At 49.9% G+C, this 114579-nt stretch carries 118 protein-coding genes, 2 tRNA genes and 1 riboswitch (2 of these 121 only partly in view); of the genes, 30 read left to right on the forward strand and 90 right to left on the reverse strand.

The features are described 5' to 3' along the window. The 3 genes from AC04MQ_RS15305 to AC04MQ_RS15315 form a co-directional block, all read right to left on the reverse strand. A protein-coding gene (locus AC04MQ_RS15305) for an RDD family protein (protein ID WP_235046080.1) crosses the window boundary here: on the reverse strand, positions 1-34 show its 5' end (the start). 536 nt of this gene lie to the left of the window's left edge; the window shows 34 of its 570 coding nt (coding positions 1-34); it begins with the start codon at positions 32-34; its stop codon lies beyond the left edge, outside the window. A 78-nt stretch (positions 35-112) separates the two neighbouring features. After that, the gene (locus AC04MQ_RS15310; protein WP_235046081.1) at positions 113-1936 is read right to left on the reverse strand and encodes a hypothetical protein; all 1824 of its coding nucleotides are present in this window, start codon (positions 1934-1936) and stop codon (positions 113-115) included. Positions 1937-1999: 63 nt separating this feature from the next. Then, positions 2000-2734, reverse strand: coding sequence for a PilZ domain-containing protein (locus AC04MQ_RS15315; RefSeq protein ID WP_475392494.1), 735 nt, complete (start codon positions 2732-2734; stop codon positions 2000-2002). A gap of 73 nt (positions 2735-2807) precedes the next feature. On the opposite strand from AC04MQ_RS15315, the gene AC04MQ_RS15320 reads away from it, so the two are divergent. Continuing rightward, positions 2808-3779: a hypothetical protein gene (locus tag AC04MQ_RS15320; RefSeq protein ID WP_475392495.1), complete on the forward strand. Its 972-nt coding sequence runs from the start codon at positions 2808-2810 to the stop codon at positions 3777-3779. A gap of 70 nt (positions 3780-3849) precedes the next feature. Here AC04MQ_RS15320 and AC04MQ_RS15325 read toward each other — a convergent pair whose 3' ends face one another. Beyond that, positions 3850-4464: a L,D-transpeptidase family protein gene (locus AC04MQ_RS15325; protein ID WP_475392496.1), complete on the reverse strand. Its 615-nt coding sequence runs from the start codon at positions 4462-4464 to the stop codon at positions 3850-3852. 158 nt (positions 4465-4622) lie between these two features. Continuing rightward, a complete protein-coding gene (locus AC04MQ_RS15330; RefSeq protein WP_475392497.1) occupies positions 4623-6191 on the reverse strand; it encodes a hypothetical protein in 1569 nt (522 codons plus the stop codon). A gap of 111 nt (positions 6192-6302) precedes the next feature. Between AC04MQ_RS15330 and AC04MQ_RS15335 the strand changes: the two genes are divergently transcribed. Next, on the forward strand, positions 6303-7358 hold the full coding sequence (locus AC04MQ_RS15335) for a mechanosensitive ion channel family protein (RefSeq protein ID WP_011164511.1): 1056 nt from the start codon (positions 6303-6305) through the stop codon (positions 7356-7358). Next, entirely contained in the window at positions 7342-8121 is a 780-nt protein-coding gene (gene ttcA / locus AC04MQ_RS15340; RefSeq protein WP_011164512.1) for a tRNA 2-thiocytidine(32) synthetase TtcA, read from the forward strand. The genes AC04MQ_RS15335 and ttcA overlap by 17 nt, the downstream gene beginning before the upstream one ends. On the opposite strand, the gene AC04MQ_RS15345 is transcribed toward ttcA, so the two are convergent. Further along, positions 8118-8594 (reverse strand): YcnI family protein, encoded by a 477-nt coding sequence (locus AC04MQ_RS15345; protein ID WP_011164513.1) that lies wholly within the window; start codon positions 8592-8594, stop codon positions 8118-8120. The two genes, ttcA and AC04MQ_RS15345, sit on opposite strands and share 4 nt — an antisense overlap. Positions 8595-8675: 81 nt before the next feature. Beyond that, positions 8676-9287: a glutathione S-transferase family protein gene (locus tag AC04MQ_RS15350; protein ID WP_038451872.1), complete on the reverse strand. Its 612-nt coding sequence runs from the start codon at positions 9285-9287 to the stop codon at positions 8676-8678. 131 nt (positions 9288-9418) lie between these two features. Between AC04MQ_RS15350 and AC04MQ_RS15355 the strand changes: the two genes are divergently transcribed. Further along, positions 9419-9494, forward strand: a tRNA-Val gene (locus AC04MQ_RS15355). A gap of 115 nt (positions 9495-9609) precedes the next feature. Beyond that, positions 9610-10410, forward strand: coding sequence for a M48 family metallopeptidase (locus AC04MQ_RS15360; RefSeq protein ID WP_231839119.1), 801 nt, complete (start codon positions 9610-9612; stop codon positions 10408-10410). A gap of 2 nt (positions 10411-10412) precedes the next feature. Here AC04MQ_RS15360 and AC04MQ_RS15365 read toward each other — a convergent pair whose 3' ends face one another. Both AC04MQ_RS15365 and AC04MQ_RS15370 read right to left on the reverse strand, forming a co-directional pair. Continuing rightward, positions 10413-10808, reverse strand: a complete 396-nt coding sequence (locus tag AC04MQ_RS15365; RefSeq protein WP_080701375.1) for a hypothetical protein — start codon at positions 10806-10808, stop codon at positions 10413-10415. Positions 10809-10932: 124 nt separating this feature from the next. Next, positions 10933-12216, reverse strand: a complete 1284-nt coding sequence (locus AC04MQ_RS15370) for an acetyl-CoA C-acetyltransferase (protein WP_475392498.1) — start codon at positions 12214-12216, stop codon at positions 10933-10935. Positions 12217-12341: 125 nt separating this feature from the next. Between AC04MQ_RS15370 and AC04MQ_RS15375 the strand changes: the two genes are divergently transcribed. The 4 genes from AC04MQ_RS15375 to AC04MQ_RS15390 all read left to right on the forward strand — a co-directional run bounded on the left by AC04MQ_RS15375 (position 12342) and on the right by AC04MQ_RS15390 (position 16509). Continuing rightward, complete coding sequence (locus AC04MQ_RS15375; protein WP_011164518.1) at positions 12342-12896, forward strand: TetR/AcrR family transcriptional regulator; 555 nt, start codon at positions 12342-12344, stop codon at positions 12894-12896. A gap of 200 nt (positions 12897-13096) precedes the next feature. Next, positions 13097-14995 carry a lipoprotein N-acyltransferase Lnb domain-containing protein gene (locus AC04MQ_RS15380; protein ID WP_475392499.1) on the forward strand — a complete coding sequence of 633 codons (1899 nt, stop codon included), beginning with the start codon at positions 13097-13099 and terminating at the stop codon, positions 14993-14995. Further along, positions 14995-15393, forward strand: a complete 399-nt coding sequence (locus tag AC04MQ_RS15385) for a hypothetical protein (RefSeq protein WP_038449303.1) — start codon at positions 14995-14997, stop codon at positions 15391-15393. The genes AC04MQ_RS15380 and AC04MQ_RS15385 overlap by 1 nt, the downstream gene beginning before the upstream one ends. A gap of 105 nt (positions 15394-15498) precedes the next feature. After that, complete coding sequence (locus tag AC04MQ_RS15390) at positions 15499-16509, forward strand: LLM class flavin-dependent oxidoreductase (RefSeq protein ID WP_475392500.1); 1011 nt, start codon at positions 15499-15501, stop codon at positions 16507-16509. Here AC04MQ_RS15390 and AC04MQ_RS15395 read toward each other — a convergent pair. The 12 genes from AC04MQ_RS15395 to miaB form a co-directional block, all read right to left on the reverse strand. Continuing rightward, positions 16506-18170 (reverse strand): substrate-binding domain-containing protein, encoded by a 1665-nt coding sequence (locus AC04MQ_RS15395; protein ID WP_475392501.1) that lies wholly within the window; start codon positions 18168-18170, stop codon positions 16506-16508. The genes AC04MQ_RS15390 and AC04MQ_RS15395 overlap by 4 nt on opposite strands. A 229-nt stretch (positions 18171-18399) precedes the next feature. Further along, positions 18400-19329: a hypothetical protein gene (locus AC04MQ_RS15400; RefSeq protein ID WP_475392502.1), complete on the reverse strand. Its 930-nt coding sequence runs from the start codon at positions 19327-19329 to the stop codon at positions 18400-18402. A 13-nt stretch (positions 19330-19342) separates the two neighbouring features. Next, positions 19343-20515, reverse strand: a complete 1173-nt coding sequence (locus AC04MQ_RS15405; protein ID WP_475392503.1) for a hypothetical protein — start codon at positions 20513-20515, stop codon at positions 19343-19345. Between the two features lie 2 nt (positions 20516-20517). Further along, positions 20518-24057 (reverse strand): DNA polymerase III subunit alpha, encoded by a 3540-nt coding sequence (dnaE, locus tag AC04MQ_RS15410; protein WP_475392504.1) that lies wholly within the window; start codon positions 24055-24057, stop codon positions 20518-20520. 72 nt (positions 24058-24129) lie between these two features. Beyond that, positions 24130-25098, reverse strand: a complete 969-nt coding sequence (locus tag AC04MQ_RS15415) for a hypothetical protein (RefSeq protein ID WP_475392505.1) — start codon at positions 25096-25098, stop codon at positions 24130-24132. 147 nt (positions 25099-25245) lie between these two features. Further along, positions 25246-26766 (reverse strand): glutamine-hydrolyzing GMP synthase, encoded by a 1521-nt coding sequence (guaA, locus tag AC04MQ_RS15420; protein ID WP_475392506.1) that lies wholly within the window; start codon positions 26764-26766, stop codon positions 25246-25248. 2 nt (positions 26767-26768) lie between these two features. Beyond that, positions 26769-28232, reverse strand: a complete 1464-nt coding sequence (gene guaB, locus AC04MQ_RS15425; protein ID WP_011164528.1) for an IMP dehydrogenase — start codon at positions 28230-28232, stop codon at positions 26769-26771. Positions 28233-28309: 77 nt separating this feature from the next. Beyond that, the gene (locus AC04MQ_RS15430) at positions 28310-28819 is read right to left on the reverse strand and encodes a gamma carbonic anhydrase family protein (protein WP_011164529.1); all 510 of its coding nucleotides are present in this window, start codon (positions 28817-28819) and stop codon (positions 28310-28312) included. A 19-nt stretch (positions 28820-28838) separates the two neighbouring features. After that, positions 28839-30008, reverse strand: coding sequence for a patatin-like phospholipase family protein (locus AC04MQ_RS15435; RefSeq protein WP_041583543.1), 1170 nt, complete (start codon positions 30006-30008; stop codon positions 28839-28841). 58 nt (positions 30009-30066) lie between these two features. After that, entirely contained in the window at positions 30067-32307 is a 2241-nt protein-coding gene (locus AC04MQ_RS15440) for a monovalent cation:proton antiporter family protein (protein WP_011164531.1), read from the reverse strand. An 18-nt stretch (positions 32308-32325) separates the two neighbouring features. Further along, a complete protein-coding gene (locus tag AC04MQ_RS15445; RefSeq protein WP_011164532.1) occupies positions 32326-32883 on the reverse strand; it encodes a bifunctional nuclease family protein in 558 nt (185 codons plus the stop codon). Between the two features lie 2 nt (positions 32884-32885). After that, positions 32886-34247, reverse strand: a complete 1362-nt coding sequence (gene miaB / locus AC04MQ_RS15450) for a tRNA (N6-isopentenyl adenosine(37)-C2)-methylthiotransferase MiaB (RefSeq protein ID WP_011164533.1) — start codon at positions 34245-34247, stop codon at positions 32886-32888. A gap of 94 nt (positions 34248-34341) precedes the next feature. On the opposite strand from miaB, the gene AC04MQ_RS15455 reads away from it, so the two are divergent. The 3 genes from AC04MQ_RS15455 to AC04MQ_RS15465 all read left to right on the forward strand — a co-directional run bounded on the left by AC04MQ_RS15455 (position 34342) and on the right by AC04MQ_RS15465 (position 39708). Further along, positions 34342-34968 (forward strand): hypothetical protein, encoded by a 627-nt coding sequence (locus AC04MQ_RS15455; RefSeq protein ID WP_011164534.1) that lies wholly within the window; start codon positions 34342-34344, stop codon positions 34966-34968. A 117-nt stretch (positions 34969-35085) separates the two neighbouring features. Further along, positions 35086-38856, forward strand: a complete 3771-nt coding sequence (locus tag AC04MQ_RS15460) for a tail fiber domain-containing protein (protein ID WP_475392507.1) — start codon at positions 35086-35088, stop codon at positions 38854-38856. Between the two features lie 96 nt (positions 38857-38952). After that, the gene (locus AC04MQ_RS15465) at positions 38953-39708 is read left to right on the forward strand and encodes a substrate-binding periplasmic protein (protein WP_475392508.1); all 756 of its coding nucleotides are present in this window, start codon (positions 38953-38955) and stop codon (positions 39706-39708) included. Positions 39709-39778: 70 nt separating this feature from the next. Here the strand turns inward: AC04MQ_RS15465 and AC04MQ_RS15470 are convergent, their stop codons facing one another. From AC04MQ_RS15470 to AC04MQ_RS15480, 3 genes are all read right to left on the reverse strand, one after another. Continuing rightward, positions 39779-40258, reverse strand: a complete 480-nt coding sequence (locus AC04MQ_RS15470) for a hypothetical protein (protein WP_011164537.1) — start codon at positions 40256-40258, stop codon at positions 39779-39781. After that, positions 40253-40350: riboswitch (purine riboswitch) on the reverse strand. Its footprint overlaps the gene before it by 6 nt. Before the next feature lie 256 nt (positions 40351-40606). Continuing rightward, on the reverse strand, positions 40607-41503 hold the full coding sequence (locus AC04MQ_RS15475; protein WP_088565170.1) for a hypothetical protein: 897 nt from the start codon (positions 41501-41503) through the stop codon (positions 40607-40609). Positions 41504-41568: 65 nt separating this feature from the next. After that, positions 41569-42549, reverse strand: a complete 981-nt coding sequence (locus AC04MQ_RS15480) for a DUF4097 family beta strand repeat-containing protein (protein WP_226988144.1) — start codon at positions 42547-42549, stop codon at positions 41569-41571. Between the two features lie 133 nt (positions 42550-42682). On the opposite strand from AC04MQ_RS15480, the gene AC04MQ_RS15485 reads away from it, so the two are divergent. The 4 genes from AC04MQ_RS15485 to AC04MQ_RS15500 all read left to right on the forward strand — a co-directional run bounded on the left by AC04MQ_RS15485 (position 42683) and on the right by AC04MQ_RS15500 (position 46357). Next, on the forward strand, positions 42683-43858 hold the full coding sequence (locus tag AC04MQ_RS15485) for a thiolase family protein (protein ID WP_011164540.1): 1176 nt from the start codon (positions 42683-42685) through the stop codon (positions 43856-43858). Between the two features lie 5 nt (positions 43859-43863). Beyond that, positions 43864-44562: a CoA transferase subunit A gene (locus AC04MQ_RS15490; RefSeq protein ID WP_011164541.1), complete on the forward strand. Its 699-nt coding sequence runs from the start codon at positions 43864-43866 to the stop codon at positions 44560-44562. Positions 44563-44571: 9 nt separating this feature from the next. Further along, positions 44572-45228 (forward strand): CoA transferase subunit B, encoded by a 657-nt coding sequence (locus tag AC04MQ_RS15495; protein ID WP_011164542.1) that lies wholly within the window; start codon positions 44572-44574, stop codon positions 45226-45228. A gap of 145 nt (positions 45229-45373) precedes the next feature. Continuing rightward, positions 45374-46357 carry a cyclic nucleotide-binding domain-containing protein gene (locus AC04MQ_RS15500; protein ID WP_011164543.1) on the forward strand — a complete coding sequence of 328 codons (984 nt, stop codon included), beginning with the start codon at positions 45374-45376 and terminating at the stop codon, positions 46355-46357. Between the two features lie 65 nt (positions 46358-46422). Here AC04MQ_RS15500 and pyk read toward each other — a convergent pair whose 3' ends face one another. The 5 genes from pyk to AC04MQ_RS15525 form a co-directional block, all read right to left on the reverse strand. After that, positions 46423-47910 (reverse strand): pyruvate kinase, encoded by a 1488-nt coding sequence (pyk, locus tag AC04MQ_RS15505; protein ID WP_038449319.1) that lies wholly within the window; start codon positions 47908-47910, stop codon positions 46423-46425. A 5-nt stretch (positions 47911-47915) separates the two neighbouring features. Next, positions 47916-49592 carry a hypothetical protein gene (locus tag AC04MQ_RS15510; RefSeq protein ID WP_374027238.1) on the reverse strand — a complete coding sequence of 559 codons (1677 nt, stop codon included), beginning with the start codon at positions 49590-49592 and terminating at the stop codon, positions 47916-47918. A gap of 86 nt (positions 49593-49678) precedes the next feature. Then, positions 49679-50416, reverse strand: coding sequence for a hypothetical protein (locus AC04MQ_RS15515; protein WP_038449321.1), 738 nt, complete (start codon positions 50414-50416; stop codon positions 49679-49681). A 1-nt stretch (position 50417) separates the two neighbouring features. Beyond that, on the reverse strand, positions 50418-51092 hold the full coding sequence (locus tag AC04MQ_RS15520; RefSeq protein WP_011164547.1) for a tetratricopeptide repeat protein: 675 nt from the start codon (positions 51090-51092) through the stop codon (positions 50418-50420). A gap of 41 nt (positions 51093-51133) precedes the next feature. Then, the gene (locus AC04MQ_RS15525) at positions 51134-51847 is read right to left on the reverse strand and encodes a hypothetical protein (RefSeq protein ID WP_475392509.1); all 714 of its coding nucleotides are present in this window, start codon (positions 51845-51847) and stop codon (positions 51134-51136) included. A gap of 171 nt (positions 51848-52018) precedes the next feature. Between AC04MQ_RS15525 and AC04MQ_RS15530 the strand changes: the two genes are divergently transcribed. Then, complete coding sequence (locus AC04MQ_RS15530; protein ID WP_011164549.1) at positions 52019-52291, forward strand: HU family DNA-binding protein; 273 nt, start codon at positions 52019-52021, stop codon at positions 52289-52291. Here AC04MQ_RS15530 and AC04MQ_RS15535 read toward each other — a convergent pair. Both AC04MQ_RS15535 and AC04MQ_RS15540 read right to left on the reverse strand, forming a co-directional pair. Continuing rightward, on the reverse strand, positions 52284-52688 hold the full coding sequence (locus AC04MQ_RS15535) for a DUF4339 domain-containing protein (RefSeq protein ID WP_011164550.1): 405 nt from the start codon (positions 52686-52688) through the stop codon (positions 52284-52286). The genes AC04MQ_RS15530 and AC04MQ_RS15535 overlap by 8 nt on opposite strands. Then, positions 52685-54310, reverse strand: coding sequence for a ChaN family lipoprotein (locus AC04MQ_RS15540; RefSeq protein ID WP_475392510.1), 1626 nt, complete (start codon positions 54308-54310; stop codon positions 52685-52687). The genes AC04MQ_RS15535 and AC04MQ_RS15540 overlap by 4 nt, the downstream gene beginning before the upstream one ends. Before the next feature lie 82 nt (positions 54311-54392). Between AC04MQ_RS15540 and AC04MQ_RS15545 the strand changes: the two genes are divergently transcribed. Further along, positions 54393-55601: a fused vitamin K epoxide reductase/thioredoxin gene (locus AC04MQ_RS15545; protein WP_011164552.1), complete on the forward strand. Its 1209-nt coding sequence runs from the start codon at positions 54393-54395 to the stop codon at positions 55599-55601. A gap of 34 nt (positions 55602-55635) precedes the next feature. Here AC04MQ_RS15545 and AC04MQ_RS15550 read toward each other — a convergent pair whose 3' ends face one another. Continuing rightward, on the reverse strand, positions 55636-56226 hold the full coding sequence (locus AC04MQ_RS15550; protein ID WP_011164553.1) for a hypothetical protein: 591 nt from the start codon (positions 56224-56226) through the stop codon (positions 55636-55638). Between the two features lie 141 nt (positions 56227-56367). On the opposite strand from AC04MQ_RS15550, the gene AC04MQ_RS15555 reads away from it, so the two are divergent. Next, the gene (locus AC04MQ_RS15555; RefSeq protein WP_475392511.1) at positions 56368-57501 is read left to right on the forward strand and encodes a hypothetical protein; all 1134 of its coding nucleotides are present in this window, start codon (positions 56368-56370) and stop codon (positions 57499-57501) included. Here AC04MQ_RS15555 and AC04MQ_RS15560 read toward each other — a convergent pair. After that, entirely contained in the window at positions 57498-57824 is a 327-nt protein-coding gene (locus tag AC04MQ_RS15560) for an STAS domain-containing protein (RefSeq protein ID WP_475392512.1), read from the reverse strand. The two genes, AC04MQ_RS15555 and AC04MQ_RS15560, sit on opposite strands and share 4 nt — an antisense overlap. Positions 57825-57948: 124 nt before the next feature. On the opposite strand from AC04MQ_RS15560, the gene AC04MQ_RS15565 reads away from it, so the two are divergent. Continuing rightward, positions 57949-60357: an LPS-assembly protein LptD gene (locus AC04MQ_RS15565; protein ID WP_475392513.1), complete on the forward strand. Its 2409-nt coding sequence runs from the start codon at positions 57949-57951 to the stop codon at positions 60355-60357. Here AC04MQ_RS15565 and AC04MQ_RS15570 read toward each other — a convergent pair. From AC04MQ_RS15570 to ffh, 10 genes are all read right to left on the reverse strand, one after another. After that, positions 60354-60692, reverse strand: coding sequence for a hypothetical protein (locus AC04MQ_RS15570; protein WP_475392514.1), 339 nt, complete (start codon positions 60690-60692; stop codon positions 60354-60356). The two genes, AC04MQ_RS15565 and AC04MQ_RS15570, sit on opposite strands and share 4 nt — an antisense overlap. A gap of 32 nt (positions 60693-60724) precedes the next feature. After that, entirely contained in the window at positions 60725-61036 is a 312-nt protein-coding gene (locus AC04MQ_RS15575) for a YraN family protein (RefSeq protein ID WP_326929569.1), read from the reverse strand. 40 nt (positions 61037-61076) lie between these two features. After that, positions 61077-61694, reverse strand: a complete 618-nt coding sequence (locus tag AC04MQ_RS15580) for a ribonuclease HII (RefSeq protein WP_015091204.1) — start codon at positions 61692-61694, stop codon at positions 61077-61079. A gap of 170 nt (positions 61695-61864) precedes the next feature. Beyond that, positions 61865-62236 (reverse strand): 50S ribosomal protein L19, encoded by a 372-nt coding sequence (gene rplS, locus AC04MQ_RS15585; RefSeq protein WP_015091205.1) that lies wholly within the window; start codon positions 62234-62236, stop codon positions 61865-61867. A gap of 50 nt (positions 62237-62286) precedes the next feature. Next, complete coding sequence (locus AC04MQ_RS15590; protein WP_015091206.1) at positions 62287-62871, reverse strand: RNA methyltransferase; 585 nt, start codon at positions 62869-62871, stop codon at positions 62287-62289. Further along, positions 62864-63691: a tRNA (guanosine(37)-N1)-methyltransferase TrmD gene (gene trmD / locus AC04MQ_RS15595; protein ID WP_015091207.1), complete on the reverse strand. Its 828-nt coding sequence runs from the start codon at positions 63689-63691 to the stop codon at positions 62864-62866. Before trmD ends, AC04MQ_RS15590 begins: the two co-directional genes overlap by 8 nt. Further along, complete coding sequence (rimM, locus tag AC04MQ_RS15600) at positions 63684-64202, reverse strand: ribosome maturation factor RimM (RefSeq protein WP_015091208.1); 519 nt, start codon at positions 64200-64202, stop codon at positions 63684-63686. The genes trmD and rimM overlap by 8 nt, the downstream gene beginning before the upstream one ends. Before the next feature lie 110 nt (positions 64203-64312). Next, entirely contained in the window at positions 64313-64552 is a 240-nt protein-coding gene (locus AC04MQ_RS15605) for a KH domain-containing protein (RefSeq protein WP_038446499.1), read from the reverse strand. A 64-nt stretch (positions 64553-64616) separates the two neighbouring features. Further along, positions 64617-64865, reverse strand: coding sequence for a 30S ribosomal protein S16 (gene rpsP, locus AC04MQ_RS15610; RefSeq protein ID WP_041577634.1), 249 nt, complete (start codon positions 64863-64865; stop codon positions 64617-64619). Between the two features lie 68 nt (positions 64866-64933). After that, on the reverse strand, positions 64934-66265 hold the full coding sequence (gene ffh / locus AC04MQ_RS15615) for a signal recognition particle protein (protein WP_226988149.1): 1332 nt from the start codon (positions 66263-66265) through the stop codon (positions 64934-64936). Between the two features lie 188 nt (positions 66266-66453). Here ffh and AC04MQ_RS15620 point away from each other — a divergent pair, with 188 nt between their 5' ends. Beyond that, positions 66454-66723: a hypothetical protein gene (locus AC04MQ_RS15620; RefSeq protein WP_148278799.1), complete on the forward strand. Its 270-nt coding sequence runs from the start codon at positions 66454-66456 to the stop codon at positions 66721-66723. A gap of 349 nt (positions 66724-67072) precedes the next feature. Continuing rightward, a complete protein-coding gene (locus AC04MQ_RS15625; protein ID WP_475392515.1) occupies positions 67073-67576 on the forward strand; it encodes a hypothetical protein in 504 nt (167 codons plus the stop codon). Positions 67577-67633: 57 nt separating this feature from the next. Here AC04MQ_RS15625 and AC04MQ_RS15630 read toward each other — a convergent pair whose 3' ends face one another. The 4 genes from AC04MQ_RS15630 to AC04MQ_RS15645 all read right to left on the reverse strand — a co-directional run bounded on the left by AC04MQ_RS15630 (position 67634) and on the right by AC04MQ_RS15645 (position 74766). Then, on the reverse strand, positions 67634-71149 hold the full coding sequence (locus AC04MQ_RS15630; protein WP_475392516.1) for a hypothetical protein: 3516 nt from the start codon (positions 71147-71149) through the stop codon (positions 67634-67636). A 193-nt stretch (positions 71150-71342) separates the two neighbouring features. Then, a complete protein-coding gene (locus AC04MQ_RS15635; RefSeq protein WP_475392517.1) occupies positions 71343-72116 on the reverse strand; it encodes an ABC transporter permease in 774 nt (257 codons plus the stop codon). Further along, positions 72113-73030 (reverse strand): ABC transporter ATP-binding protein, encoded by a 918-nt coding sequence (locus AC04MQ_RS15640; protein WP_015091215.1) that lies wholly within the window; start codon positions 73028-73030, stop codon positions 72113-72115. Before AC04MQ_RS15640 ends, AC04MQ_RS15635 begins: the two co-directional genes overlap by 4 nt. 128 nt (positions 73031-73158) lie before the next feature. Beyond that, the gene (locus tag AC04MQ_RS15645; RefSeq protein ID WP_475392518.1) at positions 73159-74766 is read right to left on the reverse strand and encodes a peptide chain release factor 3; all 1608 of its coding nucleotides are present in this window, start codon (positions 74764-74766) and stop codon (positions 73159-73161) included. Between the two features lie 301 nt (positions 74767-75067). On the opposite strand from AC04MQ_RS15645, the gene trhO reads away from it, so the two are divergent. Beyond that, positions 75068-76120 carry an oxygen-dependent tRNA uridine(34) hydroxylase TrhO gene (gene trhO, locus AC04MQ_RS15650; RefSeq protein ID WP_475392519.1) on the forward strand — a complete coding sequence of 351 codons (1053 nt, stop codon included), beginning with the start codon at positions 75068-75070 and terminating at the stop codon, positions 76118-76120. Positions 76121-76204: 84 nt separating this feature from the next. On the opposite strand, the gene AC04MQ_RS15655 is transcribed toward trhO, so the two are convergent. Next, the gene (locus AC04MQ_RS15655; RefSeq protein WP_475392520.1) at positions 76205-77176 is read right to left on the reverse strand and encodes a hypothetical protein; all 972 of its coding nucleotides are present in this window, start codon (positions 77174-77176) and stop codon (positions 76205-76207) included. A 136-nt stretch (positions 77177-77312) separates the two neighbouring features. On the opposite strand from AC04MQ_RS15655, the gene AC04MQ_RS15660 reads away from it, so the two are divergent. Next, positions 77313-77389: transfer RNA gene (locus tag AC04MQ_RS15660), tRNA-Met, on the forward strand. A gap of 102 nt (positions 77390-77491) precedes the next feature. Here the strand turns inward: AC04MQ_RS15660 and AC04MQ_RS15665 are convergent. The 7 genes from AC04MQ_RS15665 to AC04MQ_RS15695 all read right to left on the reverse strand — a co-directional run bounded on the left by AC04MQ_RS15665 (position 77492) and on the right by AC04MQ_RS15695 (position 81613). Further along, positions 77492-78679, reverse strand: a complete 1188-nt coding sequence (locus AC04MQ_RS15665; RefSeq protein ID WP_475392521.1) for a tyrosine-type recombinase/integrase — start codon at positions 78677-78679, stop codon at positions 77492-77494. 67 nt (positions 78680-78746) lie between these two features. Beyond that, positions 78747-79052 carry a hypothetical protein gene (locus tag AC04MQ_RS15670; protein ID WP_475392522.1) on the reverse strand — a complete coding sequence of 102 codons (306 nt, stop codon included), beginning with the start codon at positions 79050-79052 and terminating at the stop codon, positions 78747-78749. A 182-nt stretch (positions 79053-79234) separates the two neighbouring features. Beyond that, positions 79235-79504: a hypothetical protein gene (locus tag AC04MQ_RS15675; protein ID WP_475392523.1), complete on the reverse strand. Its 270-nt coding sequence runs from the start codon at positions 79502-79504 to the stop codon at positions 79235-79237. Between the two features lie 130 nt (positions 79505-79634). Further along, positions 79635-80417, reverse strand: a complete 783-nt coding sequence (locus AC04MQ_RS15680) for a prohibitin family protein (protein ID WP_475392524.1) — start codon at positions 80415-80417, stop codon at positions 79635-79637. Positions 80418-80544: 127 nt separating this feature from the next. Next, complete coding sequence (locus AC04MQ_RS15685) at positions 80545-80871, reverse strand: helix-turn-helix domain-containing protein (protein WP_475392525.1); 327 nt, start codon at positions 80869-80871, stop codon at positions 80545-80547. Further along, the gene (locus AC04MQ_RS15690; RefSeq protein ID WP_475392526.1) at positions 80868-81209 is read right to left on the reverse strand and encodes a hypothetical protein; all 342 of its coding nucleotides are present in this window, start codon (positions 81207-81209) and stop codon (positions 80868-80870) included. Before AC04MQ_RS15690 ends, AC04MQ_RS15685 begins: the two co-directional genes overlap by 4 nt. Positions 81210-81376: 167 nt before the next feature. Continuing rightward, complete coding sequence (locus tag AC04MQ_RS15695; protein WP_475392527.1) at positions 81377-81613, reverse strand: hypothetical protein; 237 nt, start codon at positions 81611-81613, stop codon at positions 81377-81379. Between the two features lie 105 nt (positions 81614-81718). On the opposite strand from AC04MQ_RS15695, the gene AC04MQ_RS15700 reads away from it, so the two are divergent. After that, positions 81719-82207 carry a hypothetical protein gene (locus tag AC04MQ_RS15700; RefSeq protein WP_475392528.1) on the forward strand — a complete coding sequence of 163 codons (489 nt, stop codon included), beginning with the start codon at positions 81719-81721 and terminating at the stop codon, positions 82205-82207. Here AC04MQ_RS15700 and AC04MQ_RS15705 read toward each other — a convergent pair. Continuing rightward, a complete protein-coding gene (locus AC04MQ_RS15705) occupies positions 82204-82395 on the reverse strand; it encodes a hypothetical protein (RefSeq protein WP_475392529.1) in 192 nt (63 codons plus the stop codon). The genes AC04MQ_RS15700 and AC04MQ_RS15705 overlap by 4 nt on opposite strands. Positions 82396-82614: 219 nt before the next feature. Here AC04MQ_RS15705 and AC04MQ_RS15710 point away from each other — a divergent pair, with 219 nt between their 5' ends. From AC04MQ_RS15710 to AC04MQ_RS15720, 3 genes are all read left to right on the forward strand, one after another. Continuing rightward, the gene (locus tag AC04MQ_RS15710) at positions 82615-82791 is read left to right on the forward strand and encodes a type II toxin-antitoxin system HicA family toxin (RefSeq protein ID WP_475392530.1); all 177 of its coding nucleotides are present in this window, start codon (positions 82615-82617) and stop codon (positions 82789-82791) included. Between the two features lie 212 nt (positions 82792-83003). Continuing rightward, positions 83004-83210, forward strand: coding sequence for a helix-turn-helix domain-containing protein (locus AC04MQ_RS15715; protein ID WP_475392633.1), 207 nt, complete (start codon positions 83004-83006; stop codon positions 83208-83210). Between the two features lie 44 nt (positions 83211-83254). Continuing rightward, positions 83255-83593, forward strand: coding sequence for a hypothetical protein (locus AC04MQ_RS15720; RefSeq protein ID WP_475392531.1), 339 nt, complete (start codon positions 83255-83257; stop codon positions 83591-83593). On the opposite strand, the gene AC04MQ_RS15725 is transcribed toward AC04MQ_RS15720, so the two are convergent. From AC04MQ_RS15725 to AC04MQ_RS15890, 34 genes are all read right to left on the reverse strand, one after another. Then, on the reverse strand, positions 83590-84150 hold the full coding sequence (locus AC04MQ_RS15725; RefSeq protein WP_475392532.1) for a phage tail protein: 561 nt from the start codon (positions 84148-84150) through the stop codon (positions 83590-83592). The genes AC04MQ_RS15720 and AC04MQ_RS15725 overlap by 4 nt on opposite strands. Positions 84151-84160: 10 nt before the next feature. Further along, positions 84161-84682 (reverse strand): hypothetical protein, encoded by a 522-nt coding sequence (locus tag AC04MQ_RS15730; protein WP_475392533.1) that lies wholly within the window; start codon positions 84680-84682, stop codon positions 84161-84163. A gap of 8 nt (positions 84683-84690) precedes the next feature. Then, positions 84691-88350, reverse strand: coding sequence for a hypothetical protein (locus tag AC04MQ_RS15735; RefSeq protein WP_475392534.1), 3660 nt, complete (start codon positions 88348-88350; stop codon positions 84691-84693). Positions 88351-88641: 291 nt separating this feature from the next. Next, positions 88642-89004, reverse strand: a complete 363-nt coding sequence (locus AC04MQ_RS15740) for a hypothetical protein (RefSeq protein WP_475392535.1) — start codon at positions 89002-89004, stop codon at positions 88642-88644. 3 nt (positions 89005-89007) lie between these two features. Then, positions 89008-89271, reverse strand: a complete 264-nt coding sequence (locus AC04MQ_RS15745; RefSeq protein ID WP_475392536.1) for a hypothetical protein — start codon at positions 89269-89271, stop codon at positions 89008-89010. A gap of 13 nt (positions 89272-89284) precedes the next feature. Further along, a complete protein-coding gene (locus AC04MQ_RS15750; RefSeq protein ID WP_475392537.1) occupies positions 89285-89542 on the reverse strand; it encodes a hypothetical protein in 258 nt (85 codons plus the stop codon). Positions 89543-89550: 8 nt separating this feature from the next. Further along, a complete protein-coding gene (locus AC04MQ_RS15755) occupies positions 89551-91431 on the reverse strand; it encodes a phage tail protein (protein WP_475392538.1) in 1881 nt (626 codons plus the stop codon). After that, positions 91428-92702, reverse strand: coding sequence for a hypothetical protein (locus AC04MQ_RS15760; protein ID WP_475392539.1), 1275 nt, complete (start codon positions 92700-92702; stop codon positions 91428-91430). The genes AC04MQ_RS15755 and AC04MQ_RS15760 overlap by 4 nt, the downstream gene beginning before the upstream one ends. Beyond that, complete coding sequence (locus AC04MQ_RS15765) at positions 92699-93103, reverse strand: hypothetical protein (protein ID WP_475392540.1); 405 nt, start codon at positions 93101-93103, stop codon at positions 92699-92701. The genes AC04MQ_RS15760 and AC04MQ_RS15765 overlap by 4 nt, the downstream gene beginning before the upstream one ends. Further along, positions 93103-94161, reverse strand: a complete 1059-nt coding sequence (locus tag AC04MQ_RS15770) for a hypothetical protein (RefSeq protein ID WP_475392541.1) — start codon at positions 94159-94161, stop codon at positions 93103-93105. The genes AC04MQ_RS15765 and AC04MQ_RS15770 overlap by 1 nt, the downstream gene beginning before the upstream one ends. After that, a complete protein-coding gene (locus AC04MQ_RS15775) occupies positions 94158-96329 on the reverse strand; it encodes a hypothetical protein (protein ID WP_475392542.1) in 2172 nt (723 codons plus the stop codon). Before AC04MQ_RS15775 ends, AC04MQ_RS15770 begins: the two co-directional genes overlap by 4 nt. Next, on the reverse strand, positions 96295-96651 hold the full coding sequence (locus AC04MQ_RS15780) for a hypothetical protein (protein WP_475392543.1): 357 nt from the start codon (positions 96649-96651) through the stop codon (positions 96295-96297). Before AC04MQ_RS15780 ends, AC04MQ_RS15775 begins: the two co-directional genes overlap by 35 nt. An 86-nt stretch (positions 96652-96737) precedes the next feature. Continuing rightward, complete coding sequence (locus tag AC04MQ_RS15785) at positions 96738-97139, reverse strand: hypothetical protein (RefSeq protein WP_475392544.1); 402 nt, start codon at positions 97137-97139, stop codon at positions 96738-96740. A 35-nt stretch (positions 97140-97174) separates the two neighbouring features. After that, positions 97175-98341, reverse strand: a complete 1167-nt coding sequence (locus AC04MQ_RS15790; RefSeq protein ID WP_475392545.1) for a phage tail tube protein — start codon at positions 98339-98341, stop codon at positions 97175-97177. A 3-nt stretch (positions 98342-98344) separates the two neighbouring features. Further along, entirely contained in the window at positions 98345-98767 is a 423-nt protein-coding gene (locus AC04MQ_RS15795; protein WP_475392546.1) for a hypothetical protein, read from the reverse strand. Positions 98768-98770: 3 nt separating this feature from the next. Further along, positions 98771-99070: a head-tail joining protein gene (locus AC04MQ_RS15800; RefSeq protein WP_475392547.1), complete on the reverse strand. Its 300-nt coding sequence runs from the start codon at positions 99068-99070 to the stop codon at positions 98771-98773. A 2-nt stretch (positions 99071-99072) separates the two neighbouring features. Then, positions 99073-100998: a phage major capsid protein gene (locus tag AC04MQ_RS15805; protein WP_475392548.1), complete on the reverse strand. Its 1926-nt coding sequence runs from the start codon at positions 100996-100998 to the stop codon at positions 99073-99075. Positions 100999-101007: 9 nt separating this feature from the next. Continuing rightward, complete coding sequence (locus AC04MQ_RS15810; RefSeq protein WP_475392549.1) at positions 101008-102513, reverse strand: phage portal protein; 1506 nt, start codon at positions 102511-102513, stop codon at positions 101008-101010. 5 nt (positions 102514-102518) lie between these two features. Further along, positions 102519-102731: a phage head-tail joining protein gene (locus AC04MQ_RS15815; protein WP_475392550.1), complete on the reverse strand. Its 213-nt coding sequence runs from the start codon at positions 102729-102731 to the stop codon at positions 102519-102521. A 39-nt stretch (positions 102732-102770) separates the two neighbouring features. Continuing rightward, positions 102771-104645 (reverse strand): phage terminase large subunit family protein, encoded by a 1875-nt coding sequence (locus tag AC04MQ_RS15820; protein WP_475392551.1) that lies wholly within the window; start codon positions 104643-104645, stop codon positions 102771-102773. Continuing rightward, positions 104617-105270 (reverse strand): hypothetical protein, encoded by a 654-nt coding sequence (locus AC04MQ_RS15825; RefSeq protein WP_475392552.1) that lies wholly within the window; start codon positions 105268-105270, stop codon positions 104617-104619. The genes AC04MQ_RS15820 and AC04MQ_RS15825 overlap by 29 nt, the downstream gene beginning before the upstream one ends. Positions 105271-105437: 167 nt before the next feature. Then, complete coding sequence (locus AC04MQ_RS15830; RefSeq protein WP_475392553.1) at positions 105438-105995, reverse strand: hypothetical protein; 558 nt, start codon at positions 105993-105995, stop codon at positions 105438-105440. Then, positions 105996-106352: a hypothetical protein gene (locus tag AC04MQ_RS15835; RefSeq protein ID WP_475392554.1), complete on the reverse strand. Its 357-nt coding sequence runs from the start codon at positions 106350-106352 to the stop codon at positions 105996-105998. It abuts the gene before it with no gap. A gap of 266 nt (positions 106353-106618) precedes the next feature. Beyond that, entirely contained in the window at positions 106619-107344 is a 726-nt protein-coding gene (locus AC04MQ_RS15840; protein WP_475392555.1) for a sigma-70 family RNA polymerase sigma factor, read from the reverse strand. Positions 107345-107415: 71 nt separating this feature from the next. Beyond that, positions 107416-108387, reverse strand: a complete 972-nt coding sequence (locus AC04MQ_RS15845; protein ID WP_475392556.1) for a hypothetical protein — start codon at positions 108385-108387, stop codon at positions 107416-107418. A gap of 134 nt (positions 108388-108521) precedes the next feature. Beyond that, positions 108522-108740 carry a helix-turn-helix domain-containing protein gene (locus AC04MQ_RS15850; protein WP_475392557.1) on the reverse strand — a complete coding sequence of 73 codons (219 nt, stop codon included), beginning with the start codon at positions 108738-108740 and terminating at the stop codon, positions 108522-108524. Positions 108741-109025: 285 nt separating this feature from the next. After that, positions 109026-109748: a DUF2786 domain-containing protein gene (locus AC04MQ_RS15855; RefSeq protein ID WP_475392558.1), complete on the reverse strand. Its 723-nt coding sequence runs from the start codon at positions 109746-109748 to the stop codon at positions 109026-109028. Next, positions 109745-110329 carry a J domain-containing protein gene (locus AC04MQ_RS15860; RefSeq protein WP_475392559.1) on the reverse strand — a complete coding sequence of 195 codons (585 nt, stop codon included), beginning with the start codon at positions 110327-110329 and terminating at the stop codon, positions 109745-109747. Before AC04MQ_RS15860 ends, AC04MQ_RS15855 begins: the two co-directional genes overlap by 4 nt. Positions 110330-110398: 69 nt before the next feature. Continuing rightward, complete coding sequence (locus tag AC04MQ_RS15865) at positions 110399-110719, reverse strand: helix-turn-helix domain-containing protein (RefSeq protein ID WP_475392560.1); 321 nt, start codon at positions 110717-110719, stop codon at positions 110399-110401. Between the two features lie 71 nt (positions 110720-110790). Continuing rightward, positions 110791-111150 (reverse strand): hypothetical protein, encoded by a 360-nt coding sequence (locus tag AC04MQ_RS15870; protein WP_475392561.1) that lies wholly within the window; start codon positions 111148-111150, stop codon positions 110791-110793. 61 nt (positions 111151-111211) lie between these two features. Continuing rightward, positions 111212-111613, reverse strand: a complete 402-nt coding sequence (locus tag AC04MQ_RS15875) for an HNH endonuclease (protein ID WP_475392562.1) — start codon at positions 111611-111613, stop codon at positions 111212-111214. After that, the gene (locus AC04MQ_RS15880) at positions 111613-111828 is read right to left on the reverse strand and encodes a hypothetical protein (protein WP_475392563.1); all 216 of its coding nucleotides are present in this window, start codon (positions 111826-111828) and stop codon (positions 111613-111615) included. The genes AC04MQ_RS15875 and AC04MQ_RS15880 overlap by 1 nt, the downstream gene beginning before the upstream one ends. Beyond that, on the reverse strand, positions 111821-112234 hold the full coding sequence (locus tag AC04MQ_RS15885) for a hypothetical protein (protein ID WP_475392564.1): 414 nt from the start codon (positions 112232-112234) through the stop codon (positions 111821-111823). Before AC04MQ_RS15885 ends, AC04MQ_RS15880 begins: the two co-directional genes overlap by 8 nt. Continuing rightward, positions 112231-112953 (reverse strand): hypothetical protein, encoded by a 723-nt coding sequence (locus AC04MQ_RS15890; RefSeq protein WP_475392565.1) that lies wholly within the window; start codon positions 112951-112953, stop codon positions 112231-112233. Before AC04MQ_RS15890 ends, AC04MQ_RS15885 begins: the two co-directional genes overlap by 4 nt. A 450-nt stretch (positions 112954-113403) precedes the next feature. Here AC04MQ_RS15890 and AC04MQ_RS15895 point away from each other — a divergent pair, with 450 nt between their 5' ends. Together AC04MQ_RS15895 and AC04MQ_RS15900 are read left to right on the forward strand one after the other, a co-directional pair. Then, positions 113404-114519: a calcium:cation antiporter gene (locus AC04MQ_RS15895; protein ID WP_015091220.1), complete on the forward strand. Its 1116-nt coding sequence runs from the start codon at positions 113404-113406 to the stop codon at positions 114517-114519. A gap of 9 nt (positions 114520-114528) precedes the next feature. Further along, positions 114529-114579, forward strand: partial view of a SlyX family protein gene (locus AC04MQ_RS15900; RefSeq protein ID WP_015091221.1) — the beginning only. It continues 156 nt past the right edge of the window; the window shows 51 of its 207 coding nt (coding positions 1-51); its start codon is at positions 114529-114531; its stop codon lies off the right edge, out of view.

Below are 114579 nucleotides of genomic sequence, written 5' to 3' on the forward strand. Positions count from 1 at the left end.
CACGACGACGCGGGGTTGGACCCCTTAACGGCACAGGGGCTTCCCTTTTCTGGGGAGCCCGCTGTGGAATGTTTTTCTCTTGATGCTTGTCGATATTCACTTTTTAAGTTTCCTAACGAACCCCACCCGCACGGATGGAAGTGTCAGTTGTTGTTCCGCCCTCGGAATCCGGAGTCGGAGGAGGCACCACCACGACCGGCACACACACGTTGTTGATCAACTGGTTCGGAGCCGGGCACGGAGCCGTTGGAGGCGGATCAATGACCGGAGTCGTCACCGTTGTCGTTGCTGTCGGCTCTGGTTCTGGAGCAGGTGCTGGTGGCACGTACTCTGGAGACTTGGAGTCAGACTTGGATTTCTTGCTGAACAACCACCAGAATGCACCCAGGGCCAACAAACCGATACCCACTGGGATGATCCAGTTTTTATTACGGCACCAGAAACCACAGCTGTCGTCTTTGCCGACTTCTGTTTTACCACCTGGCAGATCACCCTCGCCACCAGCTTCGATCACTAGACAGCTTGGACGAGATTCACTTTCACTTGGTTCGCTTTCTTTGGTTCCTTCAGGGCACACGCAGCCTTTGCCGCCTTCACCAGAAACGGAACCTGGTTTTTGCACAGAGCAATCACCAGCGATTGGCCCCGGAGGAGCCGGAGGCTCTGGAGCCACCACGAAGGACTGCAGGGAGAATGCACGAGTTTTAATCTCGTTACACGCAGACGCCTGGTCATCACGTTGTTGAGCAATTTTTTGCAAAGGCAACTGACCACACTCTGCCACCGCAGAGTTGATGAAGTTTTGCAGGTCACCCAGGTAAGCAGAAATTTGATTGTACTGCTCTTGAGAGATCTTGCCTTCTTCATTCAACACCAGATTGATGTCCTGGCCTTTTACTTTTTTAAGGTAGGATTCAATGATACGTTTTTTATCCTCGCCCTCGGATTTCACATCACCGGTGCGCAGGGGGGATTTACCGTTACAAACGCGGGTTGCGTACTTCACTTCAGAACGGGACACGCAATGAGGTGCACCGTTGGCACTGAATCCGTAAACCATCGGATTACAGGACACACCGTTGTTCAAACAAGTGGCGCTGTTAACTTCCATTTTGTTTTTCAGATCGATCGCACCCTGCTTGCTGCCGCCGCAGGAGTTATTCTCACCATAAATAGACAAATAACCTGCCACGATACATGGCTTGCCTACCAGACCCGCTGCTTCAGCGTCTTCCCCGAACAGGAAGGAAGCAGCCCACTCATGACGCTTGTTGATTTCATTCAACGCCTGAGCACCATAAACAGTGGAATAGACTTTTTGAGCAGATTCAAGTGCCGCACGCATGCGCACGAAGTATTCCGCTTTCTGACGCGGAGTCAGACGCGTGTATTCTTTGTAAGTCAGTACAAAGTTTTTGCTTAGAGGTTTTTGTTTGCCCGTTTTCAGGGACTTGGCAACAACCGGATCCAGCTTCGCCATTTTACCTGCGATAGCGTTGAAGTTGTTATAGTTCATCAGTTCTTTACGCTTGAAGTTGACGCCGTTTACTTTCAGTGGATTTTCATCATCACCAGTGAAAGTCAAAGTGGATGTCTGACCAGCATGAGTCAAAGTCAAACGCACTTGTTCTTTACCGTCGGCACCTTTGTAAGTGGACGCTTCCACGGCCGGCATCATTTCATGACGATTCAGCTCAACCCATTGATCCATCTGCTTTTGCAGTTTGTGTGGATAAACGTGGCGAACCATGCGGTAGAATTCACCGACGGTCATTTTCTTTGTCGTGAGCCCTGTTTCTTTCAGGTATTGATTGATCAGCTTCTTCTGATCCTGTGCCGCCGCACCTTGCGCGACTGGCGCCATGCACATCGTGAACGCCGACGCGCTGGCTGCAAGACTTTTCATCAATGACTTCGGTTTCAACTTCCATCTCATAACGACCTCATGCTTTTGAGTCTTTTCGGTACACATTCTAAAAAACTTAAAAAGAACCCGGACTTAACTTAACTTTTCTGTGGCTGTCTCAATCTGAGACCGGAGCCACTCTTGCAAATACACCCGGTCTCGCTCTGTAAGCTCTTTAAACTTCAGGCGAAGCACATTATCGCGATATTCCACGACTCGACTTTTGACCTTCATATTACGAATGTCCGGGAAAATCACATCCACGAAACGCAATCCTTGGGACCCCTCAAGATCCCGTTGCAGGCGCACCCGGGCCCCGCTGATCGAAATGGATTCAGTGACGCCATCAAAGATGTCCTGAGCCACCACGTTCACCGGAGTGCGGAAATCATAGCGGGATGCTGCCGGAAACAACCACTGCGCGCGGCGATCCAGATAAGGGAAGCGGAAATAAAACGCCAATAGCAAAACAAAGGCTGTGATTAAGCAGGACATGAAAAGCTGTCCGTGAACCAACAGGCCACTATCAGAAAACTCTCCATTACCCCAGCGGTACAAGTTAATGAAAAGCACCAGCATCAGTGTGCCGATAGCCAGGGTCCATGTCGCCTTATGAGCGCGCAAAAGCAAAACCCCGGTCAGAAGCAAAAGCCCCAGCCACATCCAATCCAAATTTGAAACTGATTGTGCGAAAGAGACAAAACTGTTTTGTGAATTGACATATTCAGAGCTTACAAAACTGATCAGAAGATTTCCCAATGGAGCCAGAATAAAAAGAATCGCCATCAGGTACATTCCCGTTGGCCTTTTTAGCTGTTCTTCCCCCATGAAACCTCCTCAAGTATGTTAAACGATAGCAACTTGACGGGGCATCAATTCTTGCGGTCTCTGGACCTTAGTTATGACAAAAACAGCAAAACAAATCCTCATTTTATTGGTGTCCCTTTTATCAACTCAAAGCTTTGCCGCCCCGGCCGGGAAAATCTCGGACTCCCTGGTGGAAAACCTGGCCTGCGACCGGCTTTCGACAGATGAAATCTATCGCCGCATCCGCCCCGAATCTTTAGGAAGCAGCTATCACAACCTGTCGGTAAACTGGCCGTTTTCAGCCGGGCTTTATGATCTGGCAGCGTGCTGGTCCTTGTCGCGCACGCAGCGCCTGTTCTTTTATCTGTCGCGCTGGAATCAGAACAGTGATCCAACGCCTCTGCAGACCACGGAAATCCTGGACATGGTGCGCGGCAGTCGCCCGTATGCTTCAGGCAACGGATTGAAAGAAACGGCATTGAGCGAATTCAAAATCTTCAGCCAAAAAGATTCCCAGTGGCGCACCAACACGCCGTTGTGGTCGCAGATGCAGTATGGTTTTTCCCAGAAATTTTCAAACGGCAAAACAATGTACCGCGCATGGAAGCATGAAATTGAACACTATCAAAAAGAACGCTTTCATGAATTTGCAAAAAATCTGAAATTCGTTATTGGAGATGACGCCCGCAGTGGTCGCAAGAACCGCCAGACCCGTGATGTGCTTTTAAGAAACCTTGAATCCCACCGTCTGACTTTGCTTTTGTTGCGCCCCACCCGCACCGCCCAGCACGTCGTGGTGGCCAAGTCCTTTGAAATGAAAAGCAACGGACGAATTGAAGTCCGTGTGTATGATTCCAATCAGCCCCTGCGGGATCAGATCGTGGTTTTTGATGGTCGCGAAGACGACTTCTATGCGCCGGACATCGTGCGCGGACTGCCTCGGGTGAAAAACGCCAACGACGCCATCGGTGTGTTTATTGTGGATGAATACGAACGAAGCCTTGTCGACGCGGCCTTGTTGAAACACTATAAGAAAGCCTGCTCCGCCGACCGGAACGTAAGCTGAAGCAGAAATAAAAAAAGCCACCTGATAAGGGTGGCTTTTTTCTTTTGAAACGTACCGAAACATTTGAAATTTAGTTGCCGGACATTTTGCAGATTTCAACCAGAGTCTTTTCTTTAACTAGAGAATAAATCTCTTCGATCTCCGGGTTAGTCACGGCCACACACCCTTGGGTCCAGTTCATCGGATGGATCAAACCCACCGCCTGGCCTTTGCGTTCTTCTGAAGGCAGACCGTGGATCATAATATCGCCACCTGCAGACTTGCCTTGAGCTTTTGCGAACTCTGTATCCGCTTTATTCGGATAGGAAACATGCAAAGCCTTTGTGTATTGACTTTGAGGATTTTTATAGTCGATAGAGTACAAGCCTTCCGGCGTCTTGTTGTCACCCTCGAACTGTTTGTGACCGACAGGGTTTCTGCCGAAGGCCACCGGGTACACTTTCAACAAGGTGTCACCAGAGATCAGATAAAGCTCTTTACGGTCTTTAGAGACCACAATTCTTTCCACTTTCAGCTCTTCCGCCTGAAGACGGTCCACGCTTTCACGGCTGCGATCCAAAAGCTTATCGACCTGGGAAATGTCTTCGCAATAGCGGAAAGACTTATCCAGCGCCTTGGAACCGGCAGCAAAAGAGTTTGTAGCAAACAGACTTAGAGCAATAAGGGGAAGCAATGTCTTTTTCATGACGAGAGTTATATCACACTCACCATTCATTCACATCCACCCGTAAAAGATATTTTTTTGTAATGAATTTTCAGTCGTAAAAACCAAATAAAAAGGTCCCCGTGATTTTCACGGAGACCCCTATTGTCACTCTGTCAAAAAGTTATTCATCGCGCTGATTAGCGGCGCAAGCTGGAGCAGGAAGAAATACAAGCCTCTCGGGCCATTTTCACTCGTGGAGCCATACAGTCCGCCGTGCCCTTGTGGCGAATCACCGACAACGTACCCACATTCGGAGTATAAGTCTTGTTGTTCACCTTCGCCAGACACGCATAGTAAGCGTACTTTTCCAGACCCGTCTGCATTTTCGCACTGGTTGGCAGATACACACGAGCATCAAAGAAGTTAATACCCACGCCACCCACATTCGGAGAGCTCTGCGCAACAGTAAAATCAAAACCGCTGGATTTGATTTTCGAGCAGTCGCTTTCTGTTTTCGCAGAAGCAATACCGAATGGATCTGAACCCGCTTTATCAATCAACAGAACGTGACCATAAACTGCCACGATGTCACCGGCTTTCAGTGACGTCGCTGGTGTCACAGAGATTTTGCTTAAACAAGTCAGACCGTTGTTCTGAGGCTCAACATAAGAGCTGGAACCCCACGCCCACGAATCCGACGCTTTCAAAGCCCGCCCGGATTTCAAACGAAGACCCGCCGTCGCCATTGAAGTATAGACGTAACCAGAGCAGTCAATACCCAGAACCTTGGTGCCATCACCGTTGTTCTTAAACATATCGATCGGGGAATCAGCTGCGGTCGTGCCGTAAGGCTTGCCGCCGTAATCGTAAATCAAAGGATTGCTCTTCACACTGAAGCAACCTTCACCATATCCTGACACACCCTTGATATAAGGATGGGTCGCCTGAACCTTGGAAAGGCTGGCAATCTCACGCTTGCTGCCCACACCATCTGAATGCTTACCCACGATAGAGATACCCGAGATGGTCTCGGTCTGCGCATTCAGATCCGGCAAAACCACGCTTTGGCAGGTCTGATAAGAAGTCGCAAAGGCCCAACGGGCGCCAAATACGGACAAAGACTCCCCGGCACTCAAGGCCTGGGCTTTATGATATTCATAATCACGATTCGGTTCTGGCGTCGGTTCAACCACATTGCCGGTCCCTGAGCTGGATCCAGAATCCGTGTCGGTGCTGCCGGAACCAGTGCCGGTGCCCGCGGTGGAGTTGTCACCCGCTGGACAGCTCAGTTCGAAGCTGTCCACGGTCTTTGAAAGCTGAGTGAAATTGCCACGCACTTTATCCTGCATGTAGCTTCTGAAGACCGTGGAACGGTCCCCAACGTCAATCGCCGACAGAAGCATCAAAAGCTGTTCCGGTGTCTCTACACGCTCACCCTTGGGAGCTTCCTCAAGCAAGGATACAACCAGCTTGTCCAGCTGGGCTTGCAGCTTTGCCTGATCTTCACTTGTCATGCCTGGGTTTTCAGCAGCCAGCTTTTGCACCTGATCGCGCATGGCCTGCTTCAGTGTTTCGGAAGCCGGGATCTCTTTTTGCTCAATCAGATAGGCCTTCAGACCGTCCCAGAGCTTCATCTCGAGCTTGTTGTCTTTGCAGGCAATGTCATTCCCCACCTGCGAAGCGATATTGTTCATGGCCTCATACCCTTGCGGTGCGCAGGCCGTCATCATCATCCCTAAGATCAAAACCATTCCATGTGTTTTCATAGGGAACTTATCGGCAGGCTGACTTGGACAGATTACACTCGGAATGAATTTTAGACTCGACTAGACTAAAAATTAGTCACTATAATCAAAGTTCACGAAGGACATATCAGCATGGCAGAAAAGTTTATCAAAATTCAGGCACTCTATGGACTCCTTGAACTTGAGCCTTTCATACTTTTGGGGGCGCTGATTGCCATCACCTGGATCTTTTATAAGTTCTTCCTGAAGGAAGCTTCCGATGAAAGACATCGCAGCATCCGCAATCATTTCCGCACGTTGCTTCGCCACTATGTGATTTTGGCCTTTTTGTTTTTGCTCTTTATTTTCATGCAGACCTCGGAACCCCAGATCGGACGTTTTGCCAAGTTCATCCCTTATGTCGCCTTCCTGACTTTTATTTGGGGGAACGTGGTGTTTGTGAAAACATCCCGTCTGATCGTCCTGCAGTACCTGTTCCTGGGGTCGATGAAGCACGGTGTTCCGCTGCTTCTGGTGAACATTTTCTCTCTGATCCTGTCGATCGTTTTGGTGTTCTGGGGCATCACTCATGTGTTTGGCCTGGAGGTCGGACCGCTGCTGGCGACGTCGGCGGCGGCCTCGGTGATTCTGGGTCTGGCGCTGCAGGACACTTTGGGAAATCTGTTTGCGGGTATTTCTTTGCAGCTGGATCGCAACTTTGAAATCGGCGACTGGCTGGAAATCACGAGCGGTATTCAGAAAGCCACCGGCCAGGTGCGCGAGATCACCTGGCGCTCCACCACGCTGGTGGGTTTTTCAGATGAGCTGATCACCTTCCCGAACCGTTTTATGGCCAATGCTCAGATTTCAAACTTCTCCCCGCCGGACAACCCTATCGTCCGTCGCCAGATCTTCCGCCTGGCATTTGGGCAGAATATTGAACTGGCCAAACAGATTCTGGAGCGCACCGTTGCTGGAGTCGGCGAAATCCGAGGCATTCCGGCACCTTGGGCCTATGTCAGTGACACCAACGAACACTGGGTGGAAGTCAAAATCATCTACTTCATTGATAACTACGGCTCTCAATTTAACATTGGCGACAAGGTTTATGTGCGTGGGATTGAGGCGCTGAAGGCTCAGGGCATCAAATTAGCTCGACAAGTGGTTGAGCTTTCGGATACAAACCAAGGCCATGAAATCAGCCGTTAATTTTGAACTTCCCCTGGCGGTAAAAATCCGCAAACAGATCGTGCAGGCCTTGAACGACTTCAACATGATTGAAGACGGCGACAAGGTCATGGTCTGCGTTTCCGGCGGCAAAGATTCCAGTGTATTGCTGGCCCTGCTGACCGAAATCCAAAGACGCTCTGAGCGCAAATTCCAAATCGAAGCTGCCATCCTGGATCAAAAACAACCCGGCTTTGATGTGTCCAAATTCAAAGTTTGGGTGGAAAGCCTGGGCGTGCCTTTTCATATCGTTGAAAAAGACACTTATTCCATCGTGAAAGAAAAAGTTCAGGGCGGAACGTTCTGCTCCCTTTGCTCGCGTCTGCGCCGTGCGATTCTTTATGATTTTGCGCACGCCAACGGCTTTACCAAACTGGCGCTGGGTCATCACCGCGATGACGTCGTTCACACGGCCTTGCTGAACATGTTCTATGTCGGCACCACGGCGGCCATGCCACCAAAACTGAAATCTGACGACGAACGCAACATTCTGGTCCGCCCGCTGTGCTATGTTTCTGAAAGAGATATCGAAGAGCTGGCCGCCGAATGGGCCTTCCCGGTGATCCCGTGCAATCTGTGCGGATCCCAGGACGGACTGAAACGTCAGCGTATCAAGAAGCTTGTTCGAGACCTCGAAAAAGAGATCCCGAACATCTATGCCTCCATCCAGACTTCCATGACGAATATCAAACCAAGTCAGCTGATGGATCAGGATTTGTGGGACTTTAAGAACCTCAAGACCTAGTGGCCCGAGGCTCCTGCGGTGACTTTCAAGCTTGCCGCCGGAGCAGCCAGTTCGTGTTCGTCCTGGCCTGGCGCCGGGATATCAAACCAGTCAATCTGACCTTTTTCACAGACCTGCGACACTTTGAAATACAAGATTGAATTCGCCGGGGCTGTGATTTTTGCACGAATCACAAATTCATCGTAAAACGCATCCGGCAGATTTCCGCCGCTAAATTTCACTGCCGTGGCAACACCGTTATTGTCGGTTTCCACCGCCACATCCCAGCCTGGTTTCGGCATGGGTTTAGGCGTGGTGAAGCCCTTGGGCAAATGCACCGTCAGAGACGTGGTGGCTGTGGCATCACAGCCATGAGGAACGCGCACAACAGCCTTGTAATAGCTGCCAGCAGCGGCTTGAGGGTTTTCCAGGGACACATGGGCCAGGGCTTGAGAGCCCAGTAACAAAGACAGAACAGGGATCATTTTAAGCACAAAGGCCTCCTTGATGGATCGATTTTTAATCCACTTCAAGAAAGCCCACAATGCAGCAAACAGTTGCGTGAAAAAAGCCCCTTAGGCCATGGCCTTTTGGACTGCAGGGCGCGCTCCCACCAGCTCGGCCCAGCGCTTAACTGCCGGCTTGTCTTCAAACCAGCCCGGCTGGGCGTGAATAAAGCCTGCCACCCAAGGATAGGTCACCATGTCGGCAATGGTGTACCCCTCGCCGGACAGATATTTGTTCCCGGAAAGTTGGATTTCCATAACTCCCACCAGGCGGCGCGCCTCTTTTTCAAAACGCTCAATAAAACCGGGATTGGGTGGAGTCAGCGTGTTCAGCCCATAGTAGTAATTGCCAAAGATGGGACCAATGGCCGACATCTGAAACATCACCCATTGCATTGTGCGGGTCTTTTCCGGCAGAGACTCGCCCAAAAACTGTCCATGTTTTTCAGCCAGATAATAAAGAATAGCACCACTTTCAAAAACCGTGGTTTTACCTTCCGGCCCCTTGTTGTCGATGATTGTCGGAATCTTCCCGTTGGGGTTCATTGCCAGGAACTCAGGCTTTTTCTGCTCCAGATCTTTCAGGTTCACCTTGTGCAGGTTATAGGGAAGACCCAGCTCTTCCAAGATGATGGTCACCTTTCGGCCGTTGGGGGTGGAAGCGGTGTAAAAATCGATCATAAAAGAACTCCTTAGCTGGAAGATCCCCAGTTTAAACCTGCTTTCCTTAAAACGGGACCCCTGACCCCCCGCATCCATGATTGCTGGACCCCACTTCTTGGGATACATTTTTATCTCTTTATACCACACGTGCGGATATAGCGTAGTTGGTAGCGCGCTTCCTTGACATGGAAGAGGTCACTGGTTCAAGTCCAGTTATTCGCACCAATTTTCCCTTTCTGTTTTCAAGCAAATCCAAGTCAGATCACAAAGCGTTTCAACAAACAAAAGCCTTTGCGGCGGCAGATTGATTTTTGCAAGTTTCCTGCGCTATCTTAGTTTCATGAAAACATTGAGACTTATCGCCCTGCTAATGACTTCCATGCTTATCAGTTGCTCCACTCTGGCACCGAAAGTGAACGAGTCGGATATCAACGCCGAAGCCGCGAAGGCCTATGCTGAAATCAAAGCCAAATCCAAAATCTCCACCAACAAAGAATGGACCGCGATGGTTCAGCGTGTGGCCGATCGTATCGCCAAGGCCTCTGGTGAAAACTTCCAGTGGGAAGTCGTTTTGATCGACAGCCCCGAGGTCAACGCCTGGTGCATGCCTGGCGGAAAGATGGCGGTTTATACCGGCATCATGCCCGTGCTGAAAACCGAAGGGGCACTGGCGGCGGTGATGGGTCATGAAGTGGCTCACGCAACTTTGCGCCACGGGATGGAAGGTTATATTCGCGCAAAACAACAAAGTTATGCGGGGATCCTGATTGCGGGCGCCACCGTCGTGGGTGGACAGCTGCTGTGTAAAACCGAAGAGTGCCGTAAATGGAGCGCCCTGGGCGGAGTCGCGGCAGGTTTTGCCCTGACATTCCTGGAAAGAAAGTTCAGCCGCGGGGATGAAACATCTGCAGATAAAAAAGGTCAGATCTATATGGCCAAGGCCGGGTACGACCCGAAAGAATCTTTAGTGCTGTGGGATCGCATGAACGCCGCCAAACAAGGCGCGGCCCCACCGGAGTTTATTTCCACGCACCCGTCTGATCAGACCCGTAAGAACAATCTAAAAAGCTGGCTGCCGGAAGCTGAAGCTGCTTACGCCCAGTCACCAAGCAAATACGGTCTGGGCGCAGCGATCAAGTAATCCTACCTACAGGACGCGGTGAAGATCACATCCTTTGCCGCGAACTGAACATCATAACGATCTTCAGACTTGTTATGTTTCATCACCAGACGACCCGCCTCCAGATAAGCGCCACCGAAAGTGTCCTGTAAATCACTGACTGACACCAACGCATCCAAATGCCCTGCTGCCAAAGACTGACTTAAAGAAGAATTATCAAATGATGAATTCGTGTAGGATGTTTTGCTTTCGCCGTCCATTGAATAAACCGTCACCGTCAGACGCTCATTCCGCCCCTCAAGGGATTCCACGCGAATATCCATATCGGCAATATCACCCATACGACAGATCATGGTGGTGTCCGCAAACGCAGCCGCGGAAAGTAAACTGATCAGAATAAAAAGGGACAGATTCATCATATATTTCTCCTGCATTGTGTGAAGGCCAGGGAATATAGACAAAGCTGTCGGAAAGATCGAGTTAGGAGATTTTAATAAAGGTGGTCCGGGCAGTGGGAGGTCCTGCCCGAAAGAGAAACAATTACTATCTTTCAATGATCGCAGCCACACCCATACCACCCGCGGTACAGATGGAGATCAAGCCACGGCCGGAACCTTTTTGCGCCAGCATCTTGGCAAGACTGGCTACGATTCTTCCGCCGGTTGCCGCAAATGGATGTCCCAAAGCCAGACTTCCGCCTTTGACGTTCATTTTAGAACGATCAATGGAACCCAGTGCTTTGCTCCAGCCCAGTTGCGTGCGGCAGTATTCTTCGTCTTCCCAGGCTTTCAAAGTGCAAAGAACCTGACCAGCAAAAGCTTCGTGAATTTCATAGAAATCAAAATCCTGCAAAGTCAGATTGTTACGACGAAGCAGATTCGCCACTGCGCGAGTCGGCGCCATCAAAAGACCTTCGCCTTTTACAAAGTCCACCGCAGCATAATCTGCATCGACAAAGTAGGCCAGCACGGGAAGGTTTTTCTCTTTGGCAAACTCTTCACTGCCCAACAAAACTGCGGACGCACCATCCGTCAGTGGAGTGCTGTTTCCCGCGGTCAATGTGCCGGTGCCATTGAAATCAAAGGCCGGCTTCAGCTTTGCCAATTTTTCCAGGGTCGTGTCCGGACGAACAAAGATGTCCTGTTTCAGACCTTTGAAATCAAACACCAAGTCTTTATAGAAACCTTCGGCATAAGCTTTGGCGGCATTCTGATGACTGTGATACGCCAGTTCATCCTGCGCCTCGCGCGTGATCATCCAGTCTTTCACCATCATCTCAGTGTGATCACCCATGGACTTGCCAGTGCGTGGCTCCTGCACGTTCGGGAAACGTGGCTTTAGATACTGAAGTTTTAGTTCGGCGAACTTTTTCAGACGGCCGCCCAGAGTCTTTTCTTTTTGTGCTTCCATCATGATCCAGGAAAATTCATGCGGTAAAACACCGGCGATATCACTGTTGGTATCAGTCCCGCCACCGATTCCGCTTTCGATCTGGCCCGAGGCGATCTTCAAAGCAATTTGTGCGACCGTCTCAAGACCCGTGCCGCACGCGCGTTGTACGTCATAACCTGGCGTGTGCGGATCAAGTCCTGCCCCCAAAACCGTTTCCCGGGCCAGACTCCAGTCCGAGGCGTTTTTCATCACCGCCCCCAAAGACACATCCCCCAGAAGGGCCCCGCGAAGCTGGGTCTTGTCGACCAGATCACGCACGGTGGCTGTCATCAACTCACGATTGGAGGTGCGTGAATAATTCGTGAAGGATTTTGTGAACGGAGTTCTGGAGCCGGCCAGGATGGCGACGGGTCTCATGGTTTTACGGTTGCTCATATCTACCTGTCCTGTTCTGGTACCTATTCTGGTTACCTGCAGTTATTCTGCTTGATACCTACCTACTGATAGGTAGATAATATCCCTGTTGGAGCCCGAATGCAAGGGCTGAAAAGGAATAGAGTATGGACACTAGAACTCGCGCCCTGGACCTGGGACGCCATTATCTGCAAACCCTGGGCTTTAATGGCTTCAGCTTTCAAACAGTCGCCGATGCCCTGGGGATCCGCAAAGCCAGTCTGCATTACTATTTCGCCTCAAAAGAAGACCTGGGCATGGCCCTGATTGAGGAATACCAAAAGTCTTATGCCGACTGGGCCGTAAAAAGAGAGCATCTCTCTGCAGAAGAAAAAATGGAACAACTGATCCAGATGTTTGTCAAAATCGGGGCCGATCACAAAATCTGTCCCGGAGGCGTTTTGTGCGCGGACTTTGGCAGCGTTTCAAATCCGATGAAGAAAAAACTGCTGCAGTTTCATCTGGGACAAAAAGCCTGGCTGGTTCGCACTCTCAAACAAGGCATTCAGGAAAAAACTTTCCGAAAAAATCTGCCTGTGGAAGAAACCGCCGATCTGATTCAAGCCAGCATTCAAGGAGGCCTGCAGGTGGCGCGCATTCGCGGTGAAATGAAAAGCTTCAAGACTTTGGGAAAGACACTGATTCAGAACCTTAAAGCTTGAGCAAACTCAGCAGTCCGTAGGACTCTCTCTCTACGCCCTGCTCCGCAAATCACCTATCATTTCCTCTTAGTAATTCCATAATTTACAAAACTTTTGTTACCACCCCTTGGCACCCCCTTTGCTCTAAGGGCACTGCTTGTGTGTTTTGGAGTCATTGTGCGACCAGCCCACTTCCGTGGACTTTAAGGAATGGTATTCATATGAAATACAGATCTATTACAGCTCTGGGCCTAGTGTTTTTCGCAACGATCTGCTCGAGTGCTGCGTCATTGAACGCCGACTCCGAGGTCAATACGACACTGATCCGGGAATTCCTTTCAAAAACGGAAATGCGCCTGCCACCACAAGTGATCAAGTTCGTGGGGCCGCAGACAGTGGACTTTAAAGACATGGGCGCGCTGCCTGGGGATCTTTGCAGCAAGGATGTGAACTATAAAGATCTGGTTAAAAGCAGCGTTCTGAAATTCCGCAAGCGCATCTATTTGCACAAAGGACTTTTGCCTTACTTGAACGGATCCAAATCCCCCTGCGGAAACAACAGCATTCATAACATCGCAGCTCGTGCATTGATCTTTGAAGTTTCCCGCCTGTATGACCGCTCGGACAAACACTGGGACAATGCCACCGACAAGGCCGCGCTCTCCAGTTGTGAATTTCAGCATGACACCGATCGCCAGAACGGCAATCTGTTTCCGATCTGCCAATACTATCTGAAAAGCTCTTACCGCGTTTCCGGATCCCCGTCTTACAAGAATCTTTCTGACTTTAAGGGGAACCGCATTCAAAGCAAAAACGAACTGCCTGTGCGTGTGGGAAATATCAACGAGCTGGATTCGCCGGACGAACACTTTGCTTACAACTTCACCCAGTTTTTGACGGATCCCAGCTATCAATGCCGTAAACCTTCTTTCCACACTTACTTCCAGCGCCTGACAGGTTTTGTCCCTTTTACAGCCGACAGCTGCGCCTCCGTCACTCATCTTTACACCAGCACCGGCGCATGGAAGATCGACATCGATCCGGCCAAAGTTTACGAAGTGCATTTCCTTTTTGCCTCGAAAGGTGAAGAAATGATGAGTCGCTGGGGGCATTCGATGCTGCGTCTGGTGGTGTGCGCCCCCACACGAAAAACCGTGGGACCCGAGTGCCTGGCGGATGTGGCTTTCCATGTGGTGTTAAGCTATCGCGCCAACATTGATGATGTGATTGTGAATTACTGGGACGGTCTGACTGGAAAATATCCTTCCCAGATCATGACCTTTGCCATGAGTGAAGTGATTGATGAATACACCCGCGGTCAATGGCGTGATCTGATCAGTCTGCCGCTGAAAATATCTGCCACAGAAAAGAAAATTCTGGTGGAAAGCGCCCTGGAACATTACTGGAGCTATGCCGGAGACTACAAATTCCTTTCCAACAACTGCGCATCCGAAACAGACCAGTTGATGCGTTCGGCTTTGCCGAAAAATCATTCGTATCAGGATACGTTTGCGGCAAGTCCTCTGGGCGTGTATCGCAATCTGAAATTGCACAATCTGGTGGATGAAAGTCTTTTGAATGACGAAAAGGACGCCAAACGCAAAGGCTACTTTTTCCCAAGCCAGAAAGAATCCCTGGACAGGGCCTTTAATCACATGCGCCCGTACTTCCTGGGCTATCGTGATTTGCCCGAGTGGGCAGAGCATTCCAAAGCCTTTGAGCGCAACAAAGTCTATCAAACTCTTGAGACCTTCGAACATATCGGCAACGCCTACATCCTGGAAAAATACGCCAATCTGGTACAGCAAGGTCTGCAGGGAAAACTGATCGCCCGCCTGCTTCAAGGTGACAACCGCGAATCCGCATTCGTGCAGGTGATTGCCGGCATCAATCAGGCTTCACAAAACCGTCTGCCTTGGAAATTGGCCCAAGGCGGTTATGGTGTGCCTGTGGCGGCAGAAGTGGTTTCTGATGAAGAAGTCAACTTGCGCCTGCAAGATGGCATCAAATGGGGTGGCGCTTACAAAGAATTGGTAATGAAAAAGTTCCCGGGCATCGACCAGGAACTTGTTGGAATTAAACAGAACCTAGAACTACTAACAAACCGCAGGAGGTTTTAATGAAAAAACTAGTACTGGTCTCTTTGTTGATCATGGGTATCGGCATGGAATCCGCAATGGCTCGCCCTCACCACAGACCGCGCCCCGAGCACGGCCGTGGCCACGGTGGTCATCATGGTCACAGCGATTTCGGTGATGGAGTCCTGGCGGGCTTGCTGCTTTCCACATCGGCTCTATTCCTGAGCGACATCACAGCCAACCATTCTCAGGCAGTTTATCTGCACGCCGATCAGGACGCGGCAACCTTCCTTGCTGAAGGTGGCGAGCCGACTCCGGCTTTGGCTCAGGCCATGAACTATGAGCGGGATTTCCTGGCACGTGCGCAAGTGGAAGCTTCCGCTGAACTTTCTGATCAGGAAGTGGCTTATTTGGTCATGAGAAGAGCTGAAAGCCTGTAATACAGATTTTTACTTCGGACCACGAAAAAGGGACTGATTTATCAGTCCCTTTTTTTATTCCGGATACGAGTTGTTGTTTGAAGCAGACAGGACTATAATGTGCCTATGTCTGATACTAAAAAGCTTTCTGAAATTCAACTCTCTGTCCTGGACCTCGCGCCCATCATCGACGGTAAATCCGTCGCGGACTCTTTTCACAACACTCTGGATCTGGCTCAGCACACAGAAAAGTGGGGCTACAACCGCTATTGGCTGGCCGAACATCACAACCTGGATGGTATCGCCAGTTCTGCGACTTCTGTGCTGATTGGGTATGTGGCAGGCGGGACCAAAACCATCCGCGTGGGCTCTGGCGGCGTGATGCTGCCGAATCATGCGCCGCTGGTCATCGCCGAACAGTTCGGCACGCTTGCGCATTTATACCCGGGTCGCATTGACCTGGGGTTGGGACGTGCGCCGGGCACAGATCGCCTGACCATGCACGCTTTACGGCGTGATATGCAGGGAACTGAAAACGACTTCCCGGAAAATGTGCGCGAGCTGATCGGATACTTCGCAAAAAGCCATGGACACGAACGTGTGCGCGCCATCCCGGCAATGGGAACCGAAGTACCGGTGTGGCTGTTAGGGTCTAGCCTTTACAGTGCTCAACTGGCGGCAGTCATGGGACTTCCCTATTCCTTTGCCGGGCACTTTGCGCCGGAACAAGTGGAAGAAGCGATCCATATTTACCGCTCCGGATTCCAGGCCTCCCGATACCTGAAGAAACCTTATGTGATGGTGGGCCTGCAGGTCGTTGCCGCTGATACCAGCGAACAAGCCCAGCGTCTGGCGACCACCTTGTATCTGCGTTTTCTGGGAATTATCCGCAATCAGCGCGTGAATCTGCTGCCACCCGTAAGCAGCATGGAACAAATCTGGCGCCCGGGTGAAAAAGAAATTGTCTTAAGTAAATTGAGCAACGCCATCATCGGCGACAAACACGAAGTCAAAGCGGGGCTGGAAAGATTTATCCAGCGCACCGGTGCTGATGAAGTGATGATTTTGTCTGATATGTACGATCATGCTGATCGTCTGCGCTCGTTTGAACTGACCGCGGAAGTCTGGAAAAGCTAATCCTGAGACATCAGGTGCCAGTCTTTCAGATTGTATTTGTTCAAAATACTTTCCAATTCACCACTCTGACGTGCCTGCAGGAACCAGTTCTGCAGGTGCTGAGGAACAGAACCAAACTCGGGCTCTTTCGGTACACTGACAAGAACCAAAGAACTAAAGCCAGTCAATGAAGTCGGCACCAGTTTCAGGTTCACACCCACTTTGCGACCCATAGAATAGCTCAGCAGATTGTAATCACCCAGCGCCAGATCCACGCGACGGTCGTTGATCATCTTGATCATACGATCTGCCACATCCGAACCTGTCAGCTTGATCACGCGGGATCCACCAGAAGTGGAAAACACTTCCGCACTGCCTTCGCTGCCCACATCGGCATAAACGATTTTTTTAGTGGAAATGGATTCACTGTCGATCAGGGAATCTTTGTAATTCAAAGGCACCAGAGCGCCCAGATAGCTCATGCCCAGGTCAGGACCCACGATCCGGATGTTCGGCAGATACCGAACCATATAGGAAGGAACGATGATGTAATTCACCTTGCGCGACAGAAGGTTTGATACCAATCGGGTGTTGGCGATACTTTCCATCTGCAGGATAAATCCATGTTCTTGAGCGATACCTTTCAGAATGTCATAAATGTATCCACCCCAGACACCCGGGCCTTTTTCGCAAAGATAAGGGCACAGAGGCGCCACGCCGATCTTCACAATCACGCGATTGGAAGAAGACGCTGATATAGGTGCAGACTTCACGCGAACGGGAGTTTTTTCCGGCGTCACCGTCACGTACTTGGAAGAAGGACGTCCCATCCACCCCGGATAGTCCTTCACCGACTGAGCCGTCACCGGAAAAGTTGGAACCAGTTTCTTGGTTGGGACTTTTTCTTTCTTAAGATACGCAATCAGGTTTCGCGCCGTCTCGCGCCCTAGCTCCGCACAGAACTGGGCGGAATCGATGATTGTCAGTCTTTTGTTTTTGATATTTTCAACCGACTCCGGATCACCGTCGAAAGTGGCATGACGAATCTCGGTGCGTTTTTTCTCCCAAAGGCTTTTCACGATCGTGATGCCACCCCCGTCATTCACGGTCAGAATCAGATCCACGCTGCCTTTTTCCGGAAAGTCTTTCAGGAACTGTTTTACTGCCACTTCGCCCGATGCCGGATCCACGGCCTGATAACGCTTCAGAACTTTGAAGTTGCGACTGTGTTCACGAAGAGAATCGAAGAACCCATCCACGCGATCCATCGTGGAAGACACCTGCGGGTATTCAAAGACCACAATACGGATTGTGGTGCCCTTTTCAAAAGTCTTTTCGATATAGTCGCCATTGTCACGACCACCCTGATAGTTGTCGCTGGTTAAAAACGACGCCAGGTTCCCGTTCACGATATACTGATCGTACGCAATGACCGGGATACCCTTGGTATTGGCCTCTTGCAGACCGCGCGCCAAAGCCGAGTTGTCGGTCGGCTGAATCACAATCACATTCGGAGTTTTTTTAAGGGCGTCATCCAGCTGGGTCGTCTGATTCAAAATACCTTTACGACCTTCACCAGCCACATAAGGAATCACTTTAATTTTATCAGAATTTGATTTGTTGAATTTTTCGATCTCTTCTTCAAAGCCTTTTCGCATGGCCACCTGGCCTTCGATCTTCATGCTCCAGTATAATGCAGGAACATTCCACGTTGTTGAAGCGTGTGAAGAAAAAGAGAAAAGAAATGCGCTGATAAAAAAACAAAACGTATTTGTGCCCACACAGCGAGTATATCTGATGCTGTTATGGGCTCCAAACAGGCAATTTAGAATTGCGACCTGTTAATGAAAGAAAACAAGTTCTGTTTACAACAAGAAGCGGAACCATGATGTTCCGCAAATATCCGGGACGTTAATACAACTCAATGCGATCATTCTCTCTGAATCCAGAGCCGGAATGTATGACGGCAATGGATCCATCGTTACCGAAGTAACTGATGACCTCGAGTGTTCCTTTCAATCTGCCCGGAACACGACCGATATGCCCCCCGCTTTCAGGGTCATACACATCGTCACCGTCTTCAGTGACTTTCAAAAGATCTCCCACTTGCAGACCCGAAACTCTGCCGACATTCAGATAAATTCTGTCGCCATTGATCGCAGCAATGCGTCCTTCCCAAGTGACTTTATCCAAAGACGCCAACACCTGCGGAGTAAAATCAAGGAATGCATCTTTTACCAAAACTGTGATCATATCCGGATTGTTTGCCAGGAATTTGTCTGTTTCAACACGTTCCGCGACACGCACACCTTGCTCTTCCACGGTGACAGTTTTTACCGTATTAAACACCTCTCGACCCGCACGGCCCGTTACGACACGCACCTGCGCCACAACTTCAAATGCTGTGGTCAAATGACGAACCACGCCCACGTTGTCAGCTTTGCGTTTGATACGAATGTCGATGATCTTGCCCTCAAGAACAGTATTCACACCCAGGGCCTGAGCGGCCTTGGCAACTTCCGCCAGTTTGTACTGACCATTTTCAACCATCTTGGCCAGATCCACTTTCAATTCGCGGCTGTCCAGAGCGATGACCTCGCCTGTGCGATTCAAGTCAGCAATAAAGGCCGCACGAGCCTGATCACGCAGTTCCTGCGGGCGCTTATCCCCAGCATCCAGGAACGGCAGAACCATCATGCGCTTGCGAGGAGCAGAATCATCCTTGCGTGCTTCATAGTTCACATCTTTGATTTCCCGGCGGGTGGTTGGATTTGCACTGCGATCCAAAGTTGCACACGCAGTCACACAGAAAACAATTGCCAGACAGAATAACTTTTTCACCAGGAGTCCTTTCCTACTGAGCCCACTTCAAAACGATCTCATTTTGCCCATCAGACACGCGGGAAAGCCTTTTCCCGTCCATATCCAAAGTTTCAAGTTTACCCACCAGCTCCGAAGCCGGCACCGACGTGTCAACCTCAAAGCTGACGCTGTCAGCACTGACCAGACGCTCACGGATGTTTTTCACCTGAGTCAATTGCGAGCGGATTTTTTCTTTCACACCCTCAAGAACCGGCAGCGGCTGACGGCCCTGAATGGTCAGACGGATCACGGAAGTCCCGACAGAACCTCTTTGCCATGCATCCATCACCTGCACTGCCAGATCATTGGCTGTGCCTTCCAGAACCTCACGCAATTTTTTATCAATCGCATTTTCGAAAGAACCAGAATCCGTATCAAAACGACGGGACACATCGGCAATGGCGCGGCCGTTGCTGACCTGCAAAGCTGTCAGCTTGATTTCAATACGGAAGTTGTTGCGCTCCCCTTTGGTCAGATTCACTTGGCCGTCAACCACCACTGGAGCGTTAAAGTACTGCGCAAAGAACTGAGCGTCCTCGCCACCGACTTTTTCATTCTGGAAGTCCGCCGGAACACTGGCCGCCAAACCCGCTTCGATCGGCTTGATCAGATAGAAATTATTCTTCTGGAAAGCTCCACGCAGGGCTTCTTCCAGCAGACGGCCTTCCTTCACCAGGAAGCCTTGCGGATTTTTATCCAACGGCAACCACCAGCGATAGCTGCGACCTTCAACACGGTCCTGCCAGCTGACCAGCGGAAGCACCACCGGCACCGCTTCGTTTTCATTCAAAAGGGAACTGTCCTGAAGCATCTGTTTCAGATCCTTCAAAGACACTTTCATCGCCACCGACATTTTGAATTCATCCGCGCTTTGAGTCAGCGCCGACGGCTTCGTAAATGGAATGTAGCGCGCAGAATTGCGGATGATTTTATTCTGAATCAGGGTTTTGTTTTTCAGAAAGCGGTCGTTACCGATCAGCTCCTGAATGATTTCTTCAGAGACTTTTTGAGCCGCTTCATCCTGAATGACTCTTTTTGCCACCTGCGGGTTGGTTTCTTTGGATACACCGGAATAGGTGCGATCCACCAGTTCTGCCTGCTGGGCCAGGGCGGTGCCACTTACGATGCTCATCAATGCTGCTGCAACCACACTTACTAAACGCATTCCTAGCTCCTCAACTCGATAAAGTCCGTTCTTCCAAACAGGGAATGAACGCCTTCAAAGAATTCATTATTCACACTGATACCCTGAGCCTCTTCCATCTCCATCAGGACACGGCGGTTCAGCTCACCCAGCTCGATTTCAAGACTGACCGAGGTGGTCCCCGGATAGTCCTTCATCAAAGACTGCAGGCGTGGGTAATCATCAGGATTAATCTTATCCAATCTTAGTACCATTCGCTTGGTTTTTTTAAGGATATCTTCCAATGGAGAAACAGTATCAACCATGATCTTGGCCGAACCATCCTCCACTTCCAGACCACCCCCGACCAGGACAGGCCTTTCATCGCGAAGTTGCGCTTCAAAACGCGCATAAGAATCCGGGAAGATCACCAACTCGCAGTTGCCTGTCAGGTCCTCGACCTTGCCGAACGCCATGCGAGTTCCTTTTTTCGTGATCAGCTCGCGAAGCTCCGTAATAAGCCCCGCAACCACGACACGTTTTTTACCCGCATCACGGTTTTTCCAGTCTTTTTTAGCAGCCTTCAGGGCTTCAGCTTCCGGACTGCCCGGAGCTGGCATCTGTGCTGGCAGGTCAATCACCTTGCACGTCGTCCACAGCTCAGAAAGCGTGTCAAAACCCTTCAACGGGTGATCACTCAGGTAAAAACCCAGAACTTCTTTTTCGTAAGTCAAAGAGGCTGTTCGCGCCCAGGGCTTCACTTCCTCCAAAGTCACTTTGGTTTCCGTCGAAGGTCCCAGATCAAACAATGAAGACTGACCCATTTCGCGGTCTTTTTGCAGACCGATGGCGCGATCCAGATACTTCTGATAACCACCCACCAGCTGTGCACGGTGCGGGCCGAAACCATCAAAGGCGCCAGCTTTGATCAGACACTCGATCACTTTTTTATTCACACGACGGGTGTCGATGGAATTAAAGAATTCATCCAAAGAGTTGAATTTTTTCTCGGGCAGATTATTGCGGGCCTCAATGATGGCCTCGACCGCATTCTGCCCCACGCCCTTGATCGCCCCCAGGCCGAAGTAAATTTCATCGCCATGAACATCAAACAGATAATCCGAGAAGTTCACGCTTGGCGAACGCACGGTCAGACCACGCTTGGTGGCATCCTTGGAGTATTTTACGATCTTTTCAGTATCCGAAAGCTCGGTACTGAGAAGAGCGGCGAAGAATTCCGCCGGGTAATGACATTTCAGCCAGGCCGTCTGAATGGTGACGACCGAGTACGCAGCGGCGTGGGATTTATTGAAACCGTAATCGGCGAACTTGTACATCAGATCAAACAGATCTGATGAACGTTGTTTATCATGCCCGCGTTCAATCGCCCCTTTCATGAAGCGTTCGCGGTGCTGATCCATCTCCTCTTTGATCTTCTTACCCATCGCACGACGAAGCATATCCGCTTCACCCAGAGAGTATCCGGCAATGCGCGAGGCGATACCCATAACCTGTTCCTGATAGACCATGATCCCGTAGGTCTCGGACAGAACTTCACGGGTGTCTTCCAAAAGGTATTCCACCGGCGCCTTACCGTGTTTACGATCGGTAAAGTCCGGAATGTTCGCCATTGGACCCGGTCGGTACAACGACGTGATCGCAGTAACATCGGCAAACGAAGAAGGACGGATTTTACGGGTGGCATCGGTGATGCCCTCACCTTCAAACTGGAACACCCCGGCGGTATCCCCGCGGGACATCATTTCGAAGGTCGCCGCATCCGTCATTGGAATCATCTGTGACTGGATTTTTTTGCCACGGTTTTTCAAAATCAGCTTCAAAGCGTGATTGATATGGGTCAGGGTCTTCAGACCCAGGAAGTCAAACTTGATCAGGCCGATTTTTTCGGCGTGCTTCATGTCGTACTGAACAACCTGCTCGCCGTCAGCACCCTTATAGAGCGGAGCATGACGAACCAGCTGTCCGTCGGCGATGATGACCCCGGCGGCGTGGATACCAGCATGGCGAACCATCCCCTCCACCCGCTGCGCCAGATCCATCAGTGTGTTCACTGTTGGATTCATCTCCATCATCTCGCCAATACGAGGTTCCATTTCCATGGACTCTTTCAGATTGATACCGAGCTTGTCTGGAATAAGTTTTGTTACCGCATCGACTTCAGGGAATGTCATACCCAATACACGCCCCACGTCCTTGATGGCGGCACGGGCCTGGAGCTTTCCATAGGTGATGATCTGAGAAACGGATTCCTGACCATACTTGCGGGTTACATACTGAATCACTTCCTGACGACGATCCTGACAGAAGTCGATATCGAAATCGGGCATGGAAATACGCTCTGGATTCAGGAAACGCTCAAACAACAGGAAGTTAGGAAGTGGATCCAAATCCGTGATTCGCAGAACATAAGCGACCAGGGAACCGGCACCGGAACCCCGCCCCGGACCCACCGGAATGTCATTCACCTTTGCCCAGTTGATGAAGTCCTGGACGATCAGGAAGTAACCGTTAAAGCCCATGCGATCGATAATGCCCAACTCGTATTCCAGGCGCTTGTCGTATTCTGGAATCTTGTCTTCCGGCACCATCTCGCCACGTGCGGCAGCTTCTTCAAAGCGCACCAGCAATCCAGCTTTGGCTTTGCGGGCGATGTCTTCTTTCAAAGACAAACCATCATCTGTCGGGAATGTCGGCAGGTGATAGATCGGTTTACCCTGATCATCTTTCAGTTTGAACTTCACATCACAACGTTCCATGATCTGAAGTGTGTTGGAGATGGCCTCAGGCACATCCGCAAACAGCTCCTGCATCTGCTCTGGTTTTTTTAGATAAAATTCATCCGTGCCCAGACGGAAACGGGATTCATCGCTCAAAGTTTTATTCGACCCGATACAGATCAGAACTTCCTGAGCCATCTGGTCATCCTGAGTCATGTAGTGCACATCATTGGACGCCACAACAGGAACTCCGGTGATCTTGGAAGCTTCCAGCAGGAATGGATTCAGGCGATCCCACTCGGCAACACCTGTTCGGCACATCTCCAGATACAGGCGGTCGTTGAAGATTTCTTTCAGCTGACGGATTTTCGCCAAAGCCGCATCCGGCCCTTCACGCAGGAAGGACTCTGCAACTTCACCGCGCAAGCCGCCCGTCAGACAGATCAGATTTTCGTTATACTGCTGAATGACTTCGTAATCGATACGAGGCTTCCAGTAAAAGCCCTCTTGGTAACCGATGGAAGAAAGTTTACACAGATTGCGATAGCCATCGTTGTTTTGCGCCAGCAACACCAGACGGCGTGGTCCGGTGTTGACCTGATCACGGTCCTGCTTTTTTTCAAGACGAGATCCTGGCGCGATGTACGCATCCAAACCCAGAATTGGTTTTACGTTGTTATCCTTACAGGCAAAGAAAAATTCAACAGCACCGAACATGTTGCCGTTGTCAGTAAGGGCCACCGCGGGCATCTGCATGGCCGCTGCTTTTTTGGCAATGGCTTTAACCCGGCATGCGGCTTCCAAAAGGGAATATTCTGAGTGGACGTGTAGATGAACAAAAGACATGACAATTTCATATCTTAGCCCCCTTTTTGTTTCAATAAAAGGGGGTGTTTAGGTCACACTTCTCTCGGCGCGTTAAAAGACCCCAAGTTGCACCAAAGGTTGAATGGAAACTCCGCCCGGAATTTGAGCAGACCCCAGATCCAATCTGTCGTTTTTAACGGGAATTTTGATGGTTTTTGAGCCCAGACCTGCATCAATCGTGACTGTGAGAATAACTCCAGAAACCTGCGCCGGATGGGTCGCCCCATCGATATTCCAAAGTGTCGCCTGATCGTCGCGGAATTCGATTTTATCACTGTTCGGAGCTGCCGGGTCTTTTTCAAGTTTTACATCCAAAACACTGGCCGCATACCCATCAGCCACTTCCATGTCCACCTGCAACTTTTGACGAAGCATTTCGTTGGCGTACTTGATCAACAAAACCGCACTTTTCCCAGGAGCTGGCGCCACAAAGTCACGATCGCGGGTGCTGTCTTGAGAAAGCAAACCGATGTAACGAATGGCCAGATCCGAGTTAGGAACCTCCAAAGAAAAGGGCTGAGTCACTTTCTGGCGATACTTGAAATCATTGAAGGACATCAGCAGGCGTCCATCTTCAAGATTGAACAACCGATACCCCGTCATCTCGGCACAACAACCTCCCAAGCCTGAAACCAGCACAGGATAACTATCATGCACATTCAACTCGGTGGCCGCTTCTGTTTTACCCCACAAAACCCGCTCCAGACGCTCGCCTTTACGAACACTCCAGGAAATGCTTCCGGAAATACCTTCCGCATTCAAATATTCCTCGGTGTTTTTTGCGCTGCCAATCAGATACAGCTGATCCCCATCCACTTCCGAATAAGAGCGATAAGTCTGATAGTCTTGAGAAGTGCGCTGAATCACACGACTGCCGTCTTCGGCCTGCTTCAATTTAAAACTGGAGATGCCCGAGCTTTCATAAAGAATCTGCCCCGCCGCCGCGAGCGCCGCCATACAGGAAAGAACAATAAGTAAAGTAATACCCTTGGAAATTTTATGGATGTGTTTTGTTTTCATCCAAAGAAGGCTAACAAAACCAATCCCCAATCAGGAGTTACACAAAAATCATGACAAACAAAAAAGGTAAAAAAGGTACCTGCTTACTTTTTCCGAAGCAGCGCATCTAGCACAGCGCTTCGGAAAAAGTAAGCAGGTACCTTTTGGTTATTCCCACTCGATGGTGCCGGGGGGTTTGCTGGTGACGTCGTAGACGACGCGGTTGACGCCTTTGACTTTGTTAGTGATCAGATTGGAGACCTCACGCAGGAACTGGAATTCGAAAGGATACCAGTCTGCGGTCATGCCGTCACTGGAGGTGACTGCACGCAAGGCCAGAACGTGATCGTAAGTTCTGGAGTCCCCCTGCACGCCCACGGTTTTTACCGGAAGCAAAACACAGAACGCCTGCCAGATTTTTTCGTAAAGGCCGCGGCGGCGAAGTTCTGAAATATAAACATCATCTGCTTCTTTAAGAATTTGCAGTTTTTCTTTCGTCACTTCACCCAACACACGAATTGCCAAGCCCGGCCCCGGGAACGGATGACGCCACAGCATTTCTTTTGGAAGTCCAAGCTGTGCCCCCAGAGCGCGCACTTCATCTTTGAACAATTCGCGAACTGGCTCCACCAGACCCAATTTCATTTTTTCCGGCAGACCACCCACATTGTGGTGCGACTTGATGGTCACACTGCCGCCCACTGACGACACACTTTCAATCACATCCGGATAAAGTGTTCCTTGCGCCAGCCATTTGATCGGAAGTTTGTGATCATAGCTTTTATCAAAGACTTCAATAAACACACGTCCGATGGTTTTACGCTTGTCTTCAGGATCAGACTTTCCTTGAAGGGCTGAAAGAAACTCTTCAGAAGCATCCACACCGCGCACATTCAGCCCAATGCGATGATAAGACTCAAGCACTCCTTCGTACTCGTTTTTACGCAAAAGACCGTTATCAACAAACACGCAGTGAACACGCTCAGCACCCAAAGCCTTGGTCAGCAGAGTCGCCACCACCGTGGAATCAACGCCGCCACTTAAACCCACCAGAACATGATCCGTAGGTCCGACTTTGTCTTGCGCTTCCTTGATCAAAATATCCTTGATGTGAGGAGCATCCCAGTCCGCCGGAGCTTTACACATGCCTTGCGCGAAATATTTCAACAGATCCATTCCGTGATCGGTGTGCGCCACCTCGGGATGGAACTGCACCGCCAAAACGCCGGGACCCTGCATGGCTGCGGGATGATGGCCGTCGGAATTTGCGATGATTTTAAAACCCTCGGGGGCTTTTTCAACCACGTCGCCGTGACTCATCCAAACTTTTTGTCTTTCAGGAACACCCTGGACCGGACTGGACCATGTTACATAATTCAGACCATACTCACGGTGTTCAGCGCGAGTCACCTTGCCGCCTAACTGGTGAGTCAAAAGCTGCATTCCATAACAAACGCCCATCACAGGACTTATGTTACGAAGTTCAGCCACATTTCTTTGCGGTGAACCGGCTTCATAAACTGAATTCGGACCGCCGCTTAAGATGATGCCGTAAGGATTTTTCTTACGGATTTCTTCCGTGGGATATTCGAAGGAATGAATTTCTGAATAAAAACCCATCTCGCGCAGACGACGGGCAATCAATTGTGTGAACTGGGAACCAAAATCAAGAATGACAAAACCACGCATAATTATGACTCAATTCGATAGTTAGGTGCTTCTTTGGTGATGCTGACATCATGCACGTGGGATTCACGAAGACCCATGGCAGAAATCTGCACGAACTTCGCCTTGCTCTGCAGCTCATCTATATTGCGGGCGCCGACATAACCCATTCCGGATTTCAAGCCACCGATCAATTGATGAATGACTCCGGAAGCAGATCCTTTGTAAGCGACCTTGCCTTCGATGCCCTCTGGAACAAGCTTGTCATTTTCTTCGACGTCCATTTGGCCATAACGGTCTTTGGAACCTTTGGACATCGCCCCCAGACTGCCCATCCCGCGATAGACTTTGTATGTACGACCCTGGAACAAGATTGTTTCGCCCGGTGATTCTTCAGCCCCCGCCAGCAGGTTTCCGATCATCACGGAATTTGCACCCAAAGCCAGCGCCTTGGTGATGTCGCCAGAGAATTTGATACCGCCGTCAGCAATAATTGTTTTACCGCGGGAACGCGCAACCTTCGCACATTCCATCACCGCAGAAATCTGCGGCATCCCGACACCGGCCACCACACGCGTGGTGCAAATACTTCCAGGTCCCACACCAACTTTGACAACTTCAGCACCGGCGTCCAGCAAGGCTTGCGTGCCATCAGCCGTCACGACGTTTCCAGCCACAACAATCACATCTTTATGTTTCTGGGAAATATACTTTACCATTTCGATCACGTTTTTAGAGTGACCATGGGCTGTGTCGACACAAAGAACGTCGACATCCGCCGCCACCAACGCCTCCACGCGGTCACGGGAATCAGGCCCCACGCCCACCGCAGCCCCGACAAACAGACGACCATGTTCGTCCTTGGTGGCTTGAGGATAATTTTTAGCCTTTTCAATATCCTTGATCGTGATCAGACCTTTTAGTTTGCCTTTGGAATCCACCACCGGCAGCTTTTCAATGCGGTGTTTTTGCAGAATCTTTTTTGCTTCATCCAAAGTTGTGCCCATTTTCGCAGTGACCAGATTTTCTTTGGTCATCAGATTGCGAATCGGCTGATTGAAGTTTTCCTCAAAGCGCAGATCGCGATTGGTCAGAATTCCGACCAGCTCACCATTGACTGTGACTGGAACACCGCTGATGGAATATTTTTCCATCAGGGCCACAGCTTCTTCCACCAGATGATCCGGCCCCAGAGTGATGGGATCCATGATCATGCCGCTTTCATATTTTTTTACCTTTTCAACTTCCAGGGCCTGTTTGTCGATATCCATATTTTTATGAATGATCCCCAAACCACCATGTTGAGCCATGACCCGCGCAACGCGGTTTTCAGTCACCGTGTCCATCGCCGCGGAAATGATCGGCGTGTTCAGATATTTACCACGGGCAAATACAGAACGAGGTACAACATCCGTGGGAGTGATTTCAGAGTATTGGGGAAGAAGAAGAATATCGTCAAACGTCAGTGCGTAAGGGACTTCACGATCCATAACAAAGCTCCTAGAGGCAGGTTTTTGTTATTCTGAGCGGAAATCCCTTTGAGTTCAAGCAAAACAAGGGCGATTATTTAGTACCAGGTCTTGTAGAGAAGATAGTTGTCAGCGGACTTTTCAAGCAATGCCACCTCTTCATCCGTCAGCGCCCGCTTGACCTTGCCCGGGCGCCCAACAACCAGACTGCGTGGTGGAATTTCAGTTCCTTCAGTGATCAGGGTTCCTGCACCAATCAAACAATGCTCGCCGACTTTGCAGCCATCCATGATAATAGAACCCATACCGACCAGAGTGCCGCGACCAATCTCACAGCCATGCAGCATCACCAAATGCCCAATAGTCACGCGGTCATGGAGCGTTGTTCCCCATTTTTCATAGGTTCCATGAATGACGGAACCATCCTGAACATTGACCTCTTTGCCAATTCGAATCGGCATCACGTCACCGCGAATCACAACATTGTACCAGATTGATGAGCCGTCGCCAATTTCCACATTGCTGATAATGCGGGCGTTGTCCGCCACAAATACTTTTTCACCAATCACCGGAGACATGCCGCGTGCATTCACTAACCTGTTGCTCATAGAACACCTCTGCACTAAGCTAAAGTTTCGCCCCTAAAGAATCAACCTCTTCGTTGGCGCGCGCAAAAAAATCGGCAATTTTTTCCTTTTCTTTCATCCCATCTGAAAAACCGATATCAATCAACTGACGACAATAAGTGGGCGTGAACATCAGGTAACTGAGCATCTCTGCTGATTCATCCAACGACCCTGGCCCCCGTAACAGATAACGGATGATGCGGGGAAGCTCATTGCCCTTCTTTTTCGCCAATTCGGAAAAATCGACCGACGGGGAAATCCACAACGCCTCCAGCTCATGCCAGCTCGATCGACGGCGCTCCTCGCTGGAAAGTCCCCGCAACCCTTCATTGATCTGCTGAATGCGCTGAATGTCTGCTTCCAGCCCATCCATCATCACCGCGTTCATCAGCACATTCGCTACCCGGGCCACGGTGGGCATTTCTCCGCCACTGGCGTGATGATAACTGTAGAACGTGTCCTGCCTGCGACGAACTCCAATGGCCAGCAATCGACTGGCTCCCAGATAAATCGCCGGGCCACAAGGTGACTGATTGCGGATGCAGCCGTCACCATAGTAGCGGTCCTGAATTTTTACCGGTGGAAACAGCATGGGGATCGCGGAAGAAGCCATGATATGTTCAACCGACAGCTCCACCTTTTCACTGCGATGCATACCCCGCTCCCAGGTTTTCAACTCGGGAAGACCTTGAAAAAAACTGACAGTTGAAACCGAGTCATAATCAAGCGCTGACACCGAAACCGCCCGCAAAACCCCACTGTTGATTTTTTTCTGAATCTCACCGAACTGACATTTACCCAGGATAAAGTTATGCAGCGGGTGCGTGGACAATAGCGAACGAAGTCCTGAATCCTTTTTGCTCCCCCCAAGGGAAAACTCCGTCATCCATTGCAGTCCACCCCGGGATAGCGCCATCAAATCCGCATAAAAAACATTGTCACTGTCGATCTTCGACCACAGATTCACCAGATTGTTGCTGCTTTCAATAAACGACGATGGATTCCCGGCCAGCAGAGCCACATTGATGGCACCAGCACTGACTCCGGAATACACTTGAAAAGGATCGTCCAGCCTTTGACGGGAGCAAATATGGGCGATCGCCGCAAGCACACCGGCTTGATAGGCCCCGCGGGCGCCACCCCCGGAAAGCACAAGACCCAGAGTTGGCATAAACACCCTCCCGAGTGTTCATGCTAGCTTTAGCCAACGAAGAGGTAAAGCAGTGCGATTAAACTGTCACCTGACTTTGCTTTTTATCAGAAACAACCCAGACAAGGTCGTTCTCCCGCAAAGTGAAACTGGCCCGCGGACCCAAAATACGCTGCGGTCCACGCTCGATTCCCACGACCATGCCATGATAGGATTCACGGATACCGCTTTCACGGATCGTTTTATCTTTGAACTTTGAATCATCCAACACAACAAAAGAGGAAAGACGATAATCATCCTGGCGAGTGGTCATCTCCGGCTCAAGCACCTGCGCGGCCTTTTCTCCTTCCAGGAAGGTATGGAAACTTTGCAGTTCTTCTTCACTTCCGAAACAAATCAGTTTGTCATGAGGCCACAATACGAACTCCCCATCCGGGGCAAAATAGCGTTTGGCACCCCGGAAGACCGCCGCCACCGTGACCCCATAGTTTTCCTTGAACGACAGATCCCGCAAAGTCCGGCCCACCAGCGACGATTCCGCCGCAATGTCGTAGTTCCCCAGCGTAGTTTCCCATGGCAGGAAGTTTTTTGCGACAGAACTGCTGACCAGTTCTTTGCGCTCTTTTTCTGTAAGGTTTTTCTGGAAATTCTTTTCTATAAACTGATACAGCCGCTGAACCCACAACTGACCAGCCAAAGCCGCAACCCCAATAACAGCCACAATCACACCGGAAGCGACTTTCAAAGTCGCAAACTGACTGACCAAAACCCCCAACAAAATCACTGCCAGCGCCAGGCGTCCGACAAAAAGTCCCGCCTGAAGTCCGCGCAGTTTTTGCAGCTCTTCAAGTTCGCGCTGGGCACGCAAGGACGGACCACTCATCACGATCCCCCAGATAAAGGGCGCTGAGATCAGCAGACAGATAAACATGGAAATTCCACCAGCCCATGGACTTTCCTGCAGATACTTTTGAATCTCCAGATTCACAACCGCTTTGAAAGCCGCCATAATGGCGATCACCATCACAGTGTTCAACAGGATTTTCATCCCGTAAGTTTTCATTATAAGAGTTCCGGCTTTCTGTTCCCCGGCCTGACTAAAGGACGCATGGTACTGATCCAGATTGCGCTTCACACCCTCTGGAAGCCTTGCCTCGACCCAACGATAAAAAGGGTCCGCCACTTTTATCAGGTATGGAGTTGTAAAGGTCGTCACAGCAGACACCGCAATAGCCAGCGGATACAGGAAGTCACTGGTGACTTTCAGACTGACCCCCAGGGCCGCGATGATGAACGAAAACTCTCCGATTTGCGCGAGACTCATCCCCGACTGGAAGGCCTGCTTGCGGCCCTGCCCCGACAAAACCGCCCCCAGGAAGGTGCTCACAAACTTTCCAACGATAGTCACCAGGGTCACCAGAATCACCAGGTCCCAGCGTTCAATAATGACCTTCGGATCAATCATCATCCCCACAGAGACAAAGAAGATCGCGGCAAAAAGATTTTTCACCGGCTGAAGCACATGCTCCATCTGGTGACCCTCCGGGGTCTCAGCCAGCAAAGATCCCATCACGAAAGCCCCCAGGGCCGGGGAAAACCCCACACCCGCTGCGATCATGACCATCATAAAACACAAACCGATGGACACCAGCAGCAGGGTCTCGTCTTCCAGAAGACTGCGGATCTTGCGCAGAAAAATCGGAATCAGGAAAATCCCGACAACAAACCAAAGGGCAATAAAGAACAACAAACGAAGGCCCGAAAATGCCAGCTCTGCGGTTGAGAACGTGTCTGAGCTGGCGATCGCCGTCAGCAGAACCAAAAGCAAAATGGCGACGATGTCCTCAACCACCAGGATTCCGAAAACAAGTTCAACGAACTTTTTACCCTTCATCCCCAGTTCCTGGAAGGCCCGCACAATGATCGTGGTGGAGGAAACAGAAAGAATCCCGCCAAAGAACAAACTGTCGATATTGTTCCAGCCCAGCAAGTGCCCCACCAGATATCCGAGAGCCACCATGAATACGACTTCAAAGACCGCGGTAAAACTTGCCGACCCGCCAACTTTAAAAAGCTTTTTGAAACTGAATTCCAAACCCAGACTGAAAAGCAGAAAGATCACACCGATCTCAGACCAGACCTGAATGCTGACCTTGTCAGTGACAGTGGGTAAAAATGGGACGTGCGGACTGACTAAAAAACCTGCAATCAGATACCCCAGCACCTGAGGCTGACCAAGTTTTTTGAAAAGCAGCGTGGAAAGCGCTGCGATCATAAGAATAAAACCAAGATCCGTAATCAAATGAGGCAGATGATGCATGCCTCATAGTTACAAAAACTAGTTCAAATATCCAGAGCCTTTATCCATGAGACCGAAATTCTGGAAATTTTGTGCGCCGCCCTCGACTTCAGCATTCATCACACGGGAACGTCCAATAAAGCTCTTCGTCGCAAACAGAGGCACTCCCAGATACAGACACAGGGACATCGCCTCATCGGCGCGCAACTTCAACGAGTTGGTCTGCGGATGACCGCTGATGTAAAGTCGCAGATACTGATGGGCGCCTTTGATTTCGACAAAAACCGCCTGTTTTATTTCGATGCCCAAAGAATCCAGCATCAGCGCGGTGAACTTGTGCGGTGACGACTCCAGAATCATTTTGTTACTTTGAGACAGCGCCACCCCCGCATCAATGGCACTGACGGCCACAGGCAAAGTGTACTGATGAGCCTCGTCCTTCAAAAGCAAAAACGGGCGCGTCGCATCGGTGGTCACCGACAGCCCATAAGGGAACAGTTGCACCAGTTCTTTTTGATGGAAGGTTTCCTCTTCCCGGGATTCATTTGAAAACACGATTTGTGCTTTAAGTGAGTTGAAATTCTGGATGTCTTTCATGATTAAATCATTTCCCCTCTAAACACTGCCGGGAACGCCTTGGTGATTTTCACATCGACCGTTTTACCGATCAAATCCGCGGTTCCCAGGAAGTGCACCAGCTTGTTACCAGTGCTTCTGCCTTGCATTTTTCCGTGATCCCGGTCCACGTTTTCAACCAGGACCTTCATGGTGGTGCCTTCGTAGCGCTTTACGCGCTCAAAGGCCATGGCCTCATGCACATCAAACAGACGATTCAAACGCTCATTCTTCACATCTTCCGGCAGCTGATCTTCAAACTTTGCCGCCTTGGTGAACGGACGCGGTGAATAGCTGAACGCAAAGATGGTTTCAAAGCCGACTTCAGTCACCATGTTCAATGTGTCCTGGAAGTCCTCTTCAGTCTCACCTGGGAAGCCAACGATGATGTCCGTTGAAAAGCAGACATTCGGCAGCCCCTTTTGAATCATCGCAATGCGCTCCAGATACTCTTCGCGCGTATAGTTGCGGTTCATGCGCTCCAGCACCTTGGTGCTGCCCGCCTGAAACGGCAGATGGATGTATTCCATGATCTTGTTGGAGTGTTCGGCCATCACATCGACCAGCTTCTGATTAAAGTCCTTGGGGTGTGAAGTCGTGTAGCGGATGCGCTCAACGTCGGTTTCTTTGGCGACCTTCGCCAGCAGATCAGCAAAGTCGATGCCTTCGTCACCCTGGTAAGAGTTTACATTCTGTCCCAGCAAAGTGACTTCTTTCACGCCGCGTTTTACCAGATGTCGGATGTCGGTCAGGATGTGCTGAACCGGGCGCGATTTTTCACGCCCGCGTGTGTAAGGCACCACACAGAATGTACAGAAATTGTCGCAGCCCTTGGTGATGTTCACATAAGTGGCCACACCAGGATTGCGCACCAAAGTTTCAATGTGATAAGGCGAACGGTGTTCAAAGCGGGAGTTCACCAGCCTGCGTTCCCCGGCAAAAGACTTCGCCACCAGCTGCGGCAGACTGTCGATCTGATCCGTGCCGAAAACAAAGTCGATCATTGGCTGGGTCTTCATCAGATTTTCTTTTTCCTGCTGACCCACGCAGCCCCCAACGCCGATTTTCAGTTCAGGGTTTTTGCGTTTCATGTATTTGTAGGTGCCAACTTCGGAATAAACCTTGTGAACAGGTTTTTCACGCACACTGCAGGAATTGATAATAATCAGCGAAGCCTTTTTAGGATCCGTCACCGGCACAAAGTTCTGCATCTCAAGCAAAGCATACATTCGCTCGGTGTCGTTCACATTCATCTGACAACCATAGGTTGAAATATAGACGCCACGACCCATCCCGATATCGGGATTTTTCTCAACACTTTCAAGATTTTGGGTGATGTCATCCACGAGCTCTTACCTCTTGTGTCATTAGGGAAAGTGAGTTATAGAGGACCGTCTTAAGAATGTCAAAAAAAGCCCGAACCTGATGGAGGCCTTCGTCATGATCCCAAGACTGAAAAGTTCAAAAAAATGGACATCCTTTCCCAAAGAATACTCAGATCAGATTCAGGCTGTTTTTAAAGAAAATTTCGCCCAGTATCTGGACAACGCACAGTTGATCATTGAAGGCCGCATCTATCAGGAAGAAATTGTGCTGCGCGTTGGTTATCTGGAAGAGGGCCGCCTGGCCCAAGCCAATTTCGAAGTTTCCATGAGCTATTCCCAAGAGCAACAAGACGCTGTTTCCCGCATTCATAACTGCGTGGATGCCGCGGCCAGCATGATGCTGGAGTTCCTGGAAAACGAAGGTGAAGTGGACTTCCCGTACACTTGGAAGGAAGTTCCGTTCCAGGGCAAAAAAGTCTATCTGAAATTCTCTACCGAAAATTCCAATCTGGAGGCGGAAGCCAACAAACTTCTGGGGTTGAGTGAAGATGACATGCTTCACGACACTGACGAAGAAGCGGATGAAGACGCCTTGAGCCGCGCGGAACAGAGTGAAGAACTGTCACCTCCTCGCGATGACGAGGACTATTCCGAGGACGAAGTTTCCGATGAATCCGAGGAAGACTCCGAGGATAAAGGGCCAAAGATGTTCGGTGGCAAAGGGAAAAAGCAGCTTCACTAGCTTTTCTCTTCCGCCTGGGGGATTTGATCTCACTTTGAGACGCCCCCTTCATTAAAATTTTTCCAGATAAATCAAACAGATGTCCTTAAAAGGCGAGTTCTTACCGATAAGTTGAGTATGAAAACTCGCAAATACGGTACGTTGATTGTTGGTGTTTTAACAGCCTCTTTGTTGCTCGCTATTTCAGCATCAGCAACACCAAACTCTCTCACCTATCAGGGACGGATTTTGAAGGCTGACGGCACCCCACTGGAGCACAGTAACGTCAGTTTTCAATTTGAAATCACCAATCCCAATGGCCAGTGCATCATCTATCGCGAGCAAGTCGATCACATTGATCTGACCAACTCTGGCGGAGTGTTCGATGTACCCATCGGCACGGGATCACAGAGCCATCCGACCGCAGGCACCTTCAGTCTGCTTGATTCATTTAAAAACACCGGCAGCCTTTCCTGTGATGGTGGTGCCACGTACAATCCAGCGGCAAACGACCAGCGCCGCCTGCGCGTCAGATTCCATGACGGTTCTGGCTGGAAGACAATTTCCCCGGACAACGAAATCCGCTCTGTACCCTATGCCGCCTATTCCCTGTCAGCGCAAAAGCTGGGCTCTTATCAGTCCTCGGATTTTGTCTTGAAAAACACCGTCACCGCCTGTCCCGCAAACAACTTCCTGACCTTTGATGGCACCAGCTTCACTTGTGCACCAGTGACTGGCGCGGCTGGCGGTACCGTGACGGAGGTCACCTCGGCCAACAACTATCTGACTGTCGCCACTGGCGACTCCACACCGCAGCTAACCGTGAACGTTGGCACCACCGCCAACACCGTGGCCGCTGGTAACGACGCCCGCTTCAGTGATGCCCGCATTCCTACAGGAAATGCTGGTGGCGACCTGAGTGGCACTTACCCAAATCCTTCTGTAGCAAAAATTCAGGGCGTGGCTGTTTCCAACTCTGCCCCGACCTCAGGGTATTTCATGAAGTTTTCCGGCACCGAGTGGGCCAGCGCTGCAATCGCCATCGGTGATGTGACAAATCTGACAAGCACCTTAAGTGGACTCCTGACCACCGCCTCCTTCAACACCGCTGTGGGCAGCGCCAACTGTGCGGCCTACGAAACTGCTTACTGGAGCTCCGTTGCCGGAAAATTTCTATGTCAGGCCATCAATGTGTCGGTGGCCGGTGATATCAGCGGCTCCATCGGCGCTGTGAGTGTGGATAAAATCAAAGGCGTCAGTGTCGATGCCACAGCCCCAACATCGGGCCAGGTGCTCAAATACGACGGAGCCAAATGGGCGCCGGCGACAGAAGTCAACGGACCCATCGCCGCTGCTGATATCCCAGCTCTGGACTGGAGCAAAATCTCAACTGGTAAACCGACGACGGTGTCAGGTTATGGAATCACCATCACCTCAAGTGATCTTCCGACCATACCGGTCAATAAGGGCGGAACGGGCCAGACCAGTTTCGTCAATGGTGAGTTGTTGATTGGTAACTCGACTGGAAACACTTTGAGCAAAGCCACTTTGACAGCCGGGTCTGGAATCTCGATCACCAATGGCAACGGCAGCATTTCAATTTCCGCCACGGGATCTGCGCCCACCGGCAACGCTGGCGGAGACCTTGGCAGCACTTATCCCAATCCGACCGTGGCAAAGATTCAGGGATATGAAATTGCTTCGACGGCTCCGACGGCCAATGCCTATTTGAAATGGGACAACGGCACCAGCAAATGGACTCCGGGTTTTGTGAAACTGAGTGAACTGCAAAACCTGACTGGCGGAAGCGCCTTCAATGCCGCCGGCTGTACAGCAGCTCAGACTTTGAACTGGAGTTCGATCACTGATAAATTTGAGTGTCAGAACATCTCTATCGCCAACACACAAGTCACAGGCCTTGGCACAGCCTCCACAAGAGCGGCCGGAACCGCCGCCAACGAGGTGCTGTTGCTTGATGGCAGTGGAAAACTGCCAGCCAGTGCCCTGCCTTCCACTTTGGGACAATGGCAGGTTTCAGGGACAAAGTTGTATTACGATGACGGAGTCATCGTCGCCGGTGGTGTCGGCACCACCTACACAGGCACAGAGCATCCATTCATTGTAAAGGGAGACCCTGGCGTTTTTGCGCGATTCTTACTGGATCGTGGTGGCAACATGACAACCATGTATACGAATGGTGTCAGCTTTAACATGGGGAAATGCACAAACACAGCCTGCACCGGCACCAATGACTTTCTGGCCATGGACTTTGCGACCAACCGAACGGATCTGGGTACAGGTGGATCCAACAACGAGCTGAGTGTTACCAACGGCGGCTATGTCGGCATTGGCTCCAATTCCCCCTCCTACAGACTTGACATCCAAACTTCAGATGCGTTCCAGCAGCGCCTGTTCCATGCTTCAGACGCCGATTATAACGGAGCCGCACTGATGTTGACACGAACCCGCGGGACCATCGCATCCGGCACTGCAGTCAATTCCGGAAACACCATCGGTGGTCTGTACTTCCGCGCCCACGATGGATCCGGCACCGGAACCACCAACGCCGCCATCGAAGTCAGTGCTTCGGAAACACAAAGCACCACCAATCGCGGCAGCAAAATGATTTTTGAAACCACAACAACCGGATCTGCCACACGCACAGAAAAAATGCGCATAGATGGCTCTGGAAAAGTCGGCATCGGAACCACGTCTCCAAGTTATAATTTGCAGGTTAATGGCACTGGTGATTCAATTGTCGGCGCCTTTGGCGCAGATGCCAATCAGAGTGGTTACACCATGGGCGGCAGCACCACCAACCGCTGGGCGATCGTGCAAGACACATCCGCCAACAACAGAACCTTGAATATCTGGCGCGACCATTCTGGCGTCAGCGGCAGCACCGGCAATGTGATGTCCATGCACTCCAGTGGAAATGTCTCTATCGGTGAGTTCGGAGCAGACTCGCACCGCCTGAACGTCACCGGGCCTGCAACTGCTTCTGGTGTTCGCATTTCAAATGGCAGTTATGCCGGTTACCTGACGACCCCAACCAGCTCTCCGGGACTGATCCTTTCCGGGGGCACCAAATACACAGGATCAGCCTGGATCGCGGAAAGCACCACCGCCTCGGCATTGGCAATCAGTCCGAGTGGGATTGTGTTTTATGGATCCAACGGACTGACCCCCGGAAGCCCCAACACCAACACCCTGCGCATGATTGTGGGTCAGAACGGACAAGTCTCTATCGGCGCTTCGGGCACAGCCTTTCAAAGCGGTCTGCTGACCATGGGGGATTACAGCCACGATCAGGGAATATTCACCTTGCGCAGGTCCGCGGCCAGCGCCAACCTGGATGTGTATGTTCCGTACGAAGGCTCTGATGGCGGCAAGTATTTCGGTTATGGCTATCAGGCCAGCACCGGCATGTTCCGCTTCTGGGACAGCACCGCCGGTCAGCGCATGAACTTCACGAATTCTTCCGGAAACATGTGGATCGCAGGAACCTATTCCAACGGTTCGGACCGTCGTTTCAAAACTGACATCGAAGTGATTCCGGATGCTCTGAATAAAGCCCTGCAGATTCAGGGTGTGACCTATCACTGGAAGCCCGGAGTAAATCCGGACCCAAGCCAGCAAATCGGGGTGATCGCACAGGAAGTGGAAACAGTCTTCCCTCAGGCTGTCAAAACAGATGCGGATGGCTACAAGTCGGTGACTTACGGAAATCTGGTGGCACCGCTATTCAATGCCTTGAAAGAATTCTACGAAATGTGGAGCAAGGACTCACAAAACACCCACAGAGAAATCGCCTCACTGAAAGAGGAAGTTCAAACATTGAAGCAGCAAAATGAGCTGTTCAAAAAATTTGTCTGCGAAAAAGAACCACAAAATCCAATCTGCAAATAGACAACATTGGCCGCGGAATTTTTATTCTGCGGCTTTTTTAGTTAGCACACACGCAGCTAATCGCGATAATGAAAGAAGATGTTTGAAGGACTCAGGATGCTGCAATTACTTCTAATACTGACACTCACCTGTTCCGGGAGTTTCGCCCTTGCCACAACCATTGTTATCAATGGCGAGGATGACTGGGCCCCGTACTCATCGGCATCAGCCGACTATAAAGACGTCATCGGCCTTGCTCCGGAAATAGTGAAAGCCGCATTTAAAAGCCAGGGCATCACTGTCATCACCCGCCCCGTCCCCTTTGCCCGCTGTATTTATGAAGTCGAAAAAGGAAAGTCTTTGGGATGCTTTGACACCATCATCAACCAGGACACCAAAGATAAATACATCTTTCACAAAACACCGATGTTTGAAGCAGAAATGGTGGTCTATGGTCGCATCCGCGACAGCAAACAGAATGTGACTTTGAAAGACATGGAAAACAAAGTCGTCGGCACCACGAATGGCTACACTTATCCGACAGATTTTTTACAGAACAAAAAGATTCTGCATTCGCCCAGCCCTACCGAAAAATCACAACTGGAAAAACTGGCCAGTGAACGGATTGACTATGCCGTTGTGTGGGGGCTGACCGGAGAGCATCTGCTAAAAATTCATCCTGAACTGTCCAGGAAAGTCCGCCCTGTGGGTCGCCTTTCGAAAGACGGTCTTTACCTGAACTTTTCAAAGTCCCACAAAGACGGAGCCCACTATGCCGAGGTTTTTGAAAAGGGCCTGCAGACCATTCGTGCGGATGGCACCTACGACCGGATCACGAACCGTTTCCACAACATTCATCCGGTCGACCCTTAAAACGAAAAAAGCCCGTGCCTTATTCAGACACGGGCACCCCTCGACAGAGAGAAGAATTTTATTTCGGATCTTACAACTCGCGAACGCGAGCTTCGATTTCTGGAACTTCATTCAGGTGATTTTTCGCCTGGATGATGATCTCAACAGCGTCTTTCTGAAGCAAACGGCCGGCAGCCATTTTTTCACAGATCAGAGCTTCCAACTTGTCAGTGATTTCGTAAACAGATTCATGCTGTGGCCACAGATTTTTAGCATCGTTGCTGCCACCGGCACAAAGCGGGATGTAGTGATCGATCTTGAACGCCTGACGCTTCATAGAGCGCGTTCGGTAACCGATCTGGTCGTATTTTTGGAAGATGCCAGCCTTCTGGGAAGAAGACACATCACGTTCACAGTATTTAATCTTTTCAGGGTAACGGTATTCAGAAGGACGGTTGCAAAGAGCCCCCGGTGTCAGGGAAGCATCTGGTCCCTTGGGGAAGGCTTCGTAAGCCTGGGACATGGAAACAGAGAACAAAAGAACAACAAAGAGAACTGCGCTCTTCAACATATATTCGCTCCAAATAGACTGCCCTTTACGGTGGCAGGTAGAAACGTCAGACCCTATCTCCGACTTATATTTGTGTAACCGCGGTTAGTAGTAACGGCGAGATTTCCTCTTTGCAATAAAAAACTAAGGCCCCTAACGCACCCAGCCTATGTCCCCAAACAAAAAAAAGACCTGCCCTCATCAGGCAGGTCTTTCTAAAAATTCTATTCAAGAACAACTTTAAGGCCGTTCAAAAAGGTTCAGCCGCAAGGCGGAGGCCCCTTTTCGCAACGGAGGCGTGCTCCAAGCACGTCGGAGAGAAGAAAAGGGGCCGACAACGCAGTCGGATGGGCCCTTTTCAACGGCCGACTAGTACTCGTCGTCTTCGACTCCGGAGCCGGATCCTTCGCCCATTCCTCTTACTTCTTCGATGAACGCGCTATTATCCTCTTCAAAGTCATTGTCGCTCGCTGATTCGTCGATTTCCAGCTCTTGGATGGCAGCCAGGAAGTCTTTTTCGGTGCGCAAATCACGGCGGATCATTTCCAGGAATTTGTCCGGATAACGAGAGGTTAGCTCTTCCACATAACGCTCAAGTTTACCATCCTGAAGGATCTTCTTACGAACTTGGATTTTCTTCCAGAACATCAGGTAGTGGTAACGGCAGTAAGCATCCACGGCAGCGATCTGATCGCAATCGCGGGCACGGCAGTAACGGCGGCCTTCGGCATCCGTCAGAACCACTTCTTCGTCAGACTTGGCTTTTTCCTCGGCAACCCACTCTTCATCAACCTCGATCTCCTCTTCGGATTCCTCGACGGCTTTGAGTTCTTCCTCGTACTCGCCAATTTCATCACCCATCAGGTCGTCATCGGCGATAAAATCGTCTTCCAGCTCGTTTTCGTCCTTTTCCTTCTTCGCTTTGCCTTTTTTAGGGGCTTTTGCCTCTTTTTTAGGCGCAGCTTTTTCAGGAGCAGGTTGCGGAGCTGCCTTTTTCTCGGCTTTTTTGGCCGCTTCGACCTTGGTTTCTTTAACCTCTTTGGTCTCTTTGGCTGCTTTAACCGGGGCTTTAGCCGGTTTTACTTCCGGCTTTTTCTTCGCCTCAGGCTTTTTAGCCGCCTTAACAGGGGCTTTATCGGCCTTTTTCTTTACAACAGCCTTCGGAGCCGGCTTTTTTGGAGCTGGCTTTGCGGCTTTTGCGGGCGCTTTTTTAGCTGGTTTTGCAGCGGCTTTCGCCGCGGGCTTCTTTTTAACGATTTTTGCCATAGTTCTACCTGGTAGTGCTTTAGATGATCATTTCATCTGTCAGACATTTGAGAAAAGCTGTCAACTCATTTCACTGAAATAGTGCCATCTTGACTGCGCACAAAAATGCTTCCTCTAGGTGCGTCGCCACGAAGACGCCCACGCACACTTTTTTCCGCACTGAGCTTCGTCACACGAAGTTCCGAAGGAACAACAATTTCGCCTTCCACCGTCATCAAATTCAAAGAAGCTCCCGAACCCGGAGGCGTCTGAATGCTGACTTTGCCGGACTTGGACTTCACATCCACTTCAGAATCCAGAGTCATGCCGATAGTGATGGCAGCATCCTGATTCTGACCTTCGATGCGCCCCTGGAAGCCCTGAATATTCAGACTGCCTTTGCCGCTTTCAAACTGAATAGTCCCGTTGCTTTGGTTGACCTTGGCGGCCGACTGCTGCGCCGACACGGTCAGGAAACCACGCACTTTTTCAATGTTCATCTGACCCGAGAAAAGGGACGCTTCCACATCCCCCTGGATGTTCTTCAAAGTCATACTGCCAGAGTAAGAGTCCGCCTCCACCTTGCCCAGATGATCGGACACGGAGACGTCGCCTTTTTGCACGTAGACCTGCAAAGTCCCTGCGCCGTTAAGTGCCGCAACGCGGCCTTGAGTCAGGCTCACTTTAAGGTCTTTATTCCACTTCTGTGCCACGACGGATCCGCCGCGCAACTGCACTTCTGTAGGCATTGCCGGGCCGGTGATTTCGATTTTTTTCAGTTGTGTATTCGCTTTTGGCAAGATGTTCAGCCAGGTTCTTTTCCCGCTGTATTCATTCATGCGCACTTCGATGATATTATTTTTCTTTTCGACGATGAACATGCCTTCGGCGCCGGACTGCTCCACTCCGGAAACCCGCAACGCGGCACCCGGCTGCGCCACCATCTGAACCTGAGCCTCAAGTCCTTTGAGGACCAGACGATCCCCCTCAGAGACTGGCACGTCGAAAGTCGCCGCCATCACTGGCTGAAATACGAGGTGGGCAAGAATGAAACTAATCGCTGACATGCGTTGACTCCCCTGCCCCATCCCGGGGGCTATTGACTCTGTTCCTAAAATATAAAAAAGTATCCGGGCATTTACAATAAGGTATTTATAAAGCTTCGGGCGGAATGCGCCCCAAGACTAATTGAGGTGAAAAATGGAAAATGTCGTAATTGTGAGCAGCGTAAGAACCCCTGTAGCTTCTTTCCAAGGAGGCTTTGCCTCTGTTCCTGCACCAAAACTGGGTGCAGCAGCCATCAAAGAAGCCATCACTCGCGCAGGTGTTTCTGCTGACGAAATCGATGAGTGCATCATGGGCGAAGTCCTGACTGCAGGTGTCGGCCAGGCTCCAGCGCGTCAAGCGGCGTTGGGTGCGGGTTTGAAAAACTCCACTCCGTGCATGACCATCAACAAAGTGTGCGGCTCCGGCCTTAAATCCGTGATGCTGGCAGCAGACTCTATCGCTTTGGGACACACTAAAATTGCAGTGGCAGGCGGTCAGGAAAACATGACTTTGGCTCCACACTTGCTTGAAAACTCCCGCTCCGGTTACCGCATGGGTCCAACGCAAATGACCGACTCCATGATCAAAGACGGCCTTTGGGATCCATACAACAACTTCCACATGGGTAATGCCGCGGAAATCTGCGTGAAAGAGCACAACTTCACTCGTGAAGAACAAGACGCTTTCGCGATTGATTCCTACAAAAAAGCTCAGGACGCGTGGGCGAAAAACGTTTTCAAAAACGAAATCGCCCCGGTTGTGGTTGAAGGCCGCAAAGGTGCTGTGACCGTGGATAAAGACGAAGAGCCGTTCAACACGAACTTCGACAAAATCCCGGGCCTGAAACCTGCATTCGACAAAGCCGGCACCATCACGGCAGCCAATGCTTCCAAAATCAACGACGGTGCTGCGGCGCACGTTTTGATGTCTGAGTCTGAAGCGAAAAAACGCGGCATCAAACCTCTGGCGAAAATCGTGGCACACGCTACATTCGCTCACGAGCCAAAATACTTCACAACTGCTCCAGTGGGCGCGATCAAAGCCGCTCTGAACAAAGCCAACCTGAAAGTGGGCGATGTGGATCTTTGGGAAATCAACGAAGCCTTCGCCGTTGTGACTCAAGTGGCGATGAAAGAGCTTGAAATTCCGGCTTCCAAAGTGAACATCCACGGTGGTGCTGTGGCTATCGGTCACCCGATCGGCGCTTCTGGCGCGCGTATCCTGGCGACCTTGGTTCACGCTTTGCACACTCACAACAAACGCTACGGCCTTGCCACTTTGTGCATCGGTGGCGGCGAAGCGGTGGCATTGATCATCGAGAAAGCGTAATCATCATGAGCAAAAAGGTGTTTAAAGACGCCAAGAGCGCGCTCTTTGACGTCAAGGACAACATGACTCTGGTGCTGGGAGGCTTCGGCCTTTGCGGCATCCCGGAAAACTGCATCACTGTCTTGAATGAAATGGGTGTGAAAAATCTGACCTGCGTTTCTAATAACGCGGGCGTGGATGATTTCGGTCTGGGTTTGCTTTTGCAAAAGCGCCAGATCAAAAAAATGATTTCTTCCTATGTCGGCGAAAACGCTTTGTTTGAAAAGCTTTACATGAGCGGCGAACTGGAATTGGAATTCTGCCCGCAAGGCACTTTGGCTGAACGCATTCGTGCGGGAGGCGCAGGGATCGCTGGTTTCTACACTCCGACAGGAGTGGGCACACTGGTGGCTGAAGGCAAAGAGATCAAACAATTCGACGGACGCGACTATGTTCTGGAAAAAGGCATCAAAGGTGATTTCGCCTTTGTGAAAGCGTGGAAGGGTGACAAGTTCGGCAATCTGATCTTCAGAAAAACCGCACGCAACTTCAATCCGATGGCGGCAACAGCCGGGAAAATCACCGTGGCTGAAGTTGAAGAACTGGTCGAGATCGGCGAACTGGATCCGGATCAGATTCATACTCCGGGTGTGTACGTTCAGCGTATCTTCCAGGGCACTGACTATCAAAAACGCATCGAACAAAAAACAGTTTCCAAGGGATAGGAGAGCAAAATGCCATTAACAAGAGAGCAAATTGCTCAACGTATCGCTCAGGAAGTTGAAGACGGCTATTGTGTGAATCTGGGTATCGGTATTCCCACTTTGGTGGCGAACTACATCCCTCGGGATAAATTCGTTATGTTACAGAGTGAAAACGGTCTTTTGGGTATGGGTCCATTCCCGAAAGAGGCTGATATCGATGCGGACCTGATCAACGCCGGCAAACAAACTGTGACGGCACTTCCGGGCGCCAGCTTCTTTTCCAGCGCTGACAGCTTTGCGATGATTCGCGGCGGTCACGTGGACCTGACAGTATTGGGTGCGATGGAGGTTGATGAAACCGGCAGTATCGCAAACTGGATGGTGCCAGGCAAAATGGTTAAGGGCATGGGCGGCGCAATGGATCTGGTTGCGGGCGCACGAAATGTGATCGTGGCCATGCAACACACGGACAAGGAAGGCAATTCCAAACTTCGCACCAAGTGCACGCTGCCTTTGACGGGTGTTAAGTGCATCAAGAAAATCGTCAGCGATTTCGGCGTGATCGAAATCACACCTGAAGGTTTCGTTTTGAAAGAATATGCTCCGGATCTTACGCCGGAAAAGGTTCTGGCAGCCACTGAGGGCAAAATGAAAATCGCCCCAGACTGCAAAGCGATGACATTCTAACTTCACTTCAAGACGGCTTCCCACAAGAAGCCGTCTTAGTTTTAGACACTTCCCGTTCGCACACCCACCAAGGTCCAGCACCTCATTGCTCTGTCTGAAAATCCCATAGATAATAAATCTTCACGTACTTGCGAGTGGGGTTTTCGTGGCAGAAGCAAAAAAAGTGGCAAAAGACACCTATCTATTCAGAGATGGGGACGCTCCGGATGCCATGTATATCGTTAAGACCGGTGGTTTTGCCATCACCAAAAGCAAAGGCAACACAGAAGTTGTCATCGCAGAAATCCAGCCTGGCGCGATGGTCGGCGAAATGGCTTTGTTCGACAAAAAACCCCGCAGCGCCAATGTGAAAGCCACCAAAGATTCTGAAGTGATCGCACTTCCCTATGACTCTTTGAACAAACAGATGGACCAGCTGCCGGTGTGGGTTCGCGCCATCATGAAAACGCTGAATGAAAAACTGCGTGATGCAAACCAGAAAATCCGCCTGCTTGAAAACACCAATCCCGATGAAGAGCGCTTCCCGCCTCACATCGTGAACAAGTACATTTCCATTCTGAATCTGGTTGGAAACAAGTATGGAAAACCGGAAGAAGGCGGGGGCTTGAGCTTCTCGTCTGTTCTGATTCGCAATTACACAATTCAGATCTTTCAGGAAGCCACCAATAAAATGCAAAGCATCACCAACGCATTAACAGATCTGGGCTATCTGACTCAGGAAGACCGTGGCGACGGCACACAGAAAATCACCAACCTGAAACCACAGGAGCTGTTTGGCTTTGTCGACTGGTACAACGAGTGGCTGTTCAAACAGGACAAAGACCGCCTGCCGGCTTTAACTGAAGCTGAGGTCAACATTCTAAACGGCATCCTGCTATTTGCCCGCCGTGCCCAGCCGAACCACAAGGGCTTGTACAAAGTCGATCTGACCGATGTGCAGAACGAATCCATGAAAGAGCTGGGTCAACTGATCCGCGCGGACGATGTGAATTCTTTGATTGAGAAAAAATATCTGACGGAAAAAATCATGGATGAAAAAGGCGTCTACATCATGGTGGAACTGCCTTACGTTGAACCTTTGGCGCGCAATTGGACCATCGTGAACAATCTAAAAAAGAAACTTCGCTAGAACGCGGAAAATAAAAAAAGCCAGGGACTCCCTGGCTTTTTTTTATTTCATTTTCTCAAAGAAACTTATTCAACAATCGGCTCTTCCTGACAACGCAGAGGCAACTTGTCATTAGGAAGCTTCGCCACGTTTTCCCCGCCCACTGTGTGCACATAGATCGAATTGGTTTTTGCACCACAAGCAATCGGCTGACCCAATGTCAGAATCACACGGTCCCCGGTTTTACCCAAGCCATGGGACACCAACAACAGATCCACTTCACGCAGGATATCTTCCATCGTCTTATATGGCTTGATCGCGTGGGTCTGAATACCCCAGCCCAACTCCATGCCATTCAAAACATCCAGATGCTGAGTCACGGAAATAATGCGCGCCTTCGGACGGAAGGCCGAAATGATATTTGCCGTTTTACCGGAAGTCGTCAGACAGATGATCGCGGTTGCATTCAGCTTCAGCGCACTCAGTGAAGCACTGGCGGCGATAGACGCCGGCGTGCTCAGAAACTCGTTTTCAAGAGAGATTTTATAATACTCTTCTTCGTTGCGTTCCACCTCAGTGATGATCTCGTGCATAGTGCGGATACACTTGAACGGATATTTGCCGCTGGCAGATTCCGCCGACAGCATCAAAGCATCAGTTCCATCCAAAACGGCATTGGCCACATCCGTGATCTCAGCTCGGGTCGGACGAGGGTTTTCAACCATGCTGTCCAGCATCTGAGTCGCCGTGATCACCGGCTTACCCAGTTGATTGCATACAGAAATAATACGCTTCTGATAGCCCGGCAGACGGCTTTGACCGACTTCCACTGCCAAATCCCCGCGCGCCACCATGACAGCGTCACTCAGGCGGCAGATTTCTTCCAGATTTTCGATCGCTTCCACCATCTCGATTTTGGCTACGATCTTCGCATTGGAGTTCCCGGCCTCGATCAATTCACGCAGCTTGCGGATATCACGGGCATGACGAACGAAACTCAAAGCAATATAATCAACTTTATTGGCAATACCGAACTGCAGATCCTCCAGATCTTTTGGAGTCATGCAGTCCACAGGCAGATTTACACCCGGAAGATTCATGCCTTTGCGGTCTTTCAGAATACCGCCATAGACAACTTCCACGTCGATTTCCTCACCGCGAACCTGCAAAACCTTCACTTCCATCAGGCCGTCATCCAGAAGGATGCGCGTGCCCGGCACGCAGGCCAAAGGCAGCTCTTGGAAGTCGGACGGAACCAATCCTGGTTTCCCCAGAACTTTTGCCGTCGTTACCACCAGTTTTTCGCCAGGTTTAATTTCGATGGAGCCATTTTCAAACTTACCAACGCGGATCTTCGGCCCCTGAAGATCTTGAAGAATCGCCACCGGAGCCTGAAGCTCTTTAGAGAGCTTGCGCAGGGAATGAACCACCTTCAGGTGGTCTTCATGACTTCCGTGCGAAAAGTTAAGGCGAGCCACGTTCATGCCCGCCTTTATTGCTTTTTCCAGATTTTTCTCATCACGTGTCGCTGGCCCAATAGTGGCCACAATCTTCGCTCGACGATCTGCTAACATTTGAACTACGCCTTCCTGCTATATGAACTCATCTTCACAGACAAGTTTTGCATATCTTCCTGATGGCGTCTATTCATTCTATCAAGTTGATCTTGATGCGAATTGTTCAATTGAGCTATCTTAGCCTCGTACTTCATTTGCATGGATTCTTTTTCCATTTTACCGGACTTATCCCGCTCATCCACACGAGTTGCGTACATTTTCTCGATGCGCTTCAATTCACGATCCTGACTGTCTTTCAGGGCAGCCAAGCGATCTTCATAAGTCTTAACAGTCTGCTCCAACTTGGAGTTGAAGCTGGCTTCCATAGTTCTGAAGCGCTCCGTCATGTTTTTATTCAAGGCCAGATGATCCGCGCTGTTTTTCTCGCGCACCACGTCCATACGTTCCATGTAGTTCGACTTCATGACATCCAGAGAATCATTGTAATAGCGCCCCAGCTGATCCTGATTTTTGTTGGTCAGATCGATCACTTTCTTAACCCGTGCTTCGGCGTTATTCGCCACCTGGGTGACCTGATCCTTATGGGCTGTCAGCAGGTTTTCTCTTTCCTCGCGATGACGAGTGTTCATGATGCTGACCTGGGATTTATTTTCGCGGTCCGTGTTACGCAAAAGCTTCTGATTTTCAGTCAGAACTTTGCCAATGCGCTCGTCATTGATCTCTTTCATCCGGTCCACCGCATTTTCACGCTGTTCCTCGGAAAGACCCAAACGCTTTTCATAGGCCTGCGTCAGATTGCGGCGCTCAATACCACGCAGACGTTCATTTTTGGAAATTTCATTATTGAACTGACTGTTCAAACGCTGAATCTGACTGTCGCGGGAGCGAATCTGGCTGTTAATTCGCCCGTTCACAGAATCGCGGAAGTTCTGATTCTGTTCATCCATCAGATTGGATTTTTGAGCCAGGGTGTTTTCGTATTTGTCGCGAACGGCCACACGCTCCTGATCCATGATTTCCTGCTTCATCTGCAGGTTGTCGCCGAACTCTTCCTTGCTGTTGGTCACATAATCAGAGTACTTCTGGGACCAGCGGGAATTATCCGCCTCACGCTGACGCTCGGTTTGCTTCAGACGAGCCTCATAGGATTTGCGCATCTCACGCTCATTGCGATCTTTTGAACGCAACGTCTCGTCGTGACTGCTTAAAATGGCATCTCTTTCGCGCTCGTGAGCTTCATTCAGCTTGCGAGCGTTTTCATGAATGGCTTTTTGCGATTTGGTGCGATTTTCCTCGATGGCCGTGACAAAACGCTCATCACGATTGCCAATTTCAGAATTCAACTGGCCCACCAGGTTTTGTTTCTGGGACTCGTTGATTTCTTTTTGCTTTTTTATGGTGCTTTCGTAAGCTGCTTTTTGCTCTTCCCGGGCATTGTAAGCCTCTTCGGTTTTATTGCGCAAAGACTCACGATAAGTCTGACGGACTTCATCGATCTTCTTGGAGTTTTCATAGTCACGCTCACTCAAAGACTCGCGGCTGCGGTCTTTCAATTCAGCGATACGACCTTCATATTCATCAGTGATATTCTTGATTTCTTCGTGATGACGCTGCTCAAGCCGCTTCAGCTCTGCATTACGGCGTTTGGCATTTTCGCTTTCGCGATTCTCATACTCTTCCCGAGTCTTACGAATTTTTTCGTCCTGACGCGCACGATCCGATGATGAAATAGAAGACATCCTATCCTCCCAGACCTCAGATTAACATGAGGCATGGGAAGAAACTTCAAATGACATGGAATGCAAATTAAAATCAGGACCAGAGTCTAGCGCTCAAAGACACGCTGACGATAAAGCTCTTTCATTCGCTGCAGTTCCGCGGCTTTGCGCTGGCGGCGGGCTTCTTCGGCCTTTTCCTGAGCCTCAACAGAGGCGATCTTTCTGTCCGTCAAAGTCTGATAGAGTTGACTGGTTTTCTGGGCCAGATCACCCCAGTTGTCACGGTACAGGCGCACCTCTTTTACAAACTCCTCTTTAGTGCCGCGATACAAAGAGTTCCACATCGGCAGATGCTCTTTCATATCAATTGGCTGAATCATTCCGTACTCGGTCTTGCCCTGGGAATTCAGCCCGGAAACCCAGACCTCGAAACCCTCGGGAATCTCCAGCGTTTTACCATCACGAAGAGTCACCTTCAGGGAGGCATTCATATTGCGAATCAAAATGCGGGAGTCCTGAAAAATCACCCAGTACTCACCCATGGACGCCTTCGTGCTGGCATAAAGACTTTCCACCTGCAGGTTCTTCCCTGCTTCCACCCAGACAGCCCCTTTCACCAGGCGCCACTGATCCGGCGTCAGACGAACCAATGCCGAGCCCGCGGTGGCATGCAGTTGTTTGTTGTCCTTTTCAAAATGAAAAGCCGATCCGGTCACCTGAATCGCGCAGCTTTCCTGGGATTTCAGACAGGCCGAAGGCTGCTCAATCAGATCCCCGGCGGCCCGCACCCGGACCTCCATCTGAAATGCCATCAAGAACAACATCAAGCGCACGATTTTCTTCATACTACTCAACACTTTGCGCCAGTTTGCGCGCCTGTTTTTTAAGGTTTTCATTCTTGAAGTTTTTAGCAACGGTTTTATAGATTTCCGCCGCCTCTTCTGTCTGACTGTTGATTTCACTGATTTGCCCCATGCGAAGCAAAATGAAACCCGTCAGATCATGCTGTGGATACTGGGTCACCATTTCGTCAATCTGCCCCAGGCTGCTGCGATAGTCTTTTTTCAGGAAGTAACTTTCGGCAATAAAGAAACGCGCCTCAACACTGTGTTGGGACAACGGGTACTTTTCCAGAAGCTGGCCAAATTCACGGATAGCACGATCATACTGCTGACCGTTAAAGTAACGCTTTCCCTTTTCATAAATCGCACCGGAAAGGTCTAAAGTCTCTTCACTGGCCGGAGCCCGAACCACAGCCGAAAGATTGTGAAGTTCATACTTGGCTTGAAGTTTTTTGTCATTCGGAAGAACCTGCGCCACCGTTTGCTGGAAGTCCTTCAACTGATAACTTAAAAGAGAGTTGTTGAATTTCTCTTTTTCCACCTGTTTTTGCAGGGATGCCAGACGCATTTCATACTCTTCATGACCATTGAAATGCGCCACGAATGTGGCATACACTCCCATGAACCCGACAGCCAGGCACAGGCAGAAGACGACGAATAAAGAGTTCTGATTTTTCATGTCTCACTTATCGGCAAAAACCGATAAATATTGAGACTGTCTTATTTCGAGACGGACTTCTGGTCGTAGGTATAGACGATCTCAGCGTCCAGATCCTTCCACTTGCCATCCTTCTGAATTTTCGGCGCCACACGCCCCTTCATGACCTGCAGCTTTTTGTCCGCCTGGGAATACCAAAGATGGATTGGATCGACGATGGCAGCGATGATGAAACTTGTGGGCTTCATACGAAGCTCCATCCACTTTCCTGTGGCCGTGTCTTTTTCGCCGACCTTTTGCAAAGTGAAACCGACCGTTTCCAGGCGATCCCAAACTGCGAAGCGAACATCCAGAGGTTTGCCAGAAGCCAGAGCATCCCAGCTTTTTTCAACAAAGGCGTTGAAATTAGGAGTGCTCAACACAAAGCCGCTCAACTTTTCATCCGCACTTTTCTTTTTTCCACCCGGGCCCTCGTATTCAAAATAAATACGGCCGTCGCGAACCTGGAAGCGGCCCTTTTCACCCGTTTGCTTGCGGTCAATTTCATAAGAAAGCACATCGGCTTCTTTGATCAGACCCTTTTCACTCACAACAACCTTGCCCTCGGTATCACGGAACTCCGTTAGCGTCTGCAACCCATCGGTCTGGGGGGCAAGATCCACATTCAGAGTAAAAAGAGTTTTTTGGCGATTTGATTTCAAATCATACAGAGTTGCGGAAGAATACGTTTGCGCAAATCCGAAAAACGGAAACAAAAGTGCAAGAACGAATACCATAAAACCCCCGATCGAAAGTCCATAGTACCCAATAGATAAGAAAATAAAAAGCATGACACTTAACAGCCATTATTTTCTGCAATACATCCTGGACCGAAAAATTTCATTTAACTTGACCATCCCGACCATGAAAATTAGGGTAAGTTCCTTCGGGATGAGGATTGAAAAGCTATGAATAAAGCCCAATTGGTGGAACTGGTCGCAGAAAAAACAAAGACAACCAAAAGTCAATCCGAACTGATTCTCGACGCCACTCTGGAAGCCATTCAGGAAGCTCTCAAAGACGGTGATGAGGTCAAACTGGTTGGCTTTGGCACTTTCTCCAGAAGCTCCCGCAAAGCCCGCCAGGGACGCAATCCCAAAACAGGCGAAACGGTCAAAATTCCCAGCGCCTACATCCCCAAGTTCAAACCGGGCAAAGACTTAAAAGACGCCCTTAACTAAACTCTGGGCGATCCAAAATTCGCGACCAACCACTCATTCCGGATTTCCAGATATAATTCTGAGCGCTGACTCGCTGACTGCGCAAAGATTCTTGTATCTCGCGCACAGAATAAGGCCCTTCTTGCACCATGGCCTTGCCGTCATCTGAAGCTACCAAAAGCACCCACTCTTTATCATCTGCCGCGATATCCATCCCCTGCACATACCCTTGCGTGGCCGGAAACAGACTGCGATCAAATCCCCACTCCCAAGCGGACTTCCAACTGCCGTCCGCATCACAAGAAATCAGGTCATGAGGTCCGATATCACCCTTTAGTATGAGCTGACGGATTTCCTCAACACCAACGGGCCCCTGGGGCTTCAAATTTTTATTGTAGTACCAACGGTCATTTTTCATAGCTTTTCCTTTTTACTCAGGAACGGTGCCGGCAAGGACTCGATCACTTCCAACGCTTCATAGTAAACCACATCAAAATGCGGATTGCCCAACGGCTTTTTCAGGAAGGTCGCCAAAGTGGCCGCCTTAATCAGTTTTTTCTGATATCCGCCAAACAAACGCTCTCCCATCATCCCACCCAACAAAGACGCTGCCAGAACATAGCTCCACTTTTTACGCGGACGCGCCTGCAGACGATGTCCAGGGACACCTGTGATCACCATCAATTCATGCATTTTCTGAGCGAGCGCCAGCTGCAAGGCCTCTTTCCCCAAATCCGAAGGCCCGCGCGTGGCCAGACTGGCCTTGATATCCGCAATGGTGTCGGTCTTGCGCTTGTGGTTGATGATTTTGGAACCAAAATAGGCCACCGCCTGCTTCCAAATCAGACGCAGAAAATCTGCCGGAACATCCATGGGGATCTGTTTCTCTCCACTGACCTGGGCATGCACGAAGTGCATCGCCAACGAGGCCGCGTGATTCACGGTTCCCCGCGCCAGATAGGCTGCGCCGATCTCTGGTAAATAGAATGAATTCTCATCTGCAATCATCAGCTCAATCCAGCGCAATTTTTTGGGGTCATAGTGCTCGCGCACCTGACTCCAGAAAGAGCTGTCCCGGGCCGTGTACACCGACAGATTGGAGGTTGAAACAGTCAATCCCAGCTCCTCGGAGATGATCTTCACATAGCGGCCGACGTGATCCGTATAATCCAGCAGATCCTCGTCGTCGTCATCATCGTGCAAACCTAAATCGTAAGTCTGCTCCAGATACATCAGATAGTTTTGCCACTTCACCCACGGCGGAACACTCATCAGGCAGAAAATGTTCTGAGACAGGCGCACCAGATCCGTGCTGGCTTCCAGTTCCCGATTCAGCAACTGGAAATAGATCTTTTCAGAGTTCTGGAAGATGCGCAGGATGCGTTTTGCAAATGGAGCCCCCAGAATGCGGACGATCTCAGCGGGAATATGCTCTGCTGCCAAATGCAAATCCCCGTAGATAACGAAAACCAAATGATCAGGATGGGCCTTCACCAATTCAGCAATCTTTTTGCCAGCAAAGACATCCCGCGACTTTAAAGTCGTCGCATTGCGCTTTTTATAGCTGCGATTGATGCCGCGGACAGCGACTTTGTTTTTTTGCGCCCAGCGCAACAAAGGACGATAGTACTCCCATGGAAAACCCCACTTGGTCTGCCATTGCACTGACTTAAGAAAATCACGCTCTGACATCTTACCGGACATATAGCGGTCGATTTTCTCCTGATCTGCAGCCTCAAGAAACTCGACTGCCAGGATGGTTTTGCGGTCCTTTGGAATATGACGAAGGATGCGGGCCTGGGCTTTTTGCGACTGGTGAAGGGCGTGAAAATCCCCGACCATAACGACCTGAGAATGGCTCATCTGTTCCCAGAGAGCTTCTTTGGTGGAGGCCGTCCATTTCTTGGCGAACTCCTTTTCATAGACCTTTTGATAGCGCATCAGCTCAGGAGTGTCCCGCCCTAACCGATGCCGCACCTGCTTTTCCATCTGCAAGTACAGGTCTTTCCGAATACGTATCCATTTTTGTAGGTCGTTCAAGCTGTCTTCCTTGAGAGCATTCCAAAGTATTTTTACATAATTTCGATTGATTTCAAACACGATTCTAAGATTCAATGAGGTCATGAAAAACACAGTCAGCAAATCCAAGTTCCTGCTTATCGCGATGATCGCCACCCTGATCGGCGTGGGTGTTCACATCTATTTGACCCTGCACTACTATGACATCAAATTTGGCCTGTCCGCGGGCGACTCCATGTGCAATATCAACGAAGTGCTGAACTGTGATGCTGTGACTGCCAGCAAATTCTCTGCATTGCTGGGAGTACCAATCGCACTTTGGGGTGTTATGACCAATCTGGTGCTGGTGTACTTCCTGGGTGTCACCCGCTTCAACTTGGTGCAGGATCCGGATCGCACGTCCCGCTACGCTTTGTTGCTGTCCGGCGTGACAGTTCTGGCCTCCGTGGTGATGGGATTGATCTCGGTCACGGCGATGAGCAATCTTTGTATCTTCTGCATCAGCGCTTACGTGCTTTCCCTGGTTGGCTTCATCTTCACATGGATGGGCGCCGAAGACGTGACTGCTGAAAACATCAGCAATGACATCAAAGACATCTTCACCTCCGAAAGATGGGTTGCCGGATTCCTGCTGGCGATTCCCGCCTTCGCTTTTCTTGCAAATATTATGTATCTGGAAAGTCATGGCCTTTCTGACATGGAAAAAATGGCCAAAGAAAAAGTGGCTTATTGGCAAGTGGCTCCTCAGCAGAACTTTGACCTGACAAAGGGTCTGAGCATGCAAAAAGGAACTGACGAACCCGTGATGACCATTGTGGAGTTTGCTGACTTCCGCTGTGGCCACTGTAAACACGCAGCCGCTCCTTTGCACAGCTTCACCAAAAACCACCCGGATGTGCGTTTGATTTACAAACCATTCCCTCTGGATGGCACGTGCAATGAGGCGATGAAAGGCGGCGGCGGAGACGGCATCTCTTGCGGTCTGGCATTTGCGACATTGTGCTCTGAAAAAATCGCCCAAAAAGGCTGGGTGGCGCACGATTATATCTTCGACAACCAGGAAGAAATCACGCGCATGATGAACCTGGATAAGAATCTTGAATCCATCGCAAAAGCAACCGGCATCCAACTGGAAGAACTGAAAACCTGTGTGAAGGGAACTGAGATTCCTGAAATCGTGCGCAACACCGCCAAAGAAGGCGAAGTGGCACAGATCCGCGGGACTCCGGCGATCTTTGTAAATGGCAAGCTGCTGGACGGCGGCCAACTGATCCCGGTCCTTGAAGCTGCTTATAAAACATTGAAAAAGTAAGATGAAAAACGGCCTCCAAGAGGCCGTTTTCTTTTTAGAATCCGATCATCTCCGCCAGCACATTGGCGAGTTTTCCAAAGCCGTCATCAAACACCAGCACACTGGTTTTTGCCAGGCCATTGACGATATCCAGCCAGAACGCCAGAATGATCACAGCCAGCGAGGCGAACCACGCAGCCTTCACCACATAGATGGTGGAACGAACATCCTGAATGCGCAAATCGCCCTGAACTTTCTCAACAATCTTCAGAACATACTGAAGTTCACGGAAGTGTTCTTTGAATTTCTCGCGAAGCTCCTGCTGTTTCGCACGCGTCAGGGAGTTGATCCCCGGAAAGCTTCTTTTGGCTTTAATTGCATAGATCAAATCGATGGAATGATTGATGTATCGAGTGACTTTATCCTGAAAGTTCGGATACTCGGAAGGCTTTTCCAGGAAGTCTTTCAGCTCTTCGATGGCGCGATCGTATCGCTCATCCAAAACCCAAGTCAGGATGTTGTAACGCAAAGACTCAGGCCGGCCCAAGTCCGACTTGTCGACATTCATATCGAAGAAGGCACCATCTTCCCTCTTCTTGCTTGGATCCGCGCCATTGGCAGCGTCTTTTAATGCAGGTACTGACATGAGTATCTTTTCGGCTGTTTGGTGGCGATATTAAGGTCTTTTGTTACTACCTAGGTCCAGTCTTAGTACCTTGGTTTGACTAATTATGTCTCATCCTGAGAACATGGACCTAGGGCGACCTAGACTTCATGGAGGAGGGCTATGGAAACCGAATCTTTCCAGACCGCGAAACTTGGACATTTAGACTTTGATTCACCCCGGGAAAACCAGCCGGTGGGCAAGATCCCATTGCCTGACGAACTGCCCCGCCAGAATGATTTCAGCCATCTCCCAAAAGAGATCCTGAAGTCCTCCACTGTTGAAAATCTGATTTCACAAAATGAAGACCTGATGGCCCGCCTGAAGGTGACTTTGCGCCGCTTGTCCCTTTTGGAAACTGAAAATCAGAAGTTCAGCGAAGAAGCCAACAAGGCCCGCCTGTCCCAATCCTCTGTGACTGATCAAATTCTGGTCTGGAAGGAAAAGGACAATCTGTGGAGACAAAAAGTCGACCAACTGGAAAGAGAAAAAGAAATCCAGTCTGAAAAACTGCGCGCACTGACCGAAAAAACACAACACATGGCCACCGAACTGGCGCGCCATGAAAAATATCATGAGCGCATCAAGACCCAGGTGAAGCCTTATATCTCGGAACTGAAAGAGTACTCCCGCACCCAGGATTTGCGCCTGCAGGAGCTGGAAAATGCCTCCAGCCACAAAGAAGCCCAGCTGCGCGATCTGCGTCATCAAATCATCGAGGTGACCAAGAATTCCCGCTATCAAGTTGAAGCTTCCGAGAAAAAAGCTCAGGAAATGGTTCACTTCTATGAAGAACAGATCGAGCGTCTAACCAAGGAAGTGGCACAACTGCATCAGATTCAAGAAGAACTTGAAGTGAAGTCCATAAAGCTGCACAGCGCTTTGGAGCGCCAGGACACTTTGGAAAATGAAGTGGTGACTCTTCGCCGCAGCAAAGAAGAACTGAAAGACCGCTATGAGCAGGAGATCCAGCGCCAGCAGGAACGCATCAGCGAACTGACTCGCCAGAATCAAAAACTGGGTGTCGAGCATGCTGATTTGCAGATTCGCGTGGTGGAAGATCAGGAAAAAATCCAAAGACTTGAAAAAGACCACTATCAGTCCCAGGAACAACTGGAAAGTCTAAGGTATATGTGGACTGCCAAGAATGAGGAAAACGAAAAACTCAAGGTTGCAGCCGCTGCTTTAGAGCGTTTAAACCTTGAGTTGAGTCAGAAACTTAATGAATTGCGTAAACAGGACGGGCCCACAGCTTAAAAGCTTTGCAGGGCCCCTTCGATACTTTCATGCACTTCCAGGCTGGCACACTCAGAGAATGAGAAAAGGCGCTGGAAGTCCGGAGTCAGACCCGCGATCTTCACACTCATGCGGCTCCCCGCATTCAAATCATTCAAGATACCAAAGAAAGACTGAATCCCGGAAGACCCCACAAAGTGCAGGTTTTTCATGCAGAATACGACTTTACGGTCGGAGAAGTTCTGCAGACAGGCTTTTTTAAAGGACTGAGCTTTTTCGATTTCAATGCGACCGCTCAAAGACACAACGGTGATGTCACCATCGAGCACGAGTTTGACTTCCATGTTAAGACCTCATCAACCTAAGTTAAGTGTTCTATCTTAACGGCCAAAATCTATGACATTTTGAGTCCAAAAAGAGACCAGTTTCACCTCGACAAAGGCCCTAAAGCATCCCTAGAATACTTTGGTGCTTCGAAGCTGGATCGTCTTGATTTCATTTTTACTGGTGACAGTGATGTCATCTTCTTTTGCCCTGGGTGCAGAACCCATGGCGAAGATCCATGATATGTTGATCAATGCCGACAGCATGTACCGCGATACTGAAAAAGAGGTCGTGGAGCTGGAAGGCAACATCCAGATCGTCTACAAAGGCCAGCACATCAAAGCCGACAAAGCCATCACCTCGCTGCGCTCCCGCCAGGTGGAACTGTACGGCAATGTCGAAATCATGGACGCCAAAAACACCATCGTGGGTGATCAGGTGTTCCTGGATTATGAAAACAACACCGGCATGATCTATAATGGATCGGTGCAATCCGGTCCGATCATGTTCTCGGGCGACGTTTTGCAAAAAACCGGCGAATCCGAATTCGTGGTGAGTTCTGCTGATTACACCGCCTGCACCAACTGCCCGGCTTCCTGGAGTTTCTCAGGCACCACGGTGCGCGCCGAACTGGGCGGCTATGCTTATATCAAGAATGCCGTTCTGCGCTTTGGCCATGTGCCGGTTTTCTGGATGCCATATCTGATTGTCCCGCTTAAAAGTGACCGTCAGTCAGGCCTGCTGACTCCGACCTTTGAAGTTTCTGACAAGGGGGGCTTTGCGATCTCCCAACCGTACTTCTGGGCGATTTCCCGCAGCACCGATGCAACGTTTGAAGTAAAAGACTACGCCAAGCGGGGCCTTAAGGGTTTGGTCGAATATCGCTACATGCTGAATGATACATCCAGCGGAACGATGAATTTCGGAACCATCTTTGACCAGGCGTTCGCACAAGATGACCGTTTGAATTTATACCGCCCGGCCAGCGAAAAAGGCGACCCTTTAGAGCGCTGGTTCCTGCGCTATGATCATTACTATGACATGCCGGATGGCATCGTTCACCGCGCCCAGTTGAATCTGGCCAGCGATCTGCAATATCCCAAGGACTTCCCGACCGAGACACTGAATCACGGTGACTCGGCGATGGAAAACCGCATGTCCTTCACCAAAAACACTCTGGATCAGCACTACAGTGTCGATTCATCGTACTATGTGAACATGCTGCACGGAAATCCACAGGAAGGAAATGAAGACGCCGTTCACCGCATTCCTGAACTGCGCTTCTCGCAAACCCAGGAAAATATTGGCGAGACCAATTTCATTTACTCATTGAATTTGACCTATGTGAATTTCACCCGCGCCGGTCAGGCCTATGACGACATGACCGAACAAACCATCAACGGGAACAAAATCCGCTTCCCAACCAACACGTGCAACGACCCGCGCTGGGAAGACACCCCCAACTGCCGTCGCGTGTATGATGGGTCCTACAATCCAGGCCTGGATCAGATCCGCACCGGTCAGCGTCTGGATTTCATGCCGGCCCTTTATTACCCGATCAAATTCGGCGACGGTCTGGATGTGATTCCGGCGGTCAGCTATCGCGAAACCCACTACGGCTTCAACATCGACGAAGACCAGTATCTGTCCCGCCGCTACATCCGTACCGAAATCGGCGCGCGCACAAATTTGAGCCGCATCTATGGCGACACGGTAAATTCAAAAGCCACTCGCTATAAACACGAGATCATCCCGGAAGTGATCTACACCCGCCTGCCGTGGGTGTCCCAGGATGACAATCCGTTCTTCGGCACTGGTTCAATTTCAGATGCGCCGTACACGGCCCGTGACAGTATCACGGATCTGGACATCGCCAGCGACTATGGCGTGCAGTTTGACTATTATGACCGCGTCTATGACCGAAACCTGGTGACGCTGGCTTTGACGAACAAGATCACGGAAAAACGCTGGATTGGTGACCGTCCTGAATACCGCCAGGTCGGTTATCTGAAACTTGCGCAGTCTTATGACGGCACCCAGGAAAACAAAGTCGGCGTGAAAGAACCTTGGTCAGATCTGACCGCCACTTTGGATGTGCGTCTGGATCGTTTCCAGACTTATTCCATCTTCAACTATTTCCCTTATCAGAACGTGACCAACGCGTCTTCGCGTGTGCGGTTGTTAAATGATATGGGTCAGTTCTTCCAGGTGCAGCTGACTCGTCAATACAAGGTCACTCCGGGGCAATCCGCGAACACCAGCGATCGCCAGGAAGATTACACGTTCTCGGCGGGCTTCACTTCCAGATTCATCAACTTGATGGGTAAGTTTGTATATGACGCCAACTGGGCGGAATCAACGACTCGCGATCAGGTGAAATCCTGGGCGTACATTGCGCAATTCAAACCGCCGGGCGATTGTATGATGATCACCTTCATTCACGATCAGGTGACCGGTGGGGATACCAACTTTAAATTGAATTTCGAATTCACATTCGATGGAAATCCAAAACCGGCCTTGCCACCAGAAGCTTTGGATTCATACGGATTCTAAAAACTCAAAACCGTGGCGAACACTTCAGCTCCATCAATCTGACCTTTTTCGAAAGTCGGCGCGATGGCAAAATCCGGCTGCTGAGACAGTTCCGGTTGTTTGTTCATGGAATAAGCCCCATAAGCGATTCCCGCATACAAACCCAATGAAGCCCCGCGGGCCACGTTGTTCCAGCTTTGACTGGGTTTGTCTTCCACCGCCAGACTGACCACACCGACTGCCGCCCCACCCAACGTTCCCCACGCACAACTGGTCAGAAAGCGCTTCAGGCTTTGCGCCTGGACGGATTGAGTTTGAAGCAGAACCAGAATCAAAAGTGGCAGGATTTTTCTCATAAGACATTGTCCCCTGAAAGCGGGGTTTTCAGTCAATCACTGATGTCTTCAAAGACCGTGATCTCACCGTCTTTCGTGACAAAGGCCCAGTGAATTTCGACCAGCACATCCCAGCGCGCCGCCAGAAACAGCATTGCCCGCACCAAACGGGCTTTTTGCTTTTTAGTGATTCGAAAGGGCTGAAAGTCAGACAGGTTGGTGGTTTTAACCTCCACCATCAATAACGTCTGCCCGGAGGTTTTGAACAACAAATCCACTTCAGCAAAGGGGGTTTTCACTCGCTGTCCCAGCAAGTGAAAAAGTTTACGCTGATAGTATTCGATAACCAGAGACTCGGACTGCAGTCCCCGTTCATGCGCCCAATAGACTGAGCGCTCAGAATTATTACACGTATTCTTTGACGCCCGCGAAGGATCTGCGGTGAGCGATGCACGGCCCGTGGTCGACGATGCTTTGTTTGTGAACCGGCGTGGAGTAGCCTTTGTGAATTTCGAATCCATAGTGCGGGTACTTCACTCCCAGATCTTTCATCAGACGATCACGGGTCACTTTCGCAACAATGGAGGCCGCCGAAATCGGAGCCACTCGCAAGTCACCTTTTACAATGGTGCTTTGTTCGAAGCCTTTTAGATTCGGAATCTTTTTGTTGCCGTCCACCAGAACGTGACCGCTCTTCACTCCTAATTTTTCCACCGCACGTTTCATCGCAAGCAGTGAAGCATTAAGAATGTTGATTTCGTCGATTTCTTCAACGGAAGCAGAACCGATACCAACTATGTGTTCTTTTAAAATAAGATCCGCCAGCTCTTCGCGGCGTTTTTCGGACAGAAGCTTGGAGTCAGTCACAAGGTCATTCAAAGCATCGGACTTGAAAATCACCGCCGCCGCATAAACGGGACCCGCTAAACAGCCACGACCCACTTCATCCACGCCAATGATCGGAGTGGGCGAAAAATCACGCCATTCAATTTTCGGGAATTCGACTTTTTCTTTTTTAGCCATGCAGAGTGCCTCGATGTAAGGCTTGCGATACTACAAATAAGCGGGCCCGCGGGTCACGCTGAATGTGACTGCGTCGACGACAATGTTCCTGACAGACGTCAGAAAAAACAAAAGACCCGGAATCGTAAAATCCCAGGTCTTTGCATAAAAGCTGTATTTAGTTTAAAAAACTAGTCTGCTTTAGCGGAAACCAGCTCAGATTCAATCTTAGCTGCTTTACCTTTAAGAGCGCGAAGGTAGTAAAGTTTAGAACGACGTACTTTACCTACGTTTACGATCTCAACTTTATCCAAAGCTGGAGATGCGAACGGGAAAGTTCTTTCCACGCCAACACCAGCGGACATTTTACGAACTGTGAAAGACTTCGCTGCACCAGATCCTTGGATCTTAGTTACGATACCTTTGTAAAGCTGAACACGCTCTTTCTCACCCTCTTTTACTTTAACGAATACGTTAACAGTATCACCAGAGTTGAAGGACTGGATATTTTTGTTAGCAGCTTTAACACTAACGCGACGAACGATGTTTGTTTCTTTAGCCATTGCTTAAAATCCTTATAGCAGTCAATTTTCACAAAAAGTAAAACAAGGGTCTACCATGGACCCATGACACGGTCAAGACAGATACTTACGGCAGATCTTACTGAAAGATGCCGATAATCTTTGGGGGGAGCACCCCTAATGCTCTCCAGAACCCCTGACGAGGATCTGATGAGGTCTTCCGTCAAACCGAAGCCTGTTCCAAATAGCATAAAAACTGGCTTTTTGGCCACATGCATTTCATTACGCAGCTCGGCAAACGAGTACTTATGCTTCGCCCACTCCGTACGGGCGGTTGTAGCGATCGTCAAGGCCTCTGGGACATTCCAGTCCTCAAATGCCTTTTCGACGCTCGCAACGGCCTTTACGTTCCCCAGGGCGGTCTTTCTCATGGGGTTGAACTTGGAGCCCTGGCCGGTACGCCAGTGATCCAGCACGCGATCCACAAACATCAGCTGCTCTTGCATGGGATGGATGATGTAATATTTTTCCACCCCGAAGACGGTCGCCGCGCGGGCGATGTCATGAATATCAAAATTGGTCACGTTGGTGGCCACTGTTTTCTGCATGCGATCTCGCACCGGATAGTGGACCAGCCCAATCGCCAGACGGGGCACGTAAGGTGTTTCTTCAGCCATTGAAGCTTTCCTCATTCAGGTCCTCAAGACCCAAAACTTCGCGATCCTGAGGGGATAGTTGCTGCCAGAACTTAAAGAGCTCCTTCAGGGGCTCTGCCGTTTTTTTCTTTTTCAATGCGCGGTACTTTTCACGCTCTTCCGCCAGATAGATGATGAACAGATCCGGGCGTTTCTTTAAGGTCACCAACGCCGAAACTTTCTCTTTCCAGTCGGCGATCAACTTGTGATTGCCACCCAAAAGAACTTCGGGAACATCCTGCCCTAAATACTGGCGAGGACGAGTGAAATTGGGATGCTCCAGAAGACCTTCTGAAAAACTGTCCTTGTCCGCTGAATCCACATGCCCCAGCACACCGGGAATGAAACGCGAAAGTGCATCGATCACCACCAGCGCCCCCAGCTCGCCGCCGGAAAGCACATAATCCCCTACAGAGATTTCTTCATCCACATAGCTGTTGATGATTCGCTGATCGATCCCGCCATAACGGCCACAGACCAAAACCAGATGTTCTGCCTGGGATAATTCACGGGCCTTGTCATCCGTGAGCACCGAGCCTTGCGGCGACAGATAGATGATCTTGGAATTCTTATGTTGCACTTTTTGAAGGGATTTTTCGAGAGTCTCGGACAGCATGATCATGCCGTCACCACCGCCAAAGGGACGATCGTCGACCGTGCGGTGTTTATCGGTGGCAAATTCGCGCGGAGTGTGCGCCTGCACCGACAAAAGATCACCCTTTAATGCCTGCCCCAGGACGCCGTGAGACACCGCGCCCTGGATCATCTCAGGGAAAAGAGTGATCACATCGATTTTAAGCATTTTCGATATCGAAAAGCCCTTCAGGCAAATCCATCACGACAGCCTGATGTTTGAAGTCGATTTTTTTGATGAAAGCATCAACGAACGGAACTTCCGCTGTTTTACCGTCAACAGTTTCAACCACCAGCAAATCCTGAACACCGTTAGAGGAAAAACCAACGATTTCGCCCAATACGGTTTGTTCTGGATTCTTCAACTTGAAGTTTTTAATCTCAGACAGGAAGATGGTTTCACCCGGCTTGGACACCATCAGGTCTTCCTCGATGAAGAATTCCATGTGCTCCAGACCTTCAGCAGCGGTGCGATCAGCCACTTCAGCAGCTTTTACGATCAGACCTTTTTTGAAAGGCTTGGTGCGCTCAACAGTGAAAGTTTTGATTTCATCTGAGTCTTTGGCTTTAAGGCCAAAGGTTTTCATGCGTTTTGCCCAGGCAATTTCACCAGAGAAGACCAAAACATAAAGGTCTCCTTTAAGGCCGTGAGCTTCGCGAATTTTTCCTACCAATTTCAATTTACGACTCCAGTGAGACGGCACTTAAGTCCGCCAGCACAAATAAGAAAGGGGTCACCTATTTGGTAACCCCTTCCATGAGAATTAACTCTAAATTTACTTAAACCAAACTATTCAACGATATCCAGGTGATAACGTTTGTTAAGCTTAGTACCCGCAGCGCGGATGATAGTTCTCATCGCAGCAGCGGTTTTACCTTGCTTACCAATTACTTTACCAAGGTCTTCTTTATCGACCTTCAAAGCAAGAAGTGTGGTTTGCTGACCAGGGATTTCATCAACTTCGACATTTTCAGGTTTGTCCACAAGGGACTTCGCCATGAACTCAACGAGGTCTTTCAAGCTATCCATATTTACCCCCACAGATAGTACCTACCTGATCTAGTTTAGCAAAACCAAGTAGGAAGCCAACAACTTATTTAGCTTGAGCCAATTTGATCACGTGTTTTACGCGCTCTGAAGGTTGTGCACCTTTTTTGATCCACTCTTCAACTTTAGCCAGATCAAGCTCAATCTTTTTGTCGTTACCTTTTGGAGATGGAATGTAAGTTCCAAGAATATCAAGGAATTTACCAGTCACATAACGACGGGAATCCGCTACAGTAACGCGGTATTTAGGTTCATGCTTAGCGCCCATACGAGCCAAACGAATTACAACTGCCATTTCTAAACCTCATGTATCAAAAACAGTAAGTCCAAGTTTGTACTTGGATCGTGGTTAAATATCAAGCCCTAAAATGGAAACTTCATTCCGCCCCGGCCCATACCCATTTTCATCATACCGCCCATCATCTTTTTTGCATCCTCAAACTGCTTTATAAGCTTGTTCACGTCCTGAACTTGAGTTCCGCTCCCCTTCGCGATCCTTTGACGACGCGAAGCGTTTAAAATCTTATGGTTATGACGTTCCTGATAGGTCATGGAGCGAATGATCGCTTCAATCTTTTTCATTTCTGCATCCGGAGGGGTCATATTTTTCAGCTGCTTGCTGAGCTCACCCATGCCCGGTAAAAATTTCAAAATACTTTCAAAGCCGCCCATCTTCTTGAGCTGCTGGATCTGAGTCAGGAAATCCTCCAAAGTGAACTCATTCTTCATGAGTTTCTTCGCGGAATCACGCGCAGACTTTTCATCAATGACTTCCTGGGCTTTCTCAACCAGAGACAGGACGTCGCCCATATCCAGGATACGGCCGGCCAGACGGTCCGGGTGGAAGACTTCCAACGCCGTGACTTTTTCACCAATACCCAGGAATTTAATTGGGATCCCGGTCACTTCACGGATCGACAAGGCCGCACCACCGCGCGCATCCCCGTCCACCTTGGTCAGAACCAGACCTGTCAGATTCAGGCGTTTGTGGAAGCCTTCAGCCACGTTCACGGACTGCTGACCCAGCATCGCATCGGCCACCAACAGAATCTCCTGTGGCGTCCAGATTTCTTTCAAACGACCCAGTTCACCCATCAGATCTTCATCGATCTGCAGGCGTCCCGCCGTATCGACAATGACCACTTCGACCATGTTGTCGCGAGCCCATTGTTTGGCTTTTTCCAGAATTTCTTCCGGCTTCATGCCCACTTGGGTTGGGAATGTCGGGATGTTGTTCTGCTTACCCAGAACCTGCAACTGGTCGATCGCGGCCGGACGATAGATATCGGCTGGAACCAAACCCGGTTTTTTATTCAGTTTCTGGCGGATATAAAGAGACAATTTCGCAGCCGACGTGGTTTTACCCGCCCCCTGCAACCCCACCAAAAAGATCACGCTTGGGTTTTCACGAACGTTGATATCAACCGCGCCGCCGCCAAGAACGTTCACCAGTTCGTCATGGACGATTTTTACGAACATCTGGCCGGGATTGACGTTGGTCAGGACATCCTGACCCAGGGCTTTTTCCTTCACCTTATCGATAAAGGTTTTCACCACTTTGAAGTTCACGTCAGCTTCAAGAAGACTCAGACGGATTTCCTTGATGACTTCCTCAATATTGGCTTCGCTGATCTTATGCTGACCGCGGACCTTTTTAAGGCTTGTCATGATTTTATCTGATAGATTCTCAAACATGTGAAACTCCTGAAGGATCATTCTTTATAACAACTCTGACGGAATGACAAAGAACCACCCCTAACGCAGCGCGCCCCGAGAGCGGTTCCAAGGCTCACTTCACTTTTGGAATAATATACTCCGGCGGAGCGTCAATCCATTCTTTCTCCACGCTTTGTGTGTATGAGAGTCCGCAAAGGGGCATTTTTATGAAAAAAATTGTACTTGTTTCTGTATTGGGGACTGCCGCAATCGCAAATGCGCAGACAGGACTAAGAACTACTCACACTACGACAATGGACGGTCTTCGCGACGCCCGCAAACAGATGGAAGTTCAAACTGAAAACTCCATTCTGGAAAAACTGGAAGCACAACGCATGGAAGACGAGAAAAAACGTTTCCGTGAATTTGACTCTTTGAACTTCAGCGTGGTGAACGACGGCACACAAACGTCCGCACCGACGACTTCTTCATTCTAAAAAACCGGAATTTCGCGGATTTTTTCGAAACACTTCCTGGGCTTTTTTGCCAAACGATTGTTTCACAAAATCCCGCGACCGCGATCTCGATTTAACTGAAAAATGGGCGTAAAACTTGCGCCCATTTTTAATTTCTTTTTTGAACCTCTACACGTTTGAAATGGTTTTTTTCTCGGAATTCTGTGGATACACACGGAAAGCCACGGTTTTTTCGTGTCAGTTGCCAATTACATTTTTGTATTTAGACCGTTCCACGAATTTCTTACTAGGTTTTGTCGTGCGCTTTTGGAGTGTTTTGCTCCTTTTGCGAAACAAACAATAACCACACCAACTTTGGTAAGGAGTTCCGATGAAAAAGGTTCTATTCACAATGGCCGCACTTTTGGTTTCTGTCAGCGCTCACGCTGTTCACCAGGGCAGTTCCTGGTCTGAAATCTTCGCGTCCCGCCACGCCGTGGTGACTCATGGGTATCGCTTGGGCGGTATCAAGCTGGAAAATGCCTGTATGACCGACACCGAGATTCGTTCCATCACTCCAACGCGTGAGTGTGCGGAACTGGTACCTCGCCAAGTTGGCAATCCGAACAGTGAACAAGGTGGTTACACTGAGTGGGTTTGTGCCCGCTATGAAACCACAACCCTGGTTGTTGATCGCAGCTATGAGCAACCCGTTTGTGAAGAGTTCACTCCTGCCAACGGCGAACAAACTCCAGAGTGCACACGCTTTGGCTCTAAAACAGTGACTGTGCCTCGCACTATCGACACGCAAGTGATCATTTCTCGTGGCGAAGCAGACCAGTCTTTCTGGAAGCGCTTCACCTTCCCTACTTGTGAAGGCGTATATCCTCACTAAAAAAGCAAAGGCCCTGAATTTTCATCAGGGCCTTCCTTTTTTTTGCGAATGAATCACTTATTGAATTGAAATCTGCGAGGCTGTGCAAGGGTTCGCCGCACAACGCCCCAGCACCATGTTGCCTGAGGAGGTTCGTTCCAGCTCCCCTGGAAGTTCGGCCACCAGATCAGAGGGCAGAAGGATAGAGTCTGTCACTGCTCCGTCCGCAACATTGAGCACCGGCAAAGTTGAAACGGCCTGGCCGTTTAGCGTGGAAAACACACCTTCCAGCAACAACTTCCCGGAAGATACTTCCCGCACCGCCGCGATCAGATTCGGAATCACCATAACATTGGCAATCGTTAACGACACACTGTGAACAAATCCCGCATCAAACGTTTCCTGCGCAACTTTGTACCGGGCCAGCGAAGTGGCGACACCATTGGCTGTACTGATTCCACCGATATACACACTGTCACCGCTGGAGGTGATGGACATTTTCAGATTTAGCATCGCCATAAACGGTTCCGACACCAGTCCCGGGATCGCGGAAAGCGAGTCCTGACCTTTCGTGAACAAGTCAGCTGCATTCTTGATGCGCACAAAGTTCGACCCGGCGACAAAATTCACCGCAGTTTCAGAAAGATCTGTCGCATCCACAATTTTCAGACTTTCAAAATTACCAATCAGGAACATCTGACCGTCATTTAAAACAGCATCCAAAGACCCCGTAGCCATTGTCCCGGAAATCAAAGCATAACGATCAGACTGAAGCTGACCATTTACCAGCGCAAAGGACTGAATCCCCCCGGTCGCGGCAATATAAAGCTGCGATCCGGATTTCAGAATACGGGCCTTGCTTGAGGCAACAAAATCCACCACGCCCGGAACCGGCACATTGGTGACATCTCCACTGCCCGGATCAAAAACAACCACCGAAGAAGTCAAAGGATGTGAATTCAGCTGTGTTCCGTTTTTCTGAACCACCAGAAGCTTCCCATCCACGTCAGCAAGACCCAGAATCTCTCCGTCGAAATCAACAAAACTGAGTGACTTGTCAGCATTGGAAACTTTCAGCAGCGGAGAAACAGCCTGGTCGTTAAAATATAAGCTGGAAAGATAGAAAACAATATCACCGTTGGCCTGTTCAATGGGCTTCGCGTGACCAAAGAAAGTCGCCCGTGGCTGAAATTTAAAATACAAATCAGAAAACTTGCCCGCATCCGTACCGGTCGCCGCATCATAGACATGCATATAGATTTTTTCCGGAAGAGCCGCATCGAAACCGTCGTCATCGCCCGAAGGCACAATGACCTTGTCCTGGAAACGGTACATTCGGTAAGTTTTCCAGTGATTGATCAGGTCATGGCTGTAGTTCGCGCCGTTGCCCCCAAAGTCCTGCACAATGCTTTGCGCTGGCACATTAATGGAAACAAAAGAGTTAATAACTTTGCACGAGGCCGGAAAGCTCGGGCAATTATGAGCGCTGTTGCCGCTGTTGAAGACCGCCGGATCCGCCAGAACGGAAGACCCTGTCATATAAAGAATGTCACCGCTAAGAATCAGTCTGGTTTCAGCGTTGCTGGTATTGATGAATCTTTCCCAGACCACTGACGAATTTGTCACGTCATAAATGACCAGACGGCCGTCATCGGTGTCCCCATGCATGAAGGCCTCGTATTTTGCATTCCTCGCATAACCAAACACATGACGAACCCCGCTTGCAAAAACTGCCTGAGTGATCGCGGTGGGTGGTACGAGCGTGTCGTTGGCGGTATTCACGGTGTAAAGCCCCCCGTCGAAGACGCCGCCATAGTTTGTGCCGGAAAAACAGATTCCAGCAGAAGACACTATATATTCAGAACAAAAGGCCCCTGAATTCACCGGAGTATCCAAGGTGGTGATATTGCCGTTCAAATCGAAAACCAGCAATTTCGCGCTGACAGGATAGTATGCGAAAAGTTCGCCCTGCCACGAAGTGAATTGAGGGTATTCCCCATAGGCCGGAAGAATTGTCACATTCGCTGCCGGACTGATAACACCTGTCACGGCAGCCCCGGTCAGCTTGTTATAGACTTCCAGCTGACGCACACCCGGATGCCAGTTATAAATGAAAAGATAATCCCCAACCATTGAAACGGAGGAATTACCAAACGTCTGATTCACACTTCCCAGAAATGCGTTTCCGTTTTGAGTGTCATAGGTGTAAGCCCCGTTAAAATGAATCAGACTAAGCTGGCCGCTTTCATATTGAATGCTTTGAAACGAATTTATCCCCGGAACGATTTCGGTGGGATAAAACGACGTCACCAAAGATGCCGCCGCCGAAAACTGAAATTCTGCCACCGGCAGATCGCGAACGATGTTTTTTCCCGGGCCGTCGAACGCAGTCACATCCATTGGATAGTCCCCGGCAAAAAACAGCGAGTTTTGTTCATTCACCTGCAGGATTTTACGCGGAAGAAGGCTTGCGTTAGGCACGGTCACAGTCATCACAGGAGTATCATACAAATGCGCCCCCGCGTGGCTGTAGACTTTAAAATAATATTCTTTGGTCGTATCAAACACCGCATTATCAAAAACCATCACGACCACGTAATCTTTAAGGACCTGAACGCTTTCCACCAAAACATTCTGCAACTCGATATCCGCCACAGCGGGGTCGTCCACATAAGATGACGTCAGCTTTCTTAAAACCAGGCGATTATAATAGGTGATTCCCTCATAAACCCGGGTCTGGGAACGATCGACATAAAGCTTGCGTGAAGAAACAGTGGGATCCCACGACTTGGTTGAAAATAAGGTCGTGGCCTGACCGGACTTATTCAGGAAATAATATCCCTTTTTAGGATTACCGTGATAACTGCCTGCCTTTCGAAAGGTCACAGTGCTGGCATCATCCTGAATAATCTCGGCTCCGCCGACAAAAGTGGGATTCCAGGATGTCAGCTGCCCCGTTGCAAGATCCACGGAAAAAGCACCGACCCTTTCAACACCGTTCACCGCCTCAAAAACACCGCTGACGTACAGGCGATTGTTTTTCACGATCATTCCATGCAGGTCGTGGGCCGAATAGCTGGTGCTGGACCAGGTCAGTTTCAATACTGGAAAGGAATTGTCCAGCGTCAGGTCAGGTCGGAATTTTAAAACATTTATCTCTGAAGCCGAGTCCGTGACAGACTTATAAAAGCGTCCATACACATAGATATTGCCTGCAGCGTCCACGGCGTTGGCAAAAATATCACCCGCATATCCCCCCAGACCCACCGAGCTCAATGAAGGGGTTCCGTTGGCATAACTGATCTTTAAACCATGGGAGGCAATATTCGTGGCATTGTTAAAGCTGCCTCCGATAAAGATATTGTCGTCCACGCTGGCGGCAGCCTTCATGGGACCATTAACGATAATTTTATAATTGGAAAGATTTGTCAGCGTCCCGCTATCACCCTCGGATCCGCCATCACCCGTGCCTGGGTCGATGCCGATAGCTTCCTTCAGTTCACCGAAAAATTCGGCGTTCAGGGAACATCCTGACGTGAGCAATGAAAGAAGAATGAAGAATCCAATCATTCTAAAACGTACCAGTATTCGCATAGCTTACTCCGCTATGTAATACATCGGAATATTGCGAGAAAAACCATGCTATTTACGAATGATTCTGTTCCCATTTTCGATGAAAACGTCTCAATCAGGGACACATCACCCGTTCGAAGGAGTCCGCCCGGGTTTATTCAGAAAATATTTTGAAGGAACCTCTGGTTTATCAGCGATGCCATGACGGGTGATCCTACCAGCGCTGGAAGGATCCTTTGCGCAAAGAAAGTCGTGCGACACCATAGAACACACCAATTCCGATCAGGGAAATAAAGGCGGCGGTCCAGACATTCACATCACTGACTCCCAGAATTCCATAACGAAGACCGTTGATCAGATACAGCAACGGATTGGCTTTGGAAACCGCCTGCCAGAATGGATGCAAGTGTTCGATCGACAAGAACACACCACCCAGATAAGTCAGCGGAAGCAAAATGAAAGCGGAAAATGCCGACAATTGATCAAAGGTGTTGGCCCAAAACGCAATGCTGATGCCGATCATTCCAAAGATCAGACCTGCCAGCACCACAAAGAACAATGCTGCCACCGGGTGAGCAATCACCAGCCATGTGCCGTTTTGGTAGTACATGAACAAAGAACCCACAATGTAAGTTATCACCGCCACGATACTTCCGCGAACCAGGGCCGCAAGACTCATGGCCCAGATGATCTCCTGATCGGTGACGGGAGCCACACGCAGATCTTCCAGATCGCCTGAAAATTTGGACGACACAATCGAAGAGGATGAATTCTGAAAAGCATTGTTGATAATACCCATCATCATCAGACCCGGAATCAGGAAGCTAAGATAACTTACGCCCTGGTGTGCAGCCATTTGTTCCCCCAAAGACACACCAAAGATCAAAAGATACAGGAAAGAGGAAATAAACGGCGTCACCACCGTCTGCACCAGAACTTTCAGGAATCGTGCAATTTCACGCTGGAAAATAGTCACAAAACCGGTCATAGCGACACCTGCGATTCTTTCTTGGTAACAAGCTTCAGGAACGCGTCTTCCAGACTGCCTTCCTCGATCTGAACATCGGCAATCAGTCCTGTCGGGATGCTGACTTCGCTCAGGAATTCACCCAGGGTTTTATTCTGAGGCACAACGAAACTGTATTCTTTCCCGTCCACTTCAGTCAGATAGTCAGACTGAATCAGATGTTTTTCGGTCAGAAGAACACGGATTTTTTTATGCGTGTATTCGCGGATAATGGCTTTGGTATCCCCCAGAACCACCAGGGATCCCAGATTGATAATGCCGACGCGGTCGCACAGCTGCTGGGCTTCTTCCAGATAGTGAGTCGTCAGCAGAATGGACATGCCTTCGCCGCGAAGCTCTTGAACAAACTTCCACAGGTCTTCACGCAGACGAATGTCGACCCCGGCCGTGGGTTCATCCAAAAGCAACAGCTTTGGATTGTGAACCAGGGCCTTGGCGATCATCAAACGGCGCTTCATCCCGCCGGAAAGCTGTTTTACTTTTTTATGGCGGTGTTCGTACAAAGACAGTTTTTCCAGCAGGAAGTGAATGCGTTCTTTGTTTTTACGCAGACCATAGTAACCAGAATGGAAGGTCAGGATTTCTTCAACGTCGAAGAAACCGGAAGTAATCACTTCCTGATGCACGACGCCTATTTGTTTTTTTGTGAACATCGGATCATTGCAAACATCCACACCGAACACTTTCACCGTCCCCGAGGTGGGCTTTTCAAGCGTCGTGATGGTTGAAATAATCGTCGTCTTACCCGCCCCGTTAGGCCCCAGCAGACCGAAAATCTCGCCGGGTTTTACGGAAAAGGTCATACCCTTCACCGCTTCGACGGTGCCGCCGCGGTAGGTTTTTCTGAGGTCAGTAATCTCTAATGGCAAATTCATAGTTGCTACTCCAGCTTGCGCGGCTGCCGCCGCTTCAGCACTGTGGCTGCGCCCTACTCCAGCTTGCGCGGCTGCCGCCGCTTCAGTACTGTGGCTGCGCCCTACTCCAGCTTCCGCGTCACTGTGCGCTAGCGAGCGCGCGAGATACTAGTGTGGAATTCCACTGTTGGGTTTTCGCGCTTCAGCCAGTTTAGATCCCATTCCTGATTTACCAGAACAACCGGATTATTCTGCAGATCACGGTACATGTTCGCGCCACCTTTAAGGTCTGTGACTGGTTTGCCATCTTCCGTGCGCGGCCAGCGGGCCACGCCGTATGGCAAGCGGTTCAGCTTCACTTCCAGATTGTACTCGTCCTGCAAACGACGGATCAGAACTTCAAACTGAAGTTCACCGACGGCACCGATGATCGGATCCTGATGGCCGACGATAGGATCAATAAACAACTGAATCGCACCTTCTTCAGAAAGATGGTTCAAGGCTTCATTCATTTTCTGACGTTTCAGGGCGTCTCGAACAGACAGTTTCCCGAACAGTTCCGGAGCAAACTTCGGAATGTCCTCGAAATGAACTTTACCAGAGGCATAAACACAGTCGCCGATAGCAAAGTTACCGGTGTCACCGACCCCGACGATATCGCCCGCGTAAGCATCATCCACAGTTTCTTTGTCAGCTGCGACAAACTGACTGGCATAGGACAGGCGCAGCTCTTTGTCATGACGGGAGTGTTTCACCTTCATGCCACGCTCGAACTTACCAGAGCAGATACGGATAAAGGCAATACGGTCGCGGTGACGCTTGTCCATATTGGCCTGGATCTTAAATACGAAACCAGAGAAGTTCGCATCGCAAGGATCCATTTCCTTGCCATCTTTCAGATGACGAGGTTGTGGGCCCGGAGCGTACTTGGTGAAGAACTGCAGGAATGTGTCCACCCCGAAGTTCTGTTTCGCAGAACCAAAGGTCACCGGCGAAATAGTGCCGTTCAGGAATTCATTCACATCAAATGGCGGCAATGCGCCTTCGATCAGATCCAGTTCTTCCAGAACCTGGTCAGCGGATTCCTTATCCAGATAGTCATAAAGGATTTTATCGTCTTTGCCTTTTTCAAATGGAATGATTTTGTAGTCTTCCACTTCTTCACGGCGCTGATCATAGATCCAGATTTCTTTGGTCAGACGGTTGTAAATACCACGGAAACGCTGACCGATACCCAACGGCCAGGTCACCGGATAACATTGCATGTTCAAAGTCTTTTCAACTTCATCAATCAACGTCAGCGGATCTTTACCTTCACGGTCCAGTTTGTTCACGAATGTGAAAATCGGGATCTTGCGCAGGCGGCAGACTTCGTAAAGTTTTTTGGTACGTTCTTCCACACCCTTGGCAACGTCGATCAGCATGCACGCGGATTCCACGGCCATCAATACGCGATAAGTGTCTTCAGAGAAGTCTTTATGCCCCGGTGTATCCAGCAGGTTCACACGCAGACTGTCGAAATCAAATGTCATCACAGAAGATGTGATGGAGATCCCTTTTTCGCGCTCCATAGCCATCCAGTCAGATGTCACAGCCTTGGTCCCCTGCTTGCCCTTTACTTCCCCGGTTTCGTGGATCACGCCCCCGTGGTAAAGCAATTTTTCTGTCAGCGTGGTCTTACCGGCATCCGGGTGAGAGATGATCGCAAAGGTACGGCGACGCTGAATTTCTTTTTGGATCTGAGGAGTGACTTGCATTGTGGAATCTTTCCTTTGAAAACTCCTTTTTACGGGGAAATCCGACGGGTTACAAGCATTTGCCGCACTGCCCTTGGCGCCCGGAACCCTCCTTGGGTGGATTTGTGCCCAACCTGACGGCGATCATGCCCAAAACCGGGCAATTCATACAGACTTCTCCTCGTTTTCCGGACGGAATGACGAGGCCCCCTTGCGCCAGAACACAAAAGCCCTTATAACCGTCCGACTACTTTGAACTCCCCTTGGTTTGGAGCCAAGCTACCCGGACGCTCGCGCGCCGGCAGGACACGAAGGTGACACAATGTCTGAATCGCTGAACTATTATGTTACGGCTTATTACCGTTTTACTAAACTGGCGGATCTGCCAGCCATCCAAAAAGCTCTGGAAGACAAAGCGGAAGAACTCAACGTCAAAGGACTCGTGATCCTGGGCGACGAGGGCTACAATTCCACATGTGCCGCTTCTTCCATGGAATCTTTTGAAGCCTGGAAAGCGTTCATTCGCGAATACTTCAATTCTCCGGATCAGTTCTTCAAGGATTCAGAATCCACCAAGTCCCCATTCCGCCGCTTCAAAGTCAAAGTTCGTAACGAGATCGTGACCACCGGCATCCCAGGAGTGATGCCTCCGGAAGGTGTCAATCATCACCTGACACCAACCGAGTGGAACAAGGTCATGAAAGAAGAATCTGACTATGTGATGATCGACACGCGCAACTGGTACGAATACAAAATCGGAACCTTCAAAGGCGCCCTGAACCCGAACATTGAAAAGTTCACAGAATTCCCGCAATACATCGAAGCGCAAGGAATTCCTAAAGACAAAAAAATGCTGATCTTCTGTACTGGTGGCATTCGTTGTGAAAAAGGCATCCTGGAACTTCAGGACAAAGGGTACAACAACGTCTTCCAGCTGGACGGCGGTATTCTGAACTATATGAAAGAATACCCGAACGATCAGTTCGAGGGCGAATGCTTCGTCTTTGATCACCGCGTGGCGGTCGATCAGAACCTGCAACCATCCACCAAGTTCGGCCTGTGCCCGCACTGCGGTCAGCCTGCGACAATCAATGTCGACTGCAAACGCTGTGATTCCCATGCGCTGGTTTGCGAAGACTGTGTCAAAATCGATTACGCCAAAGACACTTGCTCAAGAAACTGCGCTTACCAGCTGGAAAAACATCCGGCCCGCAAGGGTCAGAAACAACTGGTGCCGTTTGAAATCGAAAAGATGAAAGCCGAAGGCAAGGACACCGGAACAGTTCCGCAGATTCGTGTGACTCGCACCAAGTACATTTCACTCAACAAGAACGGCGAAGCGGAAACCCGCTCCACCAAAGAAACTGCTGAGTAGGCGCCAGCCACAGTTCTGCAGCGGCGGTTGCGGCGGTCGCCACAGTGCTGCAGCGGCGGTAGCCGCGAAAGCTGAAGTAGCTTTCTATTTTCCTGAGGGGGCTTTCTGAGCCCTCTCAATATCCCGCGCAAACAAGCTGACAACCCAGGAATCATTCACACCCACGCGGGTGCTGTTGAATTGAACTTTGACCTTGGAGCGATAAGCCGGATCATAGCCGATCGCCTTGGCATCAAGACCCGCGCTGTCCAAAAACCTGGACATCTCGGCGGAGGCTTCATCAGCATTGAACTCGCCCCCGGCATTGATGTTCTTTTCCATCTGATCACAGAAATCCAAAGTTGCTGAGTCACGCGCCAGTTCGGGCTTCGCTGCCACGGCCCGGGCCAGATAGTGCATGTTATAGCTTTTTTGCAGAATCTGATCCATGTCGACTGTGTGCTTTTGCAGGTAATCACCCGCGCGATAGATTTCGTAATAGAACTCAGCTTTTTTCAGCAGACCCTGATCATTCTTCGCATCGGCGCTCATGATCTGTTCCACCACTTGTTCCATACCTGGTGCACGGAAGATGAATCGCAAGATAGGTGCTGCGGTTTCAACCATCGGGTCATGATTTCCATCGGACAAACTGCTGAAGAAGTATTTCGCGGAAGCATTTTGCGGATCACGCAAAAGCCCGCTTTGTGCTGCTTTTTCAAGATTGCGACAACCATCCACCAGGGGCTTGCGAGGATCCGCGAAATCCTTCAGCAAAACATCCACGGTGTCTTGCGCCAGTTTTTCACGGGCATTCATCGCTGGTGTGGCCGCAGGTGTTGCTGAAGACGTTTCCGCGGTCGCGGAAGATTTATCAGAAGTGTTAGCTGTTAAGGATTTCGCAGCATCCGTGCTTGAGCTTTGAGCAGTTTTTTGCAGTGCTGGCGGAGTCAGGGCTTTTTTCAGATCAGAAGCTGAGGGAAGTTTGGAAAGGCCCCAGAATAAAAAACCCACCAGACCCACTGCTGAAATAACAAAGCTGATTCCCAAAATTTTTAGCAAGTTTTTCGCATTCATATTCATGCCTCCTGCAACACAGTCGAACTGAACCATGAAACACGAGCACTGACAATGATACATGGTGCTATATTAAAATTATTAATAAGAGGGGTTGACCCCTCGGCGCTTTGCACCTATACCTATGTTTCCTTGTCGCGGGGTGGAGCAGTCTGGTAGCTCGTCGGGCTCATAACCCGAAGGCCGTAGGTTCAAATCCTGCCCCCGCAACCATTTTATTCGTTAGTTATATCAAGCCCTTGCGAGTTTCCAGACCTCAAGGGCTTTTTTATTTCCTCTCATCGTTGACAGACATCTGACAGACATCCAGCCGACCTACGCCGAAACTGGACGAATCAAACTCAAATGCCCACGTCTTCCCTTTTGCTCTTTCGGCGCCGGTGGCGGCGGCAAATCCCCGTCGCTCCCCTTCGCTGACAAAGCAAACTTGTTCGATACATCCGAGATCTGACTTCCCAACGCGTGCACATACTTCATGGTCGTAGAGATATCCTGGTGACCCAGAACATCCCTAGCGGTGGTCACCGTGACCCCGGCAGCAAGCATCAAGGTAGCGGCCGTGTGGCGCATACCATGGAACACCAGGAGCTTCCCGCCCCACTCAATAACGTCGTTGTAGAACACGAGGGCGAAGTTATCGTGGGTCATCGGGGTGCCATCGGGATTGGTGAAGTACAGATCCGTCGCTTTCAGCTTCCAGAACTTTTCAAGGTCGCGGAGCTCGCGGATCAAATCAGCGGATGCCGGCACTTTCCGGTGGCTCTTGCCTTTGGTTTCCCGGAACGTTTTCGATTTCGCATCAAACTGCTGACGAACCAAAATCAGATTGCTGGAGGTTTCCACACATTTTGGCCTGAATGCCCAGAGCTCGCCGGCGCGCACACCGGTATTCAGAGCGGCCATGTAAGCGACATACTTGTAGCGCTCCGTCGTCCCGCGTGGATACTTCTCATTTGCAAACTGCAGGAAGCCCAAGGCCTCCTCTTTCGTCCAGAAGTCGATATCCACCGCTGGTGGTTTCTTTTTCTTGTAAGACGCGATCGGACTGTTCGCCAGGCGCTCGTTCTCAACAGCAAAGTTCAGCACTGACTGGATCCATCCTATTTTCAGATTGATTGTCTTCTGACTATTTCCTTTGTTGCGGAGTTCGCCTTCCACCTTCTTCAGGAAGACCTTGGTGATATCTTTGATCTGCAGCTGATGAAGCTCTTCGAACTCTTTCAGGTACCCGTTGACGTTCGCCTGCCACCCTGGGGCACAGACGGGGTACTGATTCTCCATCCAGAAATCAATCTCAGGGCCAAAGAGCTTGTGCCCCTCACCTTTGTTGGAAGTGGGATTCTGCGCTTCTTTCAGAAGATCATCGAAGCTTTCATTGCCAAGATAACGGCGAACGAAAACCTCCCCGAACGTTGAAAGAGTGATGCATTTCTTTTTAAAATCCTCGATCTGCTTTTTGTTTTCAAAGCGGCGACGGGCTTGCAGGGCATTCCTGCCATGCATCCAGAGCCTCAACTCCAAACAGTTTTCGGATATTGTTTTGGGTGCGGAAAAATTCATAGGATTCTCCTCAGTTGCCCCAGGAGCCTACCCATTCTTTTAGGACATCACGACGAAGCTTGGTCGGGCTTTTGGGTGTTCGCTTTGGAGCAAACAAGCCGGCCGGCACACCGTACTTCACTGGACGATAATTCCAGTCGTATACCGTGGAGACCATGGCCAATCCCAACTCTTCAACCTGCTTCGGCGTGAGTAATACTGGCAAATTGTCAAAGATCGAAGCCGCTTCTGTATCCTGCGACTTGACGACTTTCAAGAGGTTCAGGGGTTTTCGAGTCCCCTTTGCCAAACTTAATGGATTACGCTGTGCGCCCATATCTCCCCCTCAATTAAATCCCCAGTCCAAACCCCTCAGTTTGCCTTAGGCCACGCCTGGAGAACCACGTTCTATGAAGAGGTCTCCCTCACGCCCTCAGCGAGCCAGCACTCAACTCTTGCGAAATAGCCCATCTGCTACTCCCCCTCGGAAGGGGATCGGAGTGCTGGCTCGCTCAAAGCTCACCATTTTGAAATATTAAAAAGTAAGAAAATACGTTCGATGACAACAAACGCAAAGTGCAATAAGACTGCAGCTGCCAAACCAAAACCTCTTGCATGAGCCTTGTGACAGCTTTTCGCAACGACCCAGTGTAGATGGTACTCATCCTTATGCAGTCGAGCCTCCTGAATCTCTCGTCTCTCTCTCTCAGAGTCTGAAAAATTACTAACTGCAGCCGCAACAACCCCTACAGCCGTTGCAATCAGAGCGAAGCGCAAAAAGTTTTCCATTTCCCCTCCTAAGCGGTTCCCCGCAACCCTCAGTAGACCTCTCTATGTTCGACAGGAGAACCAACCTATCGTCCCGGGAGGGGCATCACAGAGAGGTCTACTCAAGATCCCCGCCGAAGCGGGGATAAGACTACTGTGCCTTCTGAAGGCTCTTGAAGTCGATCATTGGAATAGACTCGCCAAACATGTACTGCGGAAGCGCGCCATCCCACTTTTGCACCATTTCATAGGCAACTAGACCCTTGTTCTGCGAAAGCGCCTGGGACTTGATTCGCATCGCCTCCGCTGCAGCCTTCGCCGTCAACACAGTCTGCTTCGCAGTTTCCTCAACCTGGACCGTTTGGTTTTTCGCTTCTTGTGCCTTCTGAATGGCAACAACCTTTGCGACGACGGCCTGCTCATAGGCATCGTCAAAATCAATGTTGGTGAACTGAAGATCCGTAACGACAATATTACGACTCATCAAAGATTCACGGATCTGCTGGAGAGCCAACTTGGTTGCAACATCTCTCTTGGAGACCAGGTCATCAGCTTTAATCTGACCGATGGCATCCTTCAAACTACCCAAACCAGTTGGAACAACAACCTTCTCCTCAACATCGCCCTTACTGCCAAAAGCCTTGTAAAGCTGATGAACTTTGGTCGGCTCTGGGTACCAGGTGAGCGCAAACGCGACATCCGCACGCTGCGTGTCTGCAGTAAAGACTGACGTCGTGCCTTCGACCTTTTCCTCACGCACCGAATACTCAAAGATGCTCGATGAGAGTGGATTGTAGAAGTAAAGCCCCTCCGGAAGTGGCTCCCCTTGGATCTCACCATACTTGGTTTCGATACCACGATAGCCGGTATCCACCTGCTCGACTCCACAAGCAGACAGACTCAATGCTGCCAATACTAACAATAGATGCTTCATTCGCTCCCCTTTCCTGGGTTGTTTTGTTGATTCTGCTTTTTGAAAATATAGGCCTTCAGAATTAAATGACTCAGAAACCCGACAAGAATAAAGAATGCGATAGCGACAAAAGGTCCCATTCTGCCCCCTATTGAATACTTCTCTGAACGCGCACCCCCGGGAATGACGTCTGTTTCCACGTCGTGGCCTCGGCAAACTTGCGACGCATATCTGTGGTCAACTCCTGAACTGCTTGATTGAGAGTCGCTTCAAAGATCAACTCGGGATCCATATTGTAAAGGTCACCCAACTTCTTAAGAGACTTCACCGGCGGGTGAGATAAACCCCGCTCCCAATTTGAAATAAATTGCGGGGTATCATACCCAAGCTTGTCAGCGACATCTCTTTGCGAAAGACCGGCCGCCACTCTCTTTTTCTTCAGAAGGTCAGCAAGAAGATTCCTTTGGCGACTCATAGACCCACCGCCTTTAGATATGACGGGTGTTGGATAGCGACCTCTACGCATTCTGCGATGAATGACGTGAAAGACTCCGAGAATGTGCCAGGATCAACATGAAGCTCCATGCCTGATATCTCATCGAACACCGAGTACCCAACAAACTGCCCCTGCGAATTGATGTCTATGAAGCCGTAGTGCTGCATACTGCGATCAGCCTTCGTCACGGTCAGAATCACATACCACAGCCTGCGCTCAGATTTAGCATCGTTGGTTTTGTACTGCCGAGGCTGATCGATCTCGACCTCGTGATTAACCTGATTCTTTTTGCATATCAGAACGACTTTCCCGCGCACGAACCCTCCGTAAAAAAAATCAACAACCGTAAAAACAATACAAGGCACCGGCGACTAAACACGAATCACCACCTAAACTGCATTCAGTTGTGCTATTTGTTTCCCTGTGAAGTTCCCCTAGAACTTGATCCAGCCCTTACTCTGCAAAGTAAGAGCTCTGTCAAACCTTAGGAAGCCTTCTCCCCACCCACTGCAATGGGTGCGAAAAGTTTGTCTTCCTCGGCACCGAATCCTAAACAGATCTCGATGCGAGTTTTCTCCTTTACGTCGCGCTTGTAAGTACCATTCACAAGCCCGGAAAGGAGTGTTTTGCTTACGCCCGTTTTTTCCGCAGCGGCCTTGTATCCACCTGCTTGAAAAATCAGAAGTCTCAGTAACTGCTGGTTCACACGTCGTATCTTCATTGATCACAAAAGTATCCATATCGGAAACTTTTGTCAACGATCAGTTACCATTTCGTAATCTCTCAGGTCTCCGTATGAGCGTATCCTGTTGATTACAGAGGCAAAATGAAAAAAGAAAAATTTGGAATTTTTCAATATAACTTCAAGCGTCTATTAGCCCTCAAAGGGTGGGATTTAGCAGACTGCGCCGCAGAAACAGGCATCGCCCTGGGTTCGCTGAAGAAGTATTCCGCTGGCTATCGAGAGCCAGATACTGAGTTCAGAAAAATTCTTGAGGACACTTTCAAGGTCGAGACTTTTGAGTTCTATCGCCCGATCTCCGGCGACTTGCCCACGCCGCCACAAAGCATTTCAGAGCTCACTGGCGCCGACATCAAAGCCCTTGTGCTGGAAGCTCTCGAAGAAGCCCCAAAACAAAGTCAACTCACTGATGGTGACATCGAGGTTCTGGCCTGCGCACACAAAATCCCAGCCGACATCCTCAGAATGCTGTCCACTCAGAGCAGCGTATACTTCAACTCCCTACGCAGAGAATTGCAATTAAAGACCTTAGTAAAACCGACACCTAAAAAGAGCCGCAACTCAGCCAACTAGTCCTCGGAATTCGACACAACCAGCTTAAGTTCAGTCCGGCGGGGACAGTTTTCGCGACGCTCAAGCTCTTCTACGACAGCCACCTTCGCCACTTCGAAGTGCAACAGAAGATCATTCAGGTCATCATCGCCCAACTCGTTAATTTTTCTTATCAGATCCCCGACTATCGTCAGTGTCTTATCAGGCAAGCGGTCAACCTTTTGCAAACTCGCTTTAGATTATCAACAAGAACCCGTTGAGATCAGCCATTTTGTCCGCACACTAGACCTCTTGTCCTCCACCACGATACGAGCAATCCCTCAACTCGAAATAAACCGCCTGCCACTTTCAAATTAAACAATGTCTCATTTTGACCACCTACCACATATTTGTGTGGACTTACCACGTATATGTGTTACTATGATTATATGAAAAAGCGTGATCTAGAACGAAAAGCAAGGGGCCTCGGATGGTGGAAGCTAAGGGAAGGCGGAAACCACGAGGTCTGGACGAACGGAACAATCACGGAGCCGATACCTCGACACAAAGAAATAAACGAGATGTTGGCAAAAAAGATTCTAAAGAAAATGGCAGGTGCAAAATGAGAGTAGCAGGGAATTTAAAGAAAGAAGGAAAATGGTGGGCGGTAGAAATACCGCTCTTGGATCTAGATACCCAGGGCGCCACAAAGGCAGAGGCTTACGCAATGGCGAAGGATGTCGTGGAAACCATGGTCAACAAAGAAGGCTTTGAAGTAACAGTGATTCCTGTCGGGCCGTATTCTTTCATTGTCGATGCTCCGGACACTAAGACTCTCATGTCCTTCATCCTTGAACGCAGAAGGCTGGCTATTGGCCTTAGCGCATCCGAGGTAGCAAGACGCATGGGTCAAACCTCCCCGACCGGCTATGAGAGATATGCTAAGGGCCTATCCCAGCCCTCAGTCGAAAAGTTCTTTTCTATCTTGAAGGTGATGGATGCTGAGACTGAGCCGGTGCTGACAATAATACAGAAAACATCCTAAAGTTTATTTGCGCCAACCCGAAACGTAAAAAGACTGGAGTGCTTATGAAAGCTCAAACTATCTTCTTTTCTTTCCTAGCTCTAACATTAAACGCATGCAGCCAAGATTCCGACACCACAACATATGAAGTGGTAGAATCATCCTGCACTATCCCGGCCACAACTTTAGAGCTTGAAAAAGAATACTTGGTCCTGAATCAAGATGGAAAAAAGTATGTCGCAGAAATTAAAACCACTCCTGGCCTAACTCATGGCTTCAGTATTCAAGTGAAACGTTTTCTTTCTGGATCCCCAGATTGGGAAAATAATTTCTTTGTAACTACAAGCGGCGACCAAATGACTTTCGAGGGGGCGGCTTGCACCCACACCCTCGAAAAACTCTAGAATTTGATCATCTTTGTAGCAACCAGGTAAGGCTGCATATTGTTGTGATGGCCATTTCCACCAGCGTTTTGATTCGTGGCCGTCGCATTAGCAATTGCTGGCTGCGCATTGGTACTGCCTCGAGCACCACTATCTCCCCTAAGAATGTCACCAACAATAGCTCCACTCCCCAACTGCAGGCTTACTTCACGCATGGTTGTTGAGTGGGAGTGAGCATCTTGAACGTGACTATGAGGATTCTGGGTGTGGGTGTGACTCGGCATCTCCGCCTCAGTCAGCTGATGCGTTTCCTCCCCGCCGTATTGCCCGAGCGTTCTATTGCTCAGCCCCGTACCCTGCCCCGAACCAATATCCCCCCTGCTTCGTGAATCTGGCAGACGGAAATTCGGCCCCTCGCCACCCCATGTGTAACCGATCGCTTCAAAGAGACGCGGATACACACTCACCTGAAGAAGCTGTCCCTCCTCTTTCAGAAAACCGAATGGAACGACGCCGCCACCGTAACCAACTCTTGTCCCTGCCGGCAGGCTCGATCTAATTGTTACGCTCACATCCATGCTTACTCCCTTACGTCTTCACGTAGTCAATGCGGACCATGAATCCAACTCCACGCATCTGCGCCTGAAGAATGTCGAGTCGAATAATATCCCCAGCTTGAATCTGACTAATAACCGGATCCAACTCAGCATTTGTAGATGAAGCATCATCCCCGGCAGTAGACAGAACACTCGGTTTTGTGGTGAACACACTCGAATATCCAGGCGCAGTCGCCCTCTTCACCTTCAAGTCAATTTCTGTGGTTCCCGAGGTCCCGGCCTTGTCGATGATCAACCGAATACCAGTAACTATAAAATTGAAGTTCGTCGTAGTCTTCAAAGCTCCAACAGCTGGGATCGCCAAATCACCAGGTTCCCCATAGGTGCCATCAACCCTCAGAATCATCGCCGGATAGACAGTCGCGGACCCGCCCTCCATTGCAGTAGTGCGCTCCTCCAACAACTCCAAATTCTGCTTCACCTTCTGAGCAGTTTCACTGGATACCGGTTGGCCCGTTTCAATTTCAGAATCCGTTATCTCCTGCCACGCCATTGCATCTCCTACCAATACAGATTCGTATCGAACGAACCTGATTCACCATTGATCAGGCCTTCGTTATCCTTATAAAACCCGCCCAACAAGCGAGTTTCGTCTGAAGCGCCATCCCAGTTCTGTTTTGTGTCTGTGTATTTTGCGACCCGGTTGAATGCATTCGATAGATCGATGGCTGTGATTTCCACCCCATTGCCTCTCTTACCGACTGCTTCAACCATCATGATTTTGACCTTAGATTCACCACCCATTCGCTGATACAGCTTCGGGTGACTCACAAGAATCACGTCATTAACTTGCAGCTGTGCCGCCTGAAGCTTCGTTGAAATCGTAATGCGATTCTCTGCCTTCTCCAGGATAAAGACCCAGCGCTTCGCCAGGCGCTCAGCATCCCTGATGTTCTGACAATAGGTGGCCACAGTCTTACTCTTCTGAGTGTTCAGAATGTACTGCGCCACTTCGGATTCTCTGCTGGCAGAAGAATTCAGTGGTCCCTTTGTCAGATAGTCATACTCGCGTTCGGCATACTCCACAACGGCCGTGCGGATCATGTTCGTATTGGATGAATCGACAGAAAAATCCAAGATGTCAGACTCATCCAGACGCAATACGACTTTGGCGCTTGGCTTAAGCTTTGAATATTGCAGCTTGAAATCATTACTTTGAGTCAGCACTCCCAACACAGAGCTGTTGATTCTGTTGATCACCTCTCGATAAGAAAGTGACGCTGCCTTATCAGAGAAGGTCTCTGGAATCGAAAGGGCCAACTCTTCTGCGAAGACCTCGGATGCGGCCGCAAAACTGTCGTAGTCAATATGTCCAGCGGATCCCGCCCCCTCCAGAATATCCCGAACAATCTCCGGAGCCCGCGTCAACAGGGCGCCGGTGATTGTTCCATCCAACGTCTTGCCGTATACATCGCAACTCAAGACATCTGAGTCACCGAAAACAAAGCTTTTGTACTGAAGGATTTTGCCGGCAAACGGATTAACAGCCACGCCCTCTTGGGTGACCTCAATCACAAGTCCAGCGGTTCCCAAATCGATCTGAGTTCCCACCGAGTCCTCTACCTCCGAGGTGATCAAAACTCCTGATGGGGAGAAGTCTGCCGTCCAGCGCGTGCTGTCGTCTTCGATGGCGGCCGCAAGTGACTCAAAGAATGTCTCTTCACTGTCGCCGGGGAGGATCCCGCTAATCTCCTGGTAAGTATCCGCACCGACCAGTGGCGCAGACGCGCCCTCGTCGCCGATATCAAAGAAGAAAAGACGTGTCTTGCTTACTCCTTCCCGGTAAGGCAGCACGAAGTATTTGTTATGCAAATCATAAAGGCATTTCCCGTCTTGAATCCGGGTCAAAGACTGGCCATCACTGATAGCACCAATGGATACGGAAACCATTTCCCCTTCCAGTAGAAGCCCATCCGTGCCCACTGCAGAAACTGTCCAAGCCCCATCAGCCGCCAATGCATCCATGATGCAATCCCGAACAGCCTCAGAGTCATCGTCTGTGATGACAGTGCTCACCTCAATGGCCCGATCACAGCCGTGGCTTGGCTCCAACGTTCCCGAGTCATCGATGTCAAACCAAACTGCAACGGTACCGGCACCATCGTGGACAACCACAAACTGCCCATCTAGACTGTCTGCCACATCACCGGTCACCTTCATACGCTGCTTTGCCCGGGATAAGTTCTGAACTGTAAACCCGATATCATCAGCTGGCTTTGCCGGCGGCCGCACACCAATACTGGTGCTTTGAATAGTGAGGATGTCCCCGATGATCGAGCACACAAACTCCTCTTCGGCATCCAGCTCCAATTTCTGTTTAACCTTTTGAACAAAAACATACTGGGAGTCGCCGGCGACTAGGGTGGTGATTTCAATAGACCGATCACAACCGTGTTCCGGCTCATCAACTCCAACGTTTCCTATATCAAACCAGATTGCAACAGATCCTTTGGAGTCATATATCCGAAAGAACTTACCATGCAGATTTTGAGTAACCGGTGCCCCGCGAAGTTGATACTTTTCACGATAATGAGCCAACCCCCCTACAGCCATCAATTGCGGCAGGGATCCACCACCGGCGATAGAGTCCCCAAGGTAAGGCCTGGTCAAATGGATCTTGTTGTTTTCCACGGACAGAACCTGGTAGAAGTCAGTAGTCCCTTGAGGCCTAACTTTGTAGCCGGCCTTCAAGTACGAGGAGAAGCTGGCCCCATCACCCTGCATGAACGTGTCGCCGGTGTTCACCGTAATTCGCTCTGGGGATTCCAGCAAAGGCGCCCTGTTGGCTTCAGCCTGCTCGCTGAGGATTAGGCGGCCTGACATAGGGTCACAGTCGTAGTCGGCCTTGTAGGTCAATTTAAGATCATTCATCCGCACATTCTGAACACAAGGGCGGTGCACAACTGTGTCTACGGGATAAACGATCTGAGTTGATGTGGCCAAGGTCACGGTGTTCCCGTTCACCACCTGGCGGACCCGTACGAGCTCCCCTTCCGGATACTCACCAATCCATAGATCGTCGCCGTCACTGATGTCCTTCGTGGTGTCCAGGACCAACCGTTGGGTCGTGGTTCCCTGCTGAAGACGAAACACCGGCTGGCTCAATGCGTGCCCAGATAGCAGCCATAAGCGGTTTATAAAGCTCTTATTGACCGATGGCACCACTTCTATTCGTCGGGTCATATTAACGCCGGCAAAGGCCTGTGTAAGCTCCAGGAGGCTATCAGAAGGAACCTTCGCCACCGTGTATTCCACCCCTGCTACAACAATCTTATCGTTCGGTACAACTTCCTTTTGATACTGGCTACCCGCCCCGATCACGGTGGTTGAATTAAAAAAGAACGTAGCTTCTCCCGAAAGTGGATAGGACTTATTCAGGACCTTGTCCAGGTTCACAGGCCGGAACCCCTGAAGTCGGCCGTAGATGATTCTTTGTTTCGCACTGGCAAGAGCCGGGTCACTTCGCATGCCCAGATCCCCAACACTTTGCAGAGTGAAGGTAGAGCGCAGATTGTAAAGCAAGTCCTTCATGGATGCCTTGATATCGCGCGAGGAATAGTCTTTTGAGTCGATATATCCGCGAAAAAGAAGCTTAGCCTGAGAGGCCGTCAGATTCGGATTCCAGGAATAAATCTCCCCGATTTGGTTTTCAAAATAGATTGAGTCAAAGTTCTTCTGCCAGAAGTCGGAATCGTTATGGAAGGTCACGGAACCTGAACCTTCAATCGCAGAAGTCTCTTCGTTGGTCACATCCAACTCCACACCGAAATGCGAAGTGGACTTGATTTGAGGTTCGAAGTAGACCTCGAATCCTTCCTGCAGATCCCATGGCAAAGAAATTCCTTTGTCACTGAAGAAGAATTTCATTGTTGCCCGAACAAAAGATCGATTCGGGGTTGTGCCTTCTGGCACCTTTATAAGAAGTTTCCTATTTTTGCGATCGTTAAAGTACGAGTTTTCAGTCAGATCCGCGGCCGACGCCTTTGAAACAAGTTCGGCACCGTTGATCGTAATCGACAAAAGGACAGCAACATCGAAGTTCCCAAGCTCATAGTTCGCCCCTACCAGTGAGAACCCACTCAATCTCTTACTGCCCGAAAGAATGGCGAGCGTCACCTTCTCTGAAGATGCTGCATTTTGAAACTCTTGATACGTGTTCACGATCTCACCTATGGCATTTTTTGAAGTGCACTATCAATGGCCAAGAACAGATCATCAAACGCGCCGACAAGCTGTTTACATTGAGCCATCTGACAGTTCCTCTGAATAGAGATCCTTTGCTTTTTCCAGTCTTCTGACGTCAGCACAATCCCGCGCTTCTTAATCTCATCACACTGGGTTTTTGGGATTCTCGTTTTTTTGTGAGTCAAGACTGTCACCTGGTAGCAATCGCCCGACCCCGGCAACGTTACCATGGGACCGATATCTGCAATCTGAAAAGACTGACAGGCGCTAAGGCCTAGGGCGCTTACCGTAAGGCAAAGCTTTATCAGCGGCTTTGATAACAGCATCGTCAATCTCCTTGATCTGTTCAGGTGTCAGATTCGGTGTGGTTTCAACTTTCTTCAGGCCGGCATCGATGGCATTGTCCAGGGCATTCTGATCCAGCTCCCCATTGACATAAAATGCACCGATGTTGAAGAGGATGAGCCCTCGGTTCGCAAACCAATTGGCAATGAACTCGAGCAAAAGATCCGTCAAAGATCCAAGTCTAGTGATCCATGCCGTATATGGGGATGCCGCCAGGGCGCCGCGGAGACCCGCAGCACCCATGCGCTTAATCCCTTTGAAGTCGTACTTTCCGGAGACTGCCACGACTTACTCTGCCAAGAGCTTCACAAGCTCTTCTTTATACTCAGCCTTGACCTTCTCGATCAGCGGCTTATCCCAGTCACCAGGAATTGCTTTTTCAAGCTTATCCAAGGCACTGTCGAGGGCCTTCGTTGCTGGCTCAACGACTTTAACAATCGGGTATTCAACGGAAACTTCCGCCTTCAGGTTCTGGCCAGAAACCCCCAGTTGCGCTGCAACCTTACCGCCATCACCGCCAACTGCCGCTTCGTATCCTACGATCTTTTTCAAAATAACCTCCCTGTTATTTTATGCCCACATGGGCTTTGATTTTCTTTAGTTCCGCTTCGATTGTCGTAAAGCGCTTCTCCCCGTCGTCGATCTTTTTGGTAAGATCCTTCAGGGAAACATTGAGTTCTGTAATCGACTGGGTCATGCTGTCGAACTTACGCTCAAATCTCTCCAGCTTGCTTTCGAGTTGAGTAACCGCAAAAGCCATGGTCACCGCAATAAGAGCCACTGTTTTCCCAAAGCTTAAGATTTCAGATCCAACTTTGTTCATGCCATCTCCTATTTTTTCTTTCTGCAGACCATGTGGATGTTTGCGATATCAAAGGCGCCTTCGGTTCCGTATGGCTTATATGCGCCTACGTTCCAAGTCGTACTTGTCCCTCCGTACACAGAAACCATAGACATCCCGTTGGTTGAATCGGGTGCAGTACCCGGCCCAACGCAAAAGGTGCCTGCCCCCATACCGTGAACAAGTTGATACTGGCCGGAGGCGCTTCTCGTCATTGACATGAGGCCCGGTGTTGATTGCTCAAGCACGGTACATGGAGAACTATTGCAAGATCCAGCTGTTCCGCCGCCTCCAAAGACCGCCCATTCTTCCCATGTGCCGGTAGGACTGGTCGAAGTCACACTCCCCGCAATTGGTAGGAACGGATTACTTACAGCCCAGAAGCATGATCGCAACGCGATATCAGCACCGTGGGTTGTCGAGTCAGTTCTGGTCACAAGGGACGAGTCGAATCCCAAACCATATCCTGTGACGTTACCGCCGGACATGGACCATGAGCCCGGTGAAGATCCCTGGTAGAACGCACCTGAATACGATGCGCCTGACCTTGCCAAACCTACGATACCGTTCCCGTGAAGGTTGTTGAATCCGCCTGTGATCGGTTGCATGGCATCAGTTCTGAGCTGACCACGCGTCGAAGCTGTATAAGTCACAGAGCTGATTGTCTGAGAGCCCATGCCTCGAATATAAATCCCGTTAGTTTTGGCTACCCCAAATGTTGTGGAGCCATCGCCAGCGCCGTAAGTTGTTCCCCACTTCGCGAAAAGCGCCGGATATGACGTCCGGCTGATCGTAGATCCACCCTCGACGGAATTGATCGGGCACTGCGCATCACCAGTATAGAAGTGAGTTCCCAATAGATCGGCACCGTTAGCCTGGTCGACAACAGCTTGCGCCTCATCTACACCTGCCTTCGTGCAGGAAATGGAGAATGATGAATTGTTGGCGGTAGAATCACTTGCTTTTCTAAAATAAACATCCACATGAGTTGATGTTTCATTCTTAAATGGTGCCTGCAAAGAAGTACCAGAATCCGTTACAGTAACTTCGCAATTTGGTGCCTGTGTTGCAAATCCTGTTACATAGGTGCATCTCATAAATGTGGATGAAGTATAAACACATCCCGAAAGCCACGTTGATCCTGTTTGCCTTGTTATCGTACCTGCCGCGGCGACCTGCGCCGTAAACTGAGTAGGCGGTACTCGCATACCTACGCGACGAACCGGGCCGAGGTATGCGGTTGAAAAATTCAAAACCCCAACCTGCCCACTCGGAACGTTGTATGTGGCAAGCAGTGCAACTTTATAAACAGTGGACGCATCAACTTCTGCACCCACCACACTCCAGAACTCCTGGAAGCTTGTGGACGCTGGCGTGCTCGAGATCACCACGCAAGCCTTTTGAACCGTATCAGCGTAAAAGCACCACTTCAAATTGACGGCCGGATCCAGAATGCTCTTTGCGATTCGGATAAAGAACTCAAGGTTCGCACCAGTCAACTGATAGTCCGTGGCGGAATATGACTGGGAAAGGATCTCCAAATCCGTGTAGTTCCCGACTTTCAAATCCACCTGGAATGAACCAGTGCCATTGAACTTCATCGTTTCATCGAAAGCGACGTTATCCAGGTTCGCTGTATTTACATTCCACCCATCACCAACAGGACTTCCTTGAAAGTCAGCATTTTTCAGAACATTATGATTGCCGGTTTCAAGCAGGTACTTCTTATCTCCCAATTTTGTAAGCTGGCTGTATGGCACCTGCGCCCTCAAAATCTCAAAGAACTGCCCCCCATCACCCCCACGCCCGAGGAATCCCGCGTTTGCGATCGTATAGTGAAAAAGAATTAAGAATAGAAATAAATGCTTCATGAGAATCTACCCCATTTGCCGGCAGCAATACCGACTAGCTTGAAGGAATTTCCTTGATAAGGAAGAGTGATGTTGTTTTTCAAACCTTCTTCACTGAGGATTTGATCTGCACCAGCCCTTTGAATTGTCACCGTGTTTGTCGTATCATCAATCCGAATAAACGTGTGCACCTGCTTCATTTTCAAAGCAGGCAAAGTCAAAACTAAGTTTCCACTGGAAGCGTCGATGAGAACGCAGTCTTCGTCCGCTGCGATGTCACCGGAAGCCGTCTTCGCAACGATCTTATTAAACTCACCACCACCACCCGTCCCGCCGACAACTCGCCATTTGAAGGCCGTCGGATCATAGACCAACCACAAACTGGCTCCGGCTTTGAACTTCAGATCCGCATCCAAGCCAGTAAAAATTTTATGACTTTCCTCTGCGTCGTCGCTCAGATTCAAAACGGTGATATCTTCACCTGTTTCATTTACCAGGATAGCAGGCTGAATCCCCGTCACTCCGGCGATTCCCGCAAGATTAGTTATGGAGCCAGTTAAGAAACGAACCAATGTGGTGGGGGCCGCCGCTGTAGCATTCTCTCCGTCCGTATCGTCTTCAGAAGAGGCACCAACAATTTCGGCACTAAAGATCGTCTTATTAGAAAATGTCTTATTTGACAGACTGACAGCCGCAGAATTTTTTGCTTCGTCAGAAGTGTTGTCGACATTCGCGAGGCCGACATTTGCTTTGTTGATACCTACGGGATTGTTAATTGTTGGATTATCAAGCGTCTTATTGCTCAGTGTTTGAGCATGCGACACCGTGACAACTTCAGCCTCTGCCCCCTGATTCCCGGCTTTCCATTTCGAAGTGGATCCGGAATCATACACAAAGGATCCATAAATGCCTTCACGCTCAACCGTTAGGCCCGCACCTTGGGCGGTCAGATCAGTTCCGTTCTTATTTACTGTGATGTTCTTATCAGTCACCACCAGATTTTCAGTGCTGATAGTGGTTGTGGTTCCCATAATAGTCAGATCGCCGACCACGACAACGTTGCCCGACTCGTCCTGGAACAAACCAGATACCCACGATGTGCCGTCAAACCAGCGAACATGATTCAATGTGGTGTTGAAATATAGATCACCTGCCGTGGCAGGCTGCCCTTTGTACGCCAGGTATGTGGCATCACTCGCGAACCGGAACAAGTTATTCGCGGAAATAGTTCCCAACAGAGGCTCATGAAGTGATTCAAAGCCGTCCGCAAAATCTAAAATCCGCATCGTCACCTAGACCTTTTAAGAGCCCAGACCTCATAGTCATGGGCAAATTTTCCAATCCTCGGATAAGTCCTGAAGTCAAAGTCCAGGCACCATCCAACGTAAGCATCCTCGCCAAAGACATAGTCCTCATGGCGAAGCACCAAGTCATAAGGGGTTCCCGCCTTTAAATGAGCCTGAATCTCAAACAAGATCTGCCCATGAAAATAAGGCGCACCGCTTATGTCCGATATCTCCACAGGACCTGACGAAGCAACCGTTTGCCGCCCCTTCCTGATGTCCAGAAAAAGGCGTCCGACCGGCGCTCCATGCTTGTACAGGTGCAAACGGACACTCTCTACTAATGAGATTTTGTCGCCTGAGATTGACTGCCTGATTTCAGACACCAACTCATTCACCAGGAGCTTCATCAGTTCACCTCACGGACAGATAAGCCTGTGTCAAAAATGTCGTAGAATTTATGGCGTAGCGGAAGGGAACTTCCAAACTTCCCATAGATGCTGAACTGGTGTGAATCAAAAACAATTTCATCGGGATCCATGCAGATGAATACCGGACGACTTGTGCCCACTCGCTGAAAGATTTCGGCCAGTTGAATCGCCTCTCCATAAGGCATCAATGATAAGTTAAAATCCAGCTTGCTCATAATTGGAAACTCATCGGAATACTCATGGCCAAACTGGGTTCTCGTGATTTCAGAACCATCCTCGTCCACGAACTCGAAACCATTGTCCGGATCCAACTTCGTGCTATTCCCCAGAACAACAACACCCAGATTTACATACAAATTCTGATTATTTGGATCTTTGATGAGCACCCGCCAAAAACGGTAAGAAACCGGATCCGCTAGGAAGAGTGAAGCCATGTCTCGTCTGTTATCGACGGCGACCGGCATACTGAAAATCGAACCCTCAAAGCTCGCCGTCGCACTCGCCTGGACAACAACTTCCGCATTCGAACTCAGACGATTTTTCCCCTTCCCCCACAACAGGACAATGCTGTCAATTTCTTCTGTGGTCTTGAGATCGATCGCCAGAAACTCTCGCGTGTGAATTGCCGGCAGGGCTCCTTCGACATCCTCTTCATCGTAGTCAACGGCCGCAAATCCCAAAACCGGAAGCAAAGAACTCGTACCCAGAACGGTCAACGCATCCGCATTCAGCATGCTCCAAAAACCGGAGCTCTCTGAATACGAAAGCTGCAGATTCTTTCCAGCCAAACCAAGCTTCACATTTATGTGCTCAACTAATTCTGCAGAATCATAAACGCCGGCATCCAATGCGACCGAATCTCCACCGGCAAACAACAACGTATTGTTTGCCGCATCGATCTCAAATGAACCAGAGCTCCGCCACTCTTTGGACCTGTGCTCGTGCTTGATGTTCGTAGCGCGATAATTCGGACTCTCACTGCTGGCGGAAATACCAACCTCAGAAAGCTGAGAATAGATATATGAAATCAGTCTCAAGCAAGACTCCTTCCCGACTGCAATCCACTTCGAACGACAGAAATGATCTCGCGACCGTCTATTTGTATGCTCTGAGCCGACTTTACGGCAGTCAGGAGCTCAGATAAAAGATAGTTGGTCACTGAGGCGGCCTCACTGTTTGCGTTGTCCTGGCGCCCATTAGCGAGCTCGAAGAGCCGTTTCTGCTGAGCCACATTCAAAACCATCTCCCGGGAGTTCACATTCGCAGTAATGCGGTCGCCGGAGAAGCTGCTTCCAGGAACAATCCCCCCAGAGGCAAATTTGAGCCCGGTCACTGCGGCAGCCTGACCAGCCCCAGCAGCTGCCACTAGGGCGGCGGCCGGCGGCCCAATAATCGGCCCTAACGCCCACGCTTTCATAACCCCCTGGGCGGTATTAACAGCGATATCGTACAGCGCAAAAGCCTTCCCAATGGCAGCCAACTCCTTGTTGCTGCTGCTCTGAAGGGACATAATCGTGCTGAATGTCTGCGCCTTATTGTTGATGCGCTGTCTTTCCAACGTCTGTTCGGCCTTGTTTTTTTGTGAGATCAGTTCAAGTTCATGCTTACTCTGAAGCTTCGCCTTATCCAGAGAGGCTTTGTTATTGGCCTCCAGAAGGGCCTGCTCACGCTTCAAAGAATCCTCAACAAGAAGGGCCTTTTGTCTTTCCGCCTCTGCCTTCGCAGCAAGCTCATTCATTTCATAGTTTTGTCGCGCAAGAATTCTTTGCTCCTGCGCAGCCAACTCTTTCGCCAGGCGGTCCGCCTCGAACTTCCCAGACAGATCGAACATAGCCTGTTCGTGAACAGCAGCCTCTTCCTGCAGCTTCAGCTGATGATCAGCCTCCTGCAGACGGAGATTTTCTTTATAAGCCCTGTTCTCTTCAAGCTTTTCAGCGTTAGCAGCCCTAAGCTCTTCCTGCTCGCGTGCCAGTCGATCAGCCTCATTCTTGTCATCAGTCTCACTCGACTGCACTGAGGCAGCATTCTGTGCTTCAATTTCCGCGGCCTGTGCGATACGAATGGCATCGGCCTTATCCCGAAGTGCATCGGCCTCCGCCTTAATCCCAGCGGCTTTATCGCTTCCAAATGCGTCAGCAGCTTTGGCGGCATACTCCAGAACAGCGGCCGTGGCTTCCAACGTTTTTATTTTTATGTCGTCCCAATATTTAACGGTGGCGTAGATTGCCCCAGTAAGAGTCCCTATGGCGATCACAGCGAGCCCAATAGGACCAGTGATCGCAGTCCATGCTGCCGAAGCCGCCGCCCCCAACAGAGCCGTTGCACCTGTTGCGGTGCCCACTGCCACAGCATAAAGCTTAATAGCGATCGCGGCGCCAGCAACAATTGCCGTTCCAGCCAAGAGTGACTGCGCAAAAATAGTGATCTCTTCTTCATTGTCTGCGATCGAGGTCGCGAGTGAGGCAGCTGTATTAGTCAGTGTTACCATCGTGGCGTTGACCAAAGGATTTTTGGTAATGAGATTTCCGACAGACTCTAACAGTTTACCTTTCTGGTTATCCAACTTAGCAAGACTACCGGTGAACGTCTGACTTTGTTTGGCGGCCGCACCTTGCTGACTGCCCAGAGCTTTCAAAACATTGGCCAGATTTTCAGAATCTGTCTGTCCTTTTTCAATTTCAATGCCCATTTTCTTAAAGGCCAAGACATTCCCATTGATGGCTTTGGCAAGCATATCCGAAGCCGCCCCCATATCCATGTTCAAGGTAGCAGCGAGATCCGCGGCGGCCGTCGTGGCTTCTTTGATTCCATCTTTTGAAAGCGTGGTCAGATTTGCAAAAAGTGCAATAGAAGCCTCCGCGGCATCACCACTGAAGGCAGTTGTTCTTTCAAGTTCATCAGCAAAAGCCTGTAGTTCCCGGCTCGCACCGTCTGAATATAGCCCAGCACTTTCTAAAGCCACGTTCATATTACGGACTGACTGCTCTGCCTTTGCTGCCTCATCGATCACCGAACTCACAAAGCCGGTAATATTAGCATAAGCAGTCTTTAGAGAATCCACTGCCAAGCCGGCGGCGAAGTTCCCTTTGAATACATTCCAAAAGCTATTATTTTCTTCCGTGGTTTTCTTCAGGTTTTTTAAGGCAATCTCGGCCGCCTGGGTGGCGATCTCAAGACTGACCTTTACGCTGTCGTCCTGTGCCATTTTTCTTCAGCTCCTTCTTTCGCTCTCGCTCTCGCATCTCTGTGGTGAGTGCTCGGAGTGTGTTGAAAACTTCAACTATTTTGGCTGGCTGATCGCAGAACGAACCCGGAAATGGCAGGACACCGTACCGGTCGTACGGACCGAACAAGGTGCAATAGTAGTCAAATGCCGCGCACTTGAATTCCCGGAAAGGAACAGTAAAAATCAGACCCACAGTCTTGACCGGGTTGACCTTCTCAGCCTTTCGCATCTGCTCGATCTGCTCTTTGGAATAGCGGCTCATGTCCACTTCAACTTCATCGAGTAGGTGAAAGGACGCCACAATTCCGACATACTCCTCAACTGACAATGAGCTCAGTCGGGAGATCTCGTAGTAGATCAGCTGCAGCAGAATGTTTAAATCCGGGGCTACTCCCCCGGATTCGTCTTTTTTTCGATGATCTCCACACCAGGAATATTGAAGGTCTTCGGAACAGCATTGACGAATTCAGCACAAACCTTCAAAAGTTCCGGGCTAAACTGTAAGTTTGTCAGATCATCCAGACAGGACTCAGCTACCATTCCATCCTTGAATTGGAGCTCATAAGGCTTTTCGTCGGCATCGACCAGGCCTTCAATTCCCTTCAGACACTTTCGCAGCGCCAGCAGCATTGCGTCGTTCAACTTCACAATGTCATTGGCTTTCTGGCCTTCCAGCATCTTTGCCTGAATCTCGCTTTTAACCTCGAAACTCATGGGCGAAATGATCGCAACGATGTCACCGATCTTGATGGAGATTTTGTCCGTAACTCTATAAACCTTTGCTGCCATGCAAACCTCAAAAGCAAAAGGGGCCGAAGCCCCCGTTAAATAATTCCAATGAAGATTTCCGGAGTTGTTCCGGAGTTCCCGCGGTTCGCGGAGAACGTGATCGCATCTTGCATGATGCCATCTTGGTCACTCTCGGCGAGCTCCGTAATCAGGCAGTTGGGCATATACACCGCAACAATGCCGCCAAATTCGCCTGGCGTTTCACTCGGAAGCTTCGCATATCCGAACAAACTGAACGGCGTGTTTTGCTTGTACTTAAGGAACGTCGCATTGGATGCTGAATCCATATAAGGGTTGAAGGAACCACTGATCGTTCTTTCAGTTGGACGGCTCGAAACACGGCCGTTCTTTGCAGATACGGAGGTTTTAAATCCAAGAGTATTTTCCAGCGAGAAGGACAGATCATTCACGTCAACAGCAGTACCGTCCATAAAAACTTTTGCATCGAGAATGAGTGGCGGAACCTGCCCGTCGTATTCTGGCGCGAACGGAGGAGCCAAAATAATTTGATCAAAATCCAGGCCTTCAAATCCAAAATTGAAGGCAGCCATTTGACCGGTAGCGAAGTTTTCCAAGGCCAAACTTGTGACTTTGCAGCCGATTCCCCTCTGCTGAACTGCCCCTTCCAGGTAACGCGAAATGGACAAGCTCGGATGGCCAGCATCCGCAACACAGTAGGTTGTATGCTTCGCAATCACAACATTGTCCGGGAACGCCGCTGCGGCAGGAATCAACAACTCTACAGTATCCTCAGTCACAGCCTTCACTGGGGATACATGAAACGCTCCTGCTACCTTGATCAGCAAAATGTCACCAAACGCAAATTTCTCATCAGCACCGGCGACCTGAAGTAGGCTTCCCGTGTTCCCCACACCAGTTGCAACCTCCGCCAAAAGCTGACGACGGGCCCCAAGAGCAGACCTCATTAGCGCATCATATTCAGGAGCGTCGCCCTGGGAGGAGTGGGCGCGTGCCTCAACTGCCATCGCACCGGACACAGAGAACTGACCAGTGCGTGGCGCGGTCTTACCAATAGATGAAGTAAAGATGTCCCGTTCCAATTGCTCCTTGGAACGACTCATCTCTGAGCCATCTGTTTTCGTTTGCACAAAGGAACTAGCCGCCGCGGGCGCAGCATAAACACCTTGTGTTGCTTCAATCTCCACAGCCCAGGATTGATTCTTTCGTACTACTTCACCCATGGTTTAAACCTCATTTTTGTAAGTAATTTCAAAACTCATACTGGTGACGCCGATCACGTCGACACCCTCCCCTGAAAACTCAAAACTGGAGTTCTGATAAACGGTCCCATAAACCTGTCCCAGGAGAGAAACATCACCAAAAATTTTTTGTTCAATTTGGCCGGCAATCTTATCCATCGAGTCGTCTAATTCTTCACTGGCCTGACAATGAACTTCGATGGAGATCTGGCCTTTTCGGATATAATCTTTGCCGCTGAGATTCCGAGGAGTCCCTTCTTCTTCGCGGAAAAATATCGAAACACTGGGCAACTCTGACTTCCAGAAAGCAGAGACCCGATTGGGATAGACGTTGGCACCTGCATCCGTCTGATTAATAAGCATGTCCCGCAAAGCCTCTCGGATCTGTTGGCGCTTTGGAGCTGGCATGCTCTATTCCTTTAAAATCAAGATGTGAATTTTGCCGGCGGCATCCCCTTGCGGCGGATTCACCTTATAGGTCTTTGTTCCTCTTCTGACCTGGTCACCCTTCTTGGGCTCCCCCAGGGGAATATCAGAAGAAAGAACCTCGCAGGTAAGCCCCTTTGTTGCGACGCCACCAGACTCAATCCAGGACTCGTCGAAGACGGCCTTTATGACCGTCTCCTCTGTTCCTCGGATGTAGATCGCCGGCTCTCCGAAATAGCCCTGAGAAACCCCATTGACCAAATCAGAGAGCGCATTGAAATCCACGATTAGCCGCCTTCAGGAGCAGGCTCTACAATCTTAACTTTTACCACTCCACAAGCGCCAGCGGCACCCGCGTTGTTGTGGTACTCTACTTTCATTTTGAAGTTGGAAGAATTGAACTCTTCCTTAGAGGACACACGTGGTAGCTCCATGCCTTCCATAGTTCCTGTGGCAATTGCAGCGCAACGCTTCGGATCAGCGAACACATAGAATGAATCAACATCTGTCAATTCACTGGAAACGATCACTTCAACTTGCCCCTGAGCATACGGGTTAAAGTCCTCAACTTTGCTGGAGACCTGTGCCCCCACCAAGCGGCGTGCCGCCAATTGATACTTCGGCGAACACAGGATGAACTTAGGTTTCAGCTTGAGCTTTTTCCCAAGCTTGGTCTGACTCGCCAGCAATTGCTCAGCGCGATCCATCGTCTCAACGTCCATACCTGTGCCGTCCGCAATATAGTTTTTGTGGTCGGCATGGAACAGCGTTTTGGTGTCCGCAAGCACCGGGTTAGAGTTGATAACTCCAAAGAAGGCTGTCTCAACGTCGTCGAAACCAGCATTTTGCGCAAGCTCTGGAAGAGAACCCAGCATTCCAAGGTCGTCATTGATGATCGACTTTAGAGAGATAATCAGCAAAACACCGCGCTGGCGCAAAGCCATTTTCTCTTTCGAATCGTTCAGGTCGGCTTTCGGATATTCGCCACCCTCTTCATCAGGGGAACCCAAAGCGTAACCTGACAAGTCAATGATGTTGGCTTCCTTGAAGTCGTTCATCGTCATCGGCTTCGCCAACTTCTTGTAGGCGTAGTCTTGGCTGAATTCATATTCGTCAACAATTTTGTTGGCGGCATCCAGCAAGACACTTGTAATGTCAGTAGAAACGATTGCACGCTGTGCATATTCGTTATCTTTTTCCTTTGGATTTGCAGGCAACAACTCTTGGAACAGAGCAATCAGGCTTCTGCCTTTCAGCTCATTTTCTTCAGAGCATTTGAAGACCATTGGGTTTGATCTGTACACCAGGGCTTCGATCACCTTGTCACGCAGCTTCATCGTTTGTTCCTTTACTTTGGTTTTATTTGCATCGGTGCCCTTGGCCTCGACGATTCTAAAAATTTCAACAGATGCCTGATCCAGCGGCAGACCACGCTTGATCAGGTCTTCTGATACTGAGTCCTCAAGTCCAGCTGTTCGAACAGCCAACCTAATTCCATCGCATCTTTCCGCCTCAACCGGGTCAGCTTCCGGCGTTGAAGTGGGCTCAGCCCCCTCAACCGCATCACCTTCTACACTAGGAGAATTTGTCTCCTGACTTTCAGAAACAGGAACAGCCGAGTCGACCTGGTCCGGCTTGCCTTCTTCCGTGGTTTCAGGCTCCTGCTCATTGATAACAACTTCATTTAGGGAGTCATCGGACCGCACTGTCTGAGCGTCCGTATCGAACCCTACCGCAACAGAGGAGGCTTCAAACGGAACCCACTTAACCGCACGAAGGGTTCTGTATTTATCCCCCTTGATTGTCTTATCCATGAACTCGAGGACTCGATATCCAACGGAAACATTTCGTAGAATGCCGTCTTTGATGTCCTGGACGATCTCCTTTAGATCTGATCTCTTAGAGAATCTGATCGTCGCCATGGCTTTTCCATCTTCGATCCAAGCCCGCTCAACAACTCCGAGAACCGTCCACACAGAGTTCGCATGCTGAATCATGAAAGGCGCACCGGCGTTCATTCTGGATAGATCACATGCTTCCTCTGAGATCTCCAGCTCTTCGTAGTACGTTTCACTCCAGTCAGAACGAAGTCCTTTCTGGCCAGTGGAAAAGACGATATCAATCTTGTTATCATCTCCACCCTCAGTCGCAGCGCGAGTCAGAATCTGACCTTCGATGGTTCTTTTCTTAATTTGATTTCTGGTGATACCCATGGATCTCCTCTACTTGGCAGAATCGCTTCCGGTTGATTTTTTTTGATTATTGATGGCACTTAAAGAATCCGGGGACTGCAGCTGCTGATTCGCGGTTCGGCGAGGATCGCAGTCCAGAATAATTCCCAGCTCATCGAGTCGTTTATTGGAGGCTGCAATCTCTTGGATGTGAGTCTCAAAGTTACGGCCGAGCTCACGTACCGCATCTGGATAAGATTGGAATCCCGCCCTGACAGAGGCATTAATGGCGGCCACTTCCGACGCGGCATCAATGAATGGTCTTACTGGTGGAGTCCACTCGACCGTTGCTTTAGACGCATCCACCCCGCGCATTGCACAGAACTTTTTGAATCTTTTGAAGGACGGGTCACAGAAGTAAGGGATGAACATGTGCCAACGCCATTGCTCAACATTCGCTCGGAACTGGATATCACCGGCTTTGTAGCTGGTGAAATTTGTTCCGCTCAGATCTCCCGAGAGGTTTTCGTATGTGATACAAATTCCAGCTGCGATTTCTTGAAGGGCCAACTTTGTCGCTGGTCCAAAACCTTCACCGTTCGGAATGTCCGGAAACTCAATACTTTGTCCCTGACTCAAGAATCGAACATCACCGGCGGATAAGTTCCAGTCGGCCTGACGTTGCTGCTGTAGAAGCTGCGGCGGCAGATTGCTATTTGGCTCGGTAACTACGGCAGTAATAGCACTGGATAACTTCATCTTCAGAAGCTGCGTCCACTGAAGTTCAGCCAGCAAGTTCAGCGGTTGAACAACAGGTGCAAACCAACTCACGCCCCTGTTTTGCCCAGGTCGATCTCTCCGGAATGGCAGCTCAACTTCATTTGCAGAAACAAGACTTCGAGCAGGAGCTTTCCCACCATCTCCTGGGTGAGAATCGTAGAGATTGTATAGCAGAGGTCGACCGTAAATATCCTGGACGATTCCATTCACATACTTAGTGCCGGACGGGAGGTTCGTCTTTAGAGGAGCACTGCACAGAAAGTCTGCTTCCAGCAGAACCTGCCTTACAGAGTTCGCGAAGACAGTCTCTTTTACCAAAACCTCGCCGTCGCCTACGATGGCAGCCATAGCATCTTTCTGCTGGCCGGCGAAGTTTGTTTTTCCGTCCACGGAACAAAGGCCATCAACGGCCCACTCTTTCCAAAGATCCTGAATCTTTTTCAGATGCTTTTCATCCGGATGTCTAATCGCTGCTTCGATGCCCCAACCAACAACTCCATTGACAATTACATCAATGCCTTTCTTAGCGAAGGGAGCATTCCGCACAAGTTCGCGCACGTTATTTCTAATCGGCGCAATGGCTGCTGAGATCTCAGAATTTGCAGAACGTGAGTTGCCATGGATAACATTCTGCGGATTCATTTTTGCAGCGTCGTATTGGCGCACCTGCAGAATTTCTGATTTTATGCGCGCGACCATTCTGCGATTAAATGTTTCTGGCGATACGTAGGAAATCATTCTGTCCAGCGCGTTTATCTCAAACTGCTTTTTACTCATCGCCCCTACTTCCTAAAGGTCGCCCGAACTTTATTCGGGAATACCGGTGAAGGAGTGGGGTTCGCGGCAGCAATTGACTTCTCAATATCCGCAATGATCTCTTTCAACTCAGCGAGCGACCGAAATGTTGCTGTACGACCGCCCGAAACGCTGACTGATGAGACGCCACTGATTAGGGCTTGCTTTAAAGGCTTCAGGTCGTCGGCCGTGAACTCCATAAATCTCCACTTCTACATTAGGAGATTTTGTCGCCTGACTTAGCGCCTTCTCATTAAGCCCGGGTTCCTCCACACACTGGAATTGGATTGAGATTGAGCATTGCCACTAGACTTCGGATTTGCTGCCGGCATCAGCTTGGGCTCAGCCGCCTGCTCAAGTATTCCTTCCAAAGCTGCCCAGTCTTGGTCCTTGAAGCGGTCTAGCCCAAACATTGAGGCGGCCGTCCTGGCATAGATCCACGTATCGAGCGGCTCATTCTTTCGATAATGACGATCCCAAACGTATTTTCCATTTTTTAGTTTTAACGCCTCCCCGCAGATCCCCTTGAAGAACTCACGGTCGTACTCTGGAAAGTGACAGAAGCCGGCCGGAAAATTACCGTCCTCATCTTCCATGGGCAGTTTGAGATTTGTGAAAAACTCGGTCTTCATAAAAGAGACGCCGGCCAGCCAGATCCGGTGGGCAAATTTATTTGTCGAACCATCGAAGTTGTCTGTGATGGGAGATCCCATTTTGTAATATCTAAGCAGTTCATCTTTTCCGCGTATGGCACGGACCCTAGAGGGGCTAAACTGCTGGACATAGCTCTGCACAATTGAGCTATGGTAGGATGAGTCAATACAGGTGAAAGTCACCGGCATTTCATACGCTTTTCCGTCGACCTTGTATTTTAACTCTAGAATATCCTTGGTGAGTTCCTTCCACGGTGCCTCTGTGTGGGTCTGCCCCTCGATCACCCGGTAGTCGATTGAATAATTCTGTTTATCTTTTCGCCATCCGATTACCTGGTACTCAATGCGGTCCCCCTGGATGTCCACGCCCATCGTTAAGAACTTGATGTCGTGATCAGGAACAACCTTCACAGGGTATGATTCACGTCTTTCATAAAGACGCTCATCGTCCGGGATATCCATGGCCGGCTGATACGGCAATGCCAGGGAAGTATTATGGAAGACCTTTACCTTTTCGGGATCCGTGCCGGCCGCAATGAATTTTTCGACCAGCTTTGACAGTGGTTGCCATGGGCTAGCGATCGCGTTGGCATGGAAACCGGCGTGACCAGTGAAGGGCTTTGTTGCAATGTATTTTCCCCGCCCTTTTGATATGGCTGCCAGGCGGTCCAGTTCACTCCACGGAGTATTGCAATGACTGCAAATGTATCGTGCTGTGGAGGCATCGTTATCATCCCAATCAACTTGCTCCCAGTCCAACCTTTCGTCTTCGTCACAGTGAACGCATTGACCATGGAAAAGTCTTTGATCAGACTCCTCAAAACGCGCAGCGATCTTGGAGCTTCCTACCAAAGTAGGTGAACACACACCGATAGAAAGAGAATTCCAGAATGTATCGAGGCGCTGCTCCAGAAGTTTTTCCGGATCCCCCTCAGAGCCACTGGTCTTGTACTTATCCATTTCATCCATGAGGACGACCCGAACGGGCCTTGATGCGACATCGGAAGGACTACCTGCAAAGATCGCCGTGGCGTGTCCCCCGGGGAATCCCTTCCGATCTTTCGTACTACTGGTGACCAACTCACGCAACACGGGCGTATCGCGAATCATGGGCTCGAGGCGATCCGCCACCCAGGTGTCTTTCAGCTTTTCGTCGGGCTGCATGATCACCATAGGCGACGGATCTTCTTTAATGAAGTACATCACCACATTGTTGATAAACTCAGTCTTCAGCAACTGAGTGGGGCCCATAACCGTAATCTTGGATACACCCTTCTCTGTGACAGCCAGCATTGGTCCACGGGCGGCTTCAACATGATCAGTGTTCCATCTGCCAGGCGTGCTGGATGCTTCCGGCGACAGATAGCGGTGTGCATCCGCACACTCGACAACAGTTATTTTTGGAGTAGGCTTAAGAGTCCTGGACCTTATTTCACGAAGGGGTATCGCCAGACTGCTCATCCGCAGGCTCCCCCTCTATGCCAACATCAACTTCCTGCAGGTCAGATCCCTGCCCATCCCCATCAAGATGAGCATCTGCCACTTTTGCATTTTCTATTTCTGCATCAGCATCAGCCTTCAACTCTCCTAGGGCGTCATTAACTTCAGCGGTGAGAATGTCAAAGATGTCCGCCGGGTCGACTTTGATCGAAAGAATTTTAGCCAGCTTACTTGGGAACGCACGGAATCGCGCACGCACAATCCCATACTCATGACCAACTTGTGCAACAACCTCGGCCACAGGCACGACCTGCTTGAGCTTCTGCTTCAGCTCAAGCTCTGCTTTCTCTCGCTTAGCCCTAAGTAGGAGAAGCTTTTCTGTTTCAGTTTCCTTCTCGATCTCGGCCAAGTCGCGGGAGGTCTTGCTGTACAATGCAGGAAGGGCATTGGCGACAACATAAATCTTCGAGCCTTTCGGCCCGGCTTCGTACTCAACGCCGGCAGCAATCAACTTCTCCGAAATCGTTCTGCGATCCATTTTACAGAGGAGAGACAACTGAATTATTGAAAGCTTCTCCGGCGGGGCCCAGCTCATAGCACCACCAAAACTCGACTCAAAATTCTCAAAAGCCCCGGGACCAAACATCGTTTAATTCGATTTGACACCAGTTCAACCTGAGTAGTCGTCAGAGCAAAATTAAACCCAAACGGATACGGATTTCGGCCTGCGCTGCATCGAGATCCCAAAGTGATACGGAAGGACCCAAAGCCCCGGGGGGTCTGGTAAATGTTCGAGTTGAAATCCAATACCATTTACTTCACAACCTTCAATTGCGCTTTGAACTGCGTTTTAAAGTCTGTCTTCATAAACTTCACCAGGGAAGCCTGGTGCTGATCAGCCGTCTTCTTGATGTCGAAACGAGCCTCTATAAGCGGCTTACGAGCCTCTGTCTTCCTCATTGCCACCAACGCGGTAGACAGTGCCTTTCCGCGCGAAGTCTTTACCATGAAGCCTTTAGGCACTAAGAATCGCCCACCCACCGTAGGTATCTTTACCGTCACACCCGTGAATCGACGCGCCCTCTTGCCGCGGCCGACTTTCACAACCTTTTCTTTGGGTTTGAATAAGCGCAGCGGAATCCCCACCTTCGTTCCCAAACTCACATAAGCCACCAACGTTTTCGTGCTCGCCTTGCGCGTATAAAAGCGACTGTTGAGGTCTTTTGCCTTAAGGCCTACATCCTTCTGCATACGCTTCCGGAACTCGGTTCTCGTCTTGGCCACAGACTTATTCATGGCCCGATAGCCAGCCTTCCGATTCCGCTTCTCAACTTCTGACAACCACGAAGATAGGTTCTTAAAGGCAGCCATTTATTCTCCCAGGTAACGATTTAAAAGTTTGGCGACACCTTGAAAGCGAATCTGATGGCCTTCATCATTCAAAATGCTGGCGACCTTCCTGACCGACTTATGCTTCAAATAAAGCTCAATGGCTTTTTTGTGAACATAGTTTGGGGATCCGCGACGTTCCCCATTCCTCACTTTCTCAAGCTTGCTTGGATGATAATCAGCAATCCAGGCTTCGGCGCGCGCAAGGCGAACTGCCCGGCCATTCGAAAGAAAGATATACTCAGACAAGATACATTTCCCAACCTCAATAACTTCGAGGTTTTCATCAGCCAGAATTTTGTTCCAGTGATCTTCCAGAGCCTTTTGATCCGTCACCATGGCGTCGGCCCTTCCTCTACATAGTCGTAGTGGCTTGGCAGAAGATCCCGCAAGCAGACCAACGGAATTCGAAAATGAAGATACCGGTCGTTGACTCTAACGCCCACGTGCCCCTCATTGGCCCGAGCCTCTTCCAACTGGTCTTTCGTAAATTCAAAGCCGAACTCTTTTTCATTCGCCCGGATATAGAGTGGGTCTAGGATTATAAACATTCGTAGATCCTCTGCTGGTCTTCAGGCCCCTATTAAAGGGGTGTCTCCTGAGTTTTATTTTATTGAATGAATTTCTTCCCTGGAGAGCCCCTTGCCGGCGAGCTCCTTCCGCAGCTTGAGTAATGCAGCAGTGAGCAGTTGCGAAACTCTTGAAGCACAGATACCCAAGTCCTTCCCGATCTCATGCTGACCAAGGCCCTGGACAAAGTGTTTTATAAGAATCAACCTCTGTCGTTCGGAAAGGACACCCATTGCGTCTAAAAGAATCTCTCTTTGCTGGGAAATGATAGCATTATCAAGAGCACTGCTTTCGCTCACCTGCTCGATCCACTCCAAAAGCTTGTGTTTATCCCGAGAAGTGAACAAATCGTGATTGTCTATCGGAATCGCTTCAGATCGCACTAGCTTGGCGTATTTGTGATACTGGTCGGAATCCAGGCCACTCGCTGCAATCCGATCTTCTGTCAGACTCTGCGGCCCGCAAGAGAAGTAGGTTCCCTCTATTGCATTAACCAACTTCCGACTGTGCCTTTTAAGGTGATCCTGTTTACGCAACCAATCCTTCATAGCCCCCAAGACACGAGGGCGTGCGTACGTTCGAAAGCTGTTCTTTTTGTCCGGACTGTATCTTTGGATCACTTCCAGAAGACCAGTCATGCCGGCCGAAACGAGATCCGAAAGCTCCACTGAAAATGGACACCCATTCTTCACCCGCATGGCCAACGTAAACACCAGGTCCCGATGATCTATCAGCAGCTGTTCTTTAAGATCTTTTTTCAAAAGAAACTCATCCTTGAGTTAATAGGTAATCACCACAAAAACCTAATCCGCCGATCCTTGGCAGAACAAACCTATTCCCATTCGTAATGTCGCAAAAGCTCGTTCACGTATCCAGCCCCCAGCGCCACCGTACCGCGACGACAGAACGTAGTTCCCCGAAACTTACTTAGTGCTCTTAGCGAGCGAAGATATCCAAACTTGAAGAGAAGGATTTCATCATCTGGTGACTTCGAAAGCATGGTCCGCCATAGCTTTGCGTTCAAGCGCATGCTTTTGACATTGAAACCGCCGACCGTATCGCAAAAATGAAGTACCTCGGACAAAGGAACCGCTGCCGCCTCCTGGAAGGTCGGCGTTTTCCCTGTTCCATTCAAAGTCGCCTGGTCGACGAAGAACAAGAAATGTTCGAACTTCGGCTGGGGAAGATCAAAGTGCTCTTGGGCCTCAATGGCTTTCTTCTTCGCCCATACACCCATCATTATCCATGCTTTTTCTTTTTGTATTTGGATCATGCCTGGGGAAGTCCAAAAAGCAATCAGTTCACGACGATAAGGCTGATTCACCTCATGGTCTCGCGCCGGATTTGTCCAGGCCTTGACGATTTTCATGCCGCCCGACTCTCCAGCAAGAGCCGCCTTGTAATATTGATCACCGGTTAATGGCATCAATCCCTTCAGAGACAAAAATCCATGGCGTTTAACGTACTCCAAAATCATTGGTGGCTGATTATTGTAACGCCAGGTGAACCCAAGCAGACCGCAGGTAAGCCCGGCGCCATCAAAATTGCCGACAGGATTACCCCAGTCCTCACCCTTTCCTTCGAAGCTTCCAACAATCTTTGCTGCACGAATGGTCCAATCAATCCAATCTATCAGACCGGTCTCCGGGGAATCTGGCACTCCGATCGGAACCGGATCCGCATTTTCAGAAACTGGTGGCGTCGGGACGTTAACTCCAGGTATCGCCTTATTTTCAATCGGCTCAGATTTTCTAAAACCCAGCACAGAAGCTAGACTATTCAAAATTGATTTTAAGACCGACACCCTATCCCCCTTTTGTTTTTGGTAGAATAGGTGCAGGCGTGGACAACTATAATGTCACGTTTTTGCCATCTGGTTTTTTAAGGAATGATTTGATTCAAAGACACGAGGTGATTGATAATTCACCTCGCAAGAGACTACTCTGGCTTGTCGCGACGATTTCGCTCTGCCTTCTCAAGATCACCAACGCTCTCATATGGATAAACAATACCCATCTTGTTCATCTTTTGAACAAGGGTCGGCCGATGCATCTCCAACTTTTCCGCAGCTTTCAGACGGTTGCCGTTCGACTCCTTCAACGCCTCCAGGATCAAATCCTTCTCGTAGGCCTGCACCTTCGCGTAAAACCCACTCACTTCAACCCCCTGGACTCTGACAGCTCTTTCCGGAGACTATCTATTGTCCGATTCAAACGATCAATCTCGATGTCTTTGTCGCCACAAATTCTTGTTAGCGCAGAAATCTTCTCTTCGAGATCCATGGCATTACCTTGCAATGGCCGGCCCTCGTGATGAGTAACGGATCCTGCAGGATGCTTCTGCCAATTAATCTCATTTCGCTTCACGGCCTCTTCGTGGCAACGTAGGCAGGATCCGCAGGCCGTTCCCAACAAATACGATCCTCGGCATGTTTTCTCTCTACTATTTGGCATCGTCACATTCTCCTTGGGTGATTCTTAAGTCCGCAGTCTTCGCCGATGAGGCCAGTGGCTTCATAATGTTGACCTTTCCACCATCGATATATCCGTCCCACAAGGCCTTTCGATTGCTCCGACCTTCTGGTTTTGGCTTTGATGATTTCCCATTTGTAAATTCGTCGACATATTTTTCAAGACCAGGATCATCAATTAAAGCGAGACCACGTTCGTTTTCAGCCGCAGCACGAACTCGGTCCAGACCAAGCGCAATCCCGTGACTAAGCCCCCTGTAATAGGACTTTTGCGTGCTCAATGCCAACTTCCTACCGCGTCGATATTTCTTCCAAAGCTGCGGATAGACAGCATCAAGGAATGCAAATACATAGGTAGCGATTTCACAGTTAACCATTTCACCAATGAGTACGATCTCCCGAACAAAGCGAGGCCCCGCAGATGTAACCTGGTACTTTCGCGTGTGGACTACTGAAACAAAAAAATGTCCCATCAGAAGCTGGGCTAGATAGCGATGATGAGTGAGATTCCGGCCTGCGCTCCGGACGCTTCTCTTCTGGTATTGAATGTCGCACTCAATAGTTTGAAATCTCAGATTGTGTTTAACAAGAAGCTCATTTGCCTTTTCCATTGCCGCACGAGCTTCATTTTCATTTGGTGAAGAAGATAATTCCAAAAGACGGCGGATCTTTTTTAGAATGGCTTCCTGACTCATCTCTGAGCCATCCCTTCTTTATACGCCTCATTAATCTCAATCATCTTTTCCTGTGAGCCTCCGACATCCGGATGATGCTGCTTCAGTTTTTCACGCCACGCGCTCTTTATCTGGTCGTTCGTTGCAGTCTTTGGAACGCCCAAAACATCGTACCATGTTGCGACTGACGCCGGCGCCGGCAGCGCCTGGAAACCTGTGAAACTTCTCTCCAGCATATCCGACGCTCCATATCTCTCGATGGTGCGCAGACACTCTATTGTTTTTGCCACTGCCCACATGTTATCAACCGCTGAAACGTAGGTATCACAGGCAAAAACCATATCTCTGCCTTTAAACTTGAAGTACACAGCTACACCTGGATCCGCCGGATTTGCCATGCCTGAGTATGGAAGGCCATCTTTCCGAAGTGGAATATTGGAAGATATAATGATGTTCCAATTTCCCACACCAAGATTCTTTAGCTCACGAAACATTTCGTCCCTAGCTTGACCAAACTCTCTCTTTGCGAACTTACTTCGGACGCGGACGTTGGTTCTCTTCCAGCCATGCGGCCATTGCAATGGATAAGCGTCAATTTTCATTCTAAACTCCTCTGTGGTGATTGAAGGTTCAATAGGTCCCCCACAAAGGGGGACCAGTTCAAACTTCTATCAAAGAGCATTTCCCGGCAGCGTAGGGACTCCTTCTGGAACCGCTGGTGGGGGCGCTGACACTTGATTCAACTTCTCCCCTGGCAATACTGGATCCTCCTGAATCTCCGGACGGGGTGCCCACCCATTCGAAATCGAGTGGACGATCAACTGCGCTCTGGACTTCACACCCATCTTTTTATAGATGTTCGTCAAATGGAATTTGATCGTCTTCTCCGTAACAAAAAGCTGTGTCGCGATCACCTTGTTGCTGGCACCGGTTGTTACCTTCAATGCGACTTCCTGCTCTCGCTGACTCAGAGATTGAAATCCCTTTTGCATACTTCCTCCTTGATGATGAATAGACTTCTGTCTATTTCAATTTCAACACCCGGAGGAAAGTCCACACAGTCCTAACGCATTTCTATCCACTCCAACTCTCTCTTTTCCTTCACAGCTCTGAACTCTGGCTCCTGTGCGAGCCACTTCCTCAAAGTGTGATCACTGACTTGCACTCGGCCAGCGAAAGAAGAAAAAGACCACGGCCCATGTATCTGATTTGGATCCATATGCTGCGCGAGCAGACTTGCGTATTCAGAGCGATATGGTTTACGATCTTTGCATTGACGAGGCTTGCGTCCAGCCGCTTTTACCTCGCCACGAATCCCGCTCACGCCGGGCCTTTCCGGACTTTCTTGAAGTGGAAAAGTTTTTGTCAAAGAAGAATTATGTTCCAATAAATTCACACTTTTGCTATCACTGTTTTTGTCCAAAACTTCTCCTCCCCTTGGAGAAACCCTCACCCTCCCAGCCCCTAGCTCGGAGGGTTTCATTTTATTTAGCCAGGTATTTTTTAATTGTAGACGCCGGAATCACATAGACGGCTTTTTCCTTGGGCTTCAGATTCACGTAAGCCGGGTGAATGGGCTTCATCTTGTAACCCATAGGAATGAATTCCCAGCCGACGAACTTCAGATACTTCCATACATGCGGGTACCGCTCGAAGAACGCCGTCAAGTTGCGATGCCAGGCCCACTCAGCGGCCGTGTGGCAGTCCGTACAGAGAGGGATAATGTTCCACCAGTCGTCGCCGCCTTTCGCGTTTCCCATGCCTTTTGGAAGCACATGATGAGCCTCAACCACCGGCCTGCCACAGCGATACTCGTTCGCTTTAAAACATGCGCAGCAGACGTCCTGGCGAGACATATTTAGAAGTTTTGGATTACTTGTCGGCATTACACACTCCCCGTGGACAAGAACAGGCACGCACTCCAAATTCCACCGAACAGGATAGCGAGAAGAATCCCGATGCCAAAATCACGATCGACTTTTCCGGCAACGTACACCCGCACGCCAGGCTCAAACTCATTCTTCTTAAAAACGTGAGTGCAAATCGCCGGCCGGACCAAAGCTTCCCGATCGATCCAATACTCTTTTGCCAACTTACTCACCCTGAACCTCCCCGTCTTGCGCGCTCTGCTTCTTCACAAGATCCCATGCGCTAACTTCCTCACTCGGCACGAGACCATGCGAGATCTCACCATTAACGTTCCGAACCTCAAGGACCAGATCCGCGTTGCTCTGACGGATCCCCTGCAGCACGATACCTACGGGACTTTCCTTCGCAACATCCACAGTCCGCAATGCCCGGCGGCGCTCATTTGCAGCCCTCTCCCAGTCGTAACGGCCGTCGCCGGATCGGATGACGTAATCCACTCTCACCTTAAACCACTCCAGGGGAAGTCCGTATACGTGCCAGGCGAGCTCAACTTGCTTCCTCCCTGGGTAAACCCATGGGTACCTCTTGTGCAGCCGCAAGGCCTGCTCCTGGAACTCCTGCAACGTCATAGGAGTCATCGTTCACTCCCTGACTCCGCCGGTATCCATTCTCTCCACTGCTGAGCGAACCCTTTGAATCCATAGATGTGCTGAACCTGGTTCTGTTCAATGTAAGCTTTGTACTTCCAAACAGCGTTCTGCAGGTCCAGACAATCCTCTTTGGTTTTCAACTCCCCCATGAGAATCAGCTTCCCGCCTGCCAACCCCTGCTTCCGTGGGTAGATCCTGAAAACATGATCAATGACCTGCTGAAGAAGAGAGGGAGGAATTGAGAGGTTAGAGGAAAGAGAAGAGAGAAAAGAGGAAAGAGGTTCCGAGCCGTTATTCGACTGATGATCGATCGCTGACGGGTGATCAGCGGGCGTCAACGGCCGTTGAGTGGGCGATTTCTTTTTAGATTTTGATGCTTTAGATTGCTTGCGAGACTCAGCAGACTTCTCTCCGGCCGCTTGCCGCTGCAGAAGCCAGTCAAACTGCTTGGCGCTTCCGACCATGAGAATTCCAAACTCAGTTTTTTCAGCCAGGCCACAGTCAATCAGGTAGTCATCACATCCCTGCTTGATCCATTCGTTGAACGGGATTGAACGGTCGTTTACGGGCTTTAAGTAATGCTTTTGAGCCAGGCGCCACGCCCATACCACAACGCCCAAAGCGTGCTGCACAGAGCCCAACTTAATGACCAGTCGCAAAAACCTTTGGTCAGTTAAAAGTGAATCTTCAACATTGATGCGAGCCACGATGCCTTCCACTTCATTCCAAAACAGACCAGGGGAGCGCAGAAAGTGACAGACATTTGCCAAACATAAGGCCGATACAGGCAGTATCTGGCCGAAACGTTTATGTCCCTCAAGAACCGGGTAAGCCCCTGGAATATTTAGTTTTTGTGAATAAAATGGAGACGTTAGAGAATCGTCTCGTAGGTACCATATCGGGCTCATAACCCGAAGGCCGTAGGTTCAAATCCTGCCCCCGCAACCAATAAAGGCTCGATGGTAAACCATCGGGCCTTTTCCATTTCTACGCCTCGAAAAAATTAGATTCTATTTTACCCACTCTACAACACCCTGATCCTCCGTCTGCTTTTCGTTCTCAAATAGTTAATTTCTTGGATTATTTCGGATTTATGCTTGCGCACAAGGACTGTCCCGTTCTAAGGCTTTTATTCAACACTTAGCAGGAGGACACCCATGATCATGAGCACAGCCCAATTCATCCGAAAAGGACTCGAACCCCAGCATTTGATTTCCTCCGTCAGTTTCATCGTGTTCCTGGTGTCGTCGATGTTTGCCGAAGGCAATATGTGGATCACTGTGACCGCGGCGGTGTTCCTGGGTGTGGCAGTGATGTCCTCTGTCCACCACGCTGAAGTTATTGCCCACAAAATTGGCGAAGGCCTGGGGACCTTGGTTCTTGCTCTTTGCGTGACGATCATCGAAGTGGGACTGATTGTGTCTTTGATGAACCAATCCACCGTCAGTGCTGATTCGGCTGTATTGGCCCGTGACACGATTTTTGCCGCGGTGATGATCATCACCAACGGGATGGTGGCACTGTGCCTGATTCTGGGCGGTATGAAGTACAAAGAGCAGGAGTTCCAGGTTCAAGGCTCAAAAAGTCTGATGGTTGTTTTGATGACCCTGGCCCTTTTGGTGTTTGTGCTTCCCAATTTCACAACCACAACCGCAGTAGGCACCTACAACCCGCCACAAATGATCTTCATTGGTATCATCTGCGTGGTTTTGTATCTTCTGTTCATTCTGTTCCAGACCACCACACACAAAACCTACTTTGAGGCCGTGGACACCAAGAGTGATATTTCCCCGATTGATCCCACTCATGAAATCACTAAATCCGACGCCTGGCTGAGTTTTATTTCCCTGTCTGTCAGTCTGATTGCCGTGATCGGTCTTGCAAAAATGATCTCGCCATTGATTGAACAGGGTGTGGACTATGTCGGCGCTCCAAAATCGATGGTGGGTCTTTTGATCGCAGGTATCGTGTTGCTGCCAGAGACCTGGGCCGCTATCAACGCCGCACGTGCCAACCGCCTGCAAACCAGTCTGAATCTGGCGCTGGGCTCTGGTATCGCCAGTATCGCACTGACGATCCCCACCGTCATTGCATTCTGCCTTTACACGAACCAGACACTGATGCTGGGCCTGGATCCTAAAAACATGGTCTTTTTGATTATGACATTCATGGCCGGCATGATCACACTGGGAACCGGAAAAGCCACCTTGCTTCAAGGGGCGGTTCACGGCGTGATTCTATTAACTTACTTTGTGATGTCCTTCATCCCTTAAGAGGATTTTATGAGCGAAGACAGATTCGTTGATCTTGAAATCAAGCTGACTCACCAGGAA

It is taken from the genome of Bdellovibrio sp. MYbb2, from assembly GCF_056175685.1.

Excerpts from the sequence above, each read along its gene's own strand:
- AC04MQ_RS15310 (WP_235046081.1), bottom strand. The coding sequence starts at position 1,936 with ATGAGATGGAAGTTGAAACCGAAGTCATTGATGAAAAGTCTTGCAGCC.
- AC04MQ_RS15315 (WP_475392494.1), bottom strand. The coding sequence starts at position 2,734 with ATGGGGGAAGAACAGCTAAAAAGGCCAACGGGAATGTACCTGATGGCG.
- AC04MQ_RS15320 (WP_475392495.1), top strand. The coding sequence starts at position 2,808 with ATGACAAAAACAGCAAAACAAATCCTCATTTTATTGGTGTCCCTTTTA.
- AC04MQ_RS15325 (WP_475392496.1), bottom strand. The coding sequence starts at position 4,464 with ATGAAAAAGACATTGCTTCCCCTTATTGCTCTAAGTCTGTTTGCTACA.
- AC04MQ_RS15330 (WP_475392497.1), bottom strand. The coding sequence starts at position 6,191 with ATGAAAACACATGGAATGGTTTTGATCTTAGGGATGATGATGACGGCC.
- AC04MQ_RS15335 (WP_011164511.1), top strand. The coding sequence starts at position 6,303 with ATGGCAGAAAAGTTTATCAAAATTCAGGCACTCTATGGACTCCTTGAA.
- ttcA (WP_011164512.1), top strand. The coding sequence starts at position 7,342 with ATGAAATCAGCCGTTAATTTTGAACTTCCCCTGGCGGTAAAAATCCGC.
- AC04MQ_RS15350 (WP_038451872.1), bottom strand. The coding sequence starts at position 9,287 with ATGATCGATTTTTACACCGCTTCCACCCCCAACGGCCGAAAGGTGACC.
- AC04MQ_RS15360 (WP_231839119.1), top strand. The coding sequence starts at position 9,610 with ATGAAAACATTGAGACTTATCGCCCTGCTAATGACTTCCATGCTTATC.
- AC04MQ_RS15365 (WP_080701375.1), bottom strand. The coding sequence starts at position 10,808 with ATGATGAATCTGTCCCTTTTTATTCTGATCAGTTTACTTTCCGCGGCT.
- AC04MQ_RS15370 (WP_475392498.1), bottom strand. The coding sequence starts at position 12,216 with ATGAGCAACCGTAAAACCATGAGACCCGTCGCCATCCTGGCCGGCTCC.
- AC04MQ_RS15375 (WP_011164518.1), top strand. The coding sequence starts at position 12,342 with ATGGACACTAGAACTCGCGCCCTGGACCTGGGACGCCATTATCTGCAA.
- AC04MQ_RS15380 (WP_475392499.1), top strand. The coding sequence starts at position 13,097 with ATGAAATACAGATCTATTACAGCTCTGGGCCTAGTGTTTTTCGCAACG.
- AC04MQ_RS15385 (WP_038449303.1), top strand. The coding sequence starts at position 14,995 with ATGAAAAAACTAGTACTGGTCTCTTTGTTGATCATGGGTATCGGCATG.
- AC04MQ_RS15390 (WP_475392500.1), top strand. The coding sequence starts at position 15,499 with ATGTCTGATACTAAAAAGCTTTCTGAAATTCAACTCTCTGTCCTGGAC.
- AC04MQ_RS15395 (WP_475392501.1), bottom strand. The coding sequence starts at position 18,170 with ATGAAGATCGAAGGCCAGGTGGCCATGCGAAAAGGCTTTGAAGAAGAG.
- AC04MQ_RS15405 (WP_475392503.1), bottom strand. The coding sequence starts at position 20,515 with ATGCGTTTAGTAAGTGTGGTTGCAGCAGCATTGATGAGCATCGTAAGT.
- dnaE (WP_475392504.1), bottom strand. The coding sequence starts at position 24,057 with ATGTCTTTTGTTCATCTACACGTCCACTCAGAATATTCCCTTTTGGAA.
- AC04MQ_RS15415 (WP_475392505.1), bottom strand. The coding sequence starts at position 25,098 with ATGAAAACAAAACACATCCATAAAATTTCCAAGGGTATTACTTTACTT.
- guaA (WP_475392506.1), bottom strand. The coding sequence starts at position 26,766 with ATGCGTGGTTTTGTCATTCTTGATTTTGGTTCCCAGTTCACACAATTG.
- guaB (WP_011164528.1), bottom strand. The coding sequence starts at position 28,232 with ATGGATCGTGAAGTCCCTTACGCACTGACGTTTGACGATATTCTTCTT.
- AC04MQ_RS15430 (WP_011164529.1), bottom strand. The coding sequence starts at position 28,819 with ATGAGCAACAGGTTAGTGAATGCACGCGGCATGTCTCCGGTGATTGGT.
- AC04MQ_RS15435 (WP_041583543.1), bottom strand. The coding sequence starts at position 30,008 with ATGCCAACTCTGGGTCTTGTGCTTTCCGGGGGTGGCGCCCGCGGGGCC.
- AC04MQ_RS15440 (WP_011164531.1), bottom strand. The coding sequence starts at position 32,307 with ATGCATCATCTGCCTCATTTGATTACGGATCTTGGTTTTATTCTTATG.
- AC04MQ_RS15445 (WP_011164532.1), bottom strand. The coding sequence starts at position 32,883 with ATGAAAGACATCCAGAATTTCAACTCACTTAAAGCACAAATCGTGTTT.
- AC04MQ_RS15455 (WP_011164534.1), top strand. The coding sequence starts at position 34,342 with ATGATCCCAAGACTGAAAAGTTCAAAAAAATGGACATCCTTTCCCAAA.
- AC04MQ_RS15460 (WP_475392507.1), top strand. The coding sequence starts at position 35,086 with ATGAAAACTCGCAAATACGGTACGTTGATTGTTGGTGTTTTAACAGCC.
- AC04MQ_RS15465 (WP_475392508.1), top strand. The coding sequence starts at position 38,953 with ATGCTGCAATTACTTCTAATACTGACACTCACCTGTTCCGGGAGTTTC.
- AC04MQ_RS15470 (WP_011164537.1), bottom strand. The coding sequence starts at position 40,258 with ATGTTGAAGAGCGCAGTTCTCTTTGTTGTTCTTTTGTTCTCTGTTTCC.
- AC04MQ_RS15475 (WP_088565170.1), bottom strand. The coding sequence starts at position 41,503 with ATGGCAAAAATCGTTAAAAAGAAGCCCGCGGCGAAAGCCGCTGCAAAA.
- AC04MQ_RS15480 (WP_226988144.1), bottom strand. The coding sequence starts at position 42,549 with ATGTCAGCGATTAGTTTCATTCTTGCCCACCTCGTATTTCAGCCAGTG.
- AC04MQ_RS15485 (WP_011164540.1), top strand. The coding sequence starts at position 42,683 with ATGGAAAATGTCGTAATTGTGAGCAGCGTAAGAACCCCTGTAGCTTCT.
- AC04MQ_RS15490 (WP_011164541.1), top strand. The coding sequence starts at position 43,864 with ATGAGCAAAAAGGTGTTTAAAGACGCCAAGAGCGCGCTCTTTGACGTC.
- AC04MQ_RS15495 (WP_011164542.1), top strand. The coding sequence starts at position 44,572 with ATGCCATTAACAAGAGAGCAAATTGCTCAACGTATCGCTCAGGAAGTT.
- pyk (WP_038449319.1), bottom strand. The coding sequence starts at position 47,910 with ATGTTAGCAGATCGTCGAGCGAAGATTGTGGCCACTATTGGGCCAGCG.
- AC04MQ_RS15510 (WP_374027238.1), bottom strand. The coding sequence starts at position 49,592 with ATGTCTTCTATTTCATCATCGGATCGTGCGCGTCAGGACGAAAAAATT.
- AC04MQ_RS15515 (WP_038449321.1), bottom strand. The coding sequence starts at position 50,416 with ATGAAGAAAATCGTGCGCTTGATGTTGTTCTTGATGGCATTTCAGATG.
- AC04MQ_RS15520 (WP_011164547.1), bottom strand. The coding sequence starts at position 51,092 with ATGAAAAATCAGAACTCTTTATTCGTCGTCTTCTGCCTGTGCCTGGCT.
- AC04MQ_RS15525 (WP_475392509.1), bottom strand. The coding sequence starts at position 51,847 with ATGGTATTCGTTCTTGCACTTTTGTTTCCGTTTTTCGGATTTGCGCAA.
- AC04MQ_RS15530 (WP_011164549.1), top strand. The coding sequence starts at position 52,019 with ATGAATAAAGCCCAATTGGTGGAACTGGTCGCAGAAAAAACAAAGACA.
- AC04MQ_RS15535 (WP_011164550.1), bottom strand. The coding sequence starts at position 52,688 with ATGAAAAATGACCGTTGGTACTACAATAAAAATTTGAAGCCCCAGGGG.
- AC04MQ_RS15545 (WP_011164552.1), top strand. The coding sequence starts at position 54,393 with ATGAAAAACACAGTCAGCAAATCCAAGTTCCTGCTTATCGCGATGATC.
- AC04MQ_RS15550 (WP_011164553.1), bottom strand. The coding sequence starts at position 56,226 with ATGTCAGTACCTGCATTAAAAGACGCTGCCAATGGCGCGGATCCAAGC.
- AC04MQ_RS15555 (WP_475392511.1), top strand. The coding sequence starts at position 56,368 with ATGGAAACCGAATCTTTCCAGACCGCGAAACTTGGACATTTAGACTTT.
- AC04MQ_RS15560 (WP_475392512.1), bottom strand. The coding sequence starts at position 57,824 with ATGGAAGTCAAACTCGTGCTCGATGGTGACATCACCGTTGTGTCTTTG.
- AC04MQ_RS15570 (WP_475392514.1), bottom strand. The coding sequence starts at position 60,692 with ATGAGAAAAATCCTGCCACTTTTGATTCTGGTTCTGCTTCAAACTCAA.
- AC04MQ_RS15580 (WP_015091204.1), bottom strand. The coding sequence starts at position 61,694 with ATGGCTAAAAAAGAAAAAGTCGAATTCCCGAAAATTGAATGGCGTGAT.
- rplS (WP_015091205.1), bottom strand. The coding sequence starts at position 62,236 with ATGGCTAAAGAAACAAACATCGTTCGTCGCGTTAGTGTTAAAGCTGCT.
- AC04MQ_RS15590 (WP_015091206.1), bottom strand. The coding sequence starts at position 62,871 with ATGGCTGAAGAAACACCTTACGTGCCCCGTCTGGCGATTGGGCTGGTC.
- trmD (WP_015091207.1), bottom strand. The coding sequence starts at position 63,691 with ATGCTTAAAATCGATGTGATCACTCTTTTCCCTGAGATGATCCAGGGC.
- AC04MQ_RS15605 (WP_038446499.1), bottom strand. The coding sequence starts at position 64,552 with ATGGATAGCTTGAAAGACCTCGTTGAGTTCATGGCGAAGTCCCTTGTG.
- rpsP (WP_041577634.1), bottom strand. The coding sequence starts at position 64,865 with ATGGCAGTTGTAATTCGTTTGGCTCGTATGGGCGCTAAGCATGAACCT.
- ffh (WP_226988149.1), bottom strand. The coding sequence starts at position 66,265 with ATGTTTGAGAATCTATCAGATAAAATCATGACAAGCCTTAAAAAGGTC.
- AC04MQ_RS15620 (WP_148278799.1), top strand. The coding sequence starts at position 66,454 with ATGAAAAAAATTGTACTTGTTTCTGTATTGGGGACTGCCGCAATCGCA.
- AC04MQ_RS15625 (WP_475392515.1), top strand. The coding sequence starts at position 67,073 with ATGAAAAAGGTTCTATTCACAATGGCCGCACTTTTGGTTTCTGTCAGC.
- AC04MQ_RS15630 (WP_475392516.1), bottom strand. The coding sequence starts at position 71,149 with ATGCGAATACTGGTACGTTTTAGAATGATTGGATTCTTCATTCTTCTT.
- AC04MQ_RS15635 (WP_475392517.1), bottom strand. The coding sequence starts at position 72,116 with ATGACCGGTTTTGTGACTATTTTCCAGCGTGAAATTGCACGATTCCTG.
- AC04MQ_RS15640 (WP_015091215.1), bottom strand. The coding sequence starts at position 73,030 with ATGAATTTGCCATTAGAGATTACTGACCTCAGAAAAACCTACCGCGGC.
- AC04MQ_RS15645 (WP_475392518.1), bottom strand. The coding sequence starts at position 74,766 with ATGCAAGTCACTCCTCAGATCCAAAAAGAAATTCAGCGTCGCCGTACC.
- trhO (WP_475392519.1), top strand. The coding sequence starts at position 75,068 with ATGTCTGAATCGCTGAACTATTATGTTACGGCTTATTACCGTTTTACT.
- AC04MQ_RS15655 (WP_475392520.1), bottom strand. The coding sequence starts at position 77,176 with ATGAATGCGAAAAACTTGCTAAAAATTTTGGGAATCAGCTTTGTTATT.
- AC04MQ_RS15665 (WP_475392521.1), bottom strand. The coding sequence starts at position 78,679 with ATGCATGGCAGGAATGCCCTGCAAGCCCGTCGCCGCTTTGAAAACAAA.
- AC04MQ_RS15670 (WP_475392522.1), bottom strand. The coding sequence starts at position 79,052 with ATGGGCGCACAGCGTAATCCATTAAGTTTGGCAAAGGGGACTCGAAAA.
- AC04MQ_RS15675 (WP_475392523.1), bottom strand. The coding sequence starts at position 79,504 with ATGGAAAACTTTTTGCGCTTCGCTCTGATTGCAACGGCTGTAGGGGTT.
- AC04MQ_RS15680 (WP_475392524.1), bottom strand. The coding sequence starts at position 80,417 with ATGAAGCATCTATTGTTAGTATTGGCAGCATTGAGTCTGTCTGCTTGT.
- AC04MQ_RS15685 (WP_475392525.1), bottom strand. The coding sequence starts at position 80,871 with ATGAGTCGCCAAAGGAATCTTCTTGCTGACCTTCTGAAGAAAAAGAGA.
- AC04MQ_RS15695 (WP_475392527.1), bottom strand. The coding sequence starts at position 81,613 with ATGAAGATACGACGTGTGAACCAGCAGTTACTGAGACTTCTGATTTTT.
- AC04MQ_RS15700 (WP_475392528.1), top strand. The coding sequence starts at position 81,719 with ATGAAAAAAGAAAAATTTGGAATTTTTCAATATAACTTCAAGCGTCTA.
- AC04MQ_RS15710 (WP_475392530.1), top strand. The coding sequence starts at position 82,615 with ATGAAAAAGCGTGATCTAGAACGAAAAGCAAGGGGCCTCGGATGGTGG.
- AC04MQ_RS15715 (WP_475392633.1), top strand. The coding sequence starts at position 83,004 with ATGTCCTTCATCCTTGAACGCAGAAGGCTGGCTATTGGCCTTAGCGCA.
- AC04MQ_RS15720 (WP_475392531.1), top strand. The coding sequence starts at position 83,255 with ATGAAAGCTCAAACTATCTTCTTTTCTTTCCTAGCTCTAACATTAAAC.
- AC04MQ_RS15725 (WP_475392532.1), bottom strand. The coding sequence starts at position 84,150 with ATGGATGTGAGCGTAACAATTAGATCGAGCCTGCCGGCAGGGACAAGA.
- AC04MQ_RS15730 (WP_475392533.1), bottom strand. The coding sequence starts at position 84,682 with ATGGCGTGGCAGGAGATAACGGATTCTGAAATTGAAACGGGCCAACCG.
- AC04MQ_RS15750 (WP_475392537.1), bottom strand. The coding sequence starts at position 89,542 with ATGAACAAAGTTGGATCTGAAATCTTAAGCTTTGGGAAAACAGTGGCT.
- AC04MQ_RS15755 (WP_475392538.1), bottom strand. The coding sequence starts at position 91,431 with ATGAAGCATTTATTTCTATTCTTAATTCTTTTTCACTATACGATCGCA.
- AC04MQ_RS15765 (WP_475392540.1), bottom strand. The coding sequence starts at position 93,103 with ATGAAGCTCCTGGTGAATGAGTTGGTGTCTGAAATCAGGCAGTCAATC.
- AC04MQ_RS15775 (WP_475392542.1), bottom strand. The coding sequence starts at position 96,329 with ATGGCACAGGACGACAGCGTAAAGGTCAGTCTTGAGATCGCCACCCAG.
- AC04MQ_RS15785 (WP_475392544.1), bottom strand. The coding sequence starts at position 97,139 with ATGGCAGCAAAGGTTTATAGAGTTACGGACAAAATCTCCATCAAGATC.
- AC04MQ_RS15790 (WP_475392545.1), bottom strand. The coding sequence starts at position 98,341 with ATGGGTGAAGTAGTACGAAAGAATCAATCCTGGGCTGTGGAGATTGAA.
- AC04MQ_RS15795 (WP_475392546.1), bottom strand. The coding sequence starts at position 98,767 with ATGCCAGCTCCAAAGCGCCAACAGATCCGAGAGGCTTTGCGGGACATG.
- AC04MQ_RS15805 (WP_475392548.1), bottom strand. The coding sequence starts at position 100,998 with ATGGGTATCACCAGAAATCAAATTAAGAAAAGAACCATCGAAGGTCAG.
- AC04MQ_RS15810 (WP_475392549.1), bottom strand. The coding sequence starts at position 102,513 with ATGAGTAAAAAGCAGTTTGAGATAAACGCGCTGGACAGAATGATTTCC.
- AC04MQ_RS15815 (WP_475392550.1), bottom strand. The coding sequence starts at position 102,731 with ATGGAGTTCACGGCCGACGACCTGAAGCCTTTAAAGCAAGCCCTAATC.
- AC04MQ_RS15820 (WP_475392551.1), bottom strand. The coding sequence starts at position 104,645 with ATGAGCAGTCTGGCGATACCCCTTCGTGAAATAAGGTCCAGGACTCTT.
- AC04MQ_RS15825 (WP_475392552.1), bottom strand. The coding sequence starts at position 105,270 with ATGTTTGGTCCCGGGGCTTTTGAGAATTTTGAGTCGAGTTTTGGTGGT.
- AC04MQ_RS15830 (WP_475392553.1), bottom strand. The coding sequence starts at position 105,995 with ATGGCTGCCTTTAAGAACCTATCTTCGTGGTTGTCAGAAGTTGAGAAG.
- AC04MQ_RS15835 (WP_475392554.1), bottom strand. The coding sequence starts at position 106,352 with ATGGTGACGGATCAAAAGGCTCTGGAAGATCACTGGAACAAAATTCTG.
- AC04MQ_RS15855 (WP_475392558.1), bottom strand. The coding sequence starts at position 109,748 with ATGAGTCAGGAAGCCATTCTAAAAAAGATCCGCCGTCTTTTGGAATTA.
- AC04MQ_RS15860 (WP_475392559.1), bottom strand. The coding sequence starts at position 110,329 with ATGAAAATTGACGCTTATCCATTGCAATGGCCGCATGGCTGGAAGAGA.
- AC04MQ_RS15865 (WP_475392560.1), bottom strand. The coding sequence starts at position 110,719 with ATGCAAAAGGGATTTCAATCTCTGAGTCAGCGAGAGCAGGAAGTCGCA.
- AC04MQ_RS15875 (WP_475392562.1), bottom strand. The coding sequence starts at position 111,613 with ATGCCGACAAGTAATCCAAAACTTCTAAATATGTCTCGCCAGGACGTC.
- AC04MQ_RS15885 (WP_475392564.1), bottom strand. The coding sequence starts at position 112,234 with ATGACTCCTATGACGTTGCAGGAGTTCCAGGAGCAGGCCTTGCGGCTG.
- AC04MQ_RS15895 (WP_015091220.1), top strand. The coding sequence starts at position 113,404 with ATGATCATGAGCACAGCCCAATTCATCCGAAAAGGACTCGAACCCCAG.